The sequence below is a fragment of the Parabacteroides sp. 20_3 genome (assembly GCF_964238835.1).
Classification (GTDB): domain Bacteria; phylum Bacteroidota; class Bacteroidia; order Bacteroidales; family Tannerellaceae; genus Parabacteroides; species Parabacteroides distasonis.
Window position 1 is genome coordinate 243137 of record NZ_CAXSNO010000007.1, and the last position, 97012, is coordinate 340148.

The following is a 97012-nucleotide window of genomic DNA, read 5'->3' on the forward strand; positions in this document are numbered from 1 at the left end:
TGAGGGTACTGGCCATGAATTACATGATTATAAGTTCTTTTGTTTTAATGGCAAACCTACTTATATGTATGTGACAAATAAAGGAAAGGTTATTCGTGAAAACTTTTATGATATGGATTTTCAACCTGTAAATATCAATCATGGTTTTGAGCGGACGATACCAGAGTATGGTGTTCCTGATAATTTTGAGAAGATGAAAGAATTGGCAGCTATACTGTCAAAAGACTTGGCTTTTGTACGTGTTGATTTCTTTAATGTGAATGGTCATTTGTATTTTGGTGAATTTACATTCTATGACTGGGGAGGAATGAAACCGTTACATGGTGATTGGGAACGAAAGTTGGGGGATTTGATAAGGTTACCGAAGTAATATTAGATGATATTTCACTTTAAGTAATCGCTTTAATCGGACAGAAAATGAAAAAAATATTATGTTTTATCGGTTCCATGAGAGGTGGTGGATCCCAACGTCAGATGTTTGAACTAATAAAAGTATTGCATGCGGAAGGACATGCGATAACGTTGCTTACTTATTCCCGTAGTAATCAATATCGTTTGCCGGATGGTGTCGTTTGGGAAACGATCGATTGTCCATCGAGAATTCTTAAAATATTTTCGCTTTATACGTTCTTATGGATTAGAAAATATGATGTCGTTATCTCCTTTATACAATATTTTAGCGTACAAATACTTCCTTTTTATTGGATAAATCGTAAGAATAGACCTCTGATTATCTGTGGGGAGCGGAACATTACTTTGAAGCCAGATTGGTTTGAACCATTTTTATTTAAGTTATACCATGAAGTGACGGATTATATCGTGCCCAACACGTATTATCAAAAAGAGTATATATCAAAAGTAAGTCCCCTTTTGAAAGATAAGATTCATGTGATTTATAACAGTATTGACACAGACTACTTTTATCCAAGGAGAAAGAAGTGTTTAGGACCCATAAGAGAAATAATTGTAACAGCTCGTTATGTGCCACAAAAAAATCCTTACATATTACTGGAGGTTATAAAGAAATTAAAGGCCAAAAATGTGATTGGTTTTCATTTCTCTTGGTATGGCGATTTGGAAAGTAAGGCCGATTCTGTAAAGGAGGTGATTGGGAATATGAGGAAGATCATAGCGGAGAATTTATTGGATGATCTGATCTCATTAAACGGATATAGTGAGGATCCTTGCAGATTGTATCAAGGGGCTGATTGTTTTTGTTTACCCTCTTTACATGAAGGAGTACCTAATTCTATGATCGAGGCCATGTCTTGTGAGTTACCTTGTATAGTGAGCGCTGTCGCTGATAATTCTTTGATTGTAAGAGATGAAGAAAATGGTTTCCTTTTTGATCCTAAAGACGTAGACGATTTTTGTCGTACGGTGGTAAGGTATTTGAATTTATCGGAAGAGCAATCATTTTTGATGGGGCGTAACGCTCGCTTAACAGTGAAGGAGAAATTCTCAAGTGCAATTTTTGCAGAAGCCTATATCAATTTGATAAAATAGGATGAGTGAATAGTAGATAATATCTCTTAATATATTAAATAGTGTGTATACTTCTTGCTTTGTGTATGAGATATGTCAAAATTTAGCGCTAATATTAATATGCTATTGTGATGGTTGAAGTTTTAGATCTGTTGTGTTTTGTTTGGGGTAGTATTTTCTTTATTCTGTCTGTAAAATCTATATCTTACGGAAGATTAAATGCATATTATATTTTTACTTTAGTGTTCTTCTTTTTTCATTTTCCATCTTTGATAATTGATCATTTATTTTCAGATCAGATTGTTGTATTTTATGAAAGTCCTAACTTGTTTAATGCTTTGATTGATAGCGATGTTGCTATTATTTATGATATTTCAATATGTTTTATTATATTTATTCTATATTATAACTCATTAAAGGATAAAAATGTTATATTTCTGGATATTATTAAAAAAATACAATATTTTCAGTTGGGTAAAATAACAAACATGATTTTTATTTTTTGTATGTTATTGCCTGCTTTAAGTATATTGATAGCGCCAGACTCTTCTATTTATGGAATATGGGCTTATCCATATAGATATAGTATGTCTGTTGAAGATGATTTATTTCATGAAACTGTTATGTTTACTGCTTTAAATGTTTCTTTTTTTTGTATGATTTTTTATGCATTACAGAATAAAAAGTCTGATTTATTAATATGTCTTAATATTTTAATTATAACTTGGCTTTCTTTTAAAAGAACATTTATTGTGTTTTCTGCAATTGTGTTGATATTTATTGAATATTTGAAAGGTAATTTTTTTTTAAAAGCAAAACAATCAATCGTTAAATCAATCTTTTTGGTCTTGGTTTGTGTATATTATTTTATTTATTATACAATTAATACAGGAAAAGGAACGGATGTGCCTTTTTATTATTTATATACTCTCTATTATAGTCGTCATTATTCTTTAAAAGTTGCAATTTATGATCAGCTTAATGGAATGAGTATGTTGACTTATAGGGGGGAGTCTTTTTTGTTTGATTTGTTTTTTTATATACCTAGGTCTATATGGAATGATAAACCGTCTTTTTTTACTCAATATTTTACTAATTATTGTAAAGATAAAGATCCTGAATCTTTTTCTTTAGTCTTTTATTACGTTAATATATGGTCTGAATTTGTAGCTAATTTTCATCTGTTTGGAATATTTATCGCTTTTTTATTTATAAAAATAATTATTAATATTTCTGAGAAATCAAATAATAAATGTGCTTATGTTCTTGCGATACTTTTTTTAACGTTTTACTTTTTTTGGGGAATTCAACCTCAAACTATGATTATTATAGCATTATGGTTTGTTACGCTTTTTGTCGGTTTGATTAGAAGGAGAATAAATAATATTTGAACAATTAATAGTTGAGTTATAAAAAAGGAATATGTTGTTGTTAATTATGAGTATTTGTAATGAAACTTTTATTTATATAATGTATAAACTATTAATGAAAATGTATTCTGAATGATTGTGTTAACGGGTATATTATTTTTGTAAATTCCCATTTGAATAATTTGCTAATATCCGTTTATATATCAATTTTTCATAGGTTCGGTAGATTTTGCTATAAGTAAACATTTTAATATTTAAATAATGAATTTTATTTTTAGACACGTAAAAGAAAGTCTGATGGCAAGAGTACGGGATTATACAAATCCTTACATGGGCCTAATAAGATGTAAATTTTTGAAAAACAAAAACATAACAATTATCTCTAATAACTGTTGGGGGGGGCATTGCTATCGGTATTTTGCTCTTCCTTATGATAGTCCCACGATAGGGTTATATATTTTTCCTGAAGACTATATTCAGCTGATTAAGGATTTGAGAAAGTATATGGCTATGCCTTTAAAGTTTATAAAATATACTGAGAGTAAGTATTCTGTCAATCTGAAAGAAAAGGCTCAGACTAATGTCCCTATTGGTATATTAGGTGATGTGGAAATAGTATTTCTTCATTATAAGACTGAAGAAGAAGCTATTGAGAAGTGGAACAGGAGAAAAAGCAGAATACATTGGGATAATATCTTCTATAAATTTGCGGAAATGAATGGTTGTACAGAAAAACATCTGCAAGATTTTGATGCCTTGCCATATAATAAATTTGTTTTTACATCCCATAAGCGTCCTGATTTAAAATCGGCTGTATACTATAAAGGATTCGAAAAAGAAGGACAGATTGAAAATGATACTCTGGTTTTTAATTATGGAATAAATCTTGTTAAATTTTTTAATACAGGATCCTTGTGAAAATAAATGAATATCATAAAATGCTGTGCAAGTATCTGATTTTGATGTCTGCCTAATTTCTATGAAAATATAGATATTAACTGTTATAACTTGAAATTTCATGGATCCACGTTTGGTAGTAATGGTTTTGAATTATTCGCTTTTCAGAATCTAATAATAATGGGGGCTAAAGACTGTTTATATGTAACAAAGCAGGAGCAACGACTAGCGGCATATATATTCAGCAACATGATTTAAACAATATGGAACTTAAAATGGCTGCTAGCTTTTAATAAGAATGTAGCGAATAGATTTGGAGAAGTGAGGAACTTGGAAAGATAATTGCGGTTCTGAATAAGCAGGCAGAGAAACTCCAGAGGGAGAATGTTGTATTGAAGGAGCAAAAAAAGCGGGACTGTAAGAACCTCTATGGTTTTAAGAGCTAGAAAACAGAAGACAGTTTTGCATGAAGAAGAAAAGGATTACTTTGACAGAATCTCAACGCCTAGCACAGTAACTGAGAATGAGTGACATGAAAATATACACAAGGAAAAGTTTGTCAATTACTTGAAAGACTTCTGAAAACAGCTTTCGCTTATATGAAAGAAAGATGGTCGTTGCAGTATAGACAACTCAATTACTGAACGGTTTATCTGTCCCTTTGCGAGTGAAAGGATAAATTCGCAGTTTTTCGGGAGCAATAGGATGGCAAATGTATCTTAATTAAAGTGGTATACCCAAACTGAGGGGTTATAGAAAAAGTGGTTGGAAGCAAAATGAAAGTTTTAATAGTGAGTGATTTTCACGCTTATAAGTATAGAGAAAAATTGTATGTGGGGACTCAGTTCTCTACTATTGTGAAAAGATATAAACAGGTATTTGGAGACATTCATGCTTGTTTTCGGGTAACGTCTATTGACATACTGCCAGCAGGATTTGAATGTGCGGAAGAGTTGTTTGTATCCTATTATGGCGTGAATGGTCTATCTGCGGCATTTTCGTTGCAATTCAAATCACACATAAAGGATTTGATTTTCTCTTGTGATTTACTGATAATCCGCTGCCCGACTATGTTGGGTATAGCAGCAGCAAGGATTGGCAGAGATTTGGGTAAGCCCTATTTAGCGGAGGTTATGGGTGATGGATGGGATGCATACTGGAATCATGGACTAGCAGGAAAGATTATGGCACCCTACTTTTATTTACAGATAAGGTATTGCGTTGGCAAAGCCGACTTCGCATTGTATGTTACTGAAAAGTATTTGCAGAATCGGTATCCATGCAAGGGCTTAAGTATTGGTGCTTCTAACGTTCTCATAAAAGAAACTAGTAAAGATAACTTGAATAAAAAGAAAGAGCATTACGCCAAAAAGAAGTGCGAACCTCTGATACTTATGACTTCTGCTTCGGTAGATGTAAGATACAAGGGACAAGAATATGTCATCAAAGCTATTCCAAGGCTCAATGAAAGAGGAATTAGAGTGAGATATCTAATGTGTGGTGATGGCAAAGGAGTTCATCTGAAAAGTTTGGCTACCCAATTAAGGGTTGAAGACCAGGTTGTATTTACAGGTAGATTGTCGCTTGAAGATATATTCAAGCTCCTTGATGAGATCGACATCTATATTCAACCTTCTCTTCAAGAAGGTTTACCAAGGAGTGTTATTGAAGCCATGAGCCGAGGATGCCATGTTATAGGTGCAAGAACAGCCGGCATTCCGGAGTTAATAGATGATTGCTATGTGGTGAAAAGGAAAAGCCCTTCTGATATAGCTAAAAAGATTATTGCCATAAATAATCTGACGGTTGAAGAAAAGATTAACCTCTGTAATCGCAATTTTCAGAAATCAAAGGAGTACCAATCTGATATATTGGACAAGAAACGTTGTTGTTTTTTTGATAAGATAAAACAGTCGATCTTACCACACTTAATATGAATATAAATTTAAGTGTTGATTTGACAAAAAGTTATGTGTACTTTGGATAGTAGTTTTTTGTGTTTATTCAATTTTGATATTTTTGTTAATATTATGTTGAATTGTATTGTTTCAATAGTAGAATAGTTGTCTTGTTTTATATTTTGTTATAGATGCTAATTAACTAATTGCAAGATAGAATATGTTAGATGTAAGGAAATGTTGTATTTGGCATGTTAATCGTTTTATCGTATTTACTTCTGCTAATTTCTTTACTAATTATGAGGGTTTATTATATGGTTTAAGATACATTGTATACTATGTATCTATGATATAGTTTGATTTATGAAAATTGTAACAGACATTCTTTTAGCTTTCAGAGCTAATGTCAAATGCTTCAGTCTAAAGTTAATGCACATGAAAACGCTTTATTATCACCCCTATATCAGGATGGATCGCAATGTGAATATCAGGTTACGGGGAGGGGTAATAACACTTGGTAAAGGAGTTCTTGTGTCTGCTCGCTCGGTGATCAGTGCATCAGATGGAGGCAGGTTGACTGTCGGTAAGATGGTGGGTATAAACAGTAATAGCATGCTTATGTGCCACAATAGCATCTCCATAGGAAGTAACACGATAATGGGACCTGGGGTGTATATTTATGACCATGATCATGTGTTTGACTCTGAACATGGAGTCCGCAGAAATGAATATATTACCGCTCCTGTCGTTATTGGAAAGAACTGCTGGATAGGAGCCAATACTGTTATATTGCGTGGCACGACTATTGGAGACAATTGCCTCATTGCGGCAGGCAGTGTGATAAAAGGGAACATCGAGTCTGGCTCGATTGTAGTACAAAAACGAGAAACGATAACAAAAATGTATTAAATCTATCATTCGTTATTTGTGTTTATTATAATAAAGAATTAAATGGGTGTGGATTTGAGGGATAAAAACTATGGATAAATTATTAAAAAGATTCTTAGACTTTACGTTTACGTTAGTCTTGTTTGTACCAAGTGCATTCATATTATTTGCTGGTATGCTTTTCGTGAAGATCGTATCGCCGGAGTCATCACCGATTTTCAAACAGGTGCGTGTGGGATATCGAAACAAACATTTCACACTGTATAAGCTGAGATCTATGACTAATGAAAGGGATGCTGATGGCAATCTACTTCCAGATGAGCTGAGATTAAAGAAATGGGGTAAGGTTGTTAGGAAAACAAATATAGATGAGTTGTTCCAGATTTGGAATATCTTAATTGGTGAGATGTCTTTTATAGGACCTCGGCCTATCTTGCCCAAGGAGATGCTTGTGATGACAGAATCAGAACAACGAGAACGTCAGTCTATGAGACCGGGTATAACTGGATGGGAAGCCATACATGAAGGGAAGTCACAAAGCCGAAGAGAAATGGCGGAATTTGATTTGTTTTATGTTCGTAACTGGTCATTGTCTATGGATTGGAAGATCTTCTATACCACAATAGGATTAATTGTTGGTTTTGCTCGTCCTGATGATAAGTTTAGAGCTCCCAAACTTAATGAATCGGAGTTTCGTACAAATAAAGAAGTAGAAGCATAGAATATGGAAATAGGATCATTTTTAGAACTTCAATTACCCAAAGGGTTGGAATACTATTGTCAAAATGATGATGTTGCTCGTCTAAATATAGGTCGTGCAGCGATTTTACATGCATTTAGGTGTTTTGGCTGCAAAAGAATTTGGCTTCCGATTTATCAGTGCGATACTGTTAGAGAGTTTCTTCTTCGTAAGAATGTTGAGATAAAGTATTATCATATTGACAAGAATTTTAATCCTATTGATCTTAATGCCAATAAAGAAGATGCAGTTTTGTTGGTAAACTACTATGGTATTATGTCTCATGAAAGGATGAGAATATTGTCCATGACATATAACCATGCGATCATTGATAATTGTCAAGCGTTTTTTTGCGCTCCAATAGAAGGTGCGATGAACGTGTATTCATGTAGGAAATTTGTTGGGGTGCCAGATGGAGCCTACGTTATAGGCAAAGGGGTATCGCAATATGTAGAAAATTATTCTCAAGGCTATTCAAGTGATACCGCTTCTTTTCTGTTAAAACGAATTGAATATGGTTGTGAAGGTAAAGGGTATGAAGCCCGAAGCGTAAATGAACATCGAATTGATGTCGAAGATATCATGAAGATGTCAAAATTGACTCGATATATTCTTGATGGTACTGATTATGAATACATAAAACAAAAAAGAAAAGAGAATTTTGCGATTGCTGAAGAATTATTTCGATCAATAAACAAGATTGATGCGGTACGTTTCTATGATGAAGATACGGTTCCAATGGTTTATCCTCTCTTAGTAGAAGAAGATGACCTTTTAAAACGTTTGCTGAATGCGAAACACTTCCAAGGTCACTGGTGGAGCTACATCTGTGAAGAACAACAGGCAGACAGTTTTGAGTTCTGGCTGTCAAGATATGTCATCCCAATAACGATTGATCAACGATATGGACGAGAGGAATTAGAATATCTGGCTCATATAATCAAGAATTAATATAATTGCTATGAACAATTCATACAATGGACATTTGATTATAGTGTTCGCTTTGGAACATTATAATCCACTTAATATGATTCGCGCTTTTGGCGAGAATGGTATAAACCCTGTATATATCAGCGTAAGGCGCAGATATGAGGTAGCGACTCAAAGTAAATATATATCGGAACTTTATCGTGTAGATTCCGTTGAAGAAGGATATGCGTTCTTGATAGAGAAATATGGCAAAGAGGAAAAGAAACCTTATGTCGTATTTTCTGATGATAAGTCCGTGGGATATTTTGATCTCCACTATGATGAATGGAAGGATAAATTTATAACCTATAATGCGGGACATACTGGTCGTATTAATGAGTTTATGGATAAGTATGAAATCCAGCAGTGTGCAAAACGTCATGGATTTAATGTTTTGGATTCATATGTCATCAAAAAAGGTGATATTATTCCTAATGGTTTATGGTACCCTGTTATCACAAAGGATATTTCTCCAAACTCTGGTAGTTGGAAGTTTGATGTGTTTATCTGCAAGGATGAACAGGAATTGGTGAATGCTATGAATAAGATTACAAGCCCTTGGGTAATGGTACAGCATTTTGTTGATAAGCAGAACGAAATGGCATTAGAGGGTTATACGATAAACAATGGTAAGGATATGCACATAATTACTCAACTTAAATGGAAATACCTTATTCAAGGGTATTATAGTCCATATCATGACGTTACTATGTTTACGGACAAGGATATGGAAGATAGACTTCAGGCAATGTTTGAGGAGATTGGTTTTAACGGTGTGTTTGAGGTTGAGTTCTTGATTGATAAGGATGGAACTTTTTACTTTATGGAAACGAACTTCCGTGCTTCGGCTTGGAATCCAACATGTAAGTTTGCGGGTATGCCATTGCCTTATTTATGGGTGAAAGGTATGGAGAATGGATATATCGATTCTGCCGATCGCAAAGAATTTGAGCCTTTCACTTCTATGAGTGAAGTGATTGACTATGGAAAACGTGTTGAAGGAGGTATATGTTCGTTGGCTGAGTGGCTACGAGATTTCAAGGGTGCTAAATGCGTATATATTTACGACAAGGAAGATAGAGGCCCTTGGAATGAGGTGATTAAGAACTTTGATAATTTCAAATAATAATGAAGAAAGTACTTATATATGGCAAGAATAGCTATATCGGTGAGCATTATTATCAAGCGTTGAAAAAAGTTGGTTATAATGTAGTTATCATAGATTCTTTTGAAAAAAAACCAAAAGATATAGATTTTACAGGAATAGATGTTGTAATCAATGTCGTTGGTATTGCCCATGTAAAAATAACTGACGATATGGAAGATTTGTTTTACAGAATAAACACAGATCTTGCTGTAGAGCTATGTGAAGAAGCTAAGAAGCATTATGTAAAGCAGTATATCTATATGAGTTCAATGAACGTTTATGGTGATACTACTGAAACTATTTGTTCACGTGACCAAGAATCTCCTAAGAATTTCTATGGTAAAAGCAAGTTTTTAGCTGATCAACGTATTCATGAACTTGAAGATGATAATTTCAAGGTTGCATCAGTTCGTCCTCCAGTAGTTTACGGAAAGGGATGTAAGGGTAATTTTGCATTGTTGCAAAAAATAGCTTCTTTGACCCCTATCTTTCCATCATTCAGAAATGTGAAGAGTCTGATTTATATAGGGCATCTCGACAATTTTATTTGTCAGTTAGTAGAGAGTGGAGATGGGGGCTATTTTCATCCTCAGAATGCTCAGACTATTTCTACAGCCGATACTATAGTTGCTATCCGTAAGGCTTTAGGAAAGAAAACTATTCTCATTCCAGGTCTTGGACTATTGGTAAAAATATGTATGAAATTTATATCAAAAGCAGAACGTGCTTTTGCTAATGATAATTATTCCATTGATTTTTCTCGCTACAAAGATAACTCGTATTGTAATATGTCTTTCCAAACTACAATAGACAAGACCATTAATGGATAAGAAAAAGATTTTTCTGATTGCGTGTAAGGACTATAACTTTTATAATTTCAGAAGTGAACTCATTCTGAAATTGGTAGAATTAGGTTTTGATGTAACTTTAGTATGTCCAAAAGGAAACAAAATCGCATATTTCGTTGATAGAGGATGCCATTTTGTAGGCCATACGATGGATAGAAGGGGAATGAACCCATTTAAGGATTTGGTACTGATTCGTACATATTACAAGATTTTCAAGGAAGGTCAACCTGATCTGGTTTTGTCTTATACTACAAAAAGTGTTTTATATAGTGGAATAGCCTGCCGTTTATTGAGAATTCCTTACATTGTCAATAATGCAGGCTTGTTAGAACCATCTAATTACAATCCTATTGTTGGTATTTGTTTAACAATATTTTACAAGTTGGGCTTTAAAGGAGCATCGTGCATGATGTATCAAAATAGCAGAGAGCGTGATGTGTTAAACAGTATTTTGCGAAACAAGATACCATATAGAGATATTCCCGGCTCTGGGGTTAATCTTGATGATTTTGAATATTCAAAATACCCTAATGAATCAGAACCCATAACTTTTAACTATGTAGGTCGTCTGGTAAGGATAAAGGGTATTAATGATTTCTTAATTTGTGCTGAGAGGATAAAAGCAATATATCCAAAAATACGTTTTATAATCTATGGTGATTATGATGAAGATGTGTATCGTCAGCGTGTACATGAATTACAAAAGAGAGGTATAGTAGAGTATGCTGGTGTTCAGATGAATATGAAGCCTTTTATCTCTAAAGCTCATGCTGTAATTCATGCAAGTTATTATGAAGGTATGACGAACGTTGTTCTTGAGCATAGTGCAATGGGGCGTGTTTGTATTGGTTCAGATATACCAGGTATAAAAGAAGGAATAGATGAAGACGAGACTGGTTTTTTATTCCATTGTAAGAATGTGGATGAGTTAGTTTCTGCTGTAGAAAAGTTCATCAATCTCCCTTATGATAAGAAGGTTGCAATGGGTAAGGCTGCAAGAGAGAAAATGGAGCGGGAATTTGACCGGAATATTGTGACGAACATATATATTGAGGAGATCAATAGAATATTACAACGAAAATAGACAAAGCAATGAAATACCTATTAGTAGTGGCTCATCCAGATGATGAGGTATTGGGGGCTGGTGCGTCTATCTATAAATGGACGCATACAGGCCATGAAGTGAATGTGTGTATAATGTGTACAGAAGCAAAAGCACGTGCTTTTCGACCATCAGATATAGAACTGGAGGGTGATACGGATGCTGCTATATCGTTCTTGGGTGTACAAAAGAAGTATGAAGGAACATTCCCTAATATAGAAATGAACACTGTGTCGCATTTGAAACTTGTTCAGTTTATAGAGAGTGCTATCAAGGAAAGTGAGCCGGATATTATCATTACTCATCATCCTGCGGATACAAATAATGACCATTTACAAACCTCCATGGCGTGTCAAGAGGCCATACGTTTGTTTCAACGCCGTCCTGAAGTGAAACGTGTTAAGGAGTTTTGGTATATGGAGGTACCTTCATGTACAGAGTGGAAAATAAATAATGCTATGAATACTTTTAATCCAAATTGTTTTGTAGAGGTTGGAAAAGAGGGGGTGCTTGCGAAAGTTAAAGCTCTTTCTATGTATAGGGGTGTTATACGTTCGTATCCACATCCCCGTTCGGAGGAATATTTATTAGGTTTGGCTGCTGTACGTGGTGGGCAGTGGGGATTAGGCTATGCAGAGGCATTTGAGGTAGTATTGAGATGGTATGATAAAGATTTCTATTAAATAGAATGGAATAAATGATTGATAAAGTGTTTTTGGACGCAATGTTGGCTAGAGCAGCCGAGTCGTCTCGGCTACGTGTAAACCATGATTTGCGTAACTCGGCAACTGATACGTCGCAGAGGATGTTGAACGCATTGGCTGTGGGCACAGATGTGCCTATCTATAGGCATGAGGATACAGTAGAGACAGTGATTTGCCTTTGTGGGAGACTGGAGGAGATTATATATGAGAGGGATAGGGAGGCTTTTAAGGAGGTGTCTCGCTATCTGCTTTGCTCTCATGAGGGGAGGTATGGCATGTAGGTTCCAATGGGGACATGGCATACGATAAATGTGCTTGAGCCATCGGTTATATTCGAGGCTAAGGATGGAATATCTAGAGGGTGATTCGTTTACTAGAAGAGACGTATTGTAGCTCTTGCTCTGTAGGCTGTCGAAGACTGAAAAGTAAGAATAATGTTATCGGGAGAGTTGGTGTAAGAACCGGCTCTCCCGTTTTTTATTTCTATCGAACGCTTGCGCTTAAAAGGCGATCGCCACCTCCGCACCGATCTGGAAGGGCTTACCCAGTTGGATAAACGGATTTCCGAACGACTCGAAATAGAATGCAGAGTAATGGGTGTTCGTTATATTACGGCTCCATAGGTTTACGTTGACGATACCTTTGCGTACGCCTACCTTTGCGTTCACCGTTCCGTAGAATTTCTGGTAGATGTCGTTTCGCTCGGTCCAGAAGATCTTTCCGACACCGCTGAATTGGGCGGAGGCGGAGAATTGGTCTATCCATGCGTTACGGAACAGGCGGGTGTATTGCAGTCCTACGTTGAAGGTATGACGTGGGGTATATGGGATGAAGTTGTTCTTGAAATCCTCTTTCCCATTGTTGTAATCCCGGAACGTAGCATGGGTGAAACCGTAATTAACGTCGGCGGTTAGCCCATCGATGATGCGGGCACGCAAGGAGGCCTCTATACCGTAGCTTTTGGCTTTCCCGGCGTTGGTGAGGATACGGCCGTTGCCGCTGTTCACGAATTTGGTCAGCTGCACGTCTTGAATGTCCATATAGAAACCTGTTAATTCTGCGCTTAGGCGTTGGAATAGCAACTCGCTACGGATACCGATCTCGTAGTTCCAGCTTTTCTCCGGTTTGTAGGCGGCTACTTCCTCGATGGGGGTAGGTTCTTTGACCTCGATCGGCATCATGTCCTTGAAAGCGCTCATCATATCGTATTGCATCTGGCTTTGCATCACGTCTGCCGACATTTGTACGTTGTAGCCCCCGGTCTTATAACCTTTCGCTACTGATACATAGGTGAACGTGTTTGACGAGCATTCGTACTTTAAAGAGACTTTCGGAAGTACTTGCCAGAAATCTTGGGAGACACTGGCGTCCATCACGGTGGTTGGGATCGGGAAAAGTTTCTCGATGTCGATAACCGGTCCGTTTTCTACGAAGCCGAAACCCATTCTCATCTTAGCCTCAGAATTGTAATCCATCTTTTGCTTCTCGTAATCCAAGCGGATACCGGCGGTAATTGACAGACCTTCCGTGAACAAGTTGTTATAAGTGGATTGGTGATACAATGCAAGGCCGTAAGAAGGGGTGTCGAAAGAACCCGGAATATAAAGATGATCGTCCAGTATTTTTAGATAGGGCATCTTAGGGTGATCTTTCTTCAATTGATCGAATACGGGCTGGAGAACGGTCTTAATTCCGTCTTCCTTGAAATCGACCGGACCGTCCGTATGTAGATCATCGTAGAAACCGTAGAGTCCGAAGGACCATTGGTAATTATTCCTCGTGTTGCTCTTGATCGCCAATTCCTCGCTGAAAGCGTTTTGCTTTTGCTTTTGGTTGAGGGTAAAGATCGAGAGAGGGGAGAAGTCTTGATCCATCTTCATGTCATCCTTGAAATATTGATGACCGGTGGTGCTGCTCAGTATCACGTGCTCATTCCGGTATTCGAGGGACAGGTTATTGGCGATGACCGTCCGTTTATAAGAGCTGGGATCGTTGATATTGATAGGATTTACATACTTGTGATCGGTATTTCCGGTTCCGATGAACATGCCATATGGAAACGCTCCTTGATCCGTATAATCTACGGAAAGGGAGTAGGAGGCACGGAAGTTCGGATTGAAGCGACCTTCTAACTTGAATCGGCCGCCTACATTGTCTTCCTTATCGATCTTTTTCCCATCGTAGGCATTAGTGTAGAAACCGTCGCTATGGTCATAGTAAGCGGCGGCGGTGAATCCGATGGTCTCGCTCAACTTAGCATAATGGGAGGCCTTGACTTTATATTGCCCGTAGCTTCCGGCCGATAGGGAGAGTTTCTTTCCTTGGTAATCGAACGGGGAGATGGTATAGATATTTACGATGCCCCCCATGGCGTTACGACCATACAAGGTTCCTTGCGGCCCTCGTAATACCTCGATGCGCTGGATATCGGTCAGCTCGAAATCGAAGGTGCTTTTATCCAGATAAGGCACGTTGTCTACATATAAACCCACGGATTGTCCGCTACTTCTGGCTCCGATACCGCGGATATAGATGGCCGAGGTTAGTTTTGCCCCATAATCCGGCATGTATAGGTTAGGGACGAAAGAACTTATATCCTTTAATGCGTCGATCTGCCTGCCGGAGATCATTTGTGGGGAAAGGATCGATACGGAACCGGGTAACGTGCGGAGATTATTTGTCTCCTTCGTGGATGAGGTCACGATTACCTCACCCATGTTATAGGTTTTTATCGTGTCGTTCTCGTTAGCCTTGATGTCCTCGGCGTATACATTTTGCAGCCCCAACGCACCTAGGGCGATGATACCTAAGTAGTGTCTCTTCATCGAATTTCTTTTGTTAGTATATTTTTTCAATCGCGAAGAAACGGTAAAGAAACAGGATGGTCAATCACTAGATGTAGTGATTTTGAAAGCTGGTTTGTTGGCTTCGCTATAGTTCGATATCGTCGCCGGAGATGATCCCGTTCATGATGGCGTAGAAGGTGAGGCCGGATACGGTCTTGATGCCCAGCTTGGCGGTGATGTTCTTACGATGGGTAAGGACGGTGTTCAAGCTGATGTTCAGCTTATCGGCGATCTCTTTATTCGTGATGCCTTTTACGATCAGTTGAAGTACGTCTACCTCACGGCTGGATAGGTCCTTGTTGTTTTCGGTAGTGGTGTTGCCGGAGCTGTCGCTCGTAAATAATTGTTGCAATTGCTCGATAATGGTCTCTTGGGAGGAACGTAACGTGATACGGTTCATAGACGAGAGCGCCCCGTGTTCTTCGGTGCTGTCGATGAGGAGGGCGGTCTTGTTTCTTCTCGGGAGGAAGAAATCTGCGTTGAGCACAAGGGTATCTGAATCGGTGAAATAGTAATCGTAGGTGTCGCTTCCTGTGGAGGAAAGCATCTCGAAATTTGGAAAATAGCAAACCTCTACCGGGGGGAAGTAGTCGGTCAGCAAGCTTTGCAGCCCAATACTTCTTAGGGTATCAGACAGTATGATCGCTATTTGTTTGTTTCGATGCATTTCAGATCGTTAGATACATAATTTTTCCATGGCCGAGACCATGGGGGTAAGGATTCGATACCGGATCCGGTTGTGTTGTTTGATATCTTTCTCCAGACTACAGATGGAGAAGAGGACGGCATAACATAAATTCTCGTCGTAATCTCCCGAAAGATGCTTGACCATGATACTTTTTAAGTCGGCTAAAAGGGCCTCGATGGTATCTTCCGTACGTTGCTCGGAGGTGATTTGCAATCCATCGATCGTTCCCGCCGGTTCTTTTCCCAGCTTTTTACTTAACGACATGCAGTAGGGGAACCATATCTTATCATCTTTCTCAATGCGGGCGATGAGTTCTTCCTTGAACGAGGAGAAGAAGCGTCCTATCAATCCAAGAGTAGGATTGCCTGGCGTACTCATCGAGATAAAGGAACCTAGATGGCGTTCTATATTGGGAAGCTGATAACGTAAATAGTATTGGTTCGTCTTTGTCAGGTAATCAATGATCTGCGATGTATGGAAAGTTTGTAACTTCTTCTCCGGAAAATACTCCTCGTTGAGGAAGGTATTGATCACTGTCAATAAAAAGTCCGTATCCAGCGAATGTTCTTCACAGAGCGTCTTCACCGATTTGTCGCCAAGCCCGAGACGAATCCCAAACCGGTTGATTACGGGAATGAGTGAGGGGTGTTCTTCCACCACCTCACTCAATTGCATATTTGGATATACTAAAGGCATCTTATCAAGCTTGTTCCCATTGTTCACGTAATAACTTGACGGCGGCGGGGACTACCACGTTACGGTCTCCCTGACATCCGCACTCGAAGCTTATGTAGTTGTTATAACCAATCATTTTCAATCCCTTGAAACCATTGATATAGTTGTCGGCATCTCCATCCTCACCCGGCATGCTGCGACGTTTGCGGCTGGCCACGTGTACGTGTTGGAGATACTCTCCACCAGAGATAAAGGCTCCCATATCAGAGGTCTCTTCCCATGTCATATGCCAGAAGTCGCCCATGCAACGTACACCCGGATTATTGATATCCCGGCATAAAGAGGCGGCGTCGGCTACTTGACGTAGATAAAAACACTCTTTTCGGTTCAAAGGTTCAAAGATGACGCTAGTCCCATGCTGGGCGGCGAAAGTTCCCATCTCGTTGAATTGCTCGCAAAGGAAATCCCGTGTCTCCATCGTATGAGGCAAGGCGGGGACTTGACCATTAAAGGCAGGAACGATAATCACGCCCGTAGAACCTAATTCACCGGCTGCGGCGATGATCTCTTTCATCGTATCCATGCATTCCTTGCGGATGGCTGGATCGGTAGAAAGAATAAAGCCTTTGAAGCCGGCGCAAATGGCACTCACTTTGATATTACGTCCGTTTAAGGCCTGCTTGATCTCGTTTACCCGGCTGGCTAATCCTCCGCCACCCGGCTCAAAACCTACAACGCCCAACTTCTCCATAAAATCAAGTTTCTCGTTCAAACTTTCACCCGGGGCGATTCCCTCTTGGAAAGAAAGCTTTAATTCAAGGTCCTTGCCGGGCTTGTCGCTCCCTTTTTCTCCTTTGGCAGTGTTTGCCGGCTTGGAAGAGCAGGAGGCCAAGGCCGTACTTCCTACCGCTAAAGCAGCGCCGGATAAGGAGGTTCTTAAAAAGTTTCTTCTATTTAATGTCATAAACAGTCTGGATTATTTCTTGTCGATTGGTTTACCCGGAACAGGAACGACGAAGCCGCTCATATCCATCTTTCCTAAGTTCAAATCTTTCGGAGTGTAATCCAATGCAGAGGCAGTCATGGCATCCCAAGTGGTCTCGGTACCCGTGTAAGCGGACTCACGACCCATGATTGCGGCCATATTGGAGATAGCAGTCTCAGAAGCTTGCTCGATTTGTTTACCACCACGGATGCAGTTGATCCAGTTTACATGCTCTAATGTATACGGGTCAGTTTGCTTGAAGTTCGCTTTTTCGGCCTCGCTATCATATTTCCAGATAACGTTTCCTGCCAAATCCTTGATCTCCATCGTGTCACTGCTCCATGATCCCTTGGTTCCTTGGATGAATTCGCTTACATTATTTGCACAACCATCTATCTGGCGGCACATACTGTGCATATGGATACCATTTTCCATTGTGAAATCAACGCTGAAGTTATCATATTGGTCGCCAGTGATACGACGGTGGCGAGAACCGAAACCTACAGCCTTGACTGGTTTCAATCCGCTGAACCAAGTGAATACATCTATATTATGTACGTGTTGCTCTACGATATGGTCGCCGGAAAGCCATTTCCAGTTTACCCAGTCCTTGATCATATATTCGCAATCGTTCCATCCCGGTTGACGATCCCGATACCAAAGCATATTCTGATTCCAGTAAACCGTACCGCCCGTGATCTCACCGATCAATCCTTCCATGATCTTCTTGTAAGACTCGACATAACTGCGTTGGTGATGGCGTTGAGTACCGGTTACGACACATAAGTTCTTTGCCGCAGCTTGTTTCGCGGTAGCCATAATGGTACGGTAACCAACCGGATCAACACAGATAGGTTTCTCTAAGAAGGAATGTTTGCCCTTTTCTGTGGCGTATTGGAAATGAACTGGACGGAATACGGGAGGAGTGGCGACGATCACTACATCTACGCCGCTATCAATCACTTGTTTGTACGCATCCAAGCCGACGAAACGTTTATCAGCCGGTACATCAATTCCTTTCTCATCTTTTAATTTCTTTGCCAAATCATCGACACGTTCTTGGAACGTATCGCCTAAAGCCACGATCGTAACGCCGTTCGCAGCGTTCAAGAAGTTAAAAGCGGCTCCGGAACCACGTCCGCCACAACCGATTACACCAGCTTTTAGTTCTTTTCCATCAGTCGCCAAATCTGGTAATTCGGGCACGTAATAAGTACCGGGTTCTTTCAAAGGCTTTATTGCGTTCGCACTTTCACCTCCACCACAAGAAGTTAATACACCAACTGTACTACCTGTTCCAATTGCTCCAAGTGCACCCGCTAGGGCTGAACTTTTCAGAAATGATCTTCTGCTAATGCTGTTCTCTTTTTTCATGATATTATTTTTTTTAGACACTATTTATTAGGTTCACATACAACACGGAAACCGATTCCTCTGATATCGGAGTACCACCAGATACTCTTCGGTTGTTGCGGATCGGTTTTTAACCAAGCTTCATGTTTGGTATAATCACGGGAAGCGCAGCGAAGATCTGCCGCATCGGAGGTGTAATTACCGCCTCTCACTACCCACTCAGTACCTTCGGTAACCAATGGATCTGTGGCACTACTTCCGCTTTTAGCATAAGCTTCAGGATCATACTTATCGGCACAATATTCCATTACATTACCTAACATATTCTTTAAACCGAAAGGATTGGTTTTTACCAAACCCGGTTCTTGCGTCTTGTTTTTGCTGTTCTTGCTATAAATCACATAAGAACCTATACTATCAGTCTTAGCGTCGAAAAATTTACGCCAGAAGCCTTGATCGGAGAAGTCTTTTGGATTACCCGTAAAGAAATAAGGTGTTTCCGTGCCGCCACGTGCCGCATATTCCCATTCCGCCTCGGTCGGTAAGCGATAAGTCTTTCCTGTTTTCTTGGATAACCATTGGCAGAAAGTCTCGGCCGCATAATGAGTCATTGTAATAGCCGGGCGATCTCCGCCACCCCAGCCTTGATCCGGGAAACCGAACGGAGGTGTCGGACCAGAGATGGCATCGACATTCGGATTACTGTTATTTGCGTATACGGTCTCTGGAGGGGTACGGCCCTCACTCATCGTATTCCCATAGAAAGCCCAGTATTGATCCCAAGTCACCTCGACCTCAGCCATGAAAAACGGACTGACAGTTACGTTGTGTACAGGCGACTCATCTGCTTTATGAAATGCCTCTTTTTCCTCACTACCCATTTTGAATGAACCTCCGGGGATAGCAATCATCTTGAATGAGACCATTGTTCCGGGAATTTGTTCTACATAGTCGGTGAAAGAGGTAACTGTAGTTGGTTCCTTAAAAAACAAACTGGTATCCGAAGATGCCCCGGATGTATTTTGTCCCGGTATACCAACCATCTTGGAGTGATTGTAGTTCGGATTGTAATGTCCTGCATCCAAATGGCAACTAATACATTGTAGATCTAGCTTTTTCTCATTCTCATCATAATATAAATGTGCCGTTACACCATCATCGGTAATTCCTTCGGGGAATAAGTTCTGATGGCACTCCTTACAAGATTCATTGGGGATATATTTAACGGCGTGTTCCAACTCGGACTTAGTTTCCCAATTGAAATCCGCGCTGTCTTTAGTCAAGTATGACCAAACATCTTTCATACCCAATTTAGCCTTTGCGCTATAATGTTTCCAAGTATTTGTTTGGGGTGGGAGGTGACAAGCTACGCAATGTGTCTTAACGCCACTTCCATTATTTACATGCTTGGAAAGTTTCCAACTGTTTTCTACGTGAGGATGCACGTGGCACATCATACAAGATTCATCTGTCGAGAAATATACAGATGTTTTATAAAGGGCGATCATAATCCCAGCTCCCAAAAATAATCCGAGGAACAGGATAAACGCCTTACTTTTGAAAAAATACTTTTTCCTCTCAGACGAGTATCGATTTGAAAATTTGTTAGTTGTCATCTGTTTCTATGGTATACGATTTACACTAAGTCTCAATTAGATTTAAAATCGGCAATAAAAGTAGTATATTCCTTTATATATTGAAAGAAAAAATAGTCTCTTTAACGAAAAATGTTGTCTTATTTACGCTTTTTTATCGCAATGGGAAGAGAGGGTGAATAATAAAAAAGCGGCAACACATATTCATTGTGTTGCCGCTCACGCACGGAAGGAGAGGCTCGAACTCCCGACACCTGGTTTTGGAGACCAGTGCTCTACCGACTGAGCTACTTCCGTATTGCGGGTGCAAAAGTAGTTTAATAATTTGAATATGCAAGTAAAATATGAGAAAAAATAGTCTGCTTTTTAAAAAGGCATTTAGATTATATTTAGTATGTTTGCCAAATCAAAGAAAAAGGAGTGGGAGTTTTTGTGCGAGATATCAAAGGGTTGCTTGAATCTGTGTCGGTAGATAACATGGGAGCTTTCGAACGTTTTTATAATTTATATTATGATCAGGTTTTTCGCTTCGCTTATTATTGTTTAGGCGAGAAGGAGGCATGCCGTGAAGTTGTGACAGATGTTTTTTTCTCGGTCTGGCAATCTCGGAAACGATTAAAGGAGATTGATAATATAGATACTTATTTATATATTTCTGTACGTAACGAGTCTTTTCGTTATCAAGCAAGGAATAAAGACTTGAATAGGGCTTCTTTAAATGAGTTGTTGCCATTAATGGAAGAGGAAGATGAGGGTTCTCCGGAGGAGCATTTGGAGTTAAAAGAGATGAGAGAGATGCTTGATAAAGCGATTGACGAACTTCCTGAGAAATGCCGTCTTGTGTTTTTGATGTCTCGTGAGGAGGGATTGAAAACGAAGGAGATCGCGGAAATATTATCGGTTCAAGAGAGTACGGTTCGTGTACAGATGAAGATCGCTATAGAAAAATTGGTAGCCCGGTTGAAGCCGAGCTTTCCAAATATTTCATTCTCTTTATTGCTGATGTTTATTTTTAATGTGATTTATCGATCTGCTTAAGCTTTCTATATGGGGATATTCCCTGTTAGAAGGAAAGATGATAGTTCTTTTATATCAGTAACGATTTTGTTTGCTTCGGCATTCGCTAGTTCTTCTTCATCCCCGTAGCCGTAAAGGACTCCTATTGAATCTATGTTATTCGCTTTGGCCCCTTCTATATCATATTTACGATCACCGATCATGACTACGTCAGACCGTGTTTTTATATCGGTGCTGTCTAATACATATTGTATTACATCCGCTTTTTCGGAACGGCTTCCGTCGAATGTGCTTCCTCCAACAAATGCAAAATAAGATTCTAAGTGGAAATATTCTAGAATTTGTTGAGCGAAGGGTTGCGGCTTTGAGGTGGCTAAGTAGATTTTCATTTCGTTTTCGGTAAGCAAACGGAGTAATTCATCAATACCTTGATACAGGGTATTCTCGAAAATACCTTGTTTTGAAAAATATTCCCGGTATTTAGCAATGGCTACATCTGCTTGCTCATCTGTAAACTGATAGAAGTCCTTAAAGGATGTTTTTAATGGTGGCCCGATGAAAGGGCATAAAGATCGTAAATCTTCTACTTCTATATTGAAATAGGAGAGGGCGTACTTTACAGAACTGGTAATACCAATCATAGGATCGGTTAATGTACCGTCCAGATCGAACAATATATGTTGATACCTTTTGTTATTCATTAGATATTAATAGGATTGAAAAAAGAAAGGCAAGATCTCTTTCAAGATTCTTGCCTTTTTGATGAGTCGGGATGAGAAGACTCGAACTTCCGACCTCCACGTCCCGAACGTGGCGCGCTAGCCAACTGTGCTACATCCCGTTTTTTGTTTTGTTGTATCGTTGTCTCGATTACGGGTGCAAAGGTACACATTGTTTTTGAACTTGCAAGAGAAAAGTGGATTTTTTTGCAGGAAAAATAGATAATTTACTGTCCTGTGAATTTTTCTTTCAAAACATTTGCTGGATTAAAAATAATACCTACCTTTGCACCCGTAATCGAAACAACGATATACAAAACGACATGATGGTGCCATAGCTCAGTTGGTAGAGCAAAGGACTGAAAATCCTTGTGTCCCCGGTTCGATTCCTGGTGGCACCACTTTTAGAGAAAGCAAAAAGAAGTAAACTCCTAATATTCAAAGAATATCGGGAGTTTTTGTTTTTAACCACTACGCAAAAAACAGCAAATTTCAACCTACTTTGGTGGAGCAAAAGGTGGAGCAAATCAGGAGATATTTCATCTCCACCTTTTGTCTTTGTTTGACACTGTTTGTCAGTATGTTACGTAACAAAATCCTCTCCACATTTCCATAATTTTGTATCACTTAAAACAGGTAGAAAAATGATGGAAAGAAATTCATTTAGTGTTTTGTTCTTCTTAAAGAAAACCAAACTATTGAAGAATGGTGAAGCCTCTGTATGTATGCGGATTACGGTTAATAATATTCGTTCTGAAACGAATATCCGTAAAAGCATTACCCCTTCCCTATGGAATCAGGCGAAAGAATGTTCTCGTGGTAAAGACCGCAAATCAAACGACCTGAACAGGTTTATCGAAGAAGCTCGAATCAAATTGTATAATATCCATGCTGATTTGAAACAGGAAGGTTTGCTCATCTCGGCTACTATCCTTCGCGATAAGTTCTTTGGTCTGGAAGAAAAGGAAGCCCCAAGAACCCTTATAGCCACTTTTCAGGAGCATAACAACCAATGTAGACAGTTAGTAGGTAAAGACTTTGCTCTGGTTACCGTTCGCCGCTACGAAAGTTGTAAACGGTATTTAGCCGAACTTATCAAAATCAAATATGACAAAGAAGATTTACCACTCAAAGATATAAACGGAGAGTTTATTCGGGCTTTTGATTTCTACTTGAAAACGGAAAAAGAATGTGCTCAAAACACCGTCATTCGCTATATGAAGTGCCTGAAAAAAATTACGAACCTATCTCTTGCCAATGAATGGATAAGCAAAGATCCGTTTATGGGAATAAAATTCCATGAGAAAGAAGTTCATCGTGAGTTTCTTACTTGGGATGAACTCCAAACTGTTATAAACAAAAAATTTGAATTATCTCGTATTGATTTGGTTCGGGATATTTTCATATTCTGTGCGTTTACCGGACTATCATTCATAGATGTAAAGCAACTAACATCAGAGCATATAGTAAAAGACCGAGAGGGAAATTATTGGATTCGCAAGGCTCGACAAAAGACTAAGAATATGTGCAATATCCCGCTGTTAGATGTGCCTTTAGCAATTATAGAAAAGTACAAAGGTTATCCCCTCTGCGAAAAACGAAATGTGTTGTTACCAGTTCCATGCAATCAAAAAATGAATAGTTATTTGAAGGAAATCGCCGATTTATGCGGAATTAAGAAGAATCTTAGCACTCATTCAGCCCGACATTCGTATGCCACGTCAGTGTGTTTAGCTAATGGTGTTAGCATTGAGAATGTTGCAAAAATGTTAGGTCATTCCAATATCAATATGACGAAACGATACGCACGTGTATTAGACCAAAGCATTCTAAATGATATGCAAAAAGTGGGTAGTAATTTGTCTGTATCAGGTATTTAAGAATAAAAATAGCAATATGAAAAAATCCTGATTGAGTATTATAGTTCTCAATCAGGATTTTTCATTTAGCCTACAAATGTAGGCTCATAGCCATTTAATAGCATCTGATAGCCTTGTAATAACACTTACACCCGATTTAAGAATAGGGCAAAACTCCCGTATCTCGTCGGTAGGTTGACCGTGTACAGGAAGAGATTTTAAGCAGTTCACAAATTGCGTATTATTTAACCAGTCTTTCCTTACTTCGGTTCTTTCCGCAAAGCGCGTTTATTTGCTTAGCAAAGTCCTCAAACCTCTGTATCAGTTGTTCAAAGGTTTGCTTTTCGATGGCTACAATTTCCATATCACTATTGTTTTAGATTGCTATAAACTCCTTTCATTGCAATAATTTGCATCAAAGAAAGAGATAAAAATAACTGATTTTGAAAACTGTGTATGCAGTGGACTGAACTGGCTGCCGATGTCCGTGACGCTCACTCCAACCAACATATTTTTTCCTTTTTTCTCTGATAAACATCTTCTATATGGAGAGAATAAATAAGGCAACACTTTTGATAAATTTACTCTTTTTGTGGAGCAAAAAGGAAGAAATTTATCAAAACCCGCAGGGCTTGGTGTTGCCGTTTTAGGCTCGGAATATACCTTTGTGTTCAGAGAAAGAAAGGATTAATTAAGATTATTCCATTGAAAAATAAGATATTAGTTTGGTTATAGCTATTGTGAAGTTTTCGCCATCTATGCAGTAAAAGCCTAACTTCTTGGCAAATGTACTGCTTTTGAGGTTGGCACATTCAATGCCGATATGGTTAAAACCGTACTTTCGGGCTATTCCTGTCAGAAATCGGATAAAGTGTGTTCCGTGCCCTATCCGTTCTTTGCTAAAACTCAATCGGGCGATAATCAGGCAATCAGGTGGAAAACGGCTTTCAACCTTTCTAATACGCAAATATAAATCTACCCGGCTGTTTCTCCGGGTAACTATTATATTATCCACTGTCAGCCATACAAGCGATTTGCGATACTTAAAACGCTCCATCAGGTAGCGGTCTATATCGGCTCTTAGTTCCTCATATTCAGCCATCGTCTAATCCCTTTCTTCTTTTTCTTTTTATGTTTCTGTGCTTGTAATTCCTCCGCCGATGTTGCATCGTAATTATTGCCATCTCCCAATGAGAAAATAGATAATAGAGAATCGCCACTACCGTTATTTTGCTGATTATAAGAATGTTTTTTATCTGCCTTGCTATCAAGGTTGCAAGAAATATTGTTTTCTTTTTCACTGGATTGTATTATCTCTTTTTTCTTTTCGCCAGTAAAATATTGTTTTGGCTCTTTCAACTCCTGCTCCTGCATTTTCAGTTTATCGTCAATGCTTCCGTTCTTAATCGTGTTGTGATACTCAAACGATTCTGATAATTGGCGATTATAGCCGAACAATCTATCAAAGCCCTGTTCCGCTTGTTGGAACAGATTCACACGGTCGAAGCCACCTTTTATTACTCCGTTCTTGGTATTTTTGTGGTTGGTAAGGGGTGATAGCTTCTTTTTATTAGCTTGGTCTTTCCGGCTCACAATCAAATGGCAGTGCATATTCAGTTCGTTGTGGGAACGGCTACGGTCAAAATGAATTTTTCCGTAAAACTTTATATCCGCTTCGGATAGCCCTTTGTTGAAGTTCTTGGCATATTCAGGAATAAACACTTCCCGGATATACCGCTTCATGGCTTCAGCTTTCTCCTGTTCTGTATTACCCATCGCTTGAAGTTCCTTTTCCGATGGGCTGACATGGATAGCGTAAAACTTAGCATCTGTTTTCAAGAGTTGCCCGATATTGGTATCTATATCTTTAATGACCTTTGATTTATAGATATTATCCTCTGTCAGATTGAAAAAGCCATCGGTATAGATTCCTTTCTCCATCCGTTCCAAGTCTTCATGCTCCACGTATGAAGCTAATTGCCGACAACTACCCGCATTATTATATGTTCCTCCCGATGGCGGAGCAAAATCTATGTGCATGGTTCTATGTATTTATTAGATTGACGATTTCCGCTTTTAGATTCTCTTTCCGTTTGCCGTCCATCACGCCACAAGTTGATAACTCCGAATAAAGTTGTAGCAGTTGAAGCAGTTTTTTATAATCCCGTTGGTGTATCTGATACAGGGCGGTGAGTTGTTTTCCCTGCTGGTTGATTACATCGGCGTGTTTGCCGAACTGTTCACTTACTTTTTGCAGTACGGCTATTTGCTTCCCCTGACTGGTTTCCAATTGAGAAAGAATAAGCGTTTCTAATGTTTTACTGATGGTGTCAAACCGAACTACGATAGAATTAGCAGTTCGTATCATGGGGTTCAGTTGTTCTTCCTCGTAGTGTCGGATGAAGCGGATAATATCGTCTTGCCGTTTGTTTATTTTCGCCAGTTCTGATTTTACGGATTCCGGTGCTTCCGATGGGTTGATACACGCTTTATCAATATAGACAAATGCCAGCCTGACTATTTCCCCTTTTTTCAGTGAATAGCGTTTGCAGAGCTTATCTATTAGCTTTCCCGTTTGCCGGTCTATCCCGATGGTGGTAAGTGTGGATATATTATTGGTCTTATCCATGATTATAACTTTTTTATAAGGAAAATGAGATTCATTGAGTTGATTATAAGCGGAATACATTTTTAGCTTATAATCACTGTTATAAACGGTTACAAATGTAACCTCCTAAAGCCGAAGGCTTTGCCCCGCAGGGCAAGAGGGAAGAACAGGACTTGTCCAGTTCCCTCTTGCTTCATTTAGCGAAACGAGCCGAGCCACAGGGCGAGGCGGTTTCTGCTAAATGGAGAGCGATAGCACTTCTTTAGTCGGTAACATTAGCTACCTTATTTTACTTCGGTTTGCTTATCGAGTTGATTTTCCTTTTTAAATCGTTCGTAGGTTGTAGAATCGGCATTTTCTTGAACAAATGCCCGAATGTCAGCCGAACGATAGTAGGTCTTATGGCTTATCGTAAAATAAGGAAGTTTGCCACTTGCCCGATACCGTTGCAAGGTTCGGAAAGATACTTTTAGCAGGAAAGCCAAATCTTGATTGTCGAGTATCTTATCGTTTTCGTCCAATACCTTGTCAGTATTGATAAGGGATTTTAGGTCTTGCCCGATTTCGGAGAGCTTCTTCGATAGCTGTTCCATCCACTTGTCGAAGTTTTCGTTGTCTATATACATTTTGCTTCATTTTTTAGTTTAACATTATTGTTTTCAATCGATTGATGAAGCAAAGTTCGGCAAATGAGTGTAAATAAGTTAGGGGTGTACCACTGGTACACCCCCATAAATAGTTGCTAAATTGTTGATTTACAAATAGCCTTTCTTCTTACTTTCTTCAGTAATGGCTTTACGAAGTATGTCCAAAAACTCAGTGCGCTTATTGGCTTTACGGCAAATTACATTATCGTGTTTTTTGTGGATGTCCCCCAATTTGATATTGAATAGGTATTCAAAGGCTCTTCCAATTTCGGTTAATGGTGATTCTGTCCCGTTGTGGGTAACCACCCGTTTAGATATGAATAACCCACTAACCAGTTCCATGATTTCTACAAGGTATGTTTCATCGGTGAGATAAAGCGGTGAGGGTGGAAAGCTATTTTTTCGATTTTGGAACTGAATCGGGTATTTAATACGCATATTGAGTATGCGAATTTCTGTATTTATAACTTCTATCGCTTCATCAATAAGCAATAACAAGGCATTTTTCCCCCTGCTCAAATTGCACTCGATACGATTTGAGCCTATTAAGTCCAAAAGAAAAATAGCGTAACAATACAGCGTAGTCCTGTTCATCTATGGCAACATTTGCCAAATGACTGGCAAGTTCTCGTAGTGCAGCCGTTAAATCATGTACGGCAAATTCTTTTTGTGAGTATTCCGATAATAGACGGAAAAATCTCAATCCTAACATAGTTTCCATGTGTCTTTTTGTTTAAGATATATCTTGTTAATTCTAAATATCCCTGAAGATTAGGCACTCTTCAGGGATATATGCTAAAAAATATATTGAATACCTACTTGGTAACCAATATATATTTGTTGTAATCTGTTTTCTGTGTATTTTTTCCAAATACTACGATGAGGGAATAAATCCCTATCATCTTTTGATGTGAGATAGTTAATACCTACACCGCCAAAAACATTGTAATGCTTACTTATTTTAATAGATGGAAGTAATGAATATCCGGCATTAAAAGATGGGGATTCGGACATTGAACCGATAGTGGAAATTTTTAATTCATTGTTTATCTGAAACCATTTACAACAGAGGATATGTGCCCCTAATCCAGCTTCCTGAACAAACTTATTTCCTTTAGCTTTATGGTTATATCCTAAGCCGAATATACCGTAAGTGTTTTGAGTTCCTGAACGAAATGATAAAATAGAGTTCCCCAGAAAATCATAAGTCAAGGCTACTCCCATTTCTCTATTCTTTTTTATGATATTAATTACTCCAATAGGATAATCATTTTCATTTGAAATATTCAATAATCCGAATTGTACTCCACTTACTTTTTGAGCAATATTTACTACTCCGGCAAATTGAAATCCGTTTATTTCTTTGGCATAGTTCACTATTCCAGCAAATTGGAAACCGTTATAAGAACCTTTCGCAATATTCGCTAAGCCGGAAAACGACATGCCTCTACCATTATTTCCGATAAAGTTTGAAAGTCCAGCAAATTGAAAACCTTTAGCGTCATTGGTTATCACGTTGCTTAGTCCGGCAAATGAAAAATTATCTTCATTTCTTGATATACCAACCAACAAATTAAAGGATGCTCCATTGGTATATTCATTAGCCTTTATACCGTTTGTACTTAATGGAGGAACAAAACTCAAATGAAATGCAGCATACTTGTCCACGCTGTTTTGTGCCGTTGCACTGGCAAGAGTAAAAATACCCATTAGAAGCAAATTCAACTTTCTCATATTCTTTTTTGAGGTAAAGTTAAGTTGAGATAACTTAATTTATGCCTACAAGTATGAATTTGTATGAAAGTCTAAAAGGTGTTTTAGACTTTTAGTGTCCAAAGGTTATTTTCCGCCGTATTTTGCTCATTGTTACCGGAGTGATTTTTAAATATGAAGATAATTCTTTCAAGGTGAGTATTTGTAATATTTCAGGGCATCTGTCTATTATTTCTTTATACCGTTCTTCTGGAGTTTTTCTATATAAGTCGATATAGTTCTGATAGACACAGAACAGAATACGCTCTGCGTTATTTCGTGCTTGCGTTTGTGTATCAATATTTTCATTGAATATTCGTAATATTTCCTGTATGTTACAAATATACACCTCACAGGACGTTATTGCCTGTATGCTTATCTCTGACGGGACTTGATATATACAAGCCGGATAGTCTGTTACAAATTCTTTTTCAAAGGCAAAGCCCGTGCTATATTCTTTTTCTTCTGATGGATTGACACACACATACCTAAAAGCTCCACGTTTGATGTAACCAACATCTGCTATCACATCTCCTGCTCTTGAAAAATATTTATTACGAGAAAACTGGATAAGTTTTCCCTTATTGATACACACCTCTTTTACCAAATTCAGTTTTTCCCCTTTGAGATATTTATTAAATTCCTCCATATGATTACAAAGATACAAAGAAGATGCTTATTGAAAGAACAATTCTATTAATCTTTCTATTGCTTCAAAAATAAAATGATTATCTTTGTGAAGAGTCATTTGAAACAGTGGTAAACCAAAGCAAACTAAAGAAGTTTGCTCGTTTCTACATCGTTACCCATTGTTATACTCTTCTTCTTCAAAAGTCTATTATTCAATAGATTATAATCACATTTCTTGTTATAAAACACATATAATACCTTTATGAATATTTCAATGAAGAATTAACACATAATATAGTTTCCAAAATTTCCAAATTATGACGATTCCTCGTATATTTGCAAAAGGAAATGTGTTGTGAAGAATTTCGCCGCAAAGCAGTGCAAAAATTTGGTGGAGCAATAGCGGGAGATTACTTCTTTTTTGAAAATATATCTATAAGAAATACAGCCACTTAAGTCAAAATGACGATTCCTGGTGGCACCACTGAAAATCAAAGGGTTACTCATATGAGTAACCCTTCTTTATTTTTACCTCTCTGCGATATAAACTCCACTAATAATGGCTAAAGCGCCAATACCAGAAGCTATCGTAATAGTTTCTGATAGAAAAATCGCAGAAGTTATCAAGGTGACCAGAGGGACAATGTAAATATAATTGGCTGTTTTTGATGCTCCGAGGGCTCTGACTGCCGTATTCCACATGATATAACAAAGCATTGAGGCGATGACACCCAGAAATAATATATTTAAATATACGACTGGCAGTTTCAATAACTCTAGTTTGATATTTAAAGGGTAGATCGCAAAATAGAAGAAAAGAGAAAGTATCCCATAAAAAAATACTTTTCGTGTAATAAACAAGGTGGGATAAGAACGACTCAAACGCTTTAGGATAAGGCAGTAAAAAGCCCACATCGTAGCGGCAACTAAAGTGAGAAAATCACCAAGTGGATTTACTTTTAAAAGAACACTGCCGTTGAAAACAACTAATCCGACTCCAAATAAGGCAACTAAAGATCCATATAACAGTCCTTTCCTAAGAGATTCTTTATAAAATAGGTGAGACAATACCGTTGTAATGATCGGTGCTGTACAGATCAATAATGAAACGTTGGAAGCCAATGTGATGCCCAGTGCCGTATTCTCCGCTATGAAGTATAGGGAACCACCACATAATCCAGACAAGAACAATAAGAATTCATCTTTTACGCAATTAGCCCACAACCGTCGATGCGCTATAGTCAAAATACAAAAATACGCAAGCACGAAACGGTATAACAATATCTCAACCGGTGATAATCCTGTATTAATCAGTATTTTTGTGGAGACAAACGTTGTTCCCCATATAATGACTGTCAATATGGCGATACTATGATACAGAAGATCTTTACTTTTAAACATAATTGTGTTAGAATTAGATTTTTATTTGCTGCAAAGTTATTTAAAGAAGATTGTTTTCCTATACGTCAAGCTTAAATACGATAATTTTCCTATTCTTGTCCTGTTTTGCATTCTATAATTCTAATTCGGGGATATTAAATCAAATAAAACAGGAAAAAAAACTATGGCACTACTTGATGAGACAGATATTGAAATTCTTCATTCTTTGCAAAAGGACGCGAAGATCAATGCAAAAGAGCTTTCTGAGAAACTTCATATCTCCAAGACTCCTATTTACGAACGAATCAAACGTTTAGAAAACGAAGGATATATAAAAGGATATGTGGCATTGGTCGACAATAAAAAAATAGGATTACCCTTGATCATTTTCTGTAATGTATCTTTAGCTGTACACGATGATGAGCATATCGAACGCTTCAAAGAAGAAATACGGAATATCGATGAAATAATGGAATGTTACTCGACGGGAGGTATTTATGATTTCTTTGTCAAAGTGGTTCTTAAGGATTTAGATGCCTATAATCAATTTGTGTTCGAGAAATTAACCAAGGTTCATGGCATCGTGAAGATGCAAAGCTCTTTTGTACTTAATGAAATCAAGAATACTACAGTTTTGAATATACCCAAAAATAGTTGATTGAAGCTTAATGTCGCAGTATTAATATGAAATGTCTCTTTTTTACTATAGAATTGATTAGGGGTTATTTACCTTTGCCCCGATAAATTAAATTCTATAAGATGCAGTCATTTAAAATAATAAAGCCTATTCATATATTAACTCCTTATGTGAGATATTATTGGATACTGGAAGATGGCGCGGATGTTTCTGTATCTGAACGGACTTTACCAACGGGCTGCATACAATTAGTATTTCATAGGGGTAAAAGGCTTTTATTAGTAGGAAAAAAAGAATCGCAGCCTCAAGCGTTCATCTGTGGGCAATGCCTCAACTTTTCAGATGTGATGTCAGCCGGAAAGATTGAAATGATCACGGTTGTTTTTCAGCCGTACGCGGCAAGAGCCATCCTTCAACTTCCCCTTAAGTTCTTTTATGGAGAACTTATAGCGGTGGATGCTATAGAAGATTTGGAATTATCAATATTATCCAGAAAAGTGATAGAGGCTGATGATCATGAAACTTGCATCCGCTTGATCGAGCAGTTTTTGATTCACCGTCTTTATAGGTTTGAAGGCTATGAATATAATTTAAAGCGAATATCCGCAGTCCTCCATCAAATAAATGAACAAGCGAAAACTAATATTTCTGAGTTATCTGAAACCGCATGCCTGAGTTCTAAACAGTTCAACCGCATTTTCTTAGATTATGTAGGAGCTACGCCCAAAGAGTTTCTTCGTATCGTTAGGATGCAACGGGCTTTATTTAAGGTACAACAGAATCCATCCATTTCATTCGCTCAATTAGCTTATGAATGTGGGTTTTCAGATCAGTCACATATGATAAAAGAGTTTAAGCTGTTTTCCGGCTATACACCCACGGAGTATCTTTCCTTATGCGCTCCTTATTCTGATTATTTCTCGGAGTGATCAAGATGTCCTTTTTCTTCTATCCTATAGATACGATACGCTCTACTTTTGTGATGTCTTCGCGAGGACATTAACAGTAACTATAAAAAGAAAACAAAATGAACAATTTAATTGCTTTTTTCGAGATTCCAACTGTAGACTTTTATCGAGCGATCGATTTCTATGAAACTATTTTGGGACTAAAATTATCGGTTTCCGAATGTGAGACAGAGAAGATGGCCTGTTTTATCGAGCAAGGAGAAGCGGTTGGGGCTTTGTTCTACGCTCCTAGTTATCAACCTTCGCCGGATGGTATCTTAATCCATTTTAATAGCCAAGATATCGAGGACACTTTATCTAAAGTATTGGATAAAGGGGGTAAAATTATTATACCCAAGACAAAGATTGAAGCGGAAAATAAAGGATACTTCGCCGTTTTAGAAGATAGCGAAGGAAATCATGTCGGTATCTACGAAAAATAAGTATCTTTGGCCAAGATATCCCTACAATATATAATATGAAAGAAAATAAGTATGATGATGAACGCTTTTTCGGTCAATACAGTCAGATGTCTCGCTCTGTACAAGGGCTGAGAGGAGCAGGAGAATGGCATGAGCTAAAGAAGATGTTGCCTGATTTTAACGGAAAGCGTGTATTGGATTTAGGGTGTGGTTTTGGCTGGCATTGTCGATATGCCATAGAGCGAGGGGCGACCTTCGCTTTAGGCATTGACCTTTCTGGGAAGATGTTAGACAAGGCACGGGAGATAAATCCCTCCCCGTTGATCGAATATAAAAGAATAGCAATCGAGGATTTTGATTTTGCTCCAAATTCTTTTGACATCGTGATCAGCTCCTTGACATTCCATTATCTCGAGTCGTTCGATACGGTTTGTACAGAGGTATATAAATGTTTAACGCAAGAGGGTGTCTTTGTCTTCTCTGTGGAACATCCCGTTTTTACTGCTTATGGCAATCAAGATTGGATTTACGATTCGGAAGGGAAACCTGCGCATTGGCCGGTGGATCATTATTTTCAAGAGGGAATCCGGCATGCTCGTTTTTTGGGAGAGGATGTAACCAAATATCATAAGACACTTACGACTTACGTGAACGGATTGATCAAGGCGGGTTTCTGTATCACCCATCTGGTGGAGCCTCAACCGGACGAATCGATGCTGGATACGGTTCCCGGGATGCGAGACGAACTTCGCCGTCCGATGATGTTGCTTATCGCCGCTCGAAAGAATTAAAAAAAAGCGTATCTTTGTGGCTGAAAAGATGTCTTTTCCGTGTGCTTGCTAAACCACGTATTAAAAACAAGAAAGATATGAAACAACAAGATGCCGCTTTGGTATGCTTCTCGGGTGGACAAGATTCCACGACTTGCCTTTTCTGGGCGAAGAAGCATTTTTCACGTGTAGAGGCCGTATGCTTCACATACGGACAGAAACATTCCTTGGAAATAGAGGTCGCTCGAAAGATCGCCGCGGATGCGGACGTACCTTTTCAGTTATTGGACGTATCGCTTATCAGCCAGTTAGATCCCAATTGCTCGCTTACGAATGCGAGCATAGAGATGGATCAAGAGAAGCCGGAGGATAGCTATCCGAATACGTTTGTGCCCGGCCGTAATATGGTATTCCTTACTTTCGCCGCTATCTTAGCCCGTGGTAAGGGGATTTATCATTTGGTAACGGGTGTCTCCGAGGCTGATTATAGTGGTTATCCGGATTGCCGGGATACGTTCGTGCGTTCTCTTAACGTAACATTAAATCTGGCGATGGATGAGCAATTCGTAATTCATACCCCACTTATGGACCGGGATAAGAGCGAAGTCTGGGAATTGTCGGACGAGCTGGGCGTCTTTGATCTAGTACGTACGCAGACGCTGACTTGCTATAACGGTGTTATGGCTGAGGGATGTGGGCATTGTCCGGCTTGCAAACTTCGTAAGGACGGATTGGAGAAATATCTGAAAAGGAAAGAAGAGAATCAAAAGTAAATGAAAGAAATGGACGAGAGAAAACAAGAAGGAGAGTTGCATTTATTAGGTGGCTCTACCGTATATAAACAGGATTACGCTCCGGAGGTATTGGAGGCTTTTACGAACAAGCATCAAGGAAATGATTATTGGGTACGGTTTAATTGCCCGGAATTCACCAGTCTCTGCCCGATTACCGGACAACCGGATTTCGCTACGATTCATATCGATTATATCCCCGACGTGAAAATGGTAGAGAGCAAGAGCTTGAAGCTTTACTTATTCAGCTTCCGCAACCATGGGGCGTTTCATGAGGATTGCGTGAATATTATCATGAAGGACTTGATAAAATTAATGGATCCGAAATATATCGAAGTTACTGGTATATTCACACCGAGAGGCGGTATAAGTATTTATCCGTATTGCAATTACGGTCGTCCGAACACCAAGTTTGAGCAGTTGGCCGAGAAAAGATTATTTGATCATAATCAATAAGATTTCTGACAAATCGTTATCTGTTTCGGCAAAAAACGGTATATTTGCAGCAAGAAATGTTAACTAACTAATAAATCATTTTAGACCATGAACAAAAGATTGCTTACAGTTGCGGCTTTCGCTTTAGCGGGTTGCGTTACCGTTGTTGCTCAAGACAAGAAAAAAGAGTTCAAGATGCCTACAGGTTATGCCGGTATCACGCATGAGATGTCCGAGTTTTACGAACCGGTTCCTCCCGTTGTCACTCCGGGTACAGACTTAAAAGGTGGAGGTTTCACGGCTCCTTCCGACGCTATCGTTTTGTTTGACGGCAAGGATCTTTCCGCTTGGGAGAGCGTAAAAGGCGGTGCGGCCGAATGGGATGTACATGATGGCGTTTTTACCGTAAACAAGAAGAAAGGTGATATCCAGACCAAACAGAAATTCAACGATTTCCAGATGCACATCGAGTGGCAGGTCCCGACGAATATCACTGGAGAGAGCCAGTCGAGAGGTAACAGCGGTATTTTCCTGCAAGGGATGTATGAGGTTCAAGTGTTAGACTGCTACAATAACCCGACTTACGTGAACGGCCAGACGGGTAGTATCTACAAACAATCCATTCCTTTGGCCAACGCCATGCGTAAACCGGGCGAATGGAACGTGTACGATATCATTTATACCGCCCCCACTTTCAAGGAAGATGGTTCTTATCGCACGCATCCAACCGTAACGGTTATCCAGAACGGCGTGGTTTTGCAGAACCATACGACGATATTGGGTACGACAGAGTGGATCGGTTTCCCACAAGTGAAGAAACATGGCGCAGGCCCTATCATCCTACAGAGCCATGGCGATCCTAGCGAGCCGATCAGCTTCCGTAATATCTGGATTCGTGAGCTATAAGAGAAACGTGTTGATTGTAATAAGAAGGGATGGACTTGATATTAAGCTCATCCCTTTTTCGTTAAATAACAGGCTGGTTTTATATGAGAGAAACATTTTTTTCTATAGCACGAAATTTTAGTTTTCCTTAGATGAAACAAAAGTTTTCCAATGGAGAAACTCTAGTTTCCTGCTGAAAAAACTTTAGTTTTTCGATAATGAAATTAACAAAAACTGTAATTGGCTGATTAATAGCAATTATACTATTATCTCTTCTCCGGCATATATTTCCAAAAACGAGCCGGCATATGTTGGCGATGAAGCCGTGGGTTTAAACGCTCCTTGATAGCGATAGACTTAAAATACTCTTTCCACATACTTTGAAAAAGTTTCTCATCCTTATCCATGATATCCTCACTGAGCAATCCGGTCAATAAGTGTGAATCTTTCTCTTCGAAACGGACTTCTATCGTATCGTTAAGATCATAATAATATCCATACTCTCTTTTTAAGTCGTAAATGAGCCATTGCTGATCAGCGAAACGGTCTTGCGCATAAGGTAATACCAAAGGTAATACGTTATATATAGGTGCGATGGCGGCAAAGTAAGTTCCATCCGCCGCTTTTTGGAAACGAAAGAATTGCATCACTCGCAAGCGTTCGTTGTTTACTTTCTTCCAGATCTTGGCCGTTTCCAATATGTCCGGGTCACCAAGATTGAACTCAATCGTAGCTGGAGCATCGATCGCTTTGCGGATATATCTGAATAACAACAGGTCTACTTCCGGTAATTCCGACAACCAAGTTACCGTCAACCCGGAAAGAGAAGACTTGGAGATTTTCTTCTCAAGCCCTTTCCATACCCGTTCTGCTTTCCGGTCGTCCGTATAAATCCGGATCGCCTCGTCATAGAACAATGGAAATGGCTCGCCCTCGGCTAATAACAAATCCGGAAAAGTCCGGCGGGAATAGGCATCGAATACGGCGGTAAGCAATCCCTCAAAAGTCTTGTCGTAAACAAATATAATCATTATCAATCCTTCTTATAAAACAGGCGTTAATCTATAAAAGGCAGTATAAGCTGCCGATCGTCTACTTTCTTTCCGCTCTTTCTCGTCAATAGTTGCCGGACGGTTTCAGGGCTGACCTCATTCACGGTCTGCGTCGGGAGTTCCCGGCAAGTAATAAAATAGCTAGCCTTTTTCATGACCACTCCTATTTTCTTCAACTGCTCTGAACCGAGATTAGCGTAACGCCGGGAAACGATTATGATCTTTGCCGATTTCACGCCAATTCCCGGAACTCGAAGAAGCATCTCGTAATCCGCTTTATTGATATCTACCGGAAAGACTTCCGGATGCCGCAGGGCCCAAGCCAACTTCGGGTCCACGTCTAGATCCAGATCCGGATATGCGTCATTGACAATCTCATCTACCTTGAATTGATAAAAACGCAATAACCAATCCGCTTGATATAAACGATTCTCACGGACCAGCGGAGGCGTGGTAAGTGCCGGAAGACGGTTATCATACGCATTTACCGGAATGAATCCCGAATAGTAAACACGCTTCATCGTAGGTCTCTGATATAAGGCCGATGATAGACGAAGTATATCCTTGTCGGTATCCGCCGTAGCGCCAACGATCATCTGCGTGCTTTGCCCGGCGGGAGCGAATCGTGGGGCATACCGGAAACGCTTGCGTTCCTCGGCGCTTTGTAATACGCCTTGTTGGATATAACGCATAGGGGCAAATACGCTTTTAAAATCCTTTTCCGGAGCTAAAGTCTGCAAGCTCGCCTCATTCGGGATCTCTATATTCACGCTTAAACGATCGGCGTAAAGCCCAGCCTCATTTACCAATTCTTGGCTGGCTCCGGGGATACTCTTCATATGTATGTATCCATTGAAGTGATGTACGAGACGCAAATCCTTGATGGCTCTCACCAACCGTTCCATCGTGTAATCCGGGTTTCGGACCACGCCGGAACTTAAAAACAATCCTTCAATGTAATTACGCCGGTAAAACTCGATCGTAAGATTCACCAACTCGGTAACGGAGAGTGTAGCCCTCGGCAAATCATTACTTCGCCGGTTGATGCAGTAGGCGCAATCATACATACAATAATTCGTCAGCATGATCTTTAAAAGCGAGATGCACCGTCCGTCCTCAGCGAAACTATGGCAAATGCCCCATCCCGCGGCACTTCCTATAGCCCCGCTCTTATGCGAACGGGAGGTTCCGCTGGAAGCGCAGGATACGTCATATTTTGCCGACTCGGCCAAGATTTTCAATTTCTCGAGCACTTTCTCGTCCATAATTTCACCGATATGTTTCGTACAAAGATAATGATCTCACAGAAATCAATAGTACGCTTTAAAGAGATTTAAATGTGATAAAAACCTTATATTTGTATCGTGAAAATTTTGGAAGTGCCTTACTTCGTTGAAATCGCCAGTTTTAACAGCACACAAGGCACAAGCCCTCGCTATATCTGCGGGTTGCTTGTCTACGTGTGCATAGGTCTCTGGCGATACCTTACGAAGTGTAGGCGACAACCCGCTTTTTCTCTAAGTATAAAAGGGCATGAAAGTATCTAAACAAAATATTATGAACTTGTTATCCTCTGTTTCTTCAGACGGCAGAGGGGCATTTGAGCGCTTTTATAATTTGTATTACGATCAGGTATTCCGTTTTGCGTATTATTGCCTTGGAGAGAAAGAGGCTTGCAAGGAGGTCGTGTCCGACGTGTTCTTTTCCATTTGGAAATCAAAAGCACGCTTAAAAGAGATAGACAATATAGATACTTACTTGTATATAACGGTACGCAACGAAGCGCTTCGTCATATTTCAAGAAGCAATAGTGTCAATAAAATCCAGATGGATCAGTTATGCTCATTTGAACCAGAGGAAGAAGCTACTCCTGAGGGTATGTTGGAATCGCAAGAAATGCGGGAACTTCTTAATCTAGCAATTGATGAGCTTCCCGAAAAATGTCGCCTAATATTCTTGATGATCCGTGAGGAAGGATTAAGTACCAAGGAGGTCGCTAAAATCCTATCCATCCAAGAGAGTACGGTCCGAGTGCAAATGAAGATTGCGGTGGAGAAGTTAATAAAACGGTTGAAATCGGATTTTCCTGATATTTCGTTTGTTTTCATATTAATATCCATTTTCCAATAAAATCAAATTAGCCAATGAAGTATATATTCCAAAGCACTTGAAGTATATATCCTATAGCACTTAAAGTATATATTCTACACAGAAGGGAGTAATACTAGGTGAAAATGACTTTCTACACGACAATTATTTGGATGTTTTATGCATCTAGGACATATTTCAAACATTTTAAAAAAAATGTCTTTCTCTTTAAACGAATTTCACCGATCCTTACTCCTTATTATAAGAAAGACGAAATATGGAGACAAGAAAAGAGATCATAAAGCAAATGGGTGACGAAATGAGGGAAGATATCTTCCTTGAGGTCAACAACCGTATCGAACGCAGCTTGCGCAGAAGGTTTTGGTTGAGAATATCTGCGGTCGCCGCCTCCGTCACGCTTTTGTTCGGCATCTCCAATTATATCTCTTTCCATGAAGGTTACAAGAAACTGAACAGCCAAATGATAGAGATGGTGAATCCGATGGGAATGCGATCCTCCGTAGTCCTGTCTGACGGCACGAAAGTGATCCTCAATGCCGGTACGACATTGAGTTATCCGGCAGCTTTCGTCTCCGGGCAGAGGGAGGTAAAGGTGAACGGTGAGGCATTCTTCGAGGTATCGCACGACAAGGAGCATCCCTTTATCGTTAGCGCTGAAAATGTTAAGGTGAAAGTATTAGGAACGAAGTTTAATGTGAAGGCCTATGATGACGATGATAATATAGAGGTGACTTTAGCGGAAGGGAAAGTCGGTGTCGGACTTGACACTAAAAATCTCATCCAGATAATGCCGGGACAGCAAATAAAATATATGAAAGCCTCACATCGCTTTATCAAGAGAGAAGTGAGATTGCAAAGTTATACTTCGTGGATTTGTGGTAAATTCTATTTCACCAACTATCCACTAGAGAAAATCGCTAAGCAACTGGAAAGGAGTTTCAACGTGAGGATACAGATCCTCGGGAATGATTTGAGGAACGCAGCTTTTACCGGTGATTTCGTACGAGGAGAGAACATAGACCAAATACTCCGAGTCATGACCGCTAATCGACCTATAAGATATGAGATAGAAGGGGATCAAATCACGATCTCGAAAAAATAAATCAAATGAGTTATAAACATTAAATCGATATGCCTATGAAATAGAAAAAAGAGAGAAGAGAGAAAAACAAAACGGAAAATGCTACCAACATCTTCCGTTTCTAAAGACTCAAGTCTTAATTATCGCAACACAATTAAAAACTTTAAATCATTGCAAAAGTATGAAATTTATTTCACACACAAGGCATTATATGCCTAATGTTAACCTAAAAAAAACATATAACATCATGAGACTATCTGTTGTACTATGTATGCTCAGCTTATTTTGCGCATCCGCAAAAACGGGTTACTCTCAAGTAGCGGAAATATCATTGAATCTGCACAATGTTACTATCTCGGAGGCGCTTGAAGAGATCAAACATCAAAGTGAATACTCCTTCTGGTACAAGAATGATGAGATTAATCTCAATGAGAAAATCTCTGTGAAGGCAGATAGACAAAGCATCAACCAAATATTGCATGGTATTCTTGATAAACAAGGCTTGTCTTATACGATTGATGATAAACATATCATAATCTACAAGAAAAATGAACGGCCTCGGATGAACCAGCAGGATGGTAAGATCACAGGTATCATTACCGATCAAGCGAACATACCTATCATTGGCGCTAATGTCGTCGTAAAAGGTTCCTCTACGGGTAGCATATCCGATATGGACGGACGTTTCAGTTTAGACGCATCGGAAAAGGATATACTTTTGATATCCTATATTGGCTATATGACCAAAGAGGTGAAAATTGGTAAACAACATTCCCTTAAAATCCAACTAACAGAGGATACCCAAAATATTGATGAGGTTGTTGTCATTGGCTACGGTTCTGTGAAGAAGAGTGATTTGACTGGTTCTGTATCCTCTGTTAAAACAGCGGAATTACAGCAAACGCCCATGACTTCTATCGATCAAGGCTTGGTAGGGCGTGCCTCTGGTGTGCAAGTAATACAAACCTCTGGTATGCCGGGAGCCGTAGCTTCTATCCGGGTACGTGGCAGTAGTTCTTTGCAAGGAGGAAACGAGCCTCTATATGTTATCGATGGTTTCCCTGTTTATAGTGGTAGTGGTTTCGGTAATACGGGGGGTAAGACACAGATGAGTGGTCTATCTACTGTAAACCCATCAGATATTGAGTCTATAGAGATCTTGAAAGATGCCGCCGCCACGGCGATCTATGGAGCACGTGCGGCAAATGGTGTCGTGTTGATTACAACGAAAAGCGGTAAAAAGGGACGGGATATTATCTCTTTTGAGGCAAGTTTTGGAATATCAAACGTATCCAAGAAGATAGATGTCATGAATGCGCAAGATTATGCGAAATTAGTGAATGAGGCTTATACAAATGATGGATTAAAACCCTATTATGATGCTACGGCTTTATCTGAGATCGCAAAGATTGGTAATGGGACGGATTGGCAAGACGAGATATTTCGTGGAGGAAGTACGCAAACATATCAATTAAGTTTTTCGGGTGGTGACGAGAAGACACAATATGCAATATCGGGCAATTACTCAGATCAGAAGGGAATTGTCATCAACTCTGATTTCAAGCGTTATTCCATACGCCTGAATTTAGATCGTAAAATATTCAAGAATTTTAGCGTGGGAACACACATGACCGCCAGCCATACAATTAGTAATTCCGTAGCGACAGACACAGGAGGAGAAGATGGTACCATTTCCGGTGCGCTAAGAATGAATCCGATACAACCTGTGTATGAGGATGAGTTAACAGGTGCGTATACTCAAGTTAATGTTCCAGGCATATTAGTTCCAAATCCAGTTGCGACCGCAAAAGAACGAAAATTCAACAATGCGACTTCTCGTTTACTTGGAGATATTTATGCGCAATGGGAGATTATCCCGGATCTTCGCTTAAAGGTTTCTCTAGGTACTGATATTATGTACCACAAAACAAACCGATATACACCGTCCACTATTTATCAAGCAAATGGAACCGCAACCGCTCAAATAGGAATAAACAAAAGTATAAATTGGCTAAATGAAAACACATTGACTTGGAATAAAACATTTGCGGAAGATCATGATTTGAATTTACTTGGAGGTTTTACGATGCAAAAAAACAATACGGAATATGTAATGGCCTCATCCTCCAATTTCGTGAATGATGTAATGGAATATAACAATTTAGGTGCCGGCTCGGTTTATAACAAACCTGAATCCAACGCCATGCAATGGAGTTTGATGTCGTATTTAGCACGTGTTAATTATACATTGAAGCATAAGTATTTATTCTCCGTGAATGCCCGTGTTGATGGTTCCTCTCGTTTTGGGGCAAACAATAAATATGGTTTCTTTCCTTCCGCGTCTGCTGGATGGCGTATATCAGAAGAAGCTTTTATGGAGCCAGTAAAAGAGACAATTTCCAACCTGAAGTTAAGAGCTAGCTATGGTTTTACAGGAAATACGGAGATTGGAGTATATGAATCTTTGGCTACGTTAGGGACAAGTAATTGGATTTTAGGCAATCAACTTGTATCTGGTTTCTTCCCCAATAAGATTCCTAATCCTGATCTGAAATGGGAACGTACCGGACAATTTGATATTGGTTTAGATCTTGGTTTATTCAATAATAGATTACGTATTACGACAGACTATTATAAGAAAAAAACAACCGACTTACTGTATAGTGTCGCTGTTCCTGCTACATCCGGATATCAAACCATGTTGAAAAATATAGGGAGTATAGAAAATCAAGGATATGAATTATCTATAGAAAGTGATAATTTAACAGGTCCTTTTAGCTGGACAACCGCATTTAATATATCTTTTAATAGAAATAAAGTGCTTGAATTAGGAGGAGAAGACTATAAGGAGATGGCAGAAGGTGATGGACATATAAAAACGGGTTCTGTACGCCGCTTAATTGCTGGTGAACCTATAGGTGTTTTCTATGGATATCGTTTTGATGGCATTTTCCAAAATGAGGAAGAGTGTAAGCAACAAACCTCTTCAGCTTCTCCAATTGGGGTTGGTTTGCGTAGATATAAGGATTTAAATGGCGATGGGAAGGTTGATGCCGCTAATGACCGAGAAATATTAGGAGATGCTAATCCTAAATTTTTCGGAGGATTAACGAATACGTTTGCTTATAAGGGTTTTGAACTTAATGTATTCTTGCAATATTCCTATGGGAATAAGATTCTTAATTACAATGCCATGGAATTGGAGAATCCAACAGGTGGACAAAATGCTTACGCAGACATGGTAAATCGCTGGACTCCGGAGAATCCGAGTAATATCTATCCAAAGGCGACAACAAACAGAGCCATATTGGCAAGTGATCGATTTATAGAAGATGGTTCTTATTTGAAACTAAAAACTCTCTCATTGTCTTATAGTTTCCCTAAGATAAACATGAAACATATTCAAGGCCTACGTTTATATGTAACAGGACAAAACCTATTGACATGGACGAAGTACAGAGGATATGATCCGGAAGTTAGTTATAGAGGAGCCTCAACACTTGAGGCAGGCGAAGATTTCGGCGGTTATCCTCAATCTCGTACATTCATGTTTGGTGTAAAACTTGATATTAAGTAATAGTTAAATTGTATTATCATGAAAAAAGTCATAATGTTTAGTTGTATATTTATGTTCTCATTATTCAATATACAATGTTCTTTTTTGGATGAAAAACCAATAGATAGATTGGTTGTGGATAATTTCTATTCGAACCAGAAAGATGCTCAAGCGGCAGTTGATGCAACTTATCAACAGCTCCATAGTATCTATAATCGACATATGTATATGTTATGCGATCTTACATGCGATGGGATGAAAAATGGCTTGGGTATGCCTAATGCTTTTTTGCAGAATTTGGAATTCTTACGTCACACTCCAGAAAATACTTTTATTAGAGATATGTGGCAAAACAACTATATGGGTATAATGAAAGCGAATGCAGCTGTTAATAATATTCCATCAGTTACCATGAACCCTGATTTGCAAAAAAGATTTATAGCAGAGGCGAAATTCTTGCGTGCTCTTTATTATTTCAATTTAGTCCGCTTTTTTGGAGATGTTCCTTTGGTGACTCAATTAGAGACAATAGATGATGCTATGGGACCAAGAGTTGCGAAAGAACAGATCTATGAACAGATTCTATCTGATTTGACAGATGCGGAAAATGCCCTTCCTTATCCCTTGGAATATGGGACTACGGATATTGGGCGTGCGACAAAAGGTGCTGCCAAGATTTTAGCAGGAAAGGTGTATTTGACGAAAGGTGATTATTCCAAAGCGAAGGAAAAACTGGCAGAGGTTGTTGAACAAGAAGGTGCTTATGGATATGGCTTACATGTGAACTATGGTGACAATTGGAACTTGGAAACTGAAGCAGGAAAAGAAGCCGTGCTTTATATAGAATATAAACAAGATCCGTTTCCTAAAAATGATGAGATGAGTATGATTGGACCGAAATATTCTATTCCTGAACCTGTCGGTGTTAATGGATCTAATGAAGCTGATATCCCGACAATGGAATTAAATGATAAGTATAATGAAAATGACAAGCGAAAAGCAGTAAATCTAAGAACTCATTATACAAACCCGCAAAATGGGAAAGAGTTAATATCTAGTATCCCTTTATTTGGGAAGTATTGGCAAGAAGGTATAACTGCTATTAAATTCTGTGAAATCAACATGCATATCATCCGTTATTCAGATGCTTTGCTTATGTATGCTGAGGCTTTAAATGAAATCGGAGAGTCAGCGAAGGCCCACCAAGTTCTTAACCGTGTTCGAGAACGTGCATTTGGCGATTCTTCCGGTAATTATTCGGGCTTGTCCAAAGACGCATTTCGGGAGGCGATACTAAACGAGCGCTTTTTGGAATTTCCGATAGAAGGACATCGTTGGTTCGACCTCGTACGTACAGGTACATTCATAAAACGGATGAAAGAGCATAGCGCATACGAAGCGAAAGTTGCCGAAAAGAATAAGACGGATATTGCTAGTAATATAAAGGATCACATGATCCTCATGCCGATTCCTCAACGGGAATTGGATTTGAATCCTGAACTAACACAAAATCCGGGTTGGTAATAAAATGTTAATTGGAGCTGTAAAACTTACAGCTCCTCAACTTTTATCAATATGAATACAAATATCAATAATACCTTGTTATCATTGACTATCGTAAGTCAATGCTTGGCCTGCCAGCCTAAAAATCAGGAAGCAGACAATACTTCAAAAAAAACGAAGCCATTAAATGTTGTCTTTATTCTTTCGGACGATCATCGATATGACTATATGGGATTCATGCATACGATCCCTTGGCTGGAAACTCCTAATATGGATCGGATGGCCAAGGAAGGAGCGCATATCAAAAATGCATTCGTCACAACTTCTCTTTCTTCTCCCAGCCGGGCTTCTATCTTGACCGGTATGTATTCGCATAGCCATAAGGTGGTAGATAATTCCGCTCCGCTTCCGGAAGGGCTGGTATTTTTCCCTCAATATTTGCAAGAAAGCGGATATAAAACTGCTTTCTTTGGAAAATGGCACATGGGAAATGACTCGGGAGCTCCTCAGCCTGGATTTGATCATTGGGAAGGATTCAAAGGGCAGGGGGAATATTATAATCCCGGCATAAATGTAAATGGGGAATGGATACAGTATAAAGACAGCACCTATGTTACGGATCTCTTGACCGACCATGCGATCCAATTCATGAAGGAACAAAAACAAGCGGATAAACCGTTCTTTGTCTATTTGTCTCATAAGGGTGTGCACGACAATTTTTCAGCCGCAAAGCGCCATAAGGATTGTTATAAAGATAAGGAATTGGTATTGCCTCCGAACTTCAATACGCCTCATTATGGCATTAAAGAGTTGCCGACTATTGATAAGAAAACAGGAAAGGCTGCGTTTGGAAAAGAGTATTATGGAGAAAAAATGGCTCCGGATTGGGTGAAAAGTCAAAGAGAAAGTTGGCATGGGGTGGACTATTCCTACCATGGCCGTCCTTGGGATGTTCAAGTTCGTAAATATTGTGAGACCTTGCGTTCTGTGGATGAAAGTATCGGTTCTGTCTTGGATTATCTGAAAGAAGCAGGATTAGATGATAACACGTTGGTTATTTACATGGGTGATAATGGCTTTGCGTGGGGAGAACATGGATTGATCGACAAGAGACAGTTCTACGAGGAATCTGTGCGAGTTCCTATGTTGGTTCGTTGCCCCAGTATGTTTGAGGGAGGTAAGGTGATAGAGAATATGGTACAAAATGTGGATGTCGCTCCTACGATTATGGCTTGTGCGGGTTTGGAAAAGGCCGAGCAGATGGTGGGATATTCTTTCCTGCCCTTGCTTAAGGGAGAGAAGGTGAATTGGAGAGACCATATTTTCTATGAGTATTACTGGGAATATGAATTTCCGCAGACACCAACGATGCATGGTATCCGTACTGATCGTTATAAGTATATCCGTTATCATGGGGTTTGGGATACGAATGAGTTCTATGATTTGCAAAATGATCCGTATGAAACTACGAACCTGATTGCGGAACCTGAATATAAAGAGACTATCAAACAACTGAATGCTCAAATTTATGATTGGCTAGAATCTACAGACGGAATGAATATCCCATTGAAGCGGACAGTGAAACCTCACACAGATCATAGGAATCAAGGGTATTATTGATTTGTAGAAAGTATGACTTAAGAGGGAATGCCAAAATCTATAGTTCGTTATGGAAGCGAGGATTATGACATTCCCCTTTTTATTAATAGATTTGCAAATCTTTTGAAAGTTTATTAGTTAGATGTTTGGCTATAATAAATCAATATAAATATCATGAAATACAAATACATTTTATTATCAAGCATTTGTCTATATGACTTTAGTGCTGTTCAAACAGCCATGGCACAGAATGATAGGACTCCGAATATCATTTATATCATGTCTGACGACCATGCATCGCAGGCTGTTAGCGCTTATGGAGGTATATTGTCTAATATTTTACCAACTCCGAATATTGATCGAATAGCGCATGAGGGCGCAATATTGAGGAATTGTTTTGTGACGAACTCAATCAGTACCCCGAGCCGTGGAGCGATTATCACAGGACAATATAGCCAAAAGAATGGTGTATATACTTTGCAAGATCCATTAGATCCGGATCATCCGAATGTAGCGAAATGCTTGCAGCAAGCAGGATATCAAACCGCTATATTCGGTAAATGGCATTTGCATGCGGAACCTACAGGTTTTGATTATTACAATGTCTTGCCCGGACAGGGCCGTTATAATGACCCGATGCTTATAGAAAAAGGTACATGGGGGAATGATCCGCATGCGAATCCCCGAACGGGTAAAGTGTATAAAGGGCATTCTACCGACGTGATAGGAAGTGAGGCTATCAAATACATGGAAAATCGAGATAAGAGCAAGCCTTTCTTTATGATGTGCCATTTCAAGGCTCCTCACAGACCGTGGACACCCGCCGAGCGTTTCAAGGATTTATTGAAAGATGTAACGATCCCGGAGCCGGAGAACTTATTGGACACATATGAGGGCAAGGGAGAGTATGCGGAGTTGCTACGGATGAGCATGGAGCATTTGAGGCAGACGGATGTGAAAACGGATATACCTACGGACATGAGCCGTGATGAGTTGCGCCATTGGGCTTATCAATTGTATATTAAAGATTATTTGCGCTGTATCGCTGGTATTGATGAGAACGTAGGGCGTATCTTGAACTATTTGGATGAGCAAGGATTGGCGGAAAACACGGTTGTCATCTATACCGGAGACCAAGGATTCTTTTTGGGGGAACATGGTTGGTTTGATAAACGATTGATGTATGAGGAATGCTTGCGTATGCCGTTTGTTATCCGTTATCCGAAAGAAATCAAACCCGGCACGGATAATAAGGATATAACATTGAATATCGATTTCGCTCCTCTATTTTTGGATTATGCCGGAGTGGACAAGCCTAGCCAAATGCAGGGAGAAAGTTTCCGCTCGAATTTAAGGAATGAGCCCCCAGCTAATTGGAGACAGGCTATGTATTACCGCTATTGGATGAATGCGGATAACGACCATAACGTGACAGCCAACTATGGCATCCGTACGGATCGCTATAAATTGATATTCTATTATGGAGAGTCGTTGGGAATGACCGGGACCAAGAATGAGTCCAGAACTCCCGAATGGGAATTGTATGACTTGAAAGAGGATCCAATGGAAATGAAGAACCTGTATAACGACCCATCGAAAAAGGCGTTGATTAAAGAGTTGAAGACAAAACTGTTGGAATTGAAACAACAATATGACGATGAGGATAGTAAATATCCGACTATGGCTGAGATAGCCCGGAAGTATTATTGGTGATAATTTCTGTTTTTTGTACGTTTGTGTAATTTTAAAATTTTGAATACATGAAGAATGCGATTAATTATGGAGCTATATTAGCCCCTGCCCTTTTGTTCTCCGCATGTGGAGTCGGGCAAAAAGAAGTGGCAGAGAAGCCGCTCAATATCATCCATATCATGACGGATGATCATTCGTATCAAACTATTAGCGCTTATGGACATGCGCTAGGTAAATTGGCTCCTACACCAAATTTAGATCGTTTGGCTGCGGAAGGAATGTTGTTCCGGCAAGCTTTCGTAGAGAATTCTCTGTCTACTCCTAGCCGTGCTTGTTTGATGACCGGTCTTTACAGTCACCAAAACGGACAAAGACAGTTAGGAAAAGGTATTGATACGACAAAAGTATTCTTCTCTGAAATCTTACAACAGCACGGTTATCAGACAGGTGTTGTCGGTAAATGGCATATGCAATGTGAGCCGAAAGGTTTTGACTATTATCATGTGTTATGGGATCAAGGAGATTATTATAATCCGGAGTTTAAAAGCAAAGAATCGAATGGCAAGTATGTAAAAGAAGAGGGGTATGCGACGACCCTTACGACCGATCACGCTATCGAGTTTTTGGAAGAGAGGGATAAGGATAAGCCTTTCTGCCTGCTGGTTCATCATAAGGCTCCACATCGTAACTGGATGCCGGATACAAAATATATGGATTTATATGAGGATGTAGAGTTCCCATATCCAGATACTTTCAATGATAATTATGCCACTCGTTGCGATGCCGCACGTACACAAGAGATGAGTATAGACAAAAATATGACTTTGGTTTATGATTTGAAGGTAGATGAGCTTAAAGAGAAGGAGGCTTATAAAAAGGAATGGAATATTGGTGGTTGGCAGGCCTCTTTGGATCGTATGACCCCGGAACAACGGGAAGCTTGGATCGCTTCTTATAAGCCCCGCAACGAAAAATTCATTAACGAGAACCTGAAAGGCGAGGATTTGGTTAAATGGAAATATCAACGTTATATCAAGGATTACGTACGTTGCATCAAATCTATTGATGATGAGGTGGGGCGTTTGATCGCCTATTTGGAAAAAGAAGGGCTTATGGATAATACCGTGATCGTTTATACCTCGGATCAAGGTTTTTACATGGGTGAACATGGCTGGTTCGACAAACGTTTCATGTATGAGGAATCTTTCCGTACGCCGTTGATTATCCGTTATCCTGCTAAAATCAAGGCGGGAAGTGAATGTACGGCCTTAGTACAGAACATTGACTATGCCCCGACTTATCTGGATATAGCCGGTATCGAGAAACCTGATTATATGGTAGGAACTTCTTTAGTCCCCTTGTTTGGAGGCGAGACACCAAGAGATTGGCGTGAGTATCTATATTATCATTATTATGATTATCCTGCGATCCATATGGTACGTCGCCACGATGGCGTACGTGACAGTCGTTATAAATTGATTCATTTCTATGGAGAGAAGAATGAACATAATGACGCGATTAATTGCAATGAGCTTTACGATTTGCAAAGTGATCCGAATGAGCTGAATAATTTATACGATAATCCGGAATATGCTGATATCCAAACTCGCCTGCAAGCACGTTTGGATAAGTTCCGTGTAGACCAGAAAGTTGACGAATATTAAGGTGCTAACTCTGTAAAATCATTTATTTTGTGTAAGTTTGGCGGATAGAAAGAATCATTCACCTAAAATACGATCGTGAAATGAAACTCAATTTATCCGCCAGATTTTTAATGCTGGCCCTACTTTGTGGTTCTTGCGTATTGAACACACCCAAGGAGGAGCTTGAATACAACGGAATGAATACGCTACAGATATCAAATGTAGATGATTTGATATCTTTTTACCAATATGCCGATGACCGAATTCCTTTAATTAGCGGACACCGAGGCGGACGGGGAAAAGGTTATCCTGAGAACAGTATGGAAACCTTTGAAAATACCCTCTCTTATACGCCTGCCACGTTCGAGATAGATCCGAGGTTAACCAAAGATAGTGTTATCGTCCTTTTCCACGATGATACACTGGAGCGTACCAGTAATGGGACCGGGAAAGTTTCTGATTACACTTGGGAAGAATTGCAAAATTTCCGTTTGAAGGATCCCGAAGGAAATATCACAAACTATCGTATCCCGACTTTAGAGGAAGCGATTCGTTGGGCCCGTGGAAAAACAATCCTAATCCTTGATAAGAAGGATGTTCCTATGGAGCGCACCGCTCAGTTGATTACCGATATGCAAGCGGAACCTTATGTAATGATTACGGTTCATGATGGTGCCTCGGCTCGTTTCTTTTACGAGAAAAATCCGAATTTCATGTTTGAGGCTTTCGTGAAAACGAAAGAAGCGGTTCAAGACTATGAGGATAACGGTATACCTTGGAGCCATATCATGGCTTACGTAGGTCCGAAGATTACCCCCGAAGTCCGTGAGGTAATCGATATGTTACATGAAAGAGGTGTCATGTGCATGATCTCTACCGCCCCTTCCGACGATAAACTATCCACACCCGAAAGTCGTGCTGAAGCATACCGTATGATCATCCGTCAAGGCGTGGACATCATAGAGTCTGACCGGCCTATAGAAGTTGCGGAAGCGATCTCTAGCTTGATTCCGGTTGACAGTTCCAAAGGGAAGTTTTTCTCTACACTATAAACATAATCAATATAAGACATGAACAAAGAACTAGAAATGACTCCCAACAAATTAGAGAAGTTTTGTGGGAAGCCTGCGTCCGGGTTTACGAAAGAGGACATTATCCGCTACATTTATGGAAACGATATCCAGATGGTTAATTTTATGTATCCCGCGGGCGACGGACGTTTGAAAACACTAAACTTTGTAATCAACAATGCGGCCTATCTGGATGCGATCTTGACTTGCGGTGAGCGTGTGGATGGCTCTAGTCTTTTCTCGTTTATCGAGGCGGGAAGTAGTGACCTGTATGTGGTGCCCCGTTTCCGTACGGCTTTCGAGGATCCGTTTGCGGAATTACCTACGCTTACCATGCTTTGCTCATTCTTCAATAAGGATGGAGAACCCTTAGAAAGTTCCCCGGAATATACCTTGCATAAAGCTTGTAAGGCTTTTCATGAGGTGACGGGAATGGAATTTGAGGCAATGGGTGAATTAGAATATTACGTAATCGCACCGGATGAAGGCGTTTTCCCTGCTACCGACCAAAAAGGTTATCATGAATCCGCTCCTTACGCTAAGTTCAATGAGTTCCGGACGGAGTGCATGCACTGCATAGCGCAAGCCGGGGGACAAATTAAATATGGTCATTCGGAAGTTGGTAACTTTACGTTAAATGGTTTGATCTATGAGCAAAATGAGATCGAGTTCTTACCATGTCCTGCGGAAAATGCAGCGGATCAATTGATGATCGCTAAATGGGCGATCCGCAATCTAGCGCATGAATATGGATATAACATCACTTTCGCTCCGAAAATTACGGTGGGAAAAGCAGGTTCCGGTCTGCATGTCCATATGCGTATCATGAAAGATGGCAAGAATCAGATGTTAGCGAATGGTATCTTATCCGAAACCGCCCGTAAGGCTATCGCTGGAATGATGTGCTTAGCTTCCTCTATTACGGCTTTTGGAAATACGAACCCAACCTCATATTTCCGCTTGGTTCCACACCAAGAAGCACCTACGAATATTTGTTGGGGAGATCGGAATCGTTCAGTTTTAGTTCGTGTTCCGCTAGGTTGGGCCGCAAAAACGGACATGTGTGCTTTGGCGAACCCATTGGAACCTGCCAGCCATTATGATACGAGCCAAAAGCAAACGGTCGAGATGCGCTCACCGGATGGCTCCGCTGATTTATACCAATTATTGGCAGGATTGGCAGTTGCGTGCCGCCATGGTTTTGAGATCGACGATGCTTTGGAGATCGCTGAGAAGACTTATGTAAACGTGAATATTCATAAGGAAGAGAATCAAGATCGCCTAAAGACATTGGATCAACTCCCAGACAGTTGCGCAGCCTCAGCCGCCCGTTTAAGACAACAGCGTGCTGTTTTTGAAAAATATAACGTATTTAGTCCGAGTATGATAGACGGCATCATCCGTAAACTGGAATCTTATGATGACGCTTCTTTACGCAAGGACCTAGAGAATAATCCGGAAGAGATGTTGAAGCTGGTCAATACTTATTTCCATTGTGGCTGAAAATCTTTTTTATGGTTTCACAAGAGGGTGTGTCATGACACACCCTTTTTATGCCCTGCTTTCATTTCTTGAACTTTCCATTGCGTTTTTTTGAATATCCGAGCACAAGAGAGGCCATAAATTAAAACGAAAATATTCTAGAGAAGAAAAAAAAGATATAATAGTAAAAAAACATGATAAAAAATTGTTATTTACAAATAAAGGCTTACCTTTGCCAACATCAAAACAAAATGATGTTATAAATTCATTTTGAAGTTATATGTTTTTCGAGTTTAACCTTGACTGTGAGCACAAAAGATTATCGCGAAGATCTTTTGAACGGTTGGATAGAGACGTCTATTTAGCCGTTTTTTCTTTTAGCCCTATTAATATAATCGGATCAGTCCGAAACCCGTGAATAGGTATGTTAAACATTGGACATTATATCCTAGCAAAATGAAGTTAACTTACTTGCCTCATGAAGTTAACTTACTTTTGAAGTATAGTTTTTTCCTTGTATTACTTGATTGATTGCTTTTTTCCTTATATTTGCATTAAGATTTAGAAACACAAAAATATTCATCTTTTATGAAACTCTGTATATAGCTACGCTCAACGAATAGCCCTATCCAATAAAGCTATTCAGCTATTTGACAAATACAGCTTTATTTGTCACGGAGATTTTATATCCTTTTATTTTATGGATTACGAAATAACATACCGCATAAAAGCGGTATGTTGTATCGCACTATTATACAGTTGAGCAATGAATTATACATATAAACAAATATGGCTCATCAACTTTCCTGTAATGATGAGTATCTTAATGGAACAATTAATCAATATTACGGATGCTGTTTTCTTAGGCCACGTTGGAGAGATAGAATTAGGAGCGTCCGCTATCGCCGGAATTTATTATTTGGCGATTTATATGCTTGGTTTTGGATTTAGCATTGGGTTGCAAGTAATGGTAGCTCGAAGGAATAGAGAGCAAGATTACAAGGAAACCGGCAAGACCTTTTTTCAAGGCTTATTTTTCCTTTTGGGATTGGCTATCTTTCTTTACCTTCTCATTCATACGGTTTCCCCATTTATATTAAAGAAGCTGATCGTTTCCTCGGATATTTATCGAGCGGTAATCCTATACTTGGATTGGCGTAGCTTTGGATTGTTGTTTTCATTCCCATTTTTAGCGATACGTTCTTTTTTAGTGGGGATAACGCATACAAAAGCTCTATCTTGGGCTGCTGCCATAGCGGTATTAATCAATATTCCTTTAAATTTTTATTTGATATTCACTAGGGAATTAGGAATCTCGGGGGCGGCAATTGCCTCTTCTTTGGCAGAGATGGGCTCCTTTATGATGCTTTCCTTCTATATGTGGATACGATTGGATAAAGAAAAATATGGGTTAAGGCCGGTCTATAATGGTAATTTACTTATAAAAGTCTTGAAGTTATCAATATGGAGTATGCTTCATGCGTTTATTAGTGTAGCCCCTTGGTTCTTGTTTTTCGTTTCAATTGAACATTTGGGAAAAATAGAGTTAGCGATTTCCAATATAACCCGGAGCGTATCGGCTATATTTTTTGTGATAGCGAATTCTTTTGCGCTTACAACAGGCTCATTAGTCAGTAATGCGATTGGTGCGGGAGAAGGGAAGACACTATTTTCAATCTGTAGTAAAATTCTGAAATTAGGTTATGCCATAGGATTTCCCTTGGTTGCGATTGCTTTATTGTGTAATCGATGGATTATTGGTTTTTATACGAGTAATGAACTATTGATACAGTTAGCTTTTGCCCCTTTTGTTGTAATGTTGTTGAATTACACTTTCGCTTTACCGGGTTATGTATATTTGAATGCTGTCGGAGGAACAGGAAAGACACAAATGACTTTCCTTTTTCAAGTTACGACAACAGCCATATATTTGGTTTACCTTTATTGGTTATGTCGCTACACGCAAGCCCCTCTCGCAATCTATTTAACAGCGGAATACGTCTTTGTAATTCTGTTGGCTACACAATCTATTTTTTATTTGAAAAAGAAATATTACTAAAAAACGAAGAAAGATGATGACTAAAATATATCCACGTACGGGAGATAAACAAACCGTATATCTAAATACCATTATACAAGATCCTCAAATAGTGGTTGGTGACTATACAATTTATAATGATTTTGTAAATGATCCTTTGCTATTCGAAAAGAATAATGTCCTTTATCATTATCCCATCCATAAGGAGAGGTTAGTAATAGGTAAATTCTGCTCTATTGCTTGTGGAACAAGGTTTTTGTTCAATTGCGCTAATCACACGTTAAACTCTTTATCTACCTATACATTTCCTTTGTTTTATGAGGAGTGGAATTTAGAAAAGTCGAATGTGGTGTCGGCATGGGATAATAAAGGAGATATTATAATTGGTGACGATGTTTGGATTGGCTATGAAGCCGTGATTATGTCTGGAGTCCATGTTGGAAACGGGGCTATTATCGCAGCACGTGCAGTTGTTACAAAAGATGTCCCCCCTTATACAATAGTAGGGGGAACTCCTGCGAGAGAAATTCGGAAGCGTTTTGATACGGATGTAATAAAACGATTGCTGATGTTGAAATGGTGGGATTGGCCTATAGACAAGATTCGCCAGTGTTTACCATACATTATGAATGGTGATTTAGATGAGTTATTATCTATTGAGGATGACATATTTTCTGGGCTATGATCAATCCCCTTGCCAAATCGTATCCTAAAATAATTCTGTCTTGATAGTAAATATCTGCCCATTTTTGGAAAAAACGAGAGAAAAACTTCATACTGATTATCCATGAAGGTTCCTCACAGAATTCAAAAATATCGCCTCGGGCGCATAGAGGTTTCTTTCCGTCTTGATCGTATTGTTCATCAACTGCGGCATTTAAACGTCTTTGTGTCCCGGATGAAATGACACCGTTTGTGTATAGGTTCCAATAGAGCGAGCGTTCTCTATCCAAGATTCGTAGGCGTATGTCTGCCATTACGTCTTTGGTACGGACAGGCATTTCCGGATATATTTCTTTTTGAGGTAGGAACTGTTCGACAATACTCTAGTCTGTTGCTTCCAACGCTTCCTTCTGTTTCAAATCTTTTAGGTATTTTTCCGTACCTTCGTACAACTGTTCTTTTACGCTATAATCCAAAAGAAGCTTGGAGGACGGTATCTCTGCCAATCCCAATTTCTTTAGAAGCCAACCTATTGTAGTCGCATTTATTATCAAAATGAAAGAGATACAGAAGGTTTATTTAAAAAACAGTCGTATGTCCTCTTCCGAAAACAATATAGCGGTATTGACTAGTGCCAAATGGGAATATGCTTGAGGAAAATTCCCCAGTTGCTCCTTGGTTTCAAAATCAATGTCTTCACTGAAAAGTCCCAAGTGATTTGAATTATGAAGCATTTCCTCAAACAGACTACGTGCTTCTTCTTTTTCTCCAATGACATAAAGAGCACGGATGAGCCAGAACGTACAAATAGTAAAGGCGGAAGAGGGAAGTCCGAAATCATCATGAGATTTATAACGGTACATCAACCCTTTATAAAGTAACGCATTCTTTATCGCTTGCACTGTTTTATGGTAGCGTATGTCTCTCGGATCGATAAATCCGTACGGTTCCATTAACAACAAGGACGCATCAAGGTCGGAATTACCGTAGGTTTGCGAGAAACTTTGCATCTCTTCTTTCCAACCGTTTTTCATGACATTTTCTTTGATTACGGTCGCTTCTTCCGACCAACGTCTCCGGTATGTCGGTTTGTTTAATAAATCTGCAATACGAGCTCCCCTGTCTAATGCGACCCAGCACATAACTTTGGAGGAAACAAAATGCTGTCCTTCTCCTCTAATCTCCCAAATGCCTTTGTCTGGTTTTTTCCAGTCAATCATCACATTCGTCAGGATACTTTTTACCATTTCCCACATATCTTCCACCTCGTCCAATGTACCGGGCATCAAACGATAGTATTGGTAGATCAGGTCCATTAAATAGCCGAACGAGTCATTTTGAAGCTGGTGGTAAGCATCATTACCGATCCGAACGGGTCGTGAGTTCTTATAACCGGAAAGATGTCCCAGAATAACTTCCGTCAATTTTCTTTCTCCGCGAATACCGTACATGATCTGGTAAGTATCGTGTTGAGAAACAAAAGTAGACTGGACAAATCTCATGAACCGCCTTGCGGCTTCCACATGGCCTATCTGGAACAAAGTTTCAATGGACATGGAGGCGTCGCGCAGCCAACAAAAACGATAATCCCAGTTACGGACTTCTCCGATCGTTTCCGGTAGGCTAGTTGTTATGGCCGCCAATACGGCTCCATTATAAAAAGACATCAATTTTAAAACTAGGAGACTTCGCTCAATGATATCGTTATAGACCGTAAACTTCTTGGTTCGGTCAGTCCAATTCAACCAATAAACCAGCGTCCGGCAGTATTCCAGTTTCTCACGCTCAATGTTGACGGGTATTACTTTCTCGTTATATGAAAGTAGCAAGAACTCGTCCTTAGCCAGTACGATTTCTTTCTGTTCCAAGATGTTGTGCAAAGGTAGTGAGGAATAAAGATATTGCCTATCTTTGCTGTTAGAAGTAGAGTAGGTCTCTATATATTCCGAGGTCGTGTTGAAAATTGTCTTTCCACGGGCATAGTCCGGAGCCGGCTCATAGTTGATTTTAAAACGGGGAGTACCTTTGATTCTGCGGATATATCGGTAGATCTCTGCCGGACGATAACAATTGCTCGCATCGCTCAGATGGTAACAAGGCATGAAATCTACAACGGCAAATTCATTTTCTTCTGATACGAAGTTGGTCGAAAGAATATTTGTATGAGGAACATACGATTGCGATATTTGATAATCCGGAGAAACCTCGAAGCCGAAATATCCCCCTTTCTCCCGATCGAGCAATGATGCAAAGATGGAAGGTGAGTCGAAGTTAGGGAAACATAACCAATCTATACTGCCTTTATCCGAAATCAAAGCCGCAGTGCAGCAATTTCCTATTACTCCGTAATTTAACTTGTCCATAAAAATTATTTTTTATTTGTCCACAATCCTTTAAAAAAATCAACGGTGGCTTTCAGTTGACCTTTTATGCTTTTGGAAGTCGTTCCGTAACTAACACCTTCACCCGACAATTCTTCCAAAAAAGGCAATACTTCTTCCTGCGAGGACAGATTGTATTTGGCTTTTTCAGATACAATTCCAACTTTAACTGTTATGGCGGATACTGGAAGAGCCCGAAACATATCCTCATCCGTCGTGTCATCTCCCATTGCTAGTATAAAATCATAGCGGGAAGCCAATAATAGGCGATCTACTTCCGAACCTTTTGTGCATTCTGGAGATTTTATTTCCACGACTTTGTTGCCCTGCATGATTTGTAATCCCTTTTTCAGGCAAACAGGCATTATAGCCTTTGTTAGCTGTTGCGCTCTCAGCTCTCCCAGCCAGGCGTCCGATTCTCTATAATGCCAGGCAAGAGCAGCTTCTTTTGTCTCAAGATGAGAGTACGGGGTTTTGCTTACAAACAAATTTAGAATAAACAATAGCTCCGAATCCCACTCTCGATTGCCTATGTTTTTATGCCATGCGCCTTTTTCCTTGTAAAATGCACCATGCTCGGCGGCAAAAGACAGAGGAAGATCTCCCAGCCATTTCTCCAATGTATAGTGGTCCCGCCCGCTATTAATGGTTACATGATTCCGAGGGTCGGAACAAAAACGCTGTAACAGGTCTCGTAATGCAGGTGTTGGAACTGCATCTTCCGGATGATTTTTGAATGCAGTTAATGTTCCGTCGTAATCCAGCAAAATCAAGCGCTTTTTCGCTTGGTCATATAATGTTTTGATTTCGTTCTGGTCTTGTGCGGAGATCTTTTTCTTTTGTAATCGTTTGTTTTTCTCTGCGGTCTGCCGCCATTCTCTCATGAAATCCGCAGCCCATTTGTTTACGGTTTGAACCGAAAGGATGGCTTGCATCCGCTGAAGCCTTTCTTTTTGTTCCTCCAATGGCATTTTCAATGCACGGCAAATGGCTTGTTCGATCTGGTCCGTGTCGTTTGGATTAATCAATAAAGCATCAGACAATTCAACCGAAGCACCGGCCATTTCACTTAAAATGAGTACCCCCGGATTATCTTGTTTGGTAGCGACATACTCTTTTGCCACAAGATTCATACCATCGCGCAAAGGGGTTACCAAGGCTATATCGGCAACATAATACATCGCTACTAATTCCTCAAAAGAGAAACCGTGATAAAAATAACATACCGGAGTCCAATTCATGGTAGAGTAAGTTCCATTGATAGAACCGATCTCCTCGTCTATTTTGGTTTTCAATTCGGCATAACTGCCTACATGGTCGCGAGAGGGGACGATAACCATCGCCAATGTCACTTTCCCGTGATATTCCGGATGATTTTTCAAAAAAGAGGCGAATCCGTAAAGACGGTGCAATATTCCTTTGCTGTAATCCAGTCGGTCTACCGATATGATTAACTTATGATCTCCAAATAGAAGTCGTGTTTTCTCTACTGCGTGGTGGACTTTGTCATCAGCTATCACATTGTGATAAAGATCATAGTTTATCCCCATCGGTAATGCATCCACACGGGTTACACGATCATTCATTTGAACTTCATCCAGATTGAAATTCTTATGAAGGACGCGTTCCGTCGCACTGATGAAATGACGCATATAATCGTGAATGTGAAAAGCGACAAAGTCGGCTCCCAAAAGTCCGTTCAGGATCTCGACCCTTTCGGGCAGAATCCGGAAAAGTTCATGTGAAGGAAACGGAATATGGTGGAAATACCCGATATGAAGGTTGGGAAACTTCTCACGGAGCATGCCCGGCAACAGCATTAACTGATAGTCCTGTACCCAAACCCAATCATTAGGTTCAACTATCCGCGATATCTCTTCACAAAAAACAGCATTGACTTCCCTATATGATTCCCAAAAGTTCTTTTTATATAACGTATAAGCAAAAAAGTAATGACAGAGGGGCCATAGGGTACTGTTGCTATATCCTTCGTAGTAATTTTCATACTGCCTGTCGGATAAGAATACCGGATGATAATTATTTTTTTCCAATTGACTGCAAATGTCATCTTTTTCCGTCTTTTGTTCTACGCAGACGCCAGGCCAACCGATCCAATGTTTTTCACAATCAACGTCCAATGACTTCAAACCTGTAGCCAGCCCTCCTTCGCTCCGTGAAAAAACAAATTTTCCATCGGAGGAACGTGTAACTTTTACAGGCAACCTATTCGAAATGATAAATAATCTCATATTTGAAATATTATATACAACACAAAGCAAAATCCATACCAATTTGTATTTGTCATTGATAAACAGATGTTTGTAAATAGGGAAGCCTAAGTAATATTACCAAAATGAAAAAGTGTTTTTCATTTTAGTTGGTTTTTTTTACTTTCAATTTAGAATTGATATTTTTAATCAATTGATATATAGTGATTTATGTTTATTATTCTTAAATTGGTCTGATTTTGGCATTATCTTTATCAGTTTAGATTTCCGAAGAAAGTATCATTAATATTCATCTTCGGTTGTCTGCTATAAGAAACAATGTAGAACAACAAAGAAACAAAATGGTATTTTTTATTTATCAATTAGGCTCGCTTGCCTCTGTATGGGCAATCAGCAATTTAATAAAAAAAGATGTTCCTCAAAGGATCAAAAACAAGATTATCGTTCTGTTACTAGTAACAAGCTGGATTGGTGTTTTTGGATATTTTTTCATTTTGAAAAACAGGATTGAAAAATGGTGGCCTTGCAAGAAGTATTTGGTTGCCCATAGAAGGATATAAGTTTCATATTATATATTATTGCAATTAAAGTTGTTTTATGTGTACCAAAATCTTTTTCTCCATTCATTATGTAAAGATTTGAATTGTTTTTTTCTTTTTGAGCCGTGGATATAATTTATTCACGGCTTATTTAAAGGATTTGATTTCAAAAATTAGGATACAAATGGAAAAGAATATGCGGATGAAATTTTTGAAGCAACGGATAACGGTAATATTACTGTTTGTGGCTAGCGTATGTATATGTGGTAACATCAATGAATTCTATTTCTTCGAAAATGATTATTATTTTAAATATCTGCTGAATACTTTTACAGGAATCATCCTTTTGACAGGAATTGCCTATTTATGCTATCCTCAAAAGAAGACAAATCAGGAAAATGAATTGGTGCTGAATGAATACAAACTGGTGTATGAAACGGAGTCTACCGCATCGCAATATTTTATTTCTGATACAGAAGCTTGGAACACATTAAGAAAACAATTGAAAACAACAGCTCGGGGACATGCTATTTTATATATCAGCGAAAGTTGCGAATTGCCTATAATCAATAACACGATTTTAGCTAAAAAGAGAAATTTCGATTGTTGGAAGCCTGTCTGTGCAGGGCAGATATCTAAAGATTTTGGTGAGATTTAAAGTGATCATAAAAAATATATGGCAGCCATAATACGATGTCCATGGAAAGGAAATGTCAATTATCTGAAAATATGGGGAATAATATTGAATTGGACCTAATCAGCGTTGAAAAGCACCTCATTCAGAAAGTTCTCCAACATACCAACGGATACAAACCCGAAGCAGCTCGTCTTCTTGGGATAGGCTTAACCACACTTTATAAGAAGATGGAAGCCTATGGACTATATTGTGGAACACTTTGTTCTTGCATACCCGGTAGGTTACCTAAAACAGGCAGCTTGCCTTTTTATATACCTTTTCAAAATGAAAAGGATATTTTCATTTTGAAAAGGATTGAGCATATTACATAATAATATTATTTTTTTGATTATATAACTGATAAACAATATATTGTGCATAAACTCGATTTTTTGGCACAACTTTGGCATATAGTAGGGCGGAAAACAAATAAATAGTATTAACAATTAAAAGAGACAAGTATGGAAGATACGTTATCATTTTTGTTCTTGTGTGCTACCGGTGTAGTATGCTATTGGTTTTTCTTCAAGTGTGTGGACTGGTTTGAGAAAATTTAATGTAAGAAAGGAGAATTAAATTATGTTTTTAGCACTGTTTATACTTTGCTTATTGATCTTCGGGTATTTGATGTATGTCCTAATTAAGCCCGAAAAGTTTTAATGGTAATTATTTTTTTAAGTGAAAAGATGAATACAGAAATTTTAGGTGTAGCATTGCAGATATTGCTGCTGCTGGTTATCAGTTACCCGCTGGGAAAGCATATCGCCAAGGTGTATAAGGATGGAAACGACTGCATGCGTTTCATGGCTCCAATTGAAAGATTTATTTACAAACTGGCGGGTATCAACCCCAATGAAGAGATGGATTGGAAGGCATTCTTGAAATCTCTGCTTATTATAAACGTATTTTGGTTCTTCTGGGGTATGATCCTGTTGGTATCGCAAGGATATCTTCCTTTGAATCCTGATGGGAACAGCGGACAAAGTCCAGATTTGGCGTTCAACACGTGTATTAGTTTCATGGTTAACTGTAACTTGCAGCACTATAGCGGAGAAAGCGGTTTGACTTATTTTACACAGTTGTTCGTCATCATGTTGTTCCAGTTCATCACTGCTGCAACAGGTATGGCTGCTATGGCTGGAATTATGAAATCGATGGCTACCAAAACAACTAAAACAATCGGCAACTTCTGGCACTATTTAGTGATCAGCTGTACACGTATCCTTTTCCCGATGTCTCTGATCGTGGGTTTCATCCTGATCATACAAGGTACGCCGATGGGCTTCGACTCCAAAATGACAATCCCGACATTGGAAGGAGCAGAACAAACTGTTTCACAAGGCCCTACAGCTGCAATCGTTCCGATTAAACAGTTAGGTACGAATGGTGGTGGTTACTTCGGAGTAAACTCTTCTCACCCATTGGAAAACCCGACTTACCTGACCAATATTGTAGAATGCTGGTCTATTCTGATCATTCCGATGGCATTGGTATTTGCTTTGGGATTTTATCTGAAACGTAAAAAGTTAGGTTATGTGATCTATGGTGTAATGCTGTTTGCTTATCTTTTGGGGGTATTCTGTAACGTTCACTATGAGATGGCAGGTAACCCGAAAATCGACGAGATGGGTATTGACCAGTCTTGCGGTGCTATGGAAGGTAAGGAAACCCGTCTGGGTCCGGGCGCAACCGCTTTGTGGTCTGTGACTACGACCGTCACCTCTAATGGTTCCGTTAACGGTATGCACGACAGCACAATGCCTCTTTCCGGTATGGTGGAGATGTTGAACATGCAGATCAATACATGGTTTGGTGGTGTCGGCGTAGGTTTCATGAACTACTATGCATTCTTGATCATAGCTGTATTCATCAGCGGTTTGATGGTCGGACGTACGCCGGAATTCTTAGGTAAAAAGGTAGAAGCCCGAGAAATGAAGATTGCGACGATCGTTTCGTTGGCTCACCCGTTCGTGATTTTGATCTTTACGGCTATCTCTTCCTACGTATGGGTATATGCCCCTGAATTCGTAGAGAGCGAGGGTGGCTGGTTGAACAACCCCGGTTTCCATGGTTTCAGTGAAATGTTATATGAATATACTTCTTCTTCTGCTAACAACGGTTCCGGTTTTGAAGGATTAGGCGACAATACCTATTTCTGGAACTACACTTGCGGTTTGGCACTGATCATTTCACGTTATTTGCCAATTGTCGGACAGGTAGCTATTGCAGGTCTTTTGGCAAACAAGAAGTACACTCCGGAAAGCGCGGGTACATTAAAGACTGATACGGTTACATTCGGTGTGATGACATTCTGCGTAATCGTCATCGTTGCTGCCTTGTCATTCTTCCCGGCACAAACATTAGGCCCGATCGCCGAATATTTTAGTATTTACTAATTGACAGATTAAGAAGATGAGAAATAACAAAACTGCTTCTTTATTTCCAAAGGAGCTCGTTATAGAAAGTTTGAAGCAATCATTCGTTAAGTTGAATCCGCGGATGATGTTCCGTAACCCGATCATGTTTATCGTGGAGGTGGTGACGTTCGTCATGTTGTTTGTTACGATTTGGGCTGCTGCCACCGGTGATACAACGCAAGGATCTTTCGGTTACAATATCTTAGTGTTTATTGTATTGTTCGCCACGTTGCTTTTCGCCAACTTCGCAGAGGCGATTGCAGAGGCACGAGGCAAGGCTCAGGCCGACAGTTTGCGTAAGACCCGGGAAGAAACTCCTGCCAAATTGTGTGTCGGTAACAAGATCGAAACGGTCAGTTCTTCTCAGTTGAAGAAAGGCGACATCTTTATTTGTGAAGCCGGCGACACGATTCCTTCCGATGGTGAAATTATCGAAGGTCTGGCTTCTATCGATGAAAGCGCCATCACAGGTGAATCTGCTCCGGTGATCCGTGAAGCGGGTGGAGATAAGAGTTCTGTAACAGGCGGTACGAAAGTATTGTCCGACCAGATCAAGGTGAAAGTGACGACCGAACCGGGTGAAAGTTTCTTGGATAAGATGATCGCCTTGGTGGAAGGCGCTTCTCGCCAGAAAACTCCGAACGAAATCGCCTTGACAATCTTGCTGGCAGGTTTTACATTGGTATTCGTTGTTGTTTGCGGTACCTTGAAACCGTTTGCTGATTATTCCAACACGACGATTACGATCGCAGCCTTTATCTCTTTGTTCGTTTGTTTGATCCCGACTACGATCGGTGGTTTGTTATCTGCCATCGGCATTGCCGGTATGGATCGTGCGTTGTCTGCTAATGTAATCACCAAATCCGGTAAGGCGGTTGAAACAGCCGGTGACATTGATACTTTGCTGCTCGACAAGACCGGTACGATCACGATCGGTAACCGTAAAGCAACCCAATTCTATCCGGTATCCGGCATTGACGAACACTCTTTTGTACAAGCTTGTCTACTGTCCTCTCTTTCTGACGATACACCCGAAGGTAAGTCAATCGTGGAACTGGGACGTGAAAAAGGTGTACGTGTACATGATCTGAATACATCCGGATCAAAGATGATCAAGTTTACGGCAGAAACTAAATGTTCAGGGGTGGATTTGGCAAACGGTACTCGCATCCGTAAAGGAGCTTTTGATGCTATTCGTAAGATGAGTGAGGCTGCCGGCAACAAATATCCGAAAGAAGTGGCCGATTTGGTTCAGAAGATCACGAGTAACGGCGGTACTCCGCTGGTTGTTTCACAGGATGATTTCATCATTGGTGTGATCGAGTTACAGGATATCATCAAACCGGGTATCCAAGAACGTTTTGAACGTTTGCGTAAGATGGGTGTGAAGACGGTAATGGTAACCGGTGATAACCCGTTGACCGCAAAATATATCGCTGAAAAAGCCGGTGTAGACGATTATATCGCCGAAGCCAAACCGGAAGACAAGATGAACTATATCCGTAAGGAACAGGAAAACGGTAAGCTGGTCGCCATGATGGGGGACGGTACGAACGATGCCCCGGCCTTGGCTCAGGCAAACGTTGGTGTCGCAATGAACAGTGGTACGCAGGCTGCCAAGGAAGCTGGTAATATGGTTGATTTGGACAACGACCCAACGAAACTGATCGAGATTGTCGAAATCGGTAAACAGTTGCTGATGACTCGCGGTACGCTGACTACTTTCAGTATCGCTAACGACGTGGCCAAGTATTTCGCTATCGTACCAGCTCTGTTCATGGTTACGATCCCGGCATTGGCCCCGATGAACATCATGCACCTGCACAGTCCGGAATCAGCGATCCTGAGTGCGATCATCTTTAATGCGATCATCATCCCGATTCTGATCCCTCTGGCATTACGTGGTGTGGCTTATAAACCGATCGGTGCTTCCGCATTGCTTCGTCGCAACTTGCTGATCTACGGTTTGGGCGGTGTAATTGCCCCGTTCATTGGTATCAAGTTGATAGATATGATTGTAAGTTTATTCATGTAAAAGTAAAATCAATATTAAAAACCTTCCTCCCTCTGTATGAAGATAGGAGGAAGGTTAAGAAAATAAAACAATAATTCATTATGATATCAAATCTTTTTAAATCATTAAGACTGACAATTGCATTTTGTTTGTTCTTCAGTGTTTTCTACATCTTCGTTTTGTGGTTGTTTGCCCAAGTGGCAGGACCGAATAAGGGTAATGCCGAACTGGTTACATTGAATGGAAAAGTAGTGGGGGCTGCCAATGTTGGTCAGAATTTCACGCAAGATATTTATTTCTGGGGACGTCCTTCCCATGCTGGTGACGGTTACGATGCATCCAGTTCGGCAGGTAGTAACAAGGGACCTTCCAATGAAGAACATTTAGCTTTGTTGGAAGAACGTATTGATACATTCTTGGATCATCATCCTTACCTAACCCGTGAAAAAGTTCCGGCTGAAATCATCACGGCCAGCAGTTCCGGTTTGGATCCCCATATCTCACCGAAAGCCGCTTATGCACAGGCCAAACGTGTAGCGGACGCTCGTGGATGGTCGGAAGAAAAGGTAATGGGTATCGTCAATTCTCATGTTGAGAAACCGTTATTGGGTATGTTCGGAACGGAGAAAGTAAATGTATTGAAATTAAATGTTGCGCTTGATCAAGCATCAAATAACAAATAACAAATTTTTAATAAGTCAATTAGATTTAGGTTATGAAATCATTCGTAAAAAAAGTAGCAGCCTTGGCAGTTGTATTCTCAATGGCATCTTCTACGTTGGCTAATGCACAGGAAGAGGATGGTAAAGTAAGTTTTTCTGTACAGGGAGATTTGGTAAGTTCCTATATTTGGCGTGGTTTCTACCAAACTGGTGCTAGCTTCCAGCCGACACTATCACTGGGGGTAGGTAATTTCTCTTTGACAGCCTGGGGATCTACCGATTTTCAGGGAGCAAACTCTACATCTATGCCTGCGGCTAAAGAGATAGATTTAACGGCAGCGTATACATTCGGATCAGCTGGTCCTACATTGTCTGTCGCTAGCTTATGGTGGGCAGGGCAAGGCTCTTGCCGTTATTTTAACTTCAAAAGCCATGAAACAGATCACCATTTTGAAGCAGGTTTGGCTTACACTTTGCCTATTGAGAAGTTACCTTTGTCTATCACTTGGAATTTCATGTTTGCCGGTCAAGACAAAGATGAAAATGGAAACCAAAACTATTCTTCTTATGTGGAGTTGAATTTTCCATTCACAGTGAAGGGCGTCGATCTGAATGCAACTTGTGGTGTTCTTCCGTATGATGCGGGAATAACTACGTATGGAGGTGATGTAAATAGTGGATTTGCAGTAACGAATGTTGCATTGAAAGCAACGAAAGATATCAAAATCACGGATTCTTTCTCATTACCTATTTTTACACAGGCAATTTGGAACCCTCGTATGGAGGATGCCCATCTTGTCTTGGGAATTTCTTTAAGACCTTGATATAATAATACGCATGGACCGAGAACAAAGTGTACAACATTTTTTAGATTTGTTGAAAAAGTCTCGTCGTGGCAATTTTAAAATCTACATCGGCATGATTGCCGGTGTAGGTAAATCGTATCGGATGCTATCAGATGCCCACCAATTACTGGAAAGCGGTATCGATGTCAAGATCGGTTATATAGAAACACATGGGAGAGTCGAGACGGAGGCATTGGTGGAAGGATTGCCTATCATCCCCCGCCGCAAGATATTTTATAAAGGAAAAGAGATCGAAGAGATGGACTTGCAGTCGATTCTCAGTATCCATCCTGAAGTTGTCATCGTTGACGAATTGGCTCATACCAATGTCGAAGGCAGTAAGAACGAAAAGCGTTGGCAGGATGTCATGGATATACTGGATGCCGGTATCAGTGTGATCACGGCGGTCAATATTCAGCATATAGAAGGACTTAACGAGATGGTGCAGGACGTGGTTGGCATTGAGGTCAAGGAACGTATTCCTGATATCGTACTGGAGCAGGCTGATGAAGTGGTCAACATAGACCTTACCGCTGACGAATTGCTGGCTCGGTTAAAAGCCGGAAAAATATACAAACCCGATAAGATACAAACAGCATTAAATAATTTCTTTAAGGCTGAACATATTCTTCAGCTTAGGGAGTTGGCATTGAAAGAGGTAGCTTTGCGGGTAGAAAAAAAAGTGGAGAATACCATTCCAGAGAATCTCGGCGTACGCCACGAAAGGTTTATGGCCTGCATCAGCAGTAATGAGAAAACTCCCCGTAAGATCATACGGAAAGTCGCACGGTTGGCAACCCGATATAATTCCAAGTTTTTTGTACTGTATGTACAAACCCCAAGAGAAAGTTCCGACAGGATTCCGTTGGCAAGTCAAAGGCATTTGCTTAACCATTTCAAGTTGGCAACGGAACTTGGAGGAGAAATCATTCAAGTGCAATCCCCACATATAACGGATGCGATCGTACAGGTTTGTAAAGAAAAGCAAATCAGTACGCTATGTATCGGACGACCAGCTTTAAAATATCCTTCCGCTATCCTTGCGATGGTTCACTATCGGAACATGTTAGAAGAGTTGGCTCAATTAGGCATTGATTTAATAATATTAGCATAAAAATCCTTCCATGAATATGAATATAAAAACAAAGTTGACTTATGGGATAGGACTTTTATTTGTCCTGATCACTTTATTAGGTGGATTGGCTATAAAAAACATTCATAATGTATCGGATGACACGCAGAATATCCTAGCGGATAATTATAATTCACTCCTTTATTCCCGTCAGATGCTCGAGTCACTGGATGCCATTCGGGAAAATCCGAATGCCCGAAAAGAGTTTGAGGCCGGGTTGGAAGCTCAGAAAAAAAATCTGACAGAGAAGGATGAAGACATACTGACCAACCGATTAAGTTCGAACTGTGAAAAGGCGTTGGATGACATGGATGATGAATCGATTCGGCAGATACGCCAGACGATTTATACCATTATGGCAGTCAATATGTCAGCCATTTATGAAAAGAATGAAGTGGCTGTCCATACGGCGGAAAGGTCTCTCTTTTGGATCTGGACGGTAGGGATTGCTTGTATCGTGATCGCCTTCCTCTTTCTGGCTCGCCTGCCACGCTCGGTCAGCGTACAGATCCGGAAATTGACGGATGGCATCAAGGAAATCACCAATGCCAATTACAGCAAACGGCTCAATTTGGGTAATGAACCGGAGTTTAAGGAAATAGCCACGTTGTTCAACGAGATGGCCGAGCGCTTGGCCGAATACAGGAACAGTTCGCTGGAAGATATCCTGCAAGGGAAAAAATATATAGAAACAATTATCAACAGCATTGCAGAACCTATCATAGGCTTGAGTAAGGAACGGAAGATTTTGTTTGTCAATGACGAGGCTTTGACTGTTTTGAATTTGACACGGGAAAACATTATCGACAAACCGGCTCCCGAAGTGGCGTTAAAAAATGATCTGCTGCGCCGTTTGATCCGCCAGTTGGTACATCCCGATGACAATAAGGATCCGTTGAAAATCTATGCGGACAACAAGGAAAGCTATTTTCAAGTAAAATACATCCCGATCAACGTTAACAGGCAGACTGGACTGGAGGGTAAGTATGTCGGGGATGTGATCCTGTTGAAGAACGTGACCGAATTTAAAGAAAAAGATATTGCAAAGACAACTTTTATTTCAACGATCTCTCATGAACTGAAGACACCGATATCGGCTATCATGATGAGCTTGGAACTGCTGGAAGACAATCGGATCGGAAAACTGAATACAGAACAGGAGAGCCTTTCCAAGAACATAAAGGAAAATAGCGACCGTTTGTTGGAGATCACTGGCGAATTGTTGAAGATGTCACAGGTAGAAAGCGGTAAGCTCTACCTGAATCCGAAGATTACCAAACCGATCGAACTGATCGACTATGCCATCAAGGCGAACCGGGTACAGGCCGAGCGTTTTAACTGTCAGATCGAAGTGGAGTATCCTGAAAAGATCACCAAATTGTTTGTCGACAGCGAGAAAATTGCTTGGGTTGTGACCAACCTGTTATCGAACGCCATCCGTTATTCGTCGGAGAACGGACGGATTATCATCGGTGCACGACAGATCGACAAAGCCGTCGAGATCTATGTCAAGGACTTCGGAAAGGGCATTGACTTGCGTTACCACGAAAGTATTTTCGACCACTATTTCCGTGTGCCGGGAACAAAAGTACAAGGTAGCGGTTTGGGACTTGCCATCAGCAAGGACTTTGTGGAAGCTCATGGTGGTACGATCCGTATCGAAAGCGAAGTCGGTAAAGGTAGCACGTTCGTGATCAGATTCAATGTATAAAAAGTAAAATCAAAAATCAGATAGTCTAATGAAAGTATTAAAATTTGGTGGTACTTCAGTCGGTTCTGCCCAGCGGATCAAGAATGTCGCATCAATCATTTGCGATCAGGAACAGAAAATAGTAGTACTCTCTGCCATGGCAGGGACAACAAACTCTTTAGTGGAGATATCTGAGTGTTTCCATAAGAAAGATCCGGGAAAAGCCAATGCGATCCTTTCTGCTTTGGAACAAGCTTATGTCAATCATATAGAAGAATTATACCAAAGCGATACCTACAAAGAAAGGGCCATGCAATACATGCTTGAACGGTCTCAACATGTCTGGTCTTTCTCTAATATGCCTTTCAGCATGTTCGATGAAAAGGAAATCTTGGCGCAGGGTGAGCTAATATCAACCTTTCTGATGACCTGCTATCTGGAAGAACAAGGAGTGAAGGTAGTTTTATTGCCTGCGTTGAACTTCATGCGAATTACAATGGACAATGAACCGGACATGGAATATATCGCTAAACACCTAAATACACTTTTGGAGCAAAACAAAGAGGCAGAAATATATATTACGCAAGGTTTCATCTGCCGGAATGCTTACGGCAGCATTGACAACTTGGAAAGAGGAGGAAGCGATTACACCGCCTCTCTAATTGGAGCGGCTATCCAAGCAGAAGAGATACAGATATGGACGGATATTGACGGGATGCACAACAACGATCCACGGTTTGTCAATGACACCGCTCCTGTTAGGCAGTTGAACTTCGACGAAGCCGCTAAGTTGGCACATTTCGGTGCCAAGATACTACATCCGACTTGCATCCTGCCTGCCAAGGAAAAGAACATACCGGTACGCCTCTTGAACGCATTGCAGCCAAATGCGTCGGGTACATTGATCTCGAATACGGCGGAAAAGGGTGCGATCAAAGCTGTTGCCGCCAAAGACAACATCACGTATGTCAAGATCAAGTCGCTCCATACGATACCGACACCTCATTTTCTGAGCATCGTGTTTGATACGTTCTATAATTACAATACGCCGGTGGACATGGTGACCACTTCCGATATCGGGGTTTCCGTAACGATTGATGATGACAAGCATATAGACGAGATTGTGGGTGTATTACGGAAATACGCAACGATTACAGTCGAAAAGAATATGGTGATTGTTTGTGTTGTTGGTGACCTAGAATGGCAAAATGTCGGTTTTGAGGCACGCATCATCAATGCATTGAAAGATATTCCCGTACGGATGATTTCATACGGCGGAAGTAGTAGTAATGTATCGTTGGTGATGAAAGCGGAAGATAAAGTGCATGCTTTGAAGGCGCTTAGTGAACACTTGTTTTCCGTATCAGACAAACCTGTGTTATCATCCGTTTCTTAAAAGAAAATTAAGATTAATAGTTGAGCATATTTGTTTTTTGATTTGTTTTAGAAATGAAGCAGAAGCAGTCTTTTTTTGTAGAGACTGCTTCTATTTTTCGGTAATAAACAATGAAAATTCTTCTGTGTATTGACAGGTGGAAAATTTGGTATAAACTGTCCCCCCATTGTCCTATCTAAAGAGTTCCCCAAAATCCAATTTAAATTGCCCCACCAAAAAAACATTAAAAGAGTTACAGAATCAGTTCATAATTCTACATTAATCTATTAAATAGACAAAACAGATAGTATTCCCAATAAATCAATCAGCATGAACAAGTTTTGTCAAGGAGGTGTGCGACTTGTTTGTCATGGGAAGCTCCGGTACAGGAAAGAGCTACATTGCCACAGCCTTGGGATACAGAGTCTGCCAGAAAGGATTGAAAGTGCTGTATGCCAATACTTCCAGACTTTTAGGGCAGTTGAAGGCCACCAAGGTAAAAGGTAGCATCCTGTAGGAGCTGAAAAAGATAGAAAGGACGGATATGCTTATACAGGATGATTTCGGCTTGCAGCCGTTGGACAACGGAAGCAGAATGCATCTGATGGACATCATCGAAGACCGATATGGTAAGAAATCAACACTGATTGCATCACAATTGCCGGTCAAAGACAAGTATGATGTCATCGGCAAGGAGACAATAGCCGGCGCAGTCATGTACAGAATAACTCACCAAGCCGCAAGAATTGAGCTGCACGGAGAGTCCTTACGCAAAATTTGCGGGAAGAAATGAATGACTATATTGGCAGTAAATAAAAATTACAAACCCAGCACAAATCGAAAGCTAATGAACTGATTATATGATGTTTTTTTTGTATTTTAGGAAAAATAAATCGGGGGTCAATTTAAGTTGGATATTGGGGATCTGTTTCATTCGAGTTTCCAAGTTGTCGTTATACTCCTTGAACACATTATATAATGTTTTGAAAGTTTCGTCCTTTCCCTGATAGCGGTTTACTATGGCACGTGCGGAGACAATCTTTTCCTCCAATTCCAAGTCTTGGTAAATCTGATAGAATTTCACACGCAGAGGTACTTTCCCGTTTTTAACGTTTTACTACGCTTAATGAAGAACAACACGCTGAATATTTCTCTTTCCATACAGCTCAATTTTTAATGATACAAAGTTAGGAAATCGAACCGAGAACCCGGTTATGTAAAATAGATCAATGTGCTGTAAAAAAACGAAGTAGCACTTGTGCTGTGTAACATTTTAGGCTTTCTAAAACTATCCCCCGAATAAGGATGTATAGTTTGCTTTAGTCCCACTTATTTTGCTTATTCTTGGAAATGAAAAATCCCTGAATTTCTTTGAAATTCAGGGATTTACATCGTTTTTCTTTTCTTAAAAGTGGTGCCACCAGCAAGAGAACTATTATCTTCTCTCTGTTGATTATCACCGTTTTATAGTTTCTTTCAATTGGAAATCCACATGATTTAGCACACGATTATGTTTTATCGTTTTGCTCGCTATAAGAACGATCGCTTGTGCAAATGTGAGAAAAATATTCTATTTAACCAAAATACAACACGTTTTTTATAAGCTATTCTGTAATCAATTTCTTGTTAAGTCAATCCAGAAATGATACATTGTAAAATATCCTTCATGGTTTTCATATGTATGGGTGGAGGTATATTCATTTATTTTATTGGTTAAAATCAATGGTGAATCATTAGGATATTCATTCAATATTTTATCGTTGATGATTTTAAGCCATTCTTCAATCGATTTATTCTCAATATATGCAAACATTCCATTATTGTTCAGATGTTCATCACCGTGGAATCCTAATTTATAACGTTGTATTCCTCCAGACGCGTTGTTAGTTGTACTATTTCCTGTTACGTATTCTTCTTTGTTTTTATAGCGAGGCATTGGAAGTCGCTTTGCTTCGGCGTAGAATATGCGTGTATATTTGTCGTCATTCAAATAGAAGTATATATCCTCTTTTCCTTTGCCATCTTCTCGTTCATGCTCTTTTTGTACACCAATTTTTACTTTACGCACAGTGTTTGTTAAGCCAATAACATTAAAAGCATCAACTAATGATTGGGTGTTTATGCCTTCTCGTGTTTTTCGATTAAGTACACTACTCCTCTGTTTTAGCCCTAGTCTAATTATATAAAGAATATCATCTATATATTTATGAGAATGGTCTATATAGTCAAATTGCATAATTTAATATCCGTTTTTAAACATGTCACTTTTAGCATTTTCCGCATCTCGATACGCTATGGTTTGCATCCAATATTTAGTCTTATTTGGCTTAATCAAACTTATCTGATTATTTTTTCCATAGTATACTATAATTCTATTTATTGTCAGTGCATTATTGAAAATTTCATCGTAGAAAATTTTATCAAATTCTATTTTGTTTGAATTTGTAAGTATACTCTCTATTTCTTTCTTGTTATTGGTATGTTCAAATGTTGTCCATACATAATCGTCATTAATTATCTGTCGTATAGCCCGAAATTTGTACTCTCCATCTTCATATGTTAAGTTAAGTATTTCACAAAAAGCATCACAATAATTAGATAATAAATTGGGATTGATTTTATTGAAAATAACTGATGATGAATTGTTTAGATTGTCAGACAACAATAATGTATCTTCTATAACAGATTTCTCAATTCCATCCATTTGCTTAAATGGGATAGGATATCCTTCATTATCTATGTTTATAGGAAGACTTAATATATCGTTACCATCAATAGTATAGCTATTACTTTGTTGTATAAAAATTTTAGGGGAACTTGCTTTTATTAATAACATATATAAATTTCTATTCGCAACAAAAGCGGATACAAATTTTTGCATTAACAAATTATTATCACCCTTTAAGCCTAAGACTCCTGGACGAAAGTGTACATTGTACTGAGTATTGTAAGAAATTGGTATCTGATGATTAATGTTTAGCCTAATTAGTATATTAGGAGCATTTAAAACTTCATCAGGTATAGGTCTTCTAAAAATATGCTCTTTTTCTACAAAAATCATATTTCTAGTAATCTTATCTGAAATGAAAAGATCGGAATCAAGGATTTTTTTTTCATACATATCGATCTGTTTATCAGACGAATTATCTTCTCTTGAGCCATTAGATTTTTTCCATTTGTTAGATTTTATGAAATCTTCAATATGCATGAATCCGTTTTGATATTTCTCAAAATAAATTCTTAAATATCCTCCTCCTAATAAATTAATTTTCCATATATAATCTTTGGTATATACAAAATCAATAGGTACATAAAATCTGTCGTATTTATCAATCTGAAAACGTATCGCTCCCTTCTCATTTGCTGATGAATTGCGAACGATAATATGCTCTATTGGTTTTGATGAGTTAAAATATTTATTTGATATTTTAACTGCTATAGTCGCCACCTTCTTTTTGCCCCATAAATGATTGATTAATGGAGTAAAATCATATATTCGTTCTATATTCCAAAAGTAAACAAGACTTTTCCTATATTCAGCAGATGAAGGCATGTATAAAAATGATGACGAAGGCATAACCATAAATAAAGTGCTATCATCATTCTTTAAAAGCTCAGTTAGGCATCTATACAAAAATATTAATGCTGGATTATTATAAGGGAAAGCTTGCAGTTTTCCTCTATAATCTTTGTATTTTTCTTTTGAAAAATCATCATCTTTTTCTATTCTTATATTATTTTCCTGTTCTTCCTTTGAAATGTTGAATGGCGGATTTCCCGCTATAACATCGAATTTGAAAGATACGGATTTATACCATTTAAAAAAACCTAGATTTGTAAGATTTCCATGTTCCTCTAAATTGTCGAAAGTTAATTTGTCCCAAATTTCTTTTGGTCGTATATGACTACAAAGTTCTATTTGCAACGAAGTTGCTGTAATAGATAATGCATCTTCATTTATGTCTACTCCATAGATGCAGTTAAGTAGGATTTTTTTTATATCATTAATAGCTTCCTCTCCCTCAATAAGTTGTTTGTGCTTTTTTAACATCCATAAAGTTATCAGTCTTTTGTATGCTAAAACAAGAAATATCCCTGAGCCACATGATGGATCTAAAATCTTAAAATTTTCAAAATTGATCGATTTATTGAAAGGTAATAATTCATCTATAAGAAGTCTTGCAAGATGTGGTGGTGTGTAATAAGCCCCAGTGCTTTTTTGCTTTCCTGTGACAGAAGTTACAAAGCGTTCATATAAACGGCTAATAAATTCAATAGGAAGAAGGTTGAAATCGTAATAGCGCCATATGGACATTTGCCCATCAATATCTTTATTCCCATCAAGTGCATCGGCGACAATGCTAAAGTCTGCCGCTTGTAACTCTCTTTCTTCCTGTTCGCTAATTTTAAATATCCCTCCGTTAAACTTAGAATTGAGGAATGATAGCAGTCCTATTATATTATTACCTCTTAGAACATCACAAAATGTATAATTATTAAATATAGTATTGTTGTTTCTATCTTTGGTGATAAATTTATCAAAAAAGCAGTCTTCAAATACACTATTTCCGTTATTATCTGTTTGTTCTTCAAGATACTTGATTAGTATAAATTTGACTAAAAGTTTCTTTAATAGTTCTGGTTTACAATTTATTTTTTTACTCTTTTTTAGTATTCTCTTTTCAATGTGGTCTAATAGTTTTTGATACGGTGATACACTAATATAATTAGCAGGTGATTCTTCTAAAATCTGTCCTTCAAATATTCTATTCTTTAAAGTTGAATCGATTCTTTTTATCGCTTGTGATATGCCATCTAAAAAAGAAGGCTCAGATACACTCTTTATTGGATTTCTTGTGTCTATTATTTTGAATCCATCATCATAAACAATGAGAGCAAGTGCTATTTCTCCTAGAGTCCATAGCTGTTTGTTTATTTTAACAAGATCAATTTCTTGTTCTTTGTAAGATGATCGTTGGTCGTATACATATATATATGGAATAGGCTGATTTTCAATAATACTATTGAAGCAATAGAAATAGTTCGCACTTACAATTTTAGCTTGCATCTTGTAAAATTCTAACTGCTCGTCTGTATATGAGGACTTCACTGAATACAGATTTTGTTGGTATTCAGATAGATTCAAAACTTGAAATATTGAACTGTCCTTTGAATTCATATCTAATGTTATAATATTGACTTTCTATGGAAACAAAGATAGTGATTTTTGGTTTTCTATCCAATGAATGAATGAAATAATAAATAATACTGCTGATTATTAGCGTATTACAAGAATAACACAAAGTGGAGTATGAGATTTTTTGAATTAAAATGCTATTATTTATGTAGAAATGATTACAGTCTACGTTTTTTCTTTTTCCGCTTTGGTTTTAGTTTTTGTCTTTCATCATCGATAGGAAAACCTATTTCTGAAGATATAAAAGAAATAGATGAAGCGGATGTTTGATTATTATTTTGATTGAAAGATGGATTGGCTGAAGTATTGTTTTCTTGTTTGGTAGTAATATAGGTATTTGTATTGAAAGTCTGATGATTAGCTTTCTTATTTTCAAGATTGGAAGAAAGAAAGTTTTCTCGATTGTCATCTTGATTGATTTCTTTTTTTCTTTCACTGGGTTGAAAATTTTGTTCCTGTAGTTTAAGTTGTTCGGATATAGAATTATTCTTCATCACGTTACGGTGGTTGAATGATTCTGTCTGCTGGCGATTATAACTGAATAGCCAATCAAATCCTAGCTCTACTTGTAGGAACAGGTTCACACGGTCGAAGCCACCTTTTATTACTCCGTTCTTGGTGTTCTTGTGGTTAGTAAGAGGAGATAGTTTTTTCTTACCTGTTTGATCTTTCCGGCTCACTATCAAATGGCAGTGCATATTCTGTTCATTATCTGAACGGCTACGGTCAAAATGAATTTTCCCGTAAAACTTTATATCTGCTTCGGATAGCCCTTTGTTGAAGTTCTTGGCATATTCAGGAATAAACACTTCCCGAATATAGCGTTTCATGGCTTCGGCTTTCTCCTGTTCGGTGTTCCCCATTGCCCGAAGTTCATTTTCCGATGGGCTAACATGGATAGCGAAAAACTTAGCATCTGTTTTCAATAATTGCCCGATATTGGTATCTATATCTTTTATAACCTTTGATTTGTGGATATTATCATCCGTCAGATTGAAAAAGCCTTCGGTATAGATACCCTTTTCTATTCGTTCTAAATCTTCATGCTCCAAATAATTAGCTAGCTGTCGGCTACTACCGGAATTATTATATGTTCTGTTTGATGGTGGAGCAAAGTCTATATGCATAATCTTATGTGTTTATCAAATTGCTGATTTCTGCTTTCAGGTTCTCTTTCCTTTTGCTATCCATCACCCCACAAGCAGAAAGTTCCGAATAGAGTTGTATTAGGTGAAACAACTTTTTATAATCCCGTTGGTGTATCTGGTAAAGTGCGTTAATCTGTTTGGACTGACTATTTATCACATCGGCATGATTGCCGAACTGTTCGCTTAACTTTTTCAGCACGGCTGTTTGTCTCTCCTGACTGATTTCCAATTGAGAGAGAATAAGAGTTTCCAAAGTTTTGCCGATAGCCTCGAATCGCAAAGCAATAGAATTTGTTACCCGTATCATAGGATTCAGTTGTTCTTCTTCATAGTGACGGATGAAGCGGATAATATCATCTTGCCTCTTATTTATTTTCGCCAGTTCCGATTTTACGGATTCAGGTGCTTCGGATGGGTTGATATGTGCCTTATCTATATACCCGAACGCCAACTTTACAACTTCACTCTTTTTCAGTGAATAGCGTTTGCATATCTTCTCTACCAAAGTTGCCGTTTCTCTGTCGATGGAAACGGTGGTAAAAATAGTTTTCCGACTACTGTTTGGCATGGTAATTACTTTTTTATAGAAATATGAATAGATAAATACCTGATAATAAGCATTGCAAAGAAAATGCTTATTACAGGTGTCATTACAGCGTGTTCTTGTAACACGCTAAAGTCGAAGGCTTTGCCCCGCAGGGCAAGAGGGAAGAACAGGACTTGTCCAGTTCCCTCTTGCTCAATTTAGCGAAACGGGCTGAACCGATAGGTAAAGCAGTTTCTGCTAAATCGGGGTGGTACCATAAATGAATAGCCCGAACACAGGCTTTTTCCCTCTGCTGCATTTTGCTATCAGGGCTGTTTCGCTAACTGATTGGCTTTTTCAAACTGTTTGTAGGTTTGAGAATCGGCATACCCACGAACAAAAGCCCGAATGTCGCTGGCTCTATAGTACGTTTTCCGTCCAATGTTAAAGTAAGGAAGTACACCTTTAGCCCGATAGCGTTGCAGGGTTCTGAAAGATGCTTTTAGCAGAAAGGCTAAGTCTTGATTATCCAATAGCTTCTCATTTTCATCGAATACGGTGTCGGTATTGATAAGAGATTTCAGGTCTTGTCCGATCTCTGTGAGTTTCTTGGAAAGTTTCTCCATCCATTTCTCGAAGTTTTCATTGTCTATATACATTTTGCTTCATTTTTAAGTTCAACATTATTATTTTCAATCGATTGATGAAGCAAAGTTCTGAAAATGGGTGCAAATAAGTTCGGGGAATAGATCACCCATTCCCCGATAAATAATGCTTAATTCTCTGAATGTCTGTATTTTGATTTTATGGAAAATATCCTTCTTCCTTACACTTTTCGATGATTGCGACTCTAAGTTTATCTAAAAAGGCTGTTCGTTTATCAGGTTTACGTTTGATTACCTCTTCTTCTTTTTTATAAATATCACTGAATTTTATGTTAAACAGCTTTTCAAAAGCATTTGCTAAATCACTAAAGTGTATTTCCTTACCATCAACCGTTGTAATGCATTTTAAATAATAAAGTCCACATACAATTTCCATTATGTCGATGTACTTAGCAATATCTTTATTTAGGTGTAAGGTAGATTTCCATCCAGCTTCAATGTTAATAAAGAATTTAGGAAATTCCATTTGATGATGAAGCAAGTCCAGTTCTTTATTAATAAATGAAAGTATCTTATTACATGTTATACTTCTTGCTTCATAACAGAAATCTCTTCTGATTTCTAAACTGTTTCTTAGTGCCTCAAATTCTATATAGGTAAGATTTAGTTCTCTAATCAAAGTTTTGTAATCTGATTCATTATTCAAAAAGGTAATCACAGATTCAACAAATTCTCTATATGCCATAACTAGTTGGACTTCATCAAAATTTTCTTCTGTGCAAGAAGAGTTGAGAAGACTATATATATTTTGATCTGAAAGGCTCCATTTTGGCATAAGTAATCAAACATGTGTTATACGTTTCGTTTATTGCCGTTCATATTTATTCTTTATTCGTTTCAATAGAGAGTAAATGATAATTTTGTGAAATGGTCTAATAAAGAAAAAATACATTCGTCCAAGCCAATTGTTATATTTCACAATAGTAGTGATTCTAAGCTCCTGTTTTCCATCTTTATACTCACCACACCACATTGAAACATGAAAATCCAAGTGACTGTCGGGCATTCCAAAAATCTCTTCATACTGGTTTTTATCGGATACCATATCTGTAAATCTACTCTTTGTGTCCAATCCCAATGGTTTTACAATGGTGTTTCGTAGATTCATTAACCAATCTATCCATTTAGGAAGTTGATTAAAAGCAAGATTGCGAAATTTTTCAGGTGTTATTTTCTGATTACAAACTATTTCCCTTGAATAGGAATCCACATAATCGGCAGGAAGATACTTTTCAATCAAGCCGTTTGTTTGTATATTTTTCATCTTGCTGCTCTTTAAATTTATTGATAACCATATCCTGCAACTCTTTAAACTGTTCCGCTGATAGAGCCGAGCAAACTTGCTGCATACCAATCAGCATGGAATATTGTATTACCGCCAAATCCATTGCTTGTTTAGCTTCTAATCCGGTTGCTTCATTCAGCTTGGCTGCATACTCCAACCTGATACTGTCCGCTTGCACTACATAATCTCGTACAATTGGATTGGAGTACCCCCACGCCCGTATTACACTTTCGTTTCGGATAGAAGCGTATGCTGCCATATCAGCTAATTTCTGCTGTTGCTCTTTGGGAGTGTTCAATTTGTCCACTTCACGAATAAACTCAAATGTGTTTACCTCCAACCAATACCTCATCAGCGCATCCACATAGCCGTCTATGTTTTTGAAATGATGATAGAATGCACCTTTGGTGATTTGTAATAATCCGCATAGATTATCTATCGTTATTCTTGCAAATCCTTCTTTTTCCAAAACTGTTAGTCCTGTCACGAACCACTGCTTTTTATCTACTTTTTTCATAATTCAAATACGTACCGTATAGTATGGTATGCAAATGTAATCACTTTATTAGAATAAACAATAGCTTGCCTGTCTCTTTTATTATCATTTTCTATATTTAAGATACAACTATCTTTATAGCCATTTGATAGGATAGCCGAGCATACGCTTTAGTTCTTCCATTTCTGCACTATGCCACATTTCATGCTTGAAGCACCAAGATAATGCTTCATATTTATTATTAGCTATCGGATGCTTAAACGGAATAGGTTCTAATTGCTCAAATAATATATCATCATTTAATTGTGATAAATTATCTATGCATATTTCGTGAATAGCATCAAACTGTTCTTTTAGCTCATATGCTGGGATCAAGTTTTTTTCTACTGACCTGTGTAGATTTCCCATGCCATTGAAGATTTTCACATAATCAACAATGGGTAACAATTCTGCGACTTTAGTATTTCTTCCTGTGATACATGTGATAGCATGGAAGTTTTGACTAATCATTAAATGCCCAACTTGCCAAGCAAAATTTGAATCAGTGTTTTGAGGAATTGTGTACCACAAATCTTGTGGTATTTCGGAAACCAAACGATTAACAAAGTTCCTCGATTCGATAATCTGTTCTCTTAAAAAATCAATTCTTTTCATTTTTATAATTTTATATACTTATTAGTAAGTAAGTTGTTGGGGCAAAAAAATATTAGATATTTAGTAATCCTTCTTGTATTGACATATATACATCATTTTTTAATACTTTATTCATTTGCAAAGAAGATAGTAATGCAGAATGAACCATAAAAGCCTTTGTTCTTGGTGTTTCCGAAAATGAAAAAGCATTGTTTTTTAAACCATTATCTAATAAAGCTGTAAGCCATTTTAGAATCGTGTTTACCAATCCCTGCAATTCTTTCTGCATGTTTTCAGGTAAAGTGTCATAAGATGGCGAAAGTGAACCAACTATACAAACCCAATGGTTCTTGATAAAACTATCGTGCATATGAATGTAATTGGAAAACTGTAATTTATAATCCAAACTTTCCCATGTTTTAGTTAGCTCGTTGAAAGCATTCAGATTTCTTCTTATTATCTCTACTCCCAAATCTGACTTTGAAGGGAAATAATAATGAATAGCTGCATTCTTTATATTCAACGCTTTAGATATGTCTGCATAACTAAAAGAATTGTAGCCAATAGAGCGAATCAACTCACTCCCTAATCTTATTATTTCATTTCTAGTATCATTCATGACGCAAATATATGCAATTTACTTAGTAGTAAGTATAAAATGGACGATTTTAACATTTTGTATGTTCACAGTGTATAATTTCTATCTTCATTCATTCGGTCAGTTATAACCACTTCATACCACTTTCAGACAGTTTTGAAAATGGCTCTTGATTCTTCTTTCATTTGCCGATGAAAATATAATCAACTCGTTTTATAAACCATTCAAATTTGAAAAAGTATGGAAGTAGTAACCATTGAAAAGAGAACCTTTTCGTATATCTGCGAACGGTTCACGGAGTTTTCCAAGCGAATAGAAAGTTTGTGCAGCACTCATACCCAAAAAGTAGAAAACTGGCTGGATGGTCAGGAAGTGTGCCTGTTGTTAGGCTTTAGCAAACGAACGTTACAATATTACCGGAGTAGCGGACGATTGGCTTATTCTCAAATAGGCAGTAAGATTTATTATAAATCTATTGATATTGAAAGAATTATAGCAGACAGTGAAACACAGAAACAATCACCCAACCAAATTACGCCTTATGAAAAGAACTAAAGAAGATTATCCGACCTTCAATTTGTTTTCTATTGTCGGCACATGGGAAAGCATAAATCTGAATCCAACGGTTATCATTTACCGGAACGATAAAGAATATCTCCTTTCTATAATATATGTATCGGAAACCACCAAACAGGCTTCTCCTGCTACGTATGAAATACAAAAAGATGATAGCCAGTATTTTATTGCCACTGCATCCAAACGGCTCTATTTAGATTATGATCCGGCAAAAGATGTACTTAGCATTTCATCACTGGGTGACTATCTGCGTAATTAATTTAGCAGCTAATCATACAACTGATTAGCCATCTAGCAATCTTGAAATCAATATTTCAATAAAACAATCTTTCAATCATGGAACTAATAAATAAAGATACACCACAAGTCAAAGAATTTATTTCTTCGCTCGATTCAATGCTGAAAGGCATTGAAATTATAGTAAAGCACTACAAGCCCCACCTGAACGGAGAACGTTTTCTTTCTAACCATGAAGTTTCCAAGAAACTGAATGTCAGTTTGCGAACCTTGCAAGAATGGCGAGATACGGGATTAATCTCCTTCATCCAGATAAAAGGCAAAATCATTTATCGACAAAGTGATATTGATAAGTTGCTTCAAAAGCACTACTTTGACAGTGGGAAAGAATAACCTGCTACCCTCAAAACATTGTTTTTCGGAATTTAATTTGAATCATTGACTTTTCCAGTGAAGAATTTAGTCTGTGCAAGTCTTTAGATGAAAATACGCTCGAACATAGTGAGAGGAAGATTTTCTTCTAAACCGAAGGCTTGGACTTGAACAGGCTAAATGCGGAACTTACCTTTGTCAATGTTTCATATTGAGTTCTGAAAAACTTATAAAACATATAAATGCTGATTTATATATGGATATAGTAGCAATAGAAAAAGATTCCTTTGATTCTTTTAGAAAGAAGCTGGAACAGATTATATCATTGGCAGATAATACTTCTTTATCTCCCTCTGATATGTGTATTGAGAAAGAATGGATAGAAGGCAAGACATTGGCAGCTTCGCTAAATATTTCTTTGAGAACATTACAGTCTCTACGGGAGAGTGGCAAACTTTCTTTTTCGACAGTTGGCAAGAAAGTATATTATAAGGTTGCCGAAGTACAAAAATTATTGGATTCAGGTAGAATAAAAGTAACCATTAAAGAATAATTGCTTATGGATTTGTACACGAATGAGGATAGCCAAGAATTATTGCAATCGTTAGATAGGGTTTTACCATATATAGAATATGTGTTGAAGAATAACAAACCGATATTTGAAGGTGAACGGTATCTGACAAGTGAAGAACTTTGTTCCATTCTCAAAATCAGCCGTAGAACTTTGCAGTATTATCGGGATGATGGCATTTTCCCTTTTATCCAACTTCCGGGCAAAGTGCTGTTTCGTGAATCGGATATTAGGAAGGTTTTGGAAGATAGGTTTCGTTCTGCCTATAATATAGAAGATTATTCTCTTTAGCTTTTAATATAATAAAGATAGATAAACGGCTACCGTCCGAATGGATTGGGTAGCCGTTTTCATCTTTAGGTGGTTTTAGGAGAGAAGTTCTCCCGTACGTTCTGCATATCTCGGAGAATACTCTGATCTAATACTTTTGCGTACCGTTGTGTCATTTTCGTGTTGGTATGACCGAGCATCTTAGATACATTTTCCAATGATACATTGTTAGCTAGCGTAACGACAGTCGAAAAAGTATGACGCCCAGTATGCGTGGTCAGGTTTTTCTTAATTCCGCAGAAATCAGCTATTTCCTTTAAATAACTGTTTGCCTTTTGGTTGCATGGAACGGGCAATAATGTACCTTTCTTTTCGCAAAGCGGATAGCCTTTGTACTTATCCAATATCGCTAACGGAATATCCAAGAGTGGAATGTTACACATGATTTTTGTCTTTTGGCGAGCCTTTCTTATCCAGATGTTACCTTCATTATCTGTTACCAAATGTTCGGGTTTCAATTCCGATACATCTATGAACGCTAAGCCAGTCCAACACTGAAATAAGAAAATATCACGTACCAATTCCAAGCGTGGTACATTGAAAACTTTAGTCCGTAAAATTTCTAATTCTTCTTTGGTTAGAAACTCCTTGTGTACCTCCTGCTCATGAAAATGGATATTCATAAACGGATTTTTATCAATCCAATCATTTGCAAGAGCCATGTTAGTAATCTTCTTGACTACTTTCATGTAGCGGATAACGGTATTCTCTTGTAGATTCTTTTTTGATTTCAAGAAATGAATATAATTTTGAATGATGGCATTATTTATTTCTTTCATCGGAATATCCTTTAGATGGTATTGTTTTAGAAGCATTTCTTTAAAATACTTCAAGCATGTATCAAAACGGGAGATAGTGACCTTTGCATAATCCTTGCCGATCAGTTCCCGACATTTGTCGTTGTGTTCTTGGAATACTTCAAAGAACATCTTATGCTTTTCATCCAGTCCGAGAAAACGCCTTTTAATCTCCATCGGATTAATTAGTTTGTTTTCATCTTCTAAAGTTCGATGAATCTCATACAAGCGTAATTTTACCGATTCCAAATAGCGGTTTACTTCTACAGATTTAGAATCTTTACCAGTACACTGTTCTTTAGCTTGCGACCAGAGTTTAGGCTTAATGGTTCGTTTTAGCTGCATTTCAGCCAATTGACCTTGAATAGTTATCCGCAACATGATAGGTGTTTCACCTGATTTTACTGTTCTTGTTTTGCGGATGAAGAACAGTACGTTGAAAGTCTGTCGTTTCATACTCTAAAAATTAATGTTTAAAGTTACTGAATCGTGCAGAATAGCAAGAACTAAACGATAAGACAATCAAGAACTTACGGTACAATTCGTGGACATTTTTTTCGAGACTAAAATTGTCCACGATTTAGCACTAGGGAAGTGCGTTATTTTGCCAAAAATATGCGGATTGAGAGAAAAAGAAAATCCCTGAAATGTTTAATTTTCAGGGATTTACCAAATTTGAAGTCTTTTAAAAGTGGTGCCACCAGGAATCGAACCGGGGACACAAGGATTTTCAGTCCTTTGCTCTACCAACTGAGCTATGGCACCATCATGTCGTTTTGTATATCGTTGTTTCGATTACGGGTGCAAAGATACGGACTTTTTTGATATATGCAATAGGTGGCGGTGGATTTTTTGAAAATATTTGAGGGTAGAGGTGAAATTAGCTGCTATAAGCAGGGTAAATAGGGGGAGCGTGTAGATAAATATGGATTTTTACTTATTTTTGGAAGCGGGTAGAGAATGATTAATAAGCTATAGATATGAAGAAAGTAATTTGGAGTATTGTTTTAAGTTGGGTATGTTTGGCATTTGCTGCTGCTGGGATAGGAACTCGTGATGCGGTGTCTGCCTGTGATGGGAAAGTGTATAAAAAAGGGGATAAGATTATGTTTGGTGTCCCTAAGGTTTCCGGATATTTGTTTGTTAGGACGTTTACAAAGGATGGGAAGATTTCTACGATGCCGAAAGAGAATCTGGCTAGTCAAGAGGCGGTGATCGTTGATATTCCGGATTACGATAAGAAACTCTTTGAGAGTATGGGCGTTTATTCTGAGGTAGAAACGCATCCTCTTGTCGTGGTAGAGCTGGATGGACGGCGTCTTTGTATAAATATTAATGATGCGCTTAGTCAAGGGAATATTGTTTCGGAATATTTTAAAAGCGAAATTGAGGGTGTGGTCGATTTAACGTCTGATCTCTTATTTGTTTATGCGCTTAAATTAAATAATGTGACAGTTGATGACGATGTGATAGTAAGGTATATGGCTCATTGTGACAAGAATCTGGTAGAGAAAAATCAAGCGGATCCATTTACTATGGCGGATCTTAAGAAAGAATATGCCGCTAAATTGGAAAAGGCGTTAGGGGACGTTGATTTTAGTAAGGTGTTTCGTATTGAGAGTCAGTCGGAGATGTTACAATATGATATGGATAAGCAGATCTTTCCATTAAAAGGGTTGTGGTGCCCACAAATTAAGACAGACCAGCCGGATGCGTTGGCTAAGATTGGCTTTTGTAAATGGGATGATTGTGCCTTTCGATTTGTGAATATACCAGAGTTCATGAATGTCCCTTGTGAGACGGCTCGTGCGAAAGGGTTTTATGATATGAGGAAAGTCGGAAAAGTGCCTACTTATAATAAGCCGCTGGCTACTTCTTATACTTATATCCGTTTCTTGGATAAGAAGGTACAGCTTCCCGAGAAAAAGAATAAGGTCTATCATAACGGTGATATAAAGAGTATGTCTTTGGCTGATTTGTATGGGAAAATGGCTATAGAGGCGCAAATTATAAAGATGGATGTTTATCACTTACCTTTCTTGAAGATAAGTGATTTTGAACTCTTCTATAATTATTTAGGATCCATTGAAGTGAAATAATAGGAAAACGGTCCGTCCCCCAATAAAAATGAGACGGACCGCTTTGCATTCGTGAATTCAGAGCGGATATTTCTTTTTAGTTTAGTGAGTTCCAACCTTGCGCCTTAAGCTCGACTTCACCTCCGTCACGACCGACAAGATAATTGCCTAACTCCGGCTTTGTTATATGACCGATCACCTTAATACCTTTCATTTCCGACACCTTATCATGATCTGCTAAAGGAACAGTGAATAAGAGTTCATAATCCTCACCTCCATTCAATGCCGCGGTTATCAGATTCATGTTAAACTGCTCTGCCATGGCTGCGGTTTGGTAATCGATAGGAATACGATCTTCGTAAACTCGGCAACCTACATTACTTTCTTTAGATATATGAAGCAACTCCGAAGAGAGGCCGTCGGAGATATCCATCATGGAGGTCGGAACGATTCCAGCTTGGTCAAGAACCTCGACAATGTCTTTGCGGGCTTCCGGTTTTAATTGGCGTTCCAACAAATATTCTTTACCAGAGAAATCGGGCGTGAAATCTTTCTCCCCATTAAATATGCTTTTCTCCCGTTCCAGTAATTGGAGACCCATGTAGGCGGCCCCTAAATCGCCGGACACGCAAATAAGATCGGTCTCCTTGGCTCCGTTTCGATAGACAACTTTACCTTTCTCTCCCTCGCCTAGGCAAGTGATGCTGATCGCTAACCCTGTGCGTGAGGCGGAAGTGTCGCCACCAACGAGATCTACGTCATAGATATCACAAGCGAGTTTAATGCCCTCGTAGAATTCTTCGAGATCTTCTACACAGAAACGTTTGGAAATACCCAATGATACCGTAATCTGTTTCGGGCGGCCGTTCATGGCGTAAATATCGGAGAAGTTTACGACTGCGGATTTATAGCCGAGATGTTTCAACGGCACATACATCAAATCGAAATGAATACCTTCCAGCAAAAGGTCTGTCGTAACCAATACTTGCTTGTCTGTGTAATCTAGTACGGCTGCGTCGTCACCAACACCTTTCAACGTACTCGGATTTTTAAGTTCTATTTTATCGGTGAGATGACGGATTAACCCGAACTCTCCCAAAGTCGATATTTCTGTTCTATTGCTCATAAGATTGTTAACGTAATATAGGATGATTCTTTATTCTTGTATCAATATGTTTAACTATTAATTCTTGAAATTGTTTTTCCCGGTCCATACAGAAACCCACCGTAATAGGCAAACAATATAAATGAGAAAACCATTCCATGGGAAGCGAAGGAAGGTCACGGAGTCGGGCGGCATCTTTCTCCGTGATGATTATCAATTTACTTGTAGAAGTCAACCGCTTGAAGGCCGTTTGTATTTTCTGGATGTCATGCCGATCGAAGGCGTGATGATCCGGAAAGATCAATGAGGTGACATGCTCCGTATATTTATGGATCTCTTTTTCGAGAGGTGCCGGGGATGCGATACCGGATACCAATAAAACCTCTGTAGTAGAGGCCAGCCCTTTTAATGTGCGTCTGGGGGCTTTACCGGAAAAGACGGGTTCCAGCTCCCCGTAAAGAATACGGCTGAAATAGAGCTCTTGATAAGCTGAGAGATGTATATCCTCCTCTATGATCCGGAAGTCTATAGGTTGTATACATGACTCACATTTCGTGACAATGATCACGTCCGCACGTCGAGCGCCATCCATAGGTTCCCTTAAACGGCCTGCGGGCAAGAGCTTATCTTGCGTATAAAGACGGTGGCAATCGGTTAAAAGGATGTTCAGCGTGGGGGCGACGTATCGATGTTGAAAGGCATCGTCCAGCACGATCACTTCCGGGCGCTTATTCTCTGGCAGAGCCAATAGATTGCGGATACCCCTGCGGCGATCAGCGTCTACGGCAACGAGAATATCCGGAAACTTACGTTTCATTTGGTACGGCTCGTCACCGATATCCTTGCTGGTACTTCGCTGATCGGCCAACAAGAAACCGGAGGTTTTCCGTTTATAGCCACGGCTGAGTACAGCTACCCGGTATCGGTCTTTTATCAAACGGATGATGTATTCCGTATGAGGGGTTTTTCCGGTCCCCCCGACAGTCAGGTTCCCCACGCAAATAATAGGCAGATCATACCGCTCTGTCCGAAGGATTTTCCAGTCGAACAGCTGATTCCTGAATCTCACCCCGATTCCATAAAGGAAAGAGAATGGAGTGAGGAGTTTATTGAACTTAATCGTATGATCTGTCAGCATGGTCCAGTTATTATAACGGTTTCATATCGTAAGGCATACGAGCTTGGATTCCGCAATTCGTCTTGATATTATTCAACGTCTTGAAGTACTCGAACTCATTACCCAATACATTTTTGACGATAGAGAGTTTCACCTCTCCGAGCTGGCTTTCCAAGAACTCGTCCAAGAAATTCTTGGAACCGCTGACGGTAGTTACGCTATACTGATCCAGATCAGCCAACCCCGCCGCTGTGCTTATAGCTAATTCAATACCGCCCAGCTCATCGACCAAACCTCTTTCTTTCGCTTGCTCACCCGTCCAGACCCGTCCTTGTCCGATAGCGTTGACCGCTTCGGTAGTCATACCTCTACCTTCGGCGCAGCGGGAAAGGAACGTTTGGTAGCCTCTTTCCACGTATCCTTGTATCAGTGCTTTCTCACTCTCGGTCATGGGACGGGAGAGGTCTCCTAAGTCCGAGAATGTGTTCGTCTTTACGATGTCCGTGGTCAACGCTAGTTTCCCGAATAATCCGGAGGCGTTCGGGAACATGCCGAAGATACCGATGGAGCCGGTCAACGTATTCGGTTCGGCGATGATCTTATTAGCGGCGCATGAGATATAGTAGCCTCCCGAGGCAGCTACGTTGCCCATGGAAACGACCACAGGTTTCACCTTTTTCAACTCGACAACTTGACGCCATATCTGCTCGGATATATAAGCGCTACCTCCCGGGGAATTCACACGGAATACCACGGCTTTCACGTCATCATTGTTTTTTAGCTTGATAAGCTCATCGGCCATTTTCTCCGTGATACTTTGTTCGATATCGTAAAAGTTGCCGGGTGTTTGCGCCTTAATCTCGCCTTCGGCGTAAAGTACGGCTATCTCCGGGGCGTTTTTGGTGGGTGAGGCCTTGAGGGTTTTCATTTGAGCTAAGTTGGCCGATCTCAGTTTCTCTCCATTTTGTCCGGCTAACTCTTTGACATATGCTTCTACCTCCGGCTTATACTTCAATTCGTCTATAAAGCCACATTCTACCGTTTTCACAGGGTCCGCGAAGAAAAGCCCCTCATTGGCGTAATGGTTGATATCGTTCACGCTGATGCCGCGTGATTCGGCGATGCCTTCGGTTATATTATCCCAGATGGTGGAGATATACGATTGGATTTGCTCCCGGTTCGCCTCGCTCAGCTTATCCAGCATAAAAGGCTCCACGGCACCTTTGTAGGTACCTACCTTAAAAATCTGCATCTCGATACCTACCTTATCCATCAGTCCTTTGTAGAATAGGGTTTGCGAGGCGAGTCCCGTCAATTCAAGGATGCCTTGCGGATTCAAGAATACCTTATCGGCTACGGAACAAAGGAAGTAATTCCCTTGCGTGAAATTATCGGCGTAAGCTACCACGAACTTGCCGCTTTCCTTGAAATCTATTAACGATCGGCGGATTGCTTCCAAACTAGCGCTACCCGAGGAGAGAAGCCCCGATTCGATATAAATCCCTGCGATCTTGTCATTCTGTTTCGCTATCCGGATCGTCTCGAGCAGGTCCTTCAGTGACAGCATGTTTTCCTTGTCGCCCATCAAGGCGGAGAATGGATTCTCCGCCGGGTTATCCGCTAGCGTCCCGTCTAGCTTGATCTTGAATACCGTATTGCTTTTGGGGGTGTAATCAGGTGTGCTACCTACGGTGGCGATATATCCTATAGTCATGGATATCAATACCGTCAGGATTATTCCCATTGCCAACATAACGCCTAGCGTTGAGGCAAACATCATTTTAAAGAATTGTTTCATATCTATTGAAAACTAATTAGATGACAAATGTACGAAAATTTCCTCTACGTCCCGGTCGCTGAGGCATACTTGTTGGTAAACATCTCGCAGAAGCTCCGGGTTGATCTTTTTGAAATCCTTTTCTAAAGGGGTGATGAAAAGACCTCCGATATCGGCAGCTCCCGGGCTGGACAGGAGATGGTCGTCGCCCTCGGCCTCGTATTGCCACGGGCGGTGGCGTTTACGAGGGATAACCGTGATTACCCAATTATTATCGTAATAGGAGCCGAAGATATTCATCATCGGCTCGGGCTCACCGGGAAGTATCGGCAAAGCGGCGTAGATCTTTTTGAAGAGCCGGGTGGCGGCTTCTTCGGTGGCGGCTTGGATGACGAGGCCGGGGCGGAGGTTGCCGGTGAGTGGGTATATACGGTTGTCGTATACACTCGCATACGATTGTCGTATAAATTGGGTTACCTCTTCATCCAGCGGCATGATGCCTCGTGTCACCGCTTGGAAGTGGGCATGATCCGGTGCCGAGGCTCCGCTACGGGGTCCATTGTAGAAGACGGTGAAGGGAGCGAGTCTCCTTGTCAGTTCCAAGAAGTCATTCCATTGCGGCAATATCAGTTGCGGAGTATGTTTCCGGGTAGGGATCGTGAAATGTTGGGGGAAGATCGGGTAGGGGTTGCACAATACCAGATGGCGAAAGCCGAAAGGCAGTCGCTCCTGTTCCACCGGCAGGTTCTCGGGACATAGGAAGCACTTGCGTTCTTTTAGGGATCGGGCATCTACCTTGGCCCCGGTGGAAACAATACGGGCGGGATTGAATTGCGCACGTATCGAGAACCCTCCCATATCGAAGGATTTTACTTGCACGGCCTCCAGCGCCTTATAGTTCTTCTCGGCCAATGGGCATGTCACGAGTTGCTTGGCTAATAATTCGGTCGCTTGCGATGAGCTGACCCAGTTGTTTGGTTTCATTGTCTTTCCATGTTTAAGCGGGCCTCGAGTTCCCAAGTCCTGATTTTATCCTTATATATATTATGGTTGTTCATTTTCACGACATCCAATGAGGCGTCGGAGTTATCTTCCCAACGGCGGCAAAGGTACAGCACGTCGTAGATCCGCCCGATCGGGTATTCACGGCTGATGCGCAGGCCGAGGGCGTAATCTTCTCCGTAACTGGTGTTCGGGAGGTTTAGTTTCCGTAGCAAGGGTGTATAAAAGGCTCGGGGTGCTCCAAGCCCGTTGATGCGGAGGGCGTTATTGCGGCCGTTCTCGGGAGTCCATTCTTTATGGTCGATAATTCCGGGCGGGATGGTTCGCATATCGAAATCGGTCATTCGGTAGGTTCCGACCACCATGGCGCATCGCTGCTCGTAGAAGGCTTCCACGATCTTACGCAGGGTATGCTCGTCACTGTATACATCATCGCTATCCAATTGGATGGCGAACTTGCCGCAAGCCGAATGGTGTATTCCTATATTCCAGCAACCCCCGATGCCGAGGTCGTCACGCTCCGGCTGGATATGGATAATACGAGGGTCCGTGGCGGCGATCGTTTGGATTCGCTCGGAGGTGCCATCCGTAGAATGATTATCGATAATGATTAGGTTGAAAGGGAAGGACGCCTCTTGTCGCAGTACGGAACGGATAGCGTCCTCGATCGTCCGTACACGGTTACGTACAGGGATAATAACGGAGGCTTCCGTTTGAAATGTCTGCTCGTCAAAACGGACTGGCTTGAAATGAGGGGGCAAGTAGCCGCCTATCATCTTTAAGTGATCTGTACAGGCGGCTTCCATCTCGATCTGTACGGAGCGGTTCTTGGGATCTACATAGTCGAACATCTTCTCTCCGGATTTCCGTAAATCATTCTCTACTTCTGTATATAGATATTCGTTGATATGCGTCAGCGGAGCGTTTTGGGAGACTTTTAAGCGCAAGTCGTAGAGTCCGGCGAATGTATATTCCGTATCCATGGAGGCTATGGCGTTTTGTAGCGTGGAAGAACGATAAAGTAGGAGGGAGCCGAAATTGAAATCATCCCTAAGACTTCCTTTCTGGTAATCGATCACCGGATGGGGGGTGAGTTTGCCCTCCTTCTTCTCGTAATAATCGGAGTAAACCATACCGGATCTCGTATCGTCGGCGATGGCGACAAAACGCTCTAGGGCATACATGCCTAATAGAAGCTCTTCAGTCTTCGTATAAATTAACGTATAATGGGCACTGGCATAGCCGGCTATTTCCCGGAGGGTCTTCGTGCTCCATATATTCTCCGTGCGGATTAAATTGCAGGGATAAATAGCCTTGGCGTGGGGATCGTCCGTGATTAGATAGATCTGACTCACTAAGGACGACTCGGCCAATTGCGCTACCGTTTGTCGTGTAGCCTCTATTTTTCCATAAGGGATAAAGCAATTGATTCGTTTCATTGTATATACTGTATTTTATTTTGTTGTTGAATGGAGAAAAAGCGTAAGATGGACTCCATGAGTCGATTTCGTTCCGACGGTGTTTGAAGCGCCTCAAACGGGAAACCGAGCAAACAAGTCCGATATTTCCCTTCATAAACGATTCCCGCCCCGATATTGTTCTCCGGATATCTCAAGATGGTATGGGCGAGCTTATCCGCCGGAAGTACACCGTCTACCGACTCGATCGAGTAGCAAATAGGGTTCGGACGTGTCCGGAACGTGTATCTGCCGTTTATATATCCGTAAGGGGATGCGCAACTGTTTACGATTCCCTCCTTGCTGGCATTACGGCTAGCCAACTTCCCTTTTAGTACCTCCTCGACGAACGTACGGTCTTGCGCGTTGCCCCAGCTGTCGGAGAAAAGATTCGTCCCGCTTACAAGCAAGTTGCCGCCTTGGGCAAGGTAGCTGCGAAGCGTATCCTGTAAAACGGGAGTGATAACCGGTTGGCGCTGTTTTCCTAAAATCAAGTCAATAATCGGATACGTATCCGGCTTTACGACTCCCTCGGCCAAAGATTTATGGCTACATGAAACAAAGGAATAACCGGTTTCGGCCATGGCCTGCCCATGTATGAAAGGATAATCGAAGGTATTGCCCGCTATGACTTGGCCTGCGTAATTGTTGTAACTATCCCCATGCCCGTTATTATCATTGCTGTTCCATGTGGCGGAACGGCGGAATTCGAATTGATCCCCGATAAATGCGATATCATTCAGATAAGGCACTCCCCGGTCGACGGCATAAAGAAAGCCGGCTAAACTATCCGCCGTACTCTCGAAACTGGCTGGACCGCTGATCCTGTCGAATCCATTGACGATCAATACCGTCTTATCCTTTTCACCTTTAGGAGACCGGTAAACACTTACGATCTCGGAAGGGAAACTGATGCCTCCCTTATTTACGGCAGCTACCTTATAACTATGGATAATACCCGCCTCAATTGGAAGAATGATTTCTTCTCCTTTTACGAGCGTCCCGTTATCGAATCCACCGCTGTCTTTTCGACTATAAAGGATATAGGCGGTTGGTGAGGCACTCTCCTCAAGAGTATCCTGTACGGCTTTCCAGCCGATTTTCACTTTATTCGTTTCTACGAGCTCCGTATACAGACGATCGGGTGGGAGCGGTTGTACGATAGGCTCCTGTTTATTCTGGAAACAGATATAACGGAGCATCCCTTTATAGATCGCCCTACAGATAAGGAAACGGAAGCGTGGGTCTAACCCGTAACGCATATCGGCGAAGTTTTGATGGGATAGTAATTCTAATAGCATCGTTGGGACATCGGGAATACGTGCCTCTATATAAGATTGATTCCACATGCCCCGGCGGCTCCATTGAGGATTGTAAACCTTGCGGACATCGGACAGGATCTGTGTTTGGATCATGTCGGTTAGGTCTCTGGCGATCTCCCGGCTTTTCCGGTTGGTGTAGATTCCGTCGTTGCTTTTAGACATATAGATGCCGAGTGTCCCTATAATTGAGTCATCCGGGGTGGTTCCTGCGTCGGAATGGAATGCGAAGGCCATGTCGATAGGGATATGGGTCTGTTCTTTTAAATAATTAACCCATCGGGGACGTGCGTAAATGTCGTCTTGATAATCATTGCGGAAAGCGCTTTTCGAATAGATACTATCCGGTATTCCCGCCCATTGTAGCCAATATCGGGCCGCCTCGGTAAACCGTGGATACCCGCTTGTCTCTGCTTCTATCGGATAGGGACTTTCTAGCGGGCTACGTGCGATGTTCCCCATGCCGCCACCGATCTTGATCGCGTCTGCCGTGATAATCTTTCCCGATTTATTGCTTTGATTCGTTAACACGATTCTCTCATGGGCTTGTTCATGTGCCGTGAATTTGAAATTTCCCAGATAGATCCAAGTCCCACCCCCCATTGTTTGATTGACGGCGATTGTGGTTTCCCCTCCGGCATGATGGATGGTATACAGTGCCTGCTCTGTGCTGTTCGGAAAAGATTGATAGGAGGCATAGACCGCGTAATTCCCCGATTCCGGAATTTCGGGAATCCACTCGATGAGACTTTCTTTTCCTTTCCTCTGTGTGACCGTCTGCCGATAGGTACCTTGCGTAAAAGGGTTCTCCCCATTCGTATAAGTAGCTTGAATATGCCCAAATCCGGCTTTCTCCCCATCCGACCAAGCTTTCTCTCCATCCAATTCCTTATACTCGGATCCCGGAGTAGAGCGATCATTGTCTATAATGATTTCGTGTATTTGAGTGTCCCTTTCCCGGGGGATAAGAATAGTCGCTCCTGCGTTTTCAAGCATCGGGGTCAGATAAGGAAGAACAAAACTCTGCGTAAATAAGTCCTCCACGGTGCCGAACATGCGAGCCCGTTGCCATTCCCAGCGATGGGCGGTCTGGGCGTAATATAAACCATGGCTTTGCCAAAGGGCGATATGACGGTTTTGTAATCCGTTTTTTATCTCATGAGGGCTGGATAGGCTACGGGTTAGCGGGTATTTGCTCTCTTTAATGGAGTATAGCCTCTTTTTGTTGGGACGTCCTTTTCTGTCGTATTCGGGAATCAGGCTCTCAATGTCTGTACCTCGGGTCAAGATGACGATCTTGGAGGCATTGGGGAATAGGGGAGCTATACTTGCGTAAAGCTCAGAAACGTTATATTCCCGAAAAGGGATGTCCTCCAAAGCTTCATTGGCGAAAAGCGTGACTTTCTTCTTCTGTATGAGGATGGAGTCAATCTTAATGGTGCGTGAAGACACATATTGCCTTGCGAAAGAGTTTAGCTTTTGATCCAATTGCTTTTTTAAGCTTTCACTATCCTGCCCTTCTGCCGGAAAGCTCCAGAGAAAAATGGATAGTAAGGATATGATGATCCTAACAGGATAGGAGAGTTTTTCTCGCATATTTTTATAAATATTATTGGCTGTCTTATTTCTACAAATTTACGGAAAATCTCCGTAATAACCTTATAAAAAGCCCAGATTGGCGCAATTAAAATTGAATATGAAGAAGGTAGGGGCAAATTGTGGATATTGGGAGAAGTCAAATCTATGTGAACGGCAGCAAGGAGAAGAACGGATTTGTCCCTATCATGGGACGGGTAGCGATTAACGGGACGATGGTGCGGTTCAGTTCAGTTGCGAGCGAACTATTCGTGTTCATGGTCAAGACGCCTATCTGGGGAATGATTATCCCTTCTTGAAGTGTCGGGTTTGCGATAGTATCTCAATGGGAAACGGTGGTAAAGTCAATGGGATAGAGGTGTTATCTCAATGACTTTACGGCCGTGTCCCATAGGCTTTTTTTGTATCCCGGATAAGTTGGTAGGGGATGGTTCAGGGCGCAAAGGGCGCATCTTTGCGAGGTTTGTAAAACTTTTATATTATAAAAAAATTAGCGTCTTACTTATATATAGATGGAGTAATATATTTTTTTTGTAAAATGTTTTTGCGAACACGTAAAGATGCGCCCTAATGCGCCCTGTGATTTTTTTGGAAGATTTTCTTGATGTCTTAAAGTGTAGATAGACAGTTGTTTATGTAATACTGTTCTCTTAGCCCTTTTTTAGTCTTTGGGGCGATATAATCGGCCTAAACTCACATTTACGTGGCCCAAAAGCACGTGTACAGAGCGATTTTCTCGTGATTCCATGAGCAGAAAGCCGTTTTTCCCGTGTGATTTCCTCTCGTCGCCAGGACCCTGTTTATCGTTTTTATACGTGTAAAAGTACTCGTGAGAGCCCTGTTTTAGGTACACGCAGTGACTCGTAAGTCAAAAAAGAGCATCACGTATTATTTAACGTACGCGATCCCCCTCTTGAAAAAAAACTTGAAAAATAATGCCCGATAAATTTGGACCGTATGTTTTATAGCATTACTTTTGCACCCGCATTCGAGAG

General features: G+C 39.9%; 85 protein-coding genes, 4 tRNA genes and 5 pseudogenes (1 of these 94 only partly in view). 52 read left to right on the forward strand and 42 right to left on the reverse strand.

Annotated elements, in window-relative coordinates:
- The 13 genes and pseudogenes from ACESPU_RS15660 to ACESPU_RS15720 form a co-directional block, all read left to right on the forward strand.
- On the forward strand, positions 1 to 370 hold the final stretch of the coding sequence (locus ACESPU_RS15660; protein WP_158563022.1) for an ATP-grasp fold amidoligase family protein. 500 nt of this gene lie to the left of the window's left edge; 370 of the gene's 870 nt are visible here — the last part of the coding sequence; its start codon lies beyond the left edge, outside the window; its stop codon occupies positions 368 to 370.
- Positions 371 to 417: 47 nt separating this feature from the next.
- Positions 418 to 1506, forward strand: coding sequence for a glycosyltransferase family 4 protein (locus ACESPU_RS15665; RefSeq protein ID WP_373133492.1), 1089 nt, complete (start codon positions 418 to 420; stop codon positions 1504 to 1506).
- A gap of 110 nt (positions 1507 to 1616) precedes the next feature.
- Positions 1617 to 2876, forward strand: a complete 1260-nt coding sequence (locus ACESPU_RS15670) for a hypothetical protein (protein ID WP_121961419.1) — start codon at positions 1617 to 1619, stop codon at positions 2874 to 2876.
- Between the two features lie 276 nt (positions 2877 to 3152).
- Entirely contained in the window at positions 3153 to 3773 is a 621-nt protein-coding gene (locus ACESPU_RS15675) for a DUF1919 domain-containing protein (RefSeq protein WP_158563021.1), read from the forward strand.
- Positions 3774 to 4528: 755 nt separating this feature from the next.
- Positions 4529 to 5689 carry a glycosyltransferase family 4 protein gene (locus tag ACESPU_RS15680; RefSeq protein WP_121961417.1) on the forward strand — a complete coding sequence of 387 codons (1161 nt, stop codon included), beginning with the start codon at positions 4529 to 4531 and terminating at the stop codon, positions 5687 to 5689.
- Positions 5690 to 6085: 396 nt separating this feature from the next.
- The gene (locus ACESPU_RS15685) at positions 6086 to 6559 is read left to right on the forward strand and encodes an acyltransferase (RefSeq protein ID WP_158563020.1); all 474 of its coding nucleotides are present in this window, start codon (positions 6086 to 6088) and stop codon (positions 6557 to 6559) included.
- A 70-nt stretch (positions 6560 to 6629) separates the two neighbouring features.
- Complete coding sequence (locus ACESPU_RS15690; protein ID WP_121961415.1) at positions 6630 to 7259, forward strand: sugar transferase; 630 nt, start codon at positions 6630 to 6632, stop codon at positions 7257 to 7259.
- Positions 7260 to 7262: 3 nt separating this feature from the next.
- Complete coding sequence (locus ACESPU_RS15695; RefSeq protein ID WP_121961414.1) at positions 7263 to 8228, forward strand: hypothetical protein; 966 nt, start codon at positions 7263 to 7265, stop codon at positions 8226 to 8228.
- 10 nt (positions 8229 to 8238) lie between these two features.
- Positions 8239 to 9372, forward strand: a complete 1134-nt coding sequence (locus tag ACESPU_RS15700) for a biotin carboxylase (RefSeq protein WP_373133493.1) — start codon at positions 8239 to 8241, stop codon at positions 9370 to 9372.
- A 2-nt stretch (positions 9373 to 9374) separates the two neighbouring features.
- Positions 9375 to 10223, forward strand: a complete 849-nt coding sequence (locus tag ACESPU_RS15705) for an NAD-dependent epimerase/dehydratase family protein (RefSeq protein ID WP_121961412.1) — start codon at positions 9375 to 9377, stop codon at positions 10221 to 10223.
- On the forward strand, positions 10216 to 11325 hold the full coding sequence (locus tag ACESPU_RS15710; RefSeq protein WP_121961411.1) for a glycosyltransferase family 4 protein: 1110 nt from the start codon (positions 10216 to 10218) through the stop codon (positions 11323 to 11325). The genes ACESPU_RS15705 and ACESPU_RS15710 overlap by 8 nt, the downstream gene beginning before the upstream one ends.
- A gap of 8 nt (positions 11326 to 11333) precedes the next feature.
- The gene (locus tag ACESPU_RS15715; protein WP_121961410.1) at positions 11334 to 12026 is read left to right on the forward strand and encodes a PIG-L deacetylase family protein; all 693 of its coding nucleotides are present in this window, start codon (positions 11334 to 11336) and stop codon (positions 12024 to 12026) included.
- Between the two features lie 14 nt (positions 12027 to 12040).
- Positions 12041 to 12412, forward strand: a pseudogene (locus tag ACESPU_RS15720) (WbuC family cupin fold metalloprotein).
- Positions 12413 to 12547: 135 nt separating this feature from the next.
- Here ACESPU_RS15720 and ACESPU_RS15725 read toward each other — a convergent pair.
- The 7 genes from ACESPU_RS15725 to ACESPU_RS15755 form a co-directional block, all read right to left on the reverse strand.
- Complete coding sequence (locus ACESPU_RS15725; RefSeq protein ID WP_146376189.1) at positions 12548 to 14872, reverse strand: TonB-dependent receptor; 2325 nt, start codon at positions 14870 to 14872, stop codon at positions 12548 to 12550.
- 106 nt (positions 14873 to 14978) lie between these two features.
- Positions 14979 to 15560 (reverse strand): LuxR C-terminal-related transcriptional regulator, encoded by a 582-nt coding sequence (locus ACESPU_RS15730; protein WP_158532353.1) that lies wholly within the window; start codon positions 15558 to 15560, stop codon positions 14979 to 14981.
- A gap of 9 nt (positions 15561 to 15569) precedes the next feature.
- Positions 15570 to 16256: a LuxR family transcriptional regulator gene (locus ACESPU_RS15735; protein WP_005858717.1), complete on the reverse strand. Its 687-nt coding sequence runs from the start codon at positions 16254 to 16256 to the stop codon at positions 15570 to 15572.
- A gap of 25 nt (positions 16257 to 16281) precedes the next feature.
- Positions 16282 to 17220 carry a sugar phosphate isomerase/epimerase gene (locus tag ACESPU_RS15740; protein WP_158532352.1) on the reverse strand — a complete coding sequence of 313 codons (939 nt, stop codon included), beginning with the start codon at positions 17218 to 17220 and terminating at the stop codon, positions 16282 to 16284.
- 12 nt (positions 17221 to 17232) lie between these two features.
- The gene (locus ACESPU_RS15745) at positions 17233 to 18615 is read right to left on the reverse strand and encodes a Gfo/Idh/MocA family oxidoreductase (protein ID WP_087346351.1); all 1383 of its coding nucleotides are present in this window, start codon (positions 18613 to 18615) and stop codon (positions 17233 to 17235) included.
- Positions 18616 to 18635: 20 nt separating this feature from the next.
- A complete protein-coding gene (locus ACESPU_RS15750) occupies positions 18636 to 20210 on the reverse strand; it encodes an SUMF1/EgtB/PvdO family nonheme iron enzyme (RefSeq protein ID WP_373133494.1) in 1575 nt (524 codons plus the stop codon).
- 203 nt (positions 20211 to 20413) lie between these two features.
- Positions 20414 to 20486 (reverse strand) — tRNA-Trp (locus ACESPU_RS15755).
- Between the two features lie 135 nt (positions 20487 to 20621).
- Here ACESPU_RS15755 and ACESPU_RS15760 point away from each other — a divergent pair.
- Positions 20622 to 21227: an RNA polymerase sigma-70 factor gene (locus ACESPU_RS15760; RefSeq protein ID WP_373133496.1), complete on the forward strand. Its 606-nt coding sequence runs from the start codon at positions 20622 to 20624 to the stop codon at positions 21225 to 21227.
- A 5-nt stretch (positions 21228 to 21232) separates the two neighbouring features.
- On the opposite strand, the gene ACESPU_RS15765 is transcribed toward ACESPU_RS15760, so the two are convergent.
- On the reverse strand, positions 21233 to 21907 hold the full coding sequence (locus ACESPU_RS15765; protein WP_373133497.1) for an HAD family hydrolase: 675 nt from the start codon (positions 21905 to 21907) through the stop codon (positions 21233 to 21235).
- 66 nt (positions 21908 to 21973) lie between these two features.
- Positions 21974 to 22047, reverse strand: a tRNA-Pro gene (locus tag ACESPU_RS15770).
- Positions 22048 to 22253: 206 nt separating this feature from the next.
- Here ACESPU_RS15770 and ACESPU_RS15775 point away from each other — a divergent pair.
- Positions 22254 to 22326: transfer RNA gene (locus ACESPU_RS15775), tRNA-Phe, on the forward strand.
- 246 nt (positions 22327 to 22572) lie between these two features.
- Complete coding sequence (locus ACESPU_RS15780; protein ID WP_343011547.1) at positions 22573 to 23805, forward strand: site-specific integrase; 1233 nt, start codon at positions 22573 to 22575, stop codon at positions 23803 to 23805.
- Between the two features lie 676 nt (positions 23806 to 24481).
- Here ACESPU_RS15780 and ACESPU_RS15785 read toward each other — a convergent pair.
- The 9 genes from ACESPU_RS15785 to ACESPU_RS15825 all read right to left on the reverse strand — a co-directional run bounded on the left by ACESPU_RS15785 (position 24482) and on the right by ACESPU_RS15825 (position 30822).
- Positions 24482 to 24886, reverse strand: a complete 405-nt coding sequence (locus ACESPU_RS15785) for a GNAT family N-acetyltransferase (protein WP_373133498.1) — start codon at positions 24884 to 24886, stop codon at positions 24482 to 24484.
- The gene (locus tag ACESPU_RS15790) at positions 24865 to 25824 is read right to left on the reverse strand and encodes a DUF5712 family protein (RefSeq protein WP_343011263.1); all 960 of its coding nucleotides are present in this window, start codon (positions 25822 to 25824) and stop codon (positions 24865 to 24867) included. Before ACESPU_RS15790 ends, ACESPU_RS15785 begins: the two co-directional genes overlap by 22 nt.
- A gap of 4 nt (positions 25825 to 25828) precedes the next feature.
- Positions 25829 to 26413 carry a BfmA/BtgA family mobilization protein gene (locus tag ACESPU_RS15795; protein ID WP_343011264.1) on the reverse strand — a complete coding sequence of 195 codons (585 nt, stop codon included), beginning with the start codon at positions 26411 to 26413 and terminating at the stop codon, positions 25829 to 25831.
- 263 nt (positions 26414 to 26676) lie between these two features.
- A complete protein-coding gene (locus ACESPU_RS15800) occupies positions 26677 to 27018 on the reverse strand; it encodes a helix-turn-helix domain-containing protein (RefSeq protein WP_373133499.1) in 342 nt (113 codons plus the stop codon).
- 129 nt (positions 27019 to 27147) lie between these two features.
- Positions 27148 to 27558, reverse strand: coding sequence for an RteC domain-containing protein (locus ACESPU_RS15805; RefSeq protein ID WP_229036866.1), 411 nt, complete (start codon positions 27556 to 27558; stop codon positions 27148 to 27150).
- The gene (locus ACESPU_RS15810) at positions 27521 to 27760 is read right to left on the reverse strand and encodes a hypothetical protein (protein ID WP_146376342.1); all 240 of its coding nucleotides are present in this window, start codon (positions 27758 to 27760) and stop codon (positions 27521 to 27523) included. The genes ACESPU_RS15805 and ACESPU_RS15810 overlap by 38 nt, the downstream gene beginning before the upstream one ends.
- Positions 27761 to 27834: 74 nt before the next feature.
- Positions 27835 to 28773, reverse strand: coding sequence for a hypothetical protein (locus ACESPU_RS15815; protein ID WP_373133500.1), 939 nt, complete (start codon positions 28771 to 28773; stop codon positions 27835 to 27837).
- A gap of 91 nt (positions 28774 to 28864) precedes the next feature.
- Positions 28865 to 29440 (reverse strand): Crp/Fnr family transcriptional regulator, encoded by a 576-nt coding sequence (locus ACESPU_RS15820; protein ID WP_373133501.1) that lies wholly within the window; start codon positions 29438 to 29440, stop codon positions 28865 to 28867.
- A gap of 509 nt (positions 29441 to 29949) precedes the next feature.
- Positions 29950 to 30822, reverse strand: coding sequence for a DMT family transporter (locus tag ACESPU_RS15825; protein ID WP_005858422.1), 873 nt, complete (start codon positions 30820 to 30822; stop codon positions 29950 to 29952).
- 163 nt (positions 30823 to 30985) lie between these two features.
- Here ACESPU_RS15825 and ACESPU_RS15830 point away from each other — a divergent pair, with 163 nt between their 5' ends.
- The 7 genes from ACESPU_RS15830 (at position 30986) to ACESPU_RS15860 (ending at position 35709) form a co-directional block, all read left to right on the forward strand.
- Positions 30986 to 31459, forward strand: coding sequence for an Lrp/AsnC family transcriptional regulator (locus tag ACESPU_RS15830; protein ID WP_005868663.1), 474 nt, complete (start codon positions 30986 to 30988; stop codon positions 31457 to 31459).
- Between the two features lie 101 nt (positions 31460 to 31560).
- Complete coding sequence (locus ACESPU_RS15835) at positions 31561 to 32367, forward strand: helix-turn-helix domain-containing protein (protein ID WP_009276098.1); 807 nt, start codon at positions 31561 to 31563, stop codon at positions 32365 to 32367.
- 98 nt (positions 32368 to 32465) lie between these two features.
- A complete protein-coding gene (locus ACESPU_RS15840; RefSeq protein WP_005868660.1) occupies positions 32466 to 32828 on the forward strand; it encodes a VOC family protein in 363 nt (120 codons plus the stop codon).
- A gap of 35 nt (positions 32829 to 32863) precedes the next feature.
- Positions 32864 to 33598 carry a bifunctional 2-polyprenyl-6-hydroxyphenol methylase/3-demethylubiquinol 3-O-methyltransferase UbiG gene (locus ACESPU_RS15845; protein WP_005868658.1) on the forward strand — a complete coding sequence of 245 codons (735 nt, stop codon included), beginning with the start codon at positions 32864 to 32866 and terminating at the stop codon, positions 33596 to 33598.
- Between the two features lie 77 nt (positions 33599 to 33675).
- A complete protein-coding gene (queC, locus tag ACESPU_RS15850; RefSeq protein ID WP_005858432.1) occupies positions 33676 to 34350 on the forward strand; it encodes a 7-cyano-7-deazaguanine synthase QueC in 675 nt (224 codons plus the stop codon).
- Positions 34351 to 34359: 9 nt separating this feature from the next.
- Positions 34360 to 34824 (forward strand): preQ(1) synthase, encoded by a 465-nt coding sequence (queF, locus tag ACESPU_RS15855; protein WP_005868655.1) that lies wholly within the window; start codon positions 34360 to 34362, stop codon positions 34822 to 34824.
- An 87-nt stretch (positions 34825 to 34911) separates the two neighbouring features.
- Positions 34912 to 35709, forward strand: coding sequence for a DUF1080 domain-containing protein (locus tag ACESPU_RS15860; protein ID WP_008772537.1), 798 nt, complete (start codon positions 34912 to 34914; stop codon positions 35707 to 35709).
- Between the two features lie 245 nt (positions 35710 to 35954).
- Here ACESPU_RS15860 and ACESPU_RS15865 read toward each other — a convergent pair whose 3' ends face one another.
- Positions 35955 to 36719 (reverse strand): TIGR03915 family putative DNA repair protein, encoded by a 765-nt coding sequence (locus ACESPU_RS15865; RefSeq protein ID WP_094582202.1) that lies wholly within the window; start codon positions 36717 to 36719, stop codon positions 35955 to 35957.
- Between the two features lie 26 nt (positions 36720 to 36745).
- Positions 36746 to 38005 (reverse strand): putative DNA modification/repair radical SAM protein, encoded by a 1260-nt coding sequence (locus ACESPU_RS15870; protein WP_122380444.1) that lies wholly within the window; start codon positions 38003 to 38005, stop codon positions 36746 to 36748.
- 268 nt (positions 38006 to 38273) lie between these two features.
- On the opposite strand from ACESPU_RS15870, the gene ACESPU_RS15875 reads away from it, so the two are divergent.
- The 11 genes from ACESPU_RS15875 (at position 38274) to ACESPU_RS15925 (ending at position 55198) form a co-directional block, all read left to right on the forward strand.
- Complete coding sequence (locus ACESPU_RS15875; protein ID WP_122380443.1) at positions 38274 to 38870, forward strand: RNA polymerase sigma factor; 597 nt, start codon at positions 38274 to 38276, stop codon at positions 38868 to 38870.
- 235 nt (positions 38871 to 39105) lie between these two features.
- A complete protein-coding gene (locus tag ACESPU_RS15880) occupies positions 39106 to 39951 on the forward strand; it encodes a FecR family protein (RefSeq protein WP_158532350.1) in 846 nt (281 codons plus the stop codon).
- Positions 39952 to 40201: 250 nt separating this feature from the next.
- Positions 40202 to 43507 carry a TonB-dependent receptor gene (locus ACESPU_RS15885; protein ID WP_158532389.1) on the forward strand — a complete coding sequence of 1102 codons (3306 nt, stop codon included), beginning with the start codon at positions 40202 to 40204 and terminating at the stop codon, positions 43505 to 43507.
- Between the two features lie 18 nt (positions 43508 to 43525).
- Positions 43526 to 45010, forward strand: a complete 1485-nt coding sequence (locus ACESPU_RS15890; RefSeq protein WP_158532349.1) for a RagB/SusD family nutrient uptake outer membrane protein — start codon at positions 43526 to 43528, stop codon at positions 45008 to 45010.
- A 51-nt stretch (positions 45011 to 45061) separates the two neighbouring features.
- The gene (locus ACESPU_RS15895) at positions 45062 to 46609 is read left to right on the forward strand and encodes a sulfatase (RefSeq protein WP_158532348.1); all 1548 of its coding nucleotides are present in this window, start codon (positions 45062 to 45064) and stop codon (positions 46607 to 46609) included.
- A 219-nt stretch (positions 46610 to 46828) separates the two neighbouring features.
- Positions 46829 to 48301, forward strand: coding sequence for a sulfatase (locus tag ACESPU_RS15900; RefSeq protein WP_227154278.1), 1473 nt, complete (start codon positions 46829 to 46831; stop codon positions 48299 to 48301).
- 47 nt (positions 48302 to 48348) lie between these two features.
- Positions 48349 to 49944 (forward strand): sulfatase, encoded by a 1596-nt coding sequence (locus tag ACESPU_RS15905; protein WP_373133503.1) that lies wholly within the window; start codon positions 48349 to 48351, stop codon positions 49942 to 49944.
- An 80-nt stretch (positions 49945 to 50024) separates the two neighbouring features.
- Positions 50025 to 50975, forward strand: a complete 951-nt coding sequence (locus ACESPU_RS15910; RefSeq protein WP_217773664.1) for a glycerophosphodiester phosphodiesterase family protein — start codon at positions 50025 to 50027, stop codon at positions 50973 to 50975.
- An 18-nt stretch (positions 50976 to 50993) separates the two neighbouring features.
- Positions 50994 to 52496, forward strand: a complete 1503-nt coding sequence (locus ACESPU_RS15915; protein ID WP_094582220.1) for a glutamine synthetase family protein — start codon at positions 50994 to 50996, stop codon at positions 52494 to 52496.
- Positions 52497 to 53241: 745 nt separating this feature from the next.
- Positions 53242 to 54534, forward strand: a complete 1293-nt coding sequence (locus tag ACESPU_RS15920; RefSeq protein WP_217775680.1) for an MATE family efflux transporter — start codon at positions 53242 to 53244, stop codon at positions 54532 to 54534.
- A 13-nt stretch (positions 54535 to 54547) separates the two neighbouring features.
- Positions 54548 to 55198, forward strand: a complete 651-nt coding sequence (locus tag ACESPU_RS15925; protein WP_158532345.1) for a CatB-related O-acetyltransferase — start codon at positions 54548 to 54550, stop codon at positions 55196 to 55198.
- Positions 55199 to 55559: 361 nt separating this feature from the next.
- Here ACESPU_RS15925 and ACESPU_RS15930 read toward each other — a convergent pair whose 3' ends face one another.
- The 3 genes from ACESPU_RS15930 to ACESPU_RS15940 form a co-directional block, all read right to left on the reverse strand.
- Positions 55560 to 55682 (reverse strand): hypothetical protein, encoded by a 123-nt coding sequence (locus ACESPU_RS15930; RefSeq protein ID WP_258990553.1) that lies wholly within the window; start codon positions 55680 to 55682, stop codon positions 55560 to 55562.
- Positions 55683 to 55751: 69 nt separating this feature from the next.
- Positions 55752 to 57539: a glycoside hydrolase family 15 protein gene (locus tag ACESPU_RS15935; protein WP_094582226.1), complete on the reverse strand. Its 1788-nt coding sequence runs from the start codon at positions 57537 to 57539 to the stop codon at positions 55752 to 55754.
- A 5-nt stretch (positions 57540 to 57544) separates the two neighbouring features.
- The gene (locus ACESPU_RS15940; protein ID WP_057326898.1) at positions 57545 to 59806 is read right to left on the reverse strand and encodes a bifunctional alpha,alpha-trehalose-phosphate synthase (UDP-forming)/trehalose-phosphatase; all 2262 of its coding nucleotides are present in this window, start codon (positions 59804 to 59806) and stop codon (positions 57545 to 57547) included.
- 702 nt (positions 59807 to 60508) lie between these two features.
- On the opposite strand from ACESPU_RS15940, the gene ACESPU_RS15945 reads away from it, so the two are divergent.
- The 11 genes and pseudogenes from ACESPU_RS15945 to ACESPU_RS15995 form a co-directional block, all read left to right on the forward strand.
- Positions 60509 to 60982 carry a hypothetical protein gene (locus ACESPU_RS15945; protein WP_005868619.1) on the forward strand — a complete coding sequence of 158 codons (474 nt, stop codon included), beginning with the start codon at positions 60509 to 60511 and terminating at the stop codon, positions 60980 to 60982.
- Between the two features lie 92 nt (positions 60983 to 61074).
- Positions 61075 to 61206, forward strand: a pseudogene (locus ACESPU_RS15950) (helix-turn-helix domain-containing protein); the annotation flags it as partial.
- Between the two features lie 373 nt (positions 61207 to 61579).
- Entirely contained in the window at positions 61580 to 61660 is an 81-nt protein-coding gene (locus ACESPU_RS15955; protein ID WP_080504992.1) for a potassium-transporting ATPase subunit F, read from the forward strand.
- Positions 61661 to 61686: 26 nt separating this feature from the next.
- Entirely contained in the window at positions 61687 to 63396 is a 1710-nt protein-coding gene (gene kdpA, locus ACESPU_RS15960) for a potassium-transporting ATPase subunit KdpA (RefSeq protein WP_057326909.1), read from the forward strand.
- A 16-nt stretch (positions 63397 to 63412) separates the two neighbouring features.
- A complete protein-coding gene (gene kdpB, locus ACESPU_RS15965) occupies positions 63413 to 65452 on the forward strand; it encodes a potassium-transporting ATPase subunit KdpB (protein ID WP_005868612.1) in 2040 nt (679 codons plus the stop codon).
- Positions 65453 to 65532: 80 nt separating this feature from the next.
- Positions 65533 to 66114: a K(+)-transporting ATPase subunit C gene (locus ACESPU_RS15970; protein ID WP_373133506.1), complete on the forward strand. Its 582-nt coding sequence runs from the start codon at positions 65533 to 65535 to the stop codon at positions 66112 to 66114.
- A 32-nt stretch (positions 66115 to 66146) separates the two neighbouring features.
- On the forward strand, positions 66147 to 66917 hold the full coding sequence (locus tag ACESPU_RS15975) for a hypothetical protein (protein ID WP_005868608.1): 771 nt from the start codon (positions 66147 to 66149) through the stop codon (positions 66915 to 66917).
- 13 nt (positions 66918 to 66930) lie between these two features.
- A complete protein-coding gene (locus ACESPU_RS15980) occupies positions 66931 to 68052 on the forward strand; it encodes a sensor protein KdpD (protein ID WP_005868607.1) in 1122 nt (373 codons plus the stop codon).
- Between the two features lie 10 nt (positions 68053 to 68062).
- Positions 68063 to 69781: an ATP-binding protein gene (locus ACESPU_RS15985; RefSeq protein WP_158532344.1), complete on the forward strand. Its 1719-nt coding sequence runs from the start codon at positions 68063 to 68065 to the stop codon at positions 69779 to 69781.
- A 28-nt stretch (positions 69782 to 69809) separates the two neighbouring features.
- Positions 69810 to 71156: an aspartate kinase gene (locus tag ACESPU_RS15990; RefSeq protein WP_057327956.1), complete on the forward strand. Its 1347-nt coding sequence runs from the start codon at positions 69810 to 69812 to the stop codon at positions 71154 to 71156.
- Positions 71157 to 71484: 328 nt separating this feature from the next.
- Positions 71485 to 71928 (forward strand): annotated as a pseudogene (locus ACESPU_RS15995) (ATP-binding protein); the annotation flags it as partial.
- Positions 71929 to 72081: 153 nt separating this feature from the next.
- Here ACESPU_RS15995 and ACESPU_RS16000 read toward each other — a convergent pair.
- From ACESPU_RS16000 to ACESPU_RS16050, 11 genes and pseudogenes are all read right to left on the reverse strand, one after another.
- Positions 72082 to 72296 (reverse strand): annotated as a pseudogene (locus tag ACESPU_RS16000) (site-specific integrase); the annotation flags it as partial.
- 454 nt (positions 72297 to 72750) lie between these two features.
- Positions 72751 to 73371 carry a hypothetical protein gene (locus ACESPU_RS16005; protein ID WP_158532343.1) on the reverse strand — a complete coding sequence of 207 codons (621 nt, stop codon included), beginning with the start codon at positions 73369 to 73371 and terminating at the stop codon, positions 72751 to 72753.
- 3 nt (positions 73372 to 73374) lie between these two features.
- Positions 73375 to 76203 (reverse strand): class I SAM-dependent DNA methyltransferase, encoded by a 2829-nt coding sequence (locus tag ACESPU_RS16010; protein ID WP_192922572.1) that lies wholly within the window; start codon positions 76201 to 76203, stop codon positions 73375 to 73377.
- A gap of 287 nt (positions 76204 to 76490) precedes the next feature.
- A complete protein-coding gene (locus tag ACESPU_RS16015; RefSeq protein WP_158532341.1) occupies positions 76491 to 77459 on the reverse strand; it encodes a DUF5712 family protein in 969 nt (322 codons plus the stop codon).
- A gap of 4 nt (positions 77460 to 77463) precedes the next feature.
- Positions 77464 to 78048 (reverse strand): BfmA/BtgA family mobilization protein, encoded by a 585-nt coding sequence (locus ACESPU_RS16020; protein ID WP_158532340.1) that lies wholly within the window; start codon positions 78046 to 78048, stop codon positions 77464 to 77466.
- Positions 78049 to 78332: 284 nt separating this feature from the next.
- Positions 78333 to 78665 (reverse strand): helix-turn-helix domain-containing protein, encoded by a 333-nt coding sequence (locus ACESPU_RS16025; protein WP_158532338.1) that lies wholly within the window; start codon positions 78663 to 78665, stop codon positions 78333 to 78335.
- A gap of 145 nt (positions 78666 to 78810) precedes the next feature.
- Positions 78811 to 79446, reverse strand: a complete 636-nt coding sequence (locus tag ACESPU_RS16030; RefSeq protein WP_158532337.1) for an RteC domain-containing protein — start codon at positions 79444 to 79446, stop codon at positions 78811 to 78813.
- Between the two features lie 30 nt (positions 79447 to 79476).
- Positions 79477 to 79935, reverse strand: coding sequence for a DUF2867 domain-containing protein (locus tag ACESPU_RS16035; protein WP_158532336.1), 459 nt, complete (start codon positions 79933 to 79935; stop codon positions 79477 to 79479).
- Positions 79904 to 80473 (reverse strand): TetR/AcrR family transcriptional regulator, encoded by a 570-nt coding sequence (locus ACESPU_RS16040; protein ID WP_158532335.1) that lies wholly within the window; start codon positions 80471 to 80473, stop codon positions 79904 to 79906. Before ACESPU_RS16040 ends, ACESPU_RS16035 begins: the two co-directional genes overlap by 32 nt.
- A gap of 114 nt (positions 80474 to 80587) precedes the next feature.
- Entirely contained in the window at positions 80588 to 81106 is a 519-nt protein-coding gene (locus ACESPU_RS16045; protein ID WP_158532334.1) for a DinB family protein, read from the reverse strand.
- A gap of 52 nt (positions 81107 to 81158) precedes the next feature.
- Entirely contained in the window at positions 81159 to 81704 is a 546-nt protein-coding gene (locus ACESPU_RS16050; protein ID WP_158532333.1) for a TetR/AcrR family transcriptional regulator, read from the reverse strand.
- 219 nt (positions 81705 to 81923) lie between these two features.
- Between ACESPU_RS16050 and ACESPU_RS16055 the strand changes: the two genes are divergently transcribed.
- From ACESPU_RS16055 to ACESPU_RS16075, 5 genes are all read left to right on the forward strand, one after another.
- Positions 81924 to 82238 carry a helix-turn-helix domain-containing protein gene (locus ACESPU_RS16055; protein ID WP_158532332.1) on the forward strand — a complete coding sequence of 105 codons (315 nt, stop codon included), beginning with the start codon at positions 81924 to 81926 and terminating at the stop codon, positions 82236 to 82238.
- Positions 82225 to 82518, forward strand: a complete 294-nt coding sequence (locus ACESPU_RS16060; RefSeq protein WP_158532331.1) for a DUF3876 domain-containing protein — start codon at positions 82225 to 82227, stop codon at positions 82516 to 82518. The genes ACESPU_RS16055 and ACESPU_RS16060 overlap by 14 nt, the downstream gene beginning before the upstream one ends.
- 77 nt (positions 82519 to 82595) lie before the next feature.
- Positions 82596 to 82889 carry a helix-turn-helix domain-containing protein gene (locus tag ACESPU_RS16065; protein ID WP_158532330.1) on the forward strand — a complete coding sequence of 98 codons (294 nt, stop codon included), beginning with the start codon at positions 82596 to 82598 and terminating at the stop codon, positions 82887 to 82889.
- A gap of 235 nt (positions 82890 to 83124) precedes the next feature.
- Positions 83125 to 83421: a helix-turn-helix domain-containing protein gene (locus ACESPU_RS16070; protein ID WP_158532329.1), complete on the forward strand. Its 297-nt coding sequence runs from the start codon at positions 83125 to 83127 to the stop codon at positions 83419 to 83421.
- A 6-nt stretch (positions 83422 to 83427) separates the two neighbouring features.
- Complete coding sequence (locus ACESPU_RS16075) at positions 83428 to 83730, forward strand: helix-turn-helix domain-containing protein (RefSeq protein WP_158532328.1); 303 nt, start codon at positions 83428 to 83430, stop codon at positions 83728 to 83730.
- Positions 83731 to 83795: 65 nt separating this feature from the next.
- On the opposite strand, the gene ACESPU_RS16080 is transcribed toward ACESPU_RS16075, so the two are convergent.
- Positions 83796 to 85022, reverse strand: coding sequence for a site-specific integrase (locus ACESPU_RS16080; RefSeq protein WP_158532327.1), 1227 nt, complete (start codon positions 85020 to 85022; stop codon positions 83796 to 83798).
- A 236-nt stretch (positions 85023 to 85258) separates the two neighbouring features.
- Positions 85259 to 85331 (reverse strand) — tRNA-Phe (locus ACESPU_RS16085).
- Between the two features lie 215 nt (positions 85332 to 85546).
- Between ACESPU_RS16085 and ACESPU_RS16090 the strand changes: the two genes are divergently transcribed.
- A complete protein-coding gene (locus ACESPU_RS16090; RefSeq protein WP_158532326.1) occupies positions 85547 to 86665 on the forward strand; it encodes a DUF4852 domain-containing protein in 1119 nt (372 codons plus the stop codon).
- A gap of 76 nt (positions 86666 to 86741) precedes the next feature.
- Here the strand turns inward: ACESPU_RS16090 and thiL are convergent, their stop codons facing one another.
- The 6 genes from thiL to ACESPU_RS16120 are packed head-to-tail and all read right to left on the reverse strand — an operon-like array spanning position 86742 to position 96017.
- A complete protein-coding gene (gene thiL / locus ACESPU_RS16095) occupies positions 86742 to 87770 on the reverse strand; it encodes a thiamine-phosphate kinase (protein ID WP_005858417.1) in 1029 nt (342 codons plus the stop codon).
- A 7-nt stretch (positions 87771 to 87777) separates the two neighbouring features.
- Entirely contained in the window at positions 87778 to 88887 is a 1110-nt protein-coding gene (lpxK, locus tag ACESPU_RS16100; RefSeq protein ID WP_048928196.1) for a tetraacyldisaccharide 4'-kinase, read from the reverse strand.
- Between the two features lie 10 nt (positions 88888 to 88897).
- Positions 88898 to 90646 carry a signal peptide peptidase SppA gene (gene sppA / locus ACESPU_RS16105; RefSeq protein ID WP_122383115.1) on the reverse strand — a complete coding sequence of 583 codons (1749 nt, stop codon included), beginning with the start codon at positions 90644 to 90646 and terminating at the stop codon, positions 88898 to 88900.
- Positions 90647 to 90676: 30 nt separating this feature from the next.
- Entirely contained in the window at positions 90677 to 91627 is a 951-nt protein-coding gene (locus ACESPU_RS16110) for a DUF4922 domain-containing protein (protein ID WP_158532325.1), read from the reverse strand.
- Entirely contained in the window at positions 91624 to 93084 is a 1461-nt protein-coding gene (locus tag ACESPU_RS16115) for a glycosyltransferase family A protein (RefSeq protein WP_158532324.1), read from the reverse strand. Before ACESPU_RS16115 ends, ACESPU_RS16110 begins: the two co-directional genes overlap by 4 nt.
- Positions 93081 to 96017 (reverse strand): xanthan lyase, encoded by a 2937-nt coding sequence (locus ACESPU_RS16120; RefSeq protein WP_158532323.1) that lies wholly within the window; start codon positions 96015 to 96017, stop codon positions 93081 to 93083. The genes ACESPU_RS16115 and ACESPU_RS16120 overlap by 4 nt, the downstream gene beginning before the upstream one ends.
- Before the next feature lie 119 nt (positions 96018 to 96136).
- Between ACESPU_RS16120 and ACESPU_RS16125 the strand changes: the two are divergent.
- Positions 96137 to 96247: pseudogene (locus tag ACESPU_RS16125) on the forward strand (integrase); the annotation flags it as partial.
- Positions 96248 to 97012: the final 765 nt, after the last annotated feature.

Excerpts from the sequence above, each read along its gene's own strand:
- ACESPU_RS16010 (WP_192922572.1), bottom strand. The coding sequence starts at position 76,203 with ATGCAAGCTAAAATTGTAAGTGCGAACTATTTCTATTGCTTCAATAGT.
- ACESPU_RS15980 (WP_005868607.1), top strand. The coding sequence starts at position 66,931 with ATGGACCGAGAACAAAGTGTACAACATTTTTTAGATTTGTTGAAAAAG.
- ACESPU_RS16035 (WP_158532336.1), bottom strand. The coding sequence starts at position 79,935 with ATGAAAAATATACAAACAAACGGCTTGATTGAAAAGTATCTTCCTGCC.
- ACESPU_RS15895 (WP_158532348.1), top strand. The coding sequence starts at position 45,062 with ATGAATACAAATATCAATAATACCTTGTTATCATTGACTATCGTAAGT.
- ACESPU_RS16040 (WP_158532335.1), bottom strand. The coding sequence starts at position 80,473 with ATGAAAAAAGTAGATAAAAAGCAGTGGTTCGTGACAGGACTAACAGTT.
- ACESPU_RS15925 (WP_158532345.1), top strand. The coding sequence starts at position 54,548 with ATGATGACTAAAATATATCCACGTACGGGAGATAAACAAACCGTATAT.
- ACESPU_RS15800 (WP_373133499.1), bottom strand. The coding sequence starts at position 27,018 with ATGTATATAGACAACGAAAACTTCGACAAGTGGATGGAACAGCTATCG.
- queF (WP_005868655.1), top strand. The coding sequence starts at position 34,360 with ATGGACGAGAGAAAACAAGAAGGAGAGTTGCATTTATTAGGTGGCTCT.
- ACESPU_RS15790 (WP_343011263.1), bottom strand. The coding sequence starts at position 25,824 with ATGCACATAGATTTTGCTCCGCCATCGGGAGGAACATATAATAATGCG.
- ACESPU_RS16060 (WP_158532331.1), top strand. The coding sequence starts at position 82,225 with ATGAAAAGAACTAAAGAAGATTATCCGACCTTCAATTTGTTTTCTATT.
- ACESPU_RS16115 (WP_158532324.1), bottom strand. The coding sequence starts at position 93,084 with ATGAAACGAATCAATTGCTTTATCCCTTATGGAAAAATAGAGGCTACA.
- ACESPU_RS15750 (WP_373133494.1), bottom strand. The coding sequence starts at position 20,210 with ATGACAACTAACAAATTTTCAAATCGATACTCGTCTGAGAGGAAAAAG.
- ACESPU_RS16025 (WP_158532338.1), bottom strand. The coding sequence starts at position 78,665 with ATGTATATAGACAATGAAAACTTCGAGAAATGGATGGAGAAACTTTCC.
- ACESPU_RS15785 (WP_373133498.1), bottom strand. The coding sequence starts at position 24,886 with ATGGCTGAATATGAGGAACTAAGAGCCGATATAGACCGCTACCTGATG.
- ACESPU_RS15815 (WP_373133500.1), bottom strand. The coding sequence starts at position 28,773 with ATGAGAAAGTTGAATTTGCTTCTAATGGGTATTTTTACTCTTGCCAGT.
- ACESPU_RS15810 (WP_146376342.1), bottom strand. The coding sequence starts at position 27,760 with ATGGAAACTATGTTAGGATTGAGATTTTTCCGTCTATTATCGGAATAC.
- ACESPU_RS15740 (WP_158532352.1), bottom strand. The coding sequence starts at position 17,220 with ATGACATTAAATAGAAGAAACTTTTTAAGAACCTCCTTATCCGGCGCT.
- ACESPU_RS15870 (WP_122380444.1), bottom strand. The coding sequence starts at position 38,005 with ATGGACGAGAAAGTGCTCGAGAAATTGAAAATCTTGGCCGAGTCGGCA.
- ACESPU_RS16110 (WP_158532325.1), bottom strand. The coding sequence starts at position 91,627 with ATGAAACCAAACAACTGGGTCAGCTCATCGCAAGCGACCGAATTATTA.
- ACESPU_RS16075 (WP_158532328.1), top strand. The coding sequence starts at position 83,428 with ATGGATTTGTACACGAATGAGGATAGCCAAGAATTATTGCAATCGTTA.
- ACESPU_RS15885 (WP_158532389.1), top strand. The coding sequence starts at position 40,202 with ATGCTCAGCTTATTTTGCGCATCCGCAAAAACGGGTTACTCTCAAGTA.
- ACESPU_RS15665 (WP_373133492.1), top strand. The coding sequence starts at position 418 with ATGAAAAAAATATTATGTTTTATCGGTTCCATGAGAGGTGGTGGATCC.
- ACESPU_RS15865 (WP_094582202.1), bottom strand. The coding sequence starts at position 36,719 with ATGATTATATTTGTTTACGACAAGACTTTTGAGGGATTGCTTACCGCC.
- ACESPU_RS16015 (WP_158532341.1), bottom strand. The coding sequence starts at position 77,459 with ATGCATATAGACTTTGCTCCACCATCAAACAGAACATATAATAATTCC.
- ACESPU_RS15975 (WP_005868608.1), top strand. The coding sequence starts at position 66,147 with ATGAAATCATTCGTAAAAAAAGTAGCAGCCTTGGCAGTTGTATTCTCA.
- queC (WP_005858432.1), top strand. The coding sequence starts at position 33,676 with ATGAAACAACAAGATGCCGCTTTGGTATGCTTCTCGGGTGGACAAGAT.
- ACESPU_RS15695 (WP_121961414.1), top strand. The coding sequence starts at position 7,263 with ATGGAAATAGGATCATTTTTAGAACTTCAATTACCCAAAGGGTTGGAA.
- ACESPU_RS15860 (WP_008772537.1), top strand. The coding sequence starts at position 34,912 with ATGAACAAAAGATTGCTTACAGTTGCGGCTTTCGCTTTAGCGGGTTGC.
- ACESPU_RS15835 (WP_009276098.1), top strand. The coding sequence starts at position 31,561 with ATGCAGTCATTTAAAATAATAAAGCCTATTCATATATTAACTCCTTAT.
- ACESPU_RS15735 (WP_005858717.1), bottom strand. The coding sequence starts at position 16,256 with ATGCAATTGAGTGAGGTGGTGGAAGAACACCCCTCACTCATTCCCGTA.
- lpxK (WP_048928196.1), bottom strand. The coding sequence starts at position 88,887 with ATGCTGACAGATCATACGATTAAGTTCAATAAACTCCTCACTCCATTC.
- ACESPU_RS16120 (WP_158532323.1), bottom strand. The coding sequence starts at position 96,017 with ATGCGAGAAAAACTCTCCTATCCTGTTAGGATCATCATATCCTTACTA.
- ACESPU_RS15955 (WP_080504992.1), top strand. The coding sequence starts at position 61,580 with ATGTTTTTAGCACTGTTTATACTTTGCTTATTGATCTTCGGGTATTTG.
- ACESPU_RS15845 (WP_005868658.1), top strand. The coding sequence starts at position 32,864 with ATGAAAGAAAATAAGTATGATGATGAACGCTTTTTCGGTCAATACAGT.
- ACESPU_RS15905 (WP_373133503.1), top strand. The coding sequence starts at position 48,349 with ATGAAGAATGCGATTAATTATGGAGCTATATTAGCCCCTGCCCTTTTG.
- ACESPU_RS15830 (WP_005868663.1), top strand. The coding sequence starts at position 30,986 with ATGGCACTACTTGATGAGACAGATATTGAAATTCTTCATTCTTTGCAA.
- ACESPU_RS15970 (WP_373133506.1), top strand. The coding sequence starts at position 65,533 with ATGATATCAAATCTTTTTAAATCATTAAGACTGACAATTGCATTTTGT.
- ACESPU_RS15825 (WP_005858422.1), bottom strand. The coding sequence starts at position 30,822 with ATGTTTAAAAGTAAAGATCTTCTGTATCATAGTATCGCCATATTGACA.
- ACESPU_RS15875 (WP_122380443.1), top strand. The coding sequence starts at position 38,274 with ATGAAAGTATCTAAACAAAATATTATGAACTTGTTATCCTCTGTTTCT.
- sppA (WP_122383115.1), bottom strand. The coding sequence starts at position 90,646 with ATGATGTTTGCCTCAACGCTAGGCGTTATGTTGGCAATGGGAATAATC.
- ACESPU_RS16070 (WP_158532329.1), top strand. The coding sequence starts at position 83,125 with ATGGATATAGTAGCAATAGAAAAAGATTCCTTTGATTCTTTTAGAAAG.
- ACESPU_RS15910 (WP_217773664.1), top strand. The coding sequence starts at position 50,025 with ATGAAACTCAATTTATCCGCCAGATTTTTAATGCTGGCCCTACTTTGT.
- ACESPU_RS15730 (WP_158532353.1), bottom strand. The coding sequence starts at position 15,560 with ATGCATCGAAACAAACAAATAGCGATCATACTGTCTGATACCCTAAGA.
- ACESPU_RS15725 (WP_146376189.1), bottom strand. The coding sequence starts at position 14,872 with ATGAAGAGACACTACTTAGGTATCATCGCCCTAGGTGCGTTGGGGCTG.
- ACESPU_RS16020 (WP_158532340.1), bottom strand. The coding sequence starts at position 78,048 with ATGCCAAACAGTAGTCGGAAAACTATTTTTACCACCGTTTCCATCGAC.
- ACESPU_RS16050 (WP_158532333.1), bottom strand. The coding sequence starts at position 81,704 with ATGAATGATACTAGAAATGAAATAATAAGATTAGGGAGTGAGTTGATT.
- ACESPU_RS16030 (WP_158532337.1), bottom strand. The coding sequence starts at position 79,446 with ATGCCAAAATGGAGCCTTTCAGATCAAAATATATATAGTCTTCTCAAC.
- ACESPU_RS15915 (WP_094582220.1), top strand. The coding sequence starts at position 50,994 with ATGAACAAAGAACTAGAAATGACTCCCAACAAATTAGAGAAGTTTTGT.
- ACESPU_RS15985 (WP_158532344.1), top strand. The coding sequence starts at position 68,063 with ATGAATATGAATATAAAAACAAAGTTGACTTATGGGATAGGACTTTTA.
- ACESPU_RS16080 (WP_158532327.1), bottom strand. The coding sequence starts at position 85,022 with ATGAAACGACAGACTTTCAACGTACTGTTCTTCATCCGCAAAACAAGA.
- ACESPU_RS15840 (WP_005868660.1), top strand. The coding sequence starts at position 32,466 with ATGAACAATTTAATTGCTTTTTTCGAGATTCCAACTGTAGACTTTTAT.
- ACESPU_RS15935 (WP_094582226.1), bottom strand. The coding sequence starts at position 57,539 with ATGGACAAGTTAAATTACGGAGTAATAGGAAATTGCTGCACTGCGGCT.
- ACESPU_RS15700 (WP_373133493.1), top strand. The coding sequence starts at position 8,239 with ATGAACAATTCATACAATGGACATTTGATTATAGTGTTCGCTTTGGAA.
- ACESPU_RS15765 (WP_373133497.1), bottom strand. The coding sequence starts at position 21,907 with ATGAATAACAAAAGGTATCAACATATATTGTTCGATCTGGACGGTACA.
- ACESPU_RS15820 (WP_373133501.1), bottom strand. The coding sequence starts at position 29,440 with ATGGAGGAATTTAATAAATATCTCAAAGGGGAAAAACTGAATTTGGTA.
- ACESPU_RS16045 (WP_158532334.1), bottom strand. The coding sequence starts at position 81,106 with ATGAAAAGAATTGATTTTTTAAGAGAACAGATTATCGAATCGAGGAAC.
- ACESPU_RS15795 (WP_343011264.1), bottom strand. The coding sequence starts at position 26,413 with ATGGATAAGACCAATAATATATCCACACTTACCACCATCGGGATAGAC.
- ACESPU_RS15900 (WP_227154278.1), top strand. The coding sequence starts at position 46,829 with ATGGCACAGAATGATAGGACTCCGAATATCATTTATATCATGTCTGAC.
- ACESPU_RS15705 (WP_121961412.1), top strand. The coding sequence starts at position 9,375 with ATGAAGAAAGTACTTATATATGGCAAGAATAGCTATATCGGTGAGCAT.
- ACESPU_RS15920 (WP_217775680.1), top strand. The coding sequence starts at position 53,242 with ATGAATTATACATATAAACAAATATGGCTCATCAACTTTCCTGTAATG.
- ACESPU_RS15880 (WP_158532350.1), top strand. The coding sequence starts at position 39,106 with ATGGAGACAAGAAAAGAGATCATAAAGCAAATGGGTGACGAAATGAGG.
- ACESPU_RS15940 (WP_057326898.1), bottom strand. The coding sequence starts at position 59,806 with ATGAGATTATTTATCATTTCGAATAGGTTGCCTGTAAAAGTTACACGT.
- ACESPU_RS16065 (WP_158532330.1), top strand. The coding sequence starts at position 82,596 with ATGGAACTAATAAATAAAGATACACCACAAGTCAAAGAATTTATTTCT.
- ACESPU_RS15780 (WP_343011547.1), top strand. The coding sequence starts at position 22,573 with ATGGAAAGAAATTCATTTAGTGTTTTGTTCTTCTTAAAGAAAACCAAA.
- ACESPU_RS15715 (WP_121961410.1), top strand. The coding sequence starts at position 11,334 with ATGAAATACCTATTAGTAGTGGCTCATCCAGATGATGAGGTATTGGGG.
- ACESPU_RS15675 (WP_158563021.1), top strand. The coding sequence starts at position 3,153 with ATGGCAAGAGTACGGGATTATACAAATCCTTACATGGGCCTAATAAGA.
- ACESPU_RS16090 (WP_158532326.1), top strand. The coding sequence starts at position 85,547 with ATGAAGAAAGTAATTTGGAGTATTGTTTTAAGTTGGGTATGTTTGGCA.
- ACESPU_RS15945 (WP_005868619.1), top strand. The coding sequence starts at position 60,509 with ATGGAAAAGAATATGCGGATGAAATTTTTGAAGCAACGGATAACGGTA.
- ACESPU_RS16055 (WP_158532332.1), top strand. The coding sequence starts at position 81,924 with ATGGAAGTAGTAACCATTGAAAAGAGAACCTTTTCGTATATCTGCGAA.
- ACESPU_RS15670 (WP_121961419.1), top strand. The coding sequence starts at position 1,617 with ATGGTTGAAGTTTTAGATCTGTTGTGTTTTGTTTGGGGTAGTATTTTC.
- ACESPU_RS16005 (WP_158532343.1), bottom strand. The coding sequence starts at position 73,371 with ATGCAATTTGACTATATAGACCATTCTCATAAATATATAGATGATATT.
- kdpB (WP_005868612.1), top strand. The coding sequence starts at position 63,413 with ATGAGAAATAACAAAACTGCTTCTTTATTTCCAAAGGAGCTCGTTATA.
- ACESPU_RS15745 (WP_087346351.1), bottom strand. The coding sequence starts at position 18,615 with ATGAAAAAAGAGAACAGCATTAGCAGAAGATCATTTCTGAAAAGTTCA.
- kdpA (WP_057326909.1), top strand. The coding sequence starts at position 61,687 with ATGAATACAGAAATTTTAGGTGTAGCATTGCAGATATTGCTGCTGCTG.
- ACESPU_RS15890 (WP_158532349.1), top strand. The coding sequence starts at position 43,526 with ATGAAAAAAGTCATAATGTTTAGTTGTATATTTATGTTCTCATTATTC.
- ACESPU_RS15690 (WP_121961415.1), top strand. The coding sequence starts at position 6,630 with ATGGATAAATTATTAAAAAGATTCTTAGACTTTACGTTTACGTTAGTC.
- ACESPU_RS15685 (WP_158563020.1), top strand. The coding sequence starts at position 6,086 with ATGAAAACGCTTTATTATCACCCCTATATCAGGATGGATCGCAATGTG.
- ACESPU_RS15990 (WP_057327956.1), top strand. The coding sequence starts at position 69,810 with ATGAAAGTATTAAAATTTGGTGGTACTTCAGTCGGTTCTGCCCAGCGG.
- thiL (WP_005858417.1), bottom strand. The coding sequence starts at position 87,770 with ATGAGCAATAGAACAGAAATATCGACTTTGGGAGAGTTCGGGTTAATC.
- ACESPU_RS15710 (WP_121961411.1), top strand. The coding sequence starts at position 10,216 with ATGGATAAGAAAAAGATTTTTCTGATTGCGTGTAAGGACTATAACTTT.
- ACESPU_RS15680 (WP_121961417.1), top strand. The coding sequence starts at position 4,529 with ATGAAAGTTTTAATAGTGAGTGATTTTCACGCTTATAAGTATAGAGAA.